The 114990-nt window shown below is 61.0% G+C and carries 100 protein-coding genes, 1 tRNA gene and 1 pseudogene (2 of these 102 only partly in view); 43 read left to right on the top strand and 59 right to left on the bottom strand.

Annotated features, from left to right (window positions below; genetic code table 11):
• On the top strand, positions 1-461 hold the end of the coding sequence (gene fdhA / locus J3P84_RS02655; protein ID WP_003177608.1) for a formaldehyde dehydrogenase, glutathione-independent. The gene continues 739 nt to the left of window position 1, outside the view; only the last 461 of its 1200 coding nucleotides appear in the window; its start codon lies beyond the left edge, outside the window; it ends in the stop codon at positions 459-461.
• A 126-nt stretch (positions 462-587) separates the two neighbouring features.
• Here the strand turns inward: fdhA and J3P84_RS02660 are convergent.
• The 3 genes and pseudogenes from J3P84_RS02660 to J3P84_RS02670 all read right to left on the bottom strand — a co-directional run.
• Positions 588-1132: pseudogene (locus J3P84_RS02660) on the bottom strand (RHS repeat-associated core domain-containing protein); the annotation flags it as partial.
• 44 nt (positions 1133-1176) lie between these two features.
• Entirely contained in the window at positions 1177-1884 is a 708-nt protein-coding gene (locus J3P84_RS02665) for a lytic polysaccharide monooxygenase auxiliary activity family 9 protein (RefSeq protein WP_434627583.1), read from the bottom strand.
• A gap of 193 nt (positions 1885-2077) precedes the next feature.
• A complete protein-coding gene (locus tag J3P84_RS02670) occupies positions 2078-2656 on the bottom strand; it encodes a hypothetical protein (protein WP_434627586.1) in 579 nt (192 codons plus the stop codon).
• 159 nt (positions 2657-2815) lie between these two features.
• On the opposite strand from J3P84_RS02670, the gene J3P84_RS02675 reads away from it, so the two are divergent.
• The gene (locus J3P84_RS02675; RefSeq protein ID WP_434627589.1) at positions 2816-3385 is read left to right on the top strand and encodes a DUF2780 domain-containing protein; all 570 of its coding nucleotides are present in this window, start codon (positions 2816-2818) and stop codon (positions 3383-3385) included.
• Here the strand turns inward: J3P84_RS02675 and J3P84_RS02680 are convergent, their stop codons facing one another.
• Positions 3386-4273, bottom strand: coding sequence for an acyltransferase (locus J3P84_RS02680; RefSeq protein ID WP_434627592.1), 888 nt, complete (start codon positions 4271-4273; stop codon positions 3386-3388).
• A 351-nt stretch (positions 4274-4624) separates the two neighbouring features.
• Between J3P84_RS02680 and J3P84_RS02685 the strand changes: the two genes are divergently transcribed.
• The 4 genes from J3P84_RS02685 to creD all read left to right on the top strand — a co-directional run bounded on the left by J3P84_RS02685 (position 4625) and on the right by creD (position 8899).
• A complete protein-coding gene (locus J3P84_RS02685; RefSeq protein WP_434627595.1) occupies positions 4625-5131 on the top strand; it encodes an ATP-dependent zinc protease family protein in 507 nt (168 codons plus the stop codon).
• A 69-nt stretch (positions 5132-5200) separates the two neighbouring features.
• A complete protein-coding gene (gene creB, locus J3P84_RS02690; RefSeq protein WP_305498327.1) occupies positions 5201-5881 on the top strand; it encodes a two-component system response regulator CreB in 681 nt (226 codons plus the stop codon).
• On the top strand, positions 5881-7299 hold the full coding sequence (gene creC, locus J3P84_RS02695; protein ID WP_434627599.1) for a two-component system sensor histidine kinase CreC: 1419 nt from the start codon (positions 5881-5883) through the stop codon (positions 7297-7299). The genes creB and creC overlap by 1 nt, the downstream gene beginning before the upstream one ends.
• A gap of 226 nt (positions 7300-7525) precedes the next feature.
• Complete coding sequence (gene creD, locus J3P84_RS02700) at positions 7526-8899, top strand: cell envelope integrity protein CreD (RefSeq protein WP_434602048.1); 1374 nt, start codon at positions 7526-7528, stop codon at positions 8897-8899.
• A 197-nt stretch (positions 8900-9096) separates the two neighbouring features.
• Here creD and J3P84_RS02705 read toward each other — a convergent pair whose 3' ends face one another.
• The 8 genes from J3P84_RS02705 to J3P84_RS02740 all read right to left on the bottom strand — a co-directional run bounded on the left by J3P84_RS02705 (position 9097) and on the right by J3P84_RS02740 (position 18454).
• Entirely contained in the window at positions 9097-9726 is a 630-nt protein-coding gene (locus J3P84_RS02705) for a glutathione S-transferase family protein (protein WP_434627602.1), read from the bottom strand.
• 196 nt (positions 9727-9922) lie between these two features.
• Entirely contained in the window at positions 9923-10102 is a 180-nt protein-coding gene (locus J3P84_RS02710; RefSeq protein WP_434571341.1) for a hypothetical protein, read from the bottom strand.
• Positions 10099-11229 carry a PepSY-associated TM helix domain-containing protein gene (locus tag J3P84_RS02715; protein ID WP_434627605.1) on the bottom strand — a complete coding sequence of 377 codons (1131 nt, stop codon included), beginning with the start codon at positions 11227-11229 and terminating at the stop codon, positions 10099-10101. The genes J3P84_RS02710 and J3P84_RS02715 overlap by 4 nt, the downstream gene beginning before the upstream one ends.
• Before the next feature lie 218 nt (positions 11230-11447).
• Positions 11448-13886 (bottom strand): TonB-dependent siderophore receptor, encoded by a 2439-nt coding sequence (locus J3P84_RS02720; RefSeq protein WP_434627608.1) that lies wholly within the window; start codon positions 13884-13886, stop codon positions 11448-11450.
• Positions 13887-14104: 218 nt separating this feature from the next.
• Positions 14105-15085 (bottom strand): FecR domain-containing protein, encoded by a 981-nt coding sequence (locus J3P84_RS02725; RefSeq protein WP_434627611.1) that lies wholly within the window; start codon positions 15083-15085, stop codon positions 14105-14107.
• On the bottom strand, positions 15082-15600 hold the full coding sequence (locus J3P84_RS02730; protein WP_434602040.1) for an RNA polymerase sigma factor: 519 nt from the start codon (positions 15598-15600) through the stop codon (positions 15082-15084). Before J3P84_RS02730 ends, J3P84_RS02725 begins: the two co-directional genes overlap by 4 nt.
• Before the next feature lie 209 nt (positions 15601-15809).
• Positions 15810-16517, bottom strand: coding sequence for a 3'-5' exonuclease (locus J3P84_RS02735; RefSeq protein WP_434627614.1), 708 nt, complete (start codon positions 16515-16517; stop codon positions 15810-15812).
• Positions 16514-18454, bottom strand: a complete 1941-nt coding sequence (locus J3P84_RS02740; RefSeq protein WP_434627617.1) for a putative nucleotidyltransferase substrate binding domain-containing protein — start codon at positions 18452-18454, stop codon at positions 16514-16516. The genes J3P84_RS02735 and J3P84_RS02740 overlap by 4 nt, the downstream gene beginning before the upstream one ends.
• A gap of 252 nt (positions 18455-18706) precedes the next feature.
• Between J3P84_RS02740 and J3P84_RS02745 the strand changes: the two genes are divergently transcribed.
• Positions 18707-19153 (top strand): response regulator, encoded by a 447-nt coding sequence (locus J3P84_RS02745; protein WP_434571351.1) that lies wholly within the window; start codon positions 18707-18709, stop codon positions 19151-19153.
• A 39-nt stretch (positions 19154-19192) separates the two neighbouring features.
• On the opposite strand, the gene J3P84_RS02750 is transcribed toward J3P84_RS02745, so the two are convergent.
• Together J3P84_RS02750 and J3P84_RS02755 are read right to left on the bottom strand one after the other, a co-directional pair.
• A complete protein-coding gene (locus J3P84_RS02750; protein ID WP_434624197.1) occupies positions 19193-20155 on the bottom strand; it encodes an IS110 family transposase in 963 nt (320 codons plus the stop codon).
• A 343-nt stretch (positions 20156-20498) separates the two neighbouring features.
• Positions 20499-22676, bottom strand: a complete 2178-nt coding sequence (locus J3P84_RS02755; RefSeq protein ID WP_434627620.1) for a malate synthase G — start codon at positions 22674-22676, stop codon at positions 20499-20501.
• Positions 22677-23114: 438 nt separating this feature from the next.
• On the opposite strand from J3P84_RS02755, the gene J3P84_RS02760 reads away from it, so the two are divergent.
• Complete coding sequence (locus tag J3P84_RS02760) at positions 23115-23633, top strand: glycine cleavage system protein R (RefSeq protein ID WP_434571355.1); 519 nt, start codon at positions 23115-23117, stop codon at positions 23631-23633.
• A gap of 217 nt (positions 23634-23850) precedes the next feature.
• Here the strand turns inward: J3P84_RS02760 and rarD are convergent, their stop codons facing one another.
• From rarD to J3P84_RS02785, 5 genes are all read right to left on the bottom strand, one after another.
• Positions 23851-24738: an EamA family transporter RarD gene (gene rarD, locus J3P84_RS02765; RefSeq protein WP_434627623.1), complete on the bottom strand. Its 888-nt coding sequence runs from the start codon at positions 24736-24738 to the stop codon at positions 23851-23853.
• A gap of 212 nt (positions 24739-24950) precedes the next feature.
• Positions 24951-25925, bottom strand: coding sequence for a serine/threonine protein kinase (locus J3P84_RS02770; RefSeq protein ID WP_434627626.1), 975 nt, complete (start codon positions 25923-25925; stop codon positions 24951-24953).
• Between the two features lie 230 nt (positions 25926-26155).
• Positions 26156-28057, bottom strand: a complete 1902-nt coding sequence (locus J3P84_RS02775) for a PhoX family protein (protein ID WP_434571359.1) — start codon at positions 28055-28057, stop codon at positions 26156-26158.
• 67 nt (positions 28058-28124) lie between these two features.
• Positions 28125-28889 carry a TOBE domain-containing protein gene (locus tag J3P84_RS02780; RefSeq protein ID WP_434627629.1) on the bottom strand — a complete coding sequence of 255 codons (765 nt, stop codon included), beginning with the start codon at positions 28887-28889 and terminating at the stop codon, positions 28125-28127.
• Positions 28890-28944: 55 nt separating this feature from the next.
• Positions 28945-29685 carry a ComF family protein gene (locus tag J3P84_RS02785; protein ID WP_434627632.1) on the bottom strand — a complete coding sequence of 247 codons (741 nt, stop codon included), beginning with the start codon at positions 29683-29685 and terminating at the stop codon, positions 28945-28947.
• Between the two features lie 90 nt (positions 29686-29775).
• Here J3P84_RS02785 and bioB point away from each other — a divergent pair, with 90 nt between their 5' ends.
• The 6 genes from bioB to J3P84_RS02815 all read left to right on the top strand — a co-directional run bounded on the left by bioB (position 29776) and on the right by J3P84_RS02815 (position 34791).
• Positions 29776-30831 (top strand): biotin synthase BioB, encoded by a 1056-nt coding sequence (gene bioB / locus J3P84_RS02790; protein WP_434627635.1) that lies wholly within the window; start codon positions 29776-29778, stop codon positions 30829-30831.
• A gap of 160 nt (positions 30832-30991) precedes the next feature.
• Entirely contained in the window at positions 30992-32170 is a 1179-nt protein-coding gene (bioF, locus tag J3P84_RS02795; protein WP_434627638.1) for an 8-amino-7-oxononanoate synthase, read from the top strand.
• Positions 32163-32894: an alpha/beta fold hydrolase gene (locus tag J3P84_RS02800; RefSeq protein WP_434627641.1), complete on the top strand. Its 732-nt coding sequence runs from the start codon at positions 32163-32165 to the stop codon at positions 32892-32894. The genes bioF and J3P84_RS02800 overlap by 8 nt, the downstream gene beginning before the upstream one ends.
• Positions 32887-33699, top strand: coding sequence for a malonyl-ACP O-methyltransferase BioC (gene bioC, locus J3P84_RS02805; RefSeq protein WP_434627644.1), 813 nt, complete (start codon positions 32887-32889; stop codon positions 33697-33699). Before J3P84_RS02800 ends, bioC begins: the two co-directional genes overlap by 8 nt.
• Positions 33696-34376: a dethiobiotin synthase gene (bioD, locus tag J3P84_RS02810; RefSeq protein ID WP_434571368.1), complete on the top strand. Its 681-nt coding sequence runs from the start codon at positions 33696-33698 to the stop codon at positions 34374-34376. The genes bioC and bioD overlap by 4 nt, the downstream gene beginning before the upstream one ends.
• 118 nt (positions 34377-34494) lie before the next feature.
• Entirely contained in the window at positions 34495-34791 is a 297-nt protein-coding gene (locus J3P84_RS02815; RefSeq protein WP_305498355.1) for a pyrroloquinoline quinone biosynthesis protein PqqE, read from the top strand.
• Between the two features lie 74 nt (positions 34792-34865).
• Here J3P84_RS02815 and J3P84_RS02820 read toward each other — a convergent pair whose 3' ends face one another.
• Positions 34866-35015 (bottom strand): hypothetical protein, encoded by a 150-nt coding sequence (locus J3P84_RS02820; protein WP_434627649.1) that lies wholly within the window; start codon positions 35013-35015, stop codon positions 34866-34868.
• Between the two features lie 53 nt (positions 35016-35068).
• On the opposite strand from J3P84_RS02820, the gene J3P84_RS02825 reads away from it, so the two are divergent.
• The 5 genes from J3P84_RS02825 (at position 35069) to J3P84_RS02845 (ending at position 42840) form a co-directional block, all read left to right on the top strand.
• A complete protein-coding gene (locus J3P84_RS02825) occupies positions 35069-36874 on the top strand; it encodes a phenylacyl-CoA dehydrogenase (RefSeq protein ID WP_434571371.1) in 1806 nt (601 codons plus the stop codon).
• A 257-nt stretch (positions 36875-37131) separates the two neighbouring features.
• Complete coding sequence (locus tag J3P84_RS02830) at positions 37132-38421, top strand: GGDEF domain-containing protein (RefSeq protein ID WP_305498358.1); 1290 nt, start codon at positions 37132-37134, stop codon at positions 38419-38421.
• A 91-nt stretch (positions 38422-38512) separates the two neighbouring features.
• On the top strand, positions 38513-40309 hold the full coding sequence (locus J3P84_RS02835) for an acyl-CoA dehydrogenase C-terminal domain-containing protein (RefSeq protein ID WP_434627652.1): 1797 nt from the start codon (positions 38513-38515) through the stop codon (positions 40307-40309).
• A 254-nt stretch (positions 40310-40563) separates the two neighbouring features.
• Positions 40564-42342: an acyl-CoA dehydrogenase C-terminal domain-containing protein gene (locus J3P84_RS02840; RefSeq protein ID WP_434627654.1), complete on the top strand. Its 1779-nt coding sequence runs from the start codon at positions 40564-40566 to the stop codon at positions 42340-42342.
• Between the two features lie 339 nt (positions 42343-42681).
• Positions 42682-42840, top strand: coding sequence for a YqaE/Pmp3 family membrane protein (locus J3P84_RS02845; RefSeq protein ID WP_038436734.1), 159 nt, complete (start codon positions 42682-42684; stop codon positions 42838-42840).
• A gap of 125 nt (positions 42841-42965) precedes the next feature.
• On the opposite strand, the gene J3P84_RS02850 is transcribed toward J3P84_RS02845, so the two are convergent.
• From J3P84_RS02850 to rpsU, 16 genes are all read right to left on the bottom strand, one after another.
• Positions 42966-44792 carry an alpha/beta hydrolase family protein gene (locus tag J3P84_RS02850; RefSeq protein ID WP_434627657.1) on the bottom strand — a complete coding sequence of 609 codons (1827 nt, stop codon included), beginning with the start codon at positions 44790-44792 and terminating at the stop codon, positions 42966-42968.
• Positions 44758-45888, bottom strand: a complete 1131-nt coding sequence (pqqE, locus tag J3P84_RS02855) for a pyrroloquinoline quinone biosynthesis protein PqqE (RefSeq protein WP_434627660.1) — start codon at positions 45886-45888, stop codon at positions 44758-44760. The genes J3P84_RS02850 and pqqE overlap by 35 nt, the downstream gene beginning before the upstream one ends.
• Positions 45881-46156: a pyrroloquinoline quinone biosynthesis peptide chaperone PqqD gene (pqqD, locus tag J3P84_RS02860; RefSeq protein ID WP_434571379.1), complete on the bottom strand. Its 276-nt coding sequence runs from the start codon at positions 46154-46156 to the stop codon at positions 45881-45883. Before pqqD ends, pqqE begins: the two co-directional genes overlap by 8 nt.
• Complete coding sequence (gene pqqC, locus J3P84_RS02865) at positions 46153-46905, bottom strand: pyrroloquinoline-quinone synthase PqqC (protein ID WP_434627664.1); 753 nt, start codon at positions 46903-46905, stop codon at positions 46153-46155. The genes pqqD and pqqC overlap by 4 nt, the downstream gene beginning before the upstream one ends.
• Before the next feature lie 196 nt (positions 46906-47101).
• Complete coding sequence (gene pqqB, locus J3P84_RS02870; protein WP_434627667.1) at positions 47102-48013, bottom strand: pyrroloquinoline quinone biosynthesis protein PqqB; 912 nt, start codon at positions 48011-48013, stop codon at positions 47102-47104.
• 80 nt (positions 48014-48093) lie between these two features.
• The gene (gene pqqA / locus J3P84_RS02875) at positions 48094-48168 is read right to left on the bottom strand and encodes a pyrroloquinoline quinone precursor peptide PqqA (RefSeq protein ID WP_003177660.1); all 75 of its coding nucleotides are present in this window, start codon (positions 48166-48168) and stop codon (positions 48094-48096) included.
• Positions 48169-48325: 157 nt separating this feature from the next.
• Complete coding sequence (gene pqqF, locus J3P84_RS02880) at positions 48326-50764, bottom strand: pyrroloquinoline quinone biosynthesis protein PqqF (protein ID WP_434627670.1); 2439 nt, start codon at positions 50762-50764, stop codon at positions 48326-48328.
• A 48-nt stretch (positions 50765-50812) separates the two neighbouring features.
• Positions 50813-51607, bottom strand: coding sequence for a carbon-nitrogen hydrolase family protein (locus J3P84_RS02885; RefSeq protein WP_434627673.1), 795 nt, complete (start codon positions 51605-51607; stop codon positions 50813-50815).
• A 12-nt stretch (positions 51608-51619) separates the two neighbouring features.
• On the bottom strand, positions 51620-53302 hold the full coding sequence (locus tag J3P84_RS02890) for a flavin monoamine oxidase family protein (protein ID WP_434627676.1): 1683 nt from the start codon (positions 53300-53302) through the stop codon (positions 51620-51622).
• Between the two features lie 272 nt (positions 53303-53574).
• Positions 53575-54036 (bottom strand): Lrp/AsnC family transcriptional regulator, encoded by a 462-nt coding sequence (locus J3P84_RS02895; RefSeq protein WP_434571390.1) that lies wholly within the window; start codon positions 54034-54036, stop codon positions 53575-53577.
• A 35-nt stretch (positions 54037-54071) separates the two neighbouring features.
• Positions 54072-56507, bottom strand: a complete 2436-nt coding sequence (locus J3P84_RS02900; RefSeq protein ID WP_434631140.1) for a hypothetical protein — start codon at positions 56505-56507, stop codon at positions 54072-54074.
• A 151-nt stretch (positions 56508-56658) separates the two neighbouring features.
• Positions 56659-56735, bottom strand: a tRNA-Ile gene (locus J3P84_RS02905).
• 15 nt (positions 56736-56750) lie between these two features.
• Positions 56751-60494, bottom strand: a complete 3744-nt coding sequence (locus tag J3P84_RS02910; protein WP_434571394.1) for a bifunctional diguanylate cyclase/phosphodiesterase — start codon at positions 60492-60494, stop codon at positions 56751-56753.
• Between the two features lie 121 nt (positions 60495-60615).
• The gene (gene rpoD / locus J3P84_RS02915) at positions 60616-62463 is read right to left on the bottom strand and encodes an RNA polymerase sigma factor RpoD (protein WP_434571396.1); all 1848 of its coding nucleotides are present in this window, start codon (positions 62461-62463) and stop codon (positions 60616-60618) included.
• A 67-nt stretch (positions 62464-62530) separates the two neighbouring features.
• Positions 62531-64489, bottom strand: a complete 1959-nt coding sequence (dnaG, locus tag J3P84_RS02920) for a DNA primase (RefSeq protein WP_434627682.1) — start codon at positions 64487-64489, stop codon at positions 62531-62533.
• Positions 64490-64967: 478 nt separating this feature from the next.
• Positions 64968-65183: a 30S ribosomal protein S21 gene (gene rpsU / locus J3P84_RS02925; RefSeq protein WP_002551877.1), complete on the bottom strand. Its 216-nt coding sequence runs from the start codon at positions 65181-65183 to the stop codon at positions 64968-64970.
• A gap of 198 nt (positions 65184-65381) precedes the next feature.
• Between rpsU and tsaD the strand changes: the two genes are divergently transcribed.
• Positions 65382-66407 carry a tRNA (adenosine(37)-N6)-threonylcarbamoyltransferase complex transferase subunit TsaD gene (gene tsaD / locus J3P84_RS02930; protein ID WP_434631142.1) on the top strand — a complete coding sequence of 342 codons (1026 nt, stop codon included), beginning with the start codon at positions 65382-65384 and terminating at the stop codon, positions 66405-66407.
• 7 nt (positions 66408-66414) lie between these two features.
• Here the strand turns inward: tsaD and plsY are convergent, their stop codons facing one another.
• Entirely contained in the window at positions 66415-66984 is a 570-nt protein-coding gene (plsY, locus tag J3P84_RS02935; protein ID WP_305498384.1) for a glycerol-3-phosphate 1-O-acyltransferase PlsY, read from the bottom strand.
• A 75-nt stretch (positions 66985-67059) separates the two neighbouring features.
• Here plsY and folB point away from each other — a divergent pair, with 75 nt between their 5' ends.
• Positions 67060-67413: a dihydroneopterin aldolase gene (gene folB / locus J3P84_RS02940; RefSeq protein WP_434627685.1), complete on the top strand. Its 354-nt coding sequence runs from the start codon at positions 67060-67062 to the stop codon at positions 67411-67413.
• Positions 67404-67922: a 2-amino-4-hydroxy-6-hydroxymethyldihydropteridine diphosphokinase gene (folK, locus tag J3P84_RS02945; protein WP_434627688.1), complete on the top strand. Its 519-nt coding sequence runs from the start codon at positions 67404-67406 to the stop codon at positions 67920-67922. The genes folB and folK overlap by 10 nt, the downstream gene beginning before the upstream one ends.
• Positions 67923-68075: 153 nt before the next feature.
• Here the strand turns inward: folK and J3P84_RS02950 are convergent, their stop codons facing one another.
• From J3P84_RS02950 to J3P84_RS03000, 11 genes are all read right to left on the bottom strand, one after another.
• Positions 68076-69302, bottom strand: a complete 1227-nt coding sequence (locus J3P84_RS02950) for a multifunctional CCA addition/repair protein (protein ID WP_434627690.1) — start codon at positions 69300-69302, stop codon at positions 68076-68078.
• Between the two features lie 64 nt (positions 69303-69366).
• Positions 69367-70932: a SpoVR family protein gene (locus J3P84_RS02955; protein ID WP_305498391.1), complete on the bottom strand. Its 1566-nt coding sequence runs from the start codon at positions 70930-70932 to the stop codon at positions 69367-69369.
• Positions 70929-72200 (bottom strand): YeaH/YhbH family protein, encoded by a 1272-nt coding sequence (locus J3P84_RS02960; protein WP_305498393.1) that lies wholly within the window; start codon positions 72198-72200, stop codon positions 70929-70931. The genes J3P84_RS02955 and J3P84_RS02960 overlap by 4 nt, the downstream gene beginning before the upstream one ends.
• A 120-nt stretch (positions 72201-72320) precedes the next feature.
• The gene (locus tag J3P84_RS02965) at positions 72321-74243 is read right to left on the bottom strand and encodes a PrkA family serine protein kinase (protein WP_305498395.1); all 1923 of its coding nucleotides are present in this window, start codon (positions 74241-74243) and stop codon (positions 72321-72323) included.
• Positions 74244-74542: 299 nt separating this feature from the next.
• A complete protein-coding gene (glpE, locus tag J3P84_RS02970; RefSeq protein ID WP_434627694.1) occupies positions 74543-74872 on the bottom strand; it encodes a thiosulfate sulfurtransferase GlpE in 330 nt (109 codons plus the stop codon).
• Positions 74873-74905: 33 nt separating this feature from the next.
• Positions 74906-75781, bottom strand: a complete 876-nt coding sequence (locus J3P84_RS02975) for a symmetrical bis(5'-nucleosyl)-tetraphosphatase (protein WP_434627696.1) — start codon at positions 75779-75781, stop codon at positions 74906-74908.
• Complete coding sequence (gene apaG / locus J3P84_RS02980) at positions 75781-76161, bottom strand: Co2+/Mg2+ efflux protein ApaG (protein ID WP_305498400.1); 381 nt, start codon at positions 76159-76161, stop codon at positions 75781-75783. The genes J3P84_RS02975 and apaG overlap by 1 nt, the downstream gene beginning before the upstream one ends.
• Before the next feature lie 109 nt (positions 76162-76270).
• Positions 76271-77089: a 16S rRNA (adenine(1518)-N(6)/adenine(1519)-N(6))-dimethyltransferase RsmA gene (gene rsmA, locus J3P84_RS02985; protein WP_434627699.1), complete on the bottom strand. Its 819-nt coding sequence runs from the start codon at positions 77087-77089 to the stop codon at positions 76271-76273.
• A complete protein-coding gene (gene pdxA / locus J3P84_RS02990; protein ID WP_434627702.1) occupies positions 77086-78075 on the bottom strand; it encodes a 4-hydroxythreonine-4-phosphate dehydrogenase PdxA in 990 nt (329 codons plus the stop codon). The genes rsmA and pdxA overlap by 4 nt, the downstream gene beginning before the upstream one ends.
• Positions 78072-79388 carry a peptidylprolyl isomerase SurA gene (gene surA / locus J3P84_RS02995; protein ID WP_305498405.1) on the bottom strand — a complete coding sequence of 439 codons (1317 nt, stop codon included), beginning with the start codon at positions 79386-79388 and terminating at the stop codon, positions 78072-78074. Before surA ends, pdxA begins: the two co-directional genes overlap by 4 nt.
• On the bottom strand, positions 79369-82194 hold the full coding sequence (locus J3P84_RS03000; RefSeq protein ID WP_434627706.1) for an LPS-assembly protein LptD: 2826 nt from the start codon (positions 82192-82194) through the stop codon (positions 79369-79371). The genes surA and J3P84_RS03000 overlap by 20 nt, the downstream gene beginning before the upstream one ends.
• A 130-nt stretch (positions 82195-82324) precedes the next feature.
• Here J3P84_RS03000 and J3P84_RS03005 point away from each other — a divergent pair, with 130 nt between their 5' ends.
• From J3P84_RS03005 to J3P84_RS03015, 3 genes are read left to right on the top strand one after another with little or no spacing between them, the layout of a single operon-like run.
• The gene (locus tag J3P84_RS03005) at positions 82325-83350 is read left to right on the top strand and encodes an aminoglycoside phosphotransferase family protein (protein WP_434627709.1); all 1026 of its coding nucleotides are present in this window, start codon (positions 82325-82327) and stop codon (positions 83348-83350) included.
• Positions 83347-84018, top strand: coding sequence for an N-acetylmuramate alpha-1-phosphate uridylyltransferase MurU (gene murU, locus J3P84_RS03010; RefSeq protein WP_434627712.1), 672 nt, complete (start codon positions 83347-83349; stop codon positions 84016-84018). Before J3P84_RS03005 ends, murU begins: the two co-directional genes overlap by 4 nt.
• 1 nt (position 84019) lies before the next feature.
• Entirely contained in the window at positions 84020-84787 is a 768-nt protein-coding gene (locus tag J3P84_RS03015) for a TerB family tellurite resistance protein (protein ID WP_434627715.1), read from the top strand.
• 170 nt (positions 84788-84957) lie between these two features.
• On the opposite strand, the gene J3P84_RS03020 is transcribed toward J3P84_RS03015, so the two are convergent.
• Entirely contained in the window at positions 84958-85947 is a 990-nt protein-coding gene (locus J3P84_RS03020; protein ID WP_434627718.1) for an alpha/beta hydrolase family protein, read from the bottom strand.
• A 74-nt stretch (positions 85948-86021) separates the two neighbouring features.
• Here J3P84_RS03020 and J3P84_RS03025 point away from each other — a divergent pair, with 74 nt between their 5' ends.
• The 10 genes from J3P84_RS03025 to trpE all read left to right on the top strand — a co-directional run bounded on the left by J3P84_RS03025 (position 86022) and on the right by trpE (position 98513).
• Positions 86022-88415, top strand: coding sequence for a PAS domain-containing sensor histidine kinase (locus J3P84_RS03025; RefSeq protein WP_434627720.1), 2394 nt, complete (start codon positions 86022-86024; stop codon positions 88413-88415).
• Between the two features lie 123 nt (positions 88416-88538).
• Positions 88539-89168 carry a response regulator gene (locus J3P84_RS03030; protein ID WP_047702279.1) on the top strand — a complete coding sequence of 210 codons (630 nt, stop codon included), beginning with the start codon at positions 88539-88541 and terminating at the stop codon, positions 89166-89168.
• Positions 89169-89513: 345 nt separating this feature from the next.
• Entirely contained in the window at positions 89514-90638 is a 1125-nt protein-coding gene (locus tag J3P84_RS03035; protein ID WP_305498413.1) for an ABC transporter ATP-binding protein, read from the top strand.
• Positions 90639-90688: 50 nt separating this feature from the next.
• Complete coding sequence (locus J3P84_RS03040) at positions 90689-91732, top strand: ABC transporter substrate-binding protein (protein ID WP_003206153.1); 1044 nt, start codon at positions 90689-90691, stop codon at positions 91730-91732.
• A 226-nt stretch (positions 91733-91958) separates the two neighbouring features.
• The gene (locus J3P84_RS03045; protein ID WP_434627724.1) at positions 91959-93206 is read left to right on the top strand and encodes an ABC transporter permease; all 1248 of its coding nucleotides are present in this window, start codon (positions 91959-91961) and stop codon (positions 93204-93206) included.
• A gap of 12 nt (positions 93207-93218) precedes the next feature.
• The gene (locus J3P84_RS03050) at positions 93219-94043 is read left to right on the top strand and encodes an ABC transporter permease (protein ID WP_305498415.1); all 825 of its coding nucleotides are present in this window, start codon (positions 93219-93221) and stop codon (positions 94041-94043) included.
• 201 nt (positions 94044-94244) lie between these two features.
• Positions 94245-95393, top strand: coding sequence for an iron-containing alcohol dehydrogenase (locus tag J3P84_RS03055; RefSeq protein WP_434627729.1), 1149 nt, complete (start codon positions 94245-94247; stop codon positions 95391-95393).
• 78 nt (positions 95394-95471) lie between these two features.
• Positions 95472-96146: a ribulose-phosphate 3-epimerase gene (gene rpe, locus J3P84_RS03060; protein WP_434627731.1), complete on the top strand. Its 675-nt coding sequence runs from the start codon at positions 95472-95474 to the stop codon at positions 96144-96146.
• Positions 96143-96961, top strand: coding sequence for a phosphoglycolate phosphatase (locus tag J3P84_RS03065; RefSeq protein WP_434571435.1), 819 nt, complete (start codon positions 96143-96145; stop codon positions 96959-96961). Before rpe ends, J3P84_RS03065 begins: the two co-directional genes overlap by 4 nt.
• 70 nt (positions 96962-97031) lie before the next feature.
• Complete coding sequence (gene trpE / locus J3P84_RS03070) at positions 97032-98513, top strand: anthranilate synthase component I (protein WP_434627734.1); 1482 nt, start codon at positions 97032-97034, stop codon at positions 98511-98513.
• A gap of 138 nt (positions 98514-98651) precedes the next feature.
• On the opposite strand, the gene estP is transcribed toward trpE, so the two are convergent.
• Positions 98652-100559 (bottom strand): esterase EstP, encoded by a 1908-nt coding sequence (gene estP / locus J3P84_RS03075; protein WP_434627737.1) that lies wholly within the window; start codon positions 100557-100559, stop codon positions 98652-98654.
• Between the two features lie 413 nt (positions 100560-100972).
• On the opposite strand from estP, the gene J3P84_RS03080 reads away from it, so the two are divergent.
• From J3P84_RS03080 to J3P84_RS03095, 4 genes are read left to right on the top strand one after another with little or no spacing between them, the layout of a single operon-like run.
• Positions 100973-101566 carry an aminodeoxychorismate/anthranilate synthase component II gene (locus tag J3P84_RS03080; protein ID WP_434627740.1) on the top strand — a complete coding sequence of 198 codons (594 nt, stop codon included), beginning with the start codon at positions 100973-100975 and terminating at the stop codon, positions 101564-101566.
• A gap of 9 nt (positions 101567-101575) precedes the next feature.
• On the top strand, positions 101576-102625 hold the full coding sequence (trpD, locus tag J3P84_RS03085; protein ID WP_434627743.1) for an anthranilate phosphoribosyltransferase: 1050 nt from the start codon (positions 101576-101578) through the stop codon (positions 102623-102625).
• Positions 102622-103458 carry an indole-3-glycerol phosphate synthase TrpC gene (gene trpC, locus J3P84_RS03090; protein ID WP_434627746.1) on the top strand — a complete coding sequence of 279 codons (837 nt, stop codon included), beginning with the start codon at positions 102622-102624 and terminating at the stop codon, positions 103456-103458. The genes trpD and trpC overlap by 4 nt, the downstream gene beginning before the upstream one ends.
• Before the next feature lie 4 nt (positions 103459-103462).
• Positions 103463-104155 (top strand): lipoate--protein ligase family protein, encoded by a 693-nt coding sequence (locus tag J3P84_RS03095; RefSeq protein ID WP_434627749.1) that lies wholly within the window; start codon positions 103463-103465, stop codon positions 104153-104155.
• On the opposite strand, the gene crp is transcribed toward J3P84_RS03095, so the two are convergent.
• Positions 104152-104796 (bottom strand): cAMP-activated global transcriptional regulator CRP, encoded by a 645-nt coding sequence (gene crp / locus J3P84_RS03100; RefSeq protein ID WP_434627751.1) that lies wholly within the window; start codon positions 104794-104796, stop codon positions 104152-104154. The genes J3P84_RS03095 and crp overlap by 4 nt on opposite strands.
• Before the next feature lie 237 nt (positions 104797-105033).
• Here crp and J3P84_RS03105 point away from each other — a divergent pair, with 237 nt between their 5' ends.
• Positions 105034-105456 (top strand): OsmC family protein, encoded by a 423-nt coding sequence (locus J3P84_RS03105; protein ID WP_008061600.1) that lies wholly within the window; start codon positions 105034-105036, stop codon positions 105454-105456.
• 239 nt (positions 105457-105695) lie between these two features.
• Positions 105696-106490, top strand: coding sequence for an adenosylmethionine decarboxylase (gene speD / locus J3P84_RS03110; protein ID WP_434571448.1), 795 nt, complete (start codon positions 105696-105698; stop codon positions 106488-106490).
• 98 nt (positions 106491-106588) lie between these two features.
• Here speD and coq7 read toward each other — a convergent pair whose 3' ends face one another.
• From coq7 to hemJ, 6 genes are all read right to left on the bottom strand, one after another.
• Positions 106589-107236 carry a 2-polyprenyl-3-methyl-6-methoxy-1,4-benzoquinone monooxygenase gene (coq7, locus tag J3P84_RS03115; protein ID WP_305498429.1) on the bottom strand — a complete coding sequence of 216 codons (648 nt, stop codon included), beginning with the start codon at positions 107234-107236 and terminating at the stop codon, positions 106589-106591.
• A 75-nt stretch (positions 107237-107311) separates the two neighbouring features.
• Positions 107312-107650, bottom strand: a complete 339-nt coding sequence (locus J3P84_RS03120) for a histidine triad nucleotide-binding protein (RefSeq protein ID WP_305498431.1) — start codon at positions 107648-107650, stop codon at positions 107312-107314.
• Between the two features lie 78 nt (positions 107651-107728).
• On the bottom strand, positions 107729-108514 hold the full coding sequence (locus tag J3P84_RS03125) for an SDR family NAD(P)-dependent oxidoreductase (protein WP_434627755.1): 786 nt from the start codon (positions 108512-108514) through the stop codon (positions 107729-107731).
• A 62-nt stretch (positions 108515-108576) separates the two neighbouring features.
• Entirely contained in the window at positions 108577-109533 is a 957-nt protein-coding gene (locus J3P84_RS03130) for a DUF805 domain-containing protein (protein WP_434571454.1), read from the bottom strand.
• A gap of 39 nt (positions 109534-109572) precedes the next feature.
• Entirely contained in the window at positions 109573-110541 is a 969-nt protein-coding gene (locus J3P84_RS03135; RefSeq protein ID WP_434571456.1) for an NAD(P)H-dependent flavin oxidoreductase, read from the bottom strand.
• A 33-nt stretch (positions 110542-110574) separates the two neighbouring features.
• Positions 110575-111006, bottom strand: a complete 432-nt coding sequence (gene hemJ / locus J3P84_RS03140; RefSeq protein WP_305498435.1) for a protoporphyrinogen oxidase HemJ — start codon at positions 111004-111006, stop codon at positions 110575-110577.
• 134 nt (positions 111007-111140) lie between these two features.
• Between hemJ and argC the strand changes: the two genes are divergently transcribed.
• Together argC and erpA are read left to right on the top strand one after the other, a co-directional pair.
• Positions 111141-112175 carry an N-acetyl-gamma-glutamyl-phosphate reductase gene (gene argC, locus J3P84_RS03145; RefSeq protein WP_305498436.1) on the top strand — a complete coding sequence of 345 codons (1035 nt, stop codon included), beginning with the start codon at positions 111141-111143 and terminating at the stop codon, positions 112173-112175.
• A 149-nt stretch (positions 112176-112324) separates the two neighbouring features.
• Positions 112325-112675, top strand: a complete 351-nt coding sequence (erpA, locus tag J3P84_RS03150) for an iron-sulfur cluster insertion protein ErpA (RefSeq protein ID WP_003177727.1) — start codon at positions 112325-112327, stop codon at positions 112673-112675.
• 67 nt (positions 112676-112742) lie between these two features.
• Here the strand turns inward: erpA and J3P84_RS03155 are convergent, their stop codons facing one another.
• On the bottom strand, positions 112743-113834 hold the full coding sequence (locus tag J3P84_RS03155) for an anhydro-N-acetylmuramic acid kinase (RefSeq protein WP_434627760.1): 1092 nt from the start codon (positions 113832-113834) through the stop codon (positions 112743-112745).
• A gap of 3 nt (positions 113835-113837) precedes the next feature.
• On the bottom strand, positions 113838-114990 hold the 3' portion of the coding sequence (locus J3P84_RS03160; protein ID WP_434631145.1) for a peptidoglycan DD-metalloendopeptidase family protein. The gene runs 266 nt beyond the window's last position; only the last 1153 of its 1419 coding nucleotides appear in the window; its start codon lies beyond the right edge, outside the window — the gene reads right to left on this strand; it ends in the stop codon at positions 113838-113840.

A 114990-nucleotide genomic window follows, 5' to 3' on the forward strand; every position in this document is an offset into this window, starting at 1 on the left:
TCGCCGCGCTGCTGGGCGAACCAGAAGTGGACTGCGCAGTCGATTGCGTGGGCTTCGAAGCCCGCGGCCACGGCCATGACGGCGTCAAGCACGAAGCCCCGGCCACCGTGCTCAACTCATTGATGGGCGTGGTCCGCGTGGCCGGCAAGATCGGTATTCCCGGCCTCTATGTCACCGAAGACCCGGGCGCAGTTGATGCCGCCGCAAAAATGGGCAGCCTGAGCATTCGCTTCGGCCTGGGCTGGGCCAAATCCCACAGCTTCCACACCGGCCAGACCCCGGTGATGAAGTACAACCGCCAGCTGATGCAGGCGATCATGTGGGACCGCATCAATATTGCTGAAATCGTTGGCGTGCAGGTCATCAGCCTGGATGACGCGCCGAAGGGTTATGGCGAGTTCGATGCCGGTGTGCCGAAGAAGTTTGTGATTGATCCGCATAAGTTGTTCAGTGCGGCGTAAGTTGGTTTGAAGAAAAGGGCGACTTGATGTCGCCCTTTTTATTTGCTGACGGTGGAAAGCATGCAGCATCACCGTCTTTCTTTCTGATCTTTCCTCTTAACTTGGCAGGTAGTTCGACTTCATTACCCACGCAAAAAATCCCGGTGCGTGTCCAGTTTTGTCTGTCCTGTTTAGCGGGTCCCGGCGCAATACGCGTAGACGTTCAACCCCCCGCCCCAAACGGACTCAAACTGTCCGGACTATTGAACCGCATCAACACCGGATTGAACGCCCGATAACCATTGCCCAGCAGATAGTGTCCGGTCACCGGATCCGCTCGTTCGCCGTTGAAGCCGAGCAGGCTTGGAGGGCCAACTTCCTGAGGACGATGGCCATGGCCGTGTAGGCAAGGCGCTGAGGTTGTGCTGCATCGAACGTTTGTAAAACCGAACGCTGATGATCGGTGGCGAGCAAGGTGGTTGTGCTGATTTCATTTTTCCGCTGCTGCTGGGCCAGCAACTGATCGTCGTGCTGCACGACCGAATGTTGGACCGGCCCCTGAATCTCGGTGCTCAGCCGGTCTTTCGGTAGAAGCGTCGGATGCCGACCTGGTCCGCTACCATGCAGTCGGCCAAGCGGTCCAGCGGATCGTAGTGGTAGTGGCAGAGTAGCGGGCCCTGATTCTTCGGCATGGAGTCGACCATTAGGTGAGATGAGCGAAGCAAACAATCAATCGCTAACCTTTCGCGTTCACCAGCACCACATCGCTGCAACTGAAGAATGTCTCGCGGGCAGGGTCTTCATGGCGTTGCCACATAATGAAGATCACTGACTTGCTGTCCGTGACATAGCCTGCTGGTAATTGAACGTCCAGGTAATAGGTGCCCGGTCCTTTCGTGTCCGGGGCAAGTCTCACCTTGACGTCAGGAGACTGCTTCAGCGCGGCCCAGCTGAGGTTGTCCGGGTCGGTCAGGTAAACCTCGAATTCGCTGGGATCATGCATCTGGCTGGCCACATAAGTGAGCTGCACGCGGCCGTCCTTCACGTCCAGATCAGTGGTGTGCCAGGCAGCGCTTTTGAGGTTGATACTGTCGAAGCGATCTTGACCGGCGGAACAGAGTTTCCCATCGGGAGCGACGTCTTCCGGCTTGGTGCCTTCGGGGATGTTTTGCGAGTAGGCGTTCCAGTCGTTGAACAGACGGGCGCGTTCCCAGTCGGCGTCGCCTGCCGCTGTAAAGGCTTCCCGGCACGCAGCGTTCTTGATGTTTGCGCTGCCATTGTTGAAGTCCTGCTGATCCCAGCAATAGTACTGGCGAGACGGCGGCATCTGCGAGGTACCGTGTTTTATCTCTGGGCTCTTGGACGGGGTTTTGACATCAGTGCAACTGATCAAACCGATGCTGGACAGAAGAATGCAGCTCAGGGCTAGGCTGGAATATTTCATTGTAAATTCCTTTTTCTAGAGAAAATTCCTTTATTTCGAACACGACGTCCGGGCTGTTTTCAGCGCAAAGGAACGGTATCTGCCAAGGTCTTTACCTTCGACGATCCGAGCTTAGGACCGGGTTGAACTGCTGCCTACTGTCAGAGTTGACAGTACTGCATCAAAAAAAACGGAGCATGCGGCATGGCCGCGTTCAGGGTTGGCTCGTTATGGCCTCGCCGACCCGCTGGCAAAATTGCGAATAGAACGCCTGCGCGTTCATGCCACGGCAATCGTTCTTGATCTGCGCCAGGGCGGCCGGACTGAATGACAGGCTGCGCGGCATGCTGGCGAAGTTGAAGTAGCCATCCTGTTGGGTCTTGATGGCATCGAACCCCGGCATGTCATACATCAGTTCGACGTCATCATCGGCAAGCATTCGCGCTTTCACGGTCACTTGGGTATACACCTTTCCTCCTGGCGCGCCATTCAGCGCCGCCAGGCCGTGGCCGACGACGCGCAGCATGTCCGGCGCCCAATCCTCGCCCGCCTCGATGGGCGTGGCGGGGCGGTAGAAAACGCTCAGGGCCTGCTGGTCTCGCGTGACCTGCGTCAGGGCAGGATCATAACGCTTGATGCGGTGCTCGATGGTCAGCCAGGTCTTTTGCGCTTCGCTGACGTCGTCGGCAAGTTCCGGATTCAACGGGCCGCGCTGGCACTCGCTGACGCCGAAGGCGATGAGCATGCCCGTCAGAATGACCGCGAGGGCGCCTCCACCGATTTGTACGTTCATGGCGTTACTCTGCTGAAAGAAGGCTGCACTGTATTCGATGGCAGGTATTGCTGCACGCGGCAAGCGCGGTGTTGAACAAACCCCGGCTATCCCAGTCCAACGCTCGACTTTGCGCCGCCCCTTTCCGGGCGGCTTTTTCATGTTCCAGAGGATGTCCCGATGAAGGTTTCACGCGGTTTTGCACTGTCTTGCCTGCTCTCGTTGGCAGCTGGCCCGGCCTTCGCACAGTTCAGCCTCGCCGATGCGACAAGCGTGATCTCGGCCATTCAGGGCAACCAGCAGGAGGGGGCGGTAGCGGCTGCGCCGAAAGCCGCCGGGTTGCTCAATACCCTCGGCTCGGAACTCCAGATCACGCCGGAGCAAGCCGTGGGCGGTGCCGGGGCGATGCTCGGACTGGCCAGGAACCAGCTCGGCGAGGCGCAGTTCGCCGAGCTGAGCAAAAGTGTGCCGGGGCTCGATCAGATCGCCGGGAACAGTGCCATCGGTGGCCTTAACGGCTTGGGTGGCTTGCTGGGCGGCGGGTCGGACAAAAACGCCTTGCTCGACGGCTTGCTCGGTAACGTCAAGGACACCGGCGACCTGAACAATGCCTTCAGCGCGCTGGGCATGGACAGCGGCATGATCGGCAAGTTTGCCCCGATCATCTTGCAGTACCTCGGCCAACAGGGCGTCGCCAGTTCGCTGTTGCAGAACCTGGGCGGTATCTGGGGCGCCGGCGCCGGTATCTGATCAGGCGCTCTCGTTGCGCAGCTGAGCAATGCGCTGGTCCTTTTCATGCCAGAGCTGGTTGACCCAGTCCTGCACATGCTGGCGAAACACTGGGTCGTTTTCGTAATCGCCTTGCCACAGCGCCGGGTCCAGTTCGCGGGTCTGGATGTCGACGATGACCCTGGGCACCGCGCCGCTGATCAAGTCCCAGAACCCGGGGATGCGCTGCTGCGGATAAACCACCGTCACGTCGAGGATCGCATCCAGCTGCTCGCCCATTGCCGCCAGCACAAACGCCACGCCACCGGCCTTGGGCTTGAGCAGATGACTGAACGGCGATTGCTGCTGTTGGCTTTTGGCGGCGGTGAAGCGCGTGCCTTCGAGATAATTCACCACGGTGACTGGCTGACGCTTGAACAGCTCGCAGGCGGCCTTGGTGATTTCCAGATCCTTGCCGGCCAGCTCCGGATTCTTTGCCAGGAACGCCTTGGTGTAGCGCTTCATGAAAGGGTAATCCAATGCCCACCACGCCAGCCCCAGGAACGGCACCCAGATCAGCTCTTTCTTGAGAAAGAATTTGAAGAACGGCGTGCGTCGGTTGAGGGTCTGGACCAGGGCGGGGATATCCACCCATGACTGGTGATTGCTGATCACCAGGTACGAGGTGTCGCTGCGCAGGCCTTCACCGCCGCGAATGTCCCAGCGGGTGGGGATGCACCAGGCAAATATCAGCTTGTCGATCTCGGCCCAGGTCTCGGCAATCCACATCACCGCCCACGAGGCGTAGTCGCGAAGACGCCTGGGCAGGACCAGCTTGAGCAATGCGAACACCATCAGCGGCCCGAACAGCACCAGGGTATTGAGCAATAGCAGCAGGGTGACGAAACAGCCGGTGAGCAGGCGGCGCATAGATGACTCTTGCAAACGGGTTGGGCGGGCCATGATAAGCAGCTTCGAGCGGCAGGCCAAATCGGCCTGGACGAAAGTTTCACTTGGGCTTGGCTAAACTGGGTCGGCTTTTTGTGGCGAGGGGATTTATCCCCGCTGGGTGCGAAGCGCCCCCTGAGGACTTACATCTCGGTGTACCAGATAATTCGGGTTGGCTGTTTTTGGGATTGCTTCGCAACCCAACGGGGATAAATCCCCTCGCCACAATGGAGTGCTTTGCTGGATTTTGTCTCAACCCTTGGTCTCGAAGGCAACCGAACGAATTCATCGGCCACTGTCTAAAATCCCACTCCCACAACGGAAGCCCCTTACATGAAATCCGTTTTAGCCCTGCTTTCCCTGGTGGCCCTCCCCGTGCTCGCCGCCGAACCGACCCTCTATGGGCGCTACGAATACATCGCGCTGCCGGAAATCGGTGGCGAAGTGCTCAAGGCCAAGATGGACACCGGCGCATTGACCGCCTCGCTGTCGGCCAAGGACATCGAGACGTTCACCCGTGACGGCGATGACTGGGTACGTTTCCGCCTGGCGACCAAGGACGCGAGCAACAAGATCTACGAACACAAGATCGCCCGCATCAGCAAGATCAAGACCCGTTCCGAAGAGGACGAGGACGACGACGAAAAGGTCGCCCCCAGCAAGCGTCCGGTGGTGGAACTGGAAATGTGCCTGGGTAACGTCAAGCGCACTGTCGAGGTCAACCTGACCGACCGCAGCAGTTTCAACTACCCGCTGCTGATCGGTGCCAAGGCCTTGCGTGAGTTCGACGCGGCGGTGAACCCGGCGCGGCGGTTTACGGTGGATAAACCGGACTGTTGATTTCCCCGATTGACGTGCCCCGAGGCTTGGGGCACCGTTCCGGCAACTTTACTGTCGGGCCCGGTCGCCATGCCTCATATTCTGATTGTCGAAGACGAAGCCGCCATCGCTGATACGCTGGTGTTTGCGCTGCAGGGCGAGGGCTTTGACACCACTTGGTTGAGCCTGGGAGCCGCGGCCCTGGAGCATCAGCAGAAGACTCCGGCGGACCTGATTATTCTCGACGTGGGCCTGCCGGATATCAGCGGTTTCGAGACGTGTAAGAATCTCAGACGTTTCAGCGACGTTCCGGTAATTTTTCTTACGGCCCGGGATGGCGAGATCGACCGGGTGGTGGGCCTGGAGATCGGCGCCGATGATTACGTGGTCAAGCCCTTCAGCCCCCGCGAAGTTGCCGCCAGGGTTCGCGCGATTCTCAAGCGCGTGGCGCCGCGGCCTTTCGCGGAAGCGGGTTCGGCGTTGTTCCAAGTGGACAGCGAGCGCGTGCAGATCAGCTATCGCGGCAAGCCGTTGAACCTCACTCGTCATGAGTTTCGCCTGTTGAACTGCCTGCTGGAGCAGCCTGAGCGGGTCTTCAGTCGCGAGCAATTGCTCGATGCCCTGGGCGTGGCCAGCGATGCCGGCTACGAGCGCAGCATCGACAGCCACATCAAGAGCCTGCGCGCCAAGTTGCGCCTGGTCCGGGCCGAGGCCGAACCGATCCAGACCCACCGGGGCCTTGGCTACAGCTACAGCCCGGGCCACAGCTGATGTCGCTGGGTATCCGGATTTTCCTGGCCTACGTGCTGTTCATCGGCCTGGCCGGGTATTTCGTGCTTAACACGGTGATGGAGGAGATCCGTCCCGGTGTGCGCCAGTCCACCGAGGAAACCCTGGTGGACACGGCCAACCTGATGGCCGAGATCCTGCGGGACGATTTCAAGGCCGGGACGCTCAGCCAGAACCGCTGGCCGCAATTGCTCAGGTCCTATGGCGAACGCCAGCCGGCGGCGACGATCTGGGGATTGCCAAAAAACCAGGTCAACCATCGCATCTACGTCACCGATGCCAATGGCATCGTCGTGCTCGATTCCAGTGGCGTGGCGGTGGGCCAGGATTATTCGCGGTGGAACGACGTCTACCTGACCCTGCGCGGCCATTACGGCGCTCGTTCGACCCGCAACGATCCGAGCGACCCGGCATCTTCGGTGATGCATGTCGGGGCCCCGATCCGGGACAACGGAAGGATCATCGGCGTGGTCACGGTGGCCAAGCCCAACAGCTCGTTGCAACCTTACATCGACCGCACGGAGCGGCGCCTGCTGGCGTACGGTGCCGGGTTGATCGGCCTGGGCCTGTTGCTGGGCGCCTTGCTGTCCTGGTGGCTCAGCGCGGCTTTGCGCCGTTTGACTCGTTATGCCCAGGCGGTCAGCCAGGGCCGGCGGGTGGAAGTGCCGCATTATCGCGGCGGCGAATTCGAGCAACTGGCGGGCGCCGTCGAACACATGCGCACCCAGCTCGAAGGCAAGGCCTACGTCGAGCGTTATGTGCACACCTTGACTCATGAACTGAAGAGCCCGCTGGCCGCTATTCGCGGCGCCGCCGAGCTGCTGCAGAGCGACATGCCCGCCGCCCAGCACCAGCGCTTCGTCGGCAACATCGACAGCGAAAGCGTGCGCATGCAGCAATTGATCGAGCGCCTGCTCAACCTGGCCCAGGTCGAGCAGCGCCAGGGGTTGGAGGATATTGTCGCGGTGCCGTTGGCGGCGTTGGTCGATGAATTGCTGGAGGCTCGCGGCGGCTGGATCGAAAGTCGTCAATTGCGCATAGAGCGATGCATCGCCGCTGATCTGACGCTGACCGGGGAGGCCTTCCTGTTGCGCCAGGCCCTGGGCAACTTGCTGGAAAATGCCTTGGACTTCACCCCTGTCGAAGGCCTGTTGCGCATCAGAGCCGAGCGCCTGGGCAGCCGCGTCGAGATCCGTCTTTTCAACCAGGCCGAGCCGATTCCCGACTACGCACTACCGCGCCTGAGCGAGCGGTTCTATTCCTTGCCGCGCCCTGGCACCGGGCGCAAGAGCACAGGCCTGGGGCTCAACTTTGTCGAGGAAGTGGTGCAGTTGCATGGGGGGGAATTTGGCATCGGTAATGTCGAGGGTGGGGTGGAAGTGGTGCTGCGGTTGCCCTGACACCACAAAATCCATCTGAAAAAGCAGGCACTTGTGGGAGCGAGCTTGCTCGCGAAGACAGTGGCACATCCAACATCGTCGCCCAGACAGTCCGCTATCGCGAGCAGGCTCGCTCCCACAGTTCAGTTGCCGTCGGGCCTGTCTCCACACAATCTCCACATTCCCCTCATAAACCGCCCACACAGCCGCGCCAGACTCTCCCTCATTCGAACAGGGAGAGCCCCACATGAACCGCAGCCTCGCCATAAAACTGGGCATGATCGCCCTCTTGATTCTCTTGCTGATGATCCCGCTGTTGATGATCAACGGCCTTATCGATGAGCGCCAGGAGCTGCGCGATGGGGTGTTGCAGGACATCGCCCGCAGTTCCAGCCACAGCCAGCAGTTGATCGGCCCGATGATCGTGGTGCCGTTTCGCAAGGACGTGAAGGTCTGGAATACCAACGAGAAGACCGGCGTGCGCTTCCTCGAAACCGTCGAGCAAACGGGCGAGTTGTATTTCCTCCCGGAGCAATTTGAGCTCGACGGCCAGATCCGCACCGAAACACGTGCCCGGGGCATCTACGAAGCGCGCTTGTTTCATGCCGACAACCGGATCGATGGCCGCTTCAAAGTGCCGGAACGTTATGGCGTCGCCCCGAAGGATTTCGCCGACTACCGCTTTGACGAGCCGTACCTGAGCGTCGGCATCAGCGATATTCGTGGCATCGAGAATGCGTTGACCCTGACGCTGAACCAGCAGACGGTCGATTTCCTTCCCGGTTCGCGGCTTGGCTGGCTGGGGCAGGGCGTACACGTGCCGTTGCCGATGATCACCGCCCAGGGCAGCCCCGAACTGACCTTCGGTTTCGACCTGCGCCTGCAAGGCACCGGCGAGCTGCAGATCCTGCCGGTGGGCAAGTCCACCAAGGTGCACCTGTCCGCCGATTGGCCGCACCCGAGCTTCATCGGCAATTACCTGCCGGTCAATCGCGAGATCAATGAGCAGGGCTTCAATGCCGACTGGCAGACCTCGTTTTTCTCCACCAACCTTTTGGAAACGCTGCAAGCCTGCGATCCCAGCGATGGTTGCGAAGCGTTCCGCAGTCGTGCGTTCGGTGTAAGTTTCGTCGATCCGGTGGACCAGTACCTGAAGAGCGACCGGGCGATCAAATATGCGCTGCTGTTCATCGCGCTGACCTTCGCCGGGTTCTTCCTCTTCGAAGTGCTCAAGAGCCTCGCGGTGCACCCGGTCCAGTACGCATTGGTCGGCGTGGCGCTGGCGTTCTTCTACCTGCTGCTGTTGTCGCTGTCGGAGCACATCGGCTTCACCCTGGCGTACCTGGTATCGGCCAGTGCCTGTGTGGTGCTGATTGGCTTCTACGTCTGCCATGTGCTGCGCAGCGTGAGCCACGGCCTGGGATTTTCAGCGGGGTTGGCGGGTTTGTACGGACTGCTTTATGGCCTGTTGAGCGCCGAAGACTACGCGCTGTTGATGGGCTCGCTGCTGCTGTTCGGCCTGCTGGGCGTGTTCATGGTGCTGACCCGCAAGCTGGATTGGTACGGAGTGGGCGCGAAGCCGGCGGCTGCGATGAGTTTTGATCTGGGAGAGGTGAAATGAGCCGGTCGTTGGGGTTGCGGGAGGACCAGCGGGTGGGGGATATGCTGGTGATGCGAATTGTCGGGTTGTTTCCTTTGGATCCGGTGCGCGGCCTTCGCGAGCAGGCTCGCTCCCACAAGAGCGCAACACAATCAAATGTGGGAGCGAGCCTGCTCCGGGCGGCGTTCCGACGAAGAGGCCGGTGAGCCAAGACAGTTTTAGACCCGGGGCACCGTCTCGGCCATCGAAGGCCGCAAACTGACCTCGGAAAACCACGCCGCCAGCTGCGGATTGTTCTCGCGCCATTCCAGGTCGGCATGGCGCAGGTCCAGGTAACCCAAGGCGCAGGCCACGCTGATGGACGCGACGTCGAAATGGCTGGCCAGTTCTGCAATCGCCTCGGATTCGAGCGTGGCGAGGGCGCGACGAATCTTGTCCCGCTGCGCATCGAGCCATTCGTCCCAGTGTTTTTCCACAGGACGCAGGGCTGTCTCGTAGCGGATCATCACCGCCGCGTCCATGATCCCGTCGGCCATGGAGGCCAGGGTCAGGCGCCGCCAGCGCGCGGCGCCCTCGCGCGGGATCAGCGGGTTGCCGACGTGTTGGTGGTCGAGGTAGTCGAGGATGACGCGGCTGTCGTGGATCACCGTCCCGTTGGCCAGGCGCAGGGCCGGAATCTTGCTCAACGGATTGTCATGGATCAGTGCTTGGTCCGGCTTGACCGGCGTGAGTTGGCTGAGCTGCAAGGCGACGCGATCCTGCTGTCCGGTTTCGTGCAGCAGCACCAGGACCTTGCGGACGAAGGGCGAAGCGGGGTTCTGGAACAGGGTCATGCTGGGGGTGGACATGCAGAACATCCTCGATTGGGCGGGCTGGGCTTAGCCTAGACAGTTGCGGGTCTGCTGGCGAGTAACGAATCGATAGGTGTATTCCACTGTGGGAGCGAGCTTGCTCGCGATGGCGGCGTGTCAGTCAACATCAATGCAACTGAACTTCCGCTATCGCGAGCAAGCTCGCTCCCACAGGTTCTTTGCCGCGCTGGGGTTATCCGCGTTTGATCAAGCCCCATGCCCCAAGCACGGTCGGGATTCCCAATCCAACCCAGCTCAGCGCATCCCAGGCGCCGTCACCGAGCAATGCGCTGAACAGCCCCGCCGCGCTCAATGCGCCGATCACCACGGGAATGCCAAACACCTTCCAGAAATTCGACTGCCGAGGCCTCACGGGGCAACCTCCGCGCCGACAGTCGCGCGCTTGGCGGCTTTACGTCGCACCACCCACAGATAAACGCCACTGCCCAGGACGATGATCGTCAGCACATCCAGGGTTGCCCAGAAAATCTGCATTGGCCGGCCACCGTAGTCGCCGAAATGCAGCGGCAGGGACAGGCTCATCACGTCCATGTACCACGGCCGCTCGGCCACGGCGGTGACGTCCAGGGTGCTGGCGTCGATCAATACCGGAGTGAGCAGGTGCGAGGTCAGGTGGGTGTCGCCCTTCATGAACACGCTGTAGTGATGCTCGCTGGAAAACAGCGTGCCGGGGAAGGCGATGAAGCTGGGCTCCATGCCCGGCGCGACTTCCTTGGCAATGTCGAGCAGGCGGGTCGCCGGTGCCAGTTGCGTCAGTGGCGGGGCGTTGCGGTACGGCTCGACCATCGCGCTGAGGCTGTCGTTGCGCCACGCGGCGATGATCAGGTCGGCGCAGGCGGCAATCACGCCGGTCACGCCCACGGTCAGCGCCCAGACCAGGGTGACGACGCCGATCAGGTTGTGCAGGTCGAGCCAGCGCAGGCGGGTGGATTTGTCCTGGCGCACCGTGCCGAAGTTCAAGCGCCGCATGAACGGCAAGTACAGCACCACGCCGGAGACGATGGCATTCACGAACAGAAACCCCATGAACGCCAGCACCAACTTGCCCGGCAGCCCGGCGAACATGTCCACATGCAGGCGCAGCATGATCATCATGAAACCGCCGTTGGCCGAAGGCATTTCCAGGGCTTCGCCGGTGCGCGCGTCGAGCATGAAGGTATGGGATGAATTGGGTTCGGTGCCCGGTGTCGGCGCCATGATGGTGATCACGCCGTTGGGGTCGTCTTCGTCCCAGCCGAAATACTGGACCACTTCACCCGGACGATGAGCCTTGGCTTTTTCCACCAGTTGTTGAAGATCCAACGGCGGCGTGCCGGCCGGCATTTCCCGCAGCTGCGGGGCATCGCCCAACAGATGCTCGATTTCATGATGGAAAATCAGCGGCAGCCCGGTGATTGCCAGCATCAGCAGGAACACCGTACAGATCAGGCTGCTCCAGGTGTGGACAAAGGACCAGCGGCGAATGGTTTTGCTTTTCATGATCGATCCGAATGCAAAAGGGCCACGATGGCTGAAGCGGTCAGTCAAGCTGCGAAACCGGTGGGAGCGAGCCTGCTCGCGAAGGCGGCGCGACAGTCAGCATTGACGTCGTCTGGCACTGCGCTTTCGCGAGCAGGCTCGCTCCCACAGGGATTTCATTCAGCTGATCGAGCTCAGCGACAGGCGACCTTCTAAAAGGTTTTGCAAATGCTAACCGTTTACCATTTGTAATTCACGCTGGCGACGACGTTGCGTTGGTCTCCGTAGTAGCAATAGAAGCCGTCACAGGTGGACAGGTATTCCTTGTTGAAGATGTTTTTCGCGTCCACCGCCACGGTGACGCCCTTGAGGGTCTTGTTCAAACGGCCCAGGTCGTAATGGGCCGAGGCGTCATACACCGTATAGGAGCCGACATGCCCCCAATCGGTGTTGGTGGTGTTGCCGTAGGTGTCGCCGACATAACGCACGCCGGCACCCACGCCGAACCCGTCCAGCGAGCCGTTGTGCCAGGTGTAGTCAGCCCATGCGGTGGCCTGGTTACGCGGAACCTGGGCCATGCGCTTGCCTTCTTCGGCCGCGGTGCCCTTGGTGATTTCGCTGTCGTTGTAGGTGTAGGAACCGACCAGCTTCAGGTTGTCGGTAACGTCGCCCGAGGCTTCCAGCTCAAGACCGCGCACCTGGACTTCACCGACCTGGCGGGTGACGTTGTTTTCGGTGACGGAGTTGTTTTTCTGGGTCAGGTCGAACACCGCAGCCGTCAACAAGGTCTTGGTGCCGGGTGGCTGGTACTTGATACCCGCCTCGTACTGTTCGCCTTCCGTCGGCTTGAACGCTTCGGTGCTGTTGACGGTTGAGCCTGCCGCCGCCTGGAATGACTGGGCGAAGGAAACGTAGGGCGTCACACCGTTATCGAAGACGTAGCTCAACGCCGCGTTGCCGCTGAATTTCTTGTCGCGCTGGGTGTTGGTGACATTGTTCTGGTTGTGGAACACGGTGCCGGTGTGAATCCAGTCTTCACGACCACCAAGGGTCAGGCGCCACTTGTCCAGGGCAATCTGGTCCTGGAAGTACAGGCCGGTCTGGTTGGTCTTCTGGTTGTAGTCATACATCGTGAAGTACTGGACGTTGGAAAAATCCTGTCCGTAGGTCGGGTTGTTGATATTGCTGGTCGGCACGCCAGTCGAACCCCAATCCCAACGCGAATTGCTGTTCGAGCGCTGGTGATCCAGGCCCAGCAACAAGGTGTGGCTCAGATCACCCGTCTGGAAGTCAGCCTGGAAGTTGTTGTCCACGGCGAACTGGCTGATGTCTTCGTCGATCACGCTGGCGCTGCGCTTGACGTTGCCGTCGGCGTCCACCGATTGGTCCGGGCCATCCGGCGAGAACTGACCGCCGGCGGAGATGCCCTGGGTTTCCAGGTCGCTCTTGGTGTAGCGCAGGTTCTGGCGGAACTGCCAGGTGTCGTTCAGGCGGTGTTCAAAGGCATAACCGAGCGCGTAGTAGGTGCGGTCGTAGAATTCCCAATCCGGGTCACCGAGGTTCTTGTGATGGGAAATCTTGCCCGCCGGCGACGACAGCTTGGTGCCTTGCAGGGGCAGGAATTGCCCGGTGATGCCGGTGTCATCGCGGGTGTATTGCGACAGGAATGTCAGGCGGGTGTCGTCGTTGATGTTCCAGGTCAGGCTCGGGGCGATGTTGTAGCGCTTGTCCGGGATGTGATCGATCTGGGAGTTACTGTCGCGCACGGTACCGCTGAGCCGGTAGAGGAACTGGCCTTCGTCGTCGACCTTGCCGGTGCTGTCGAAGTTGATCTGCTTGTGCTCGTGGCTGCCTGCCTGCAACTCCACTTCATTGCTGCTCTCGGCTTGCGGGCGACGACTGACCATGTCGAGCATGCCGCCGGGTGGCGTCTGGCCGTAGACCGACGACGCCGGGCCTCGAAGCACGGCGATGCGCTCAAGGTTCCACGGCTCGATCTTCGGGGTAATGTAGTTGCCCTTGGGCAGCGGCAGGCCATCGAGGAACTGGGTCGGCACGAAGCCGCGCACCAGCAGCCAGTCGTTCCGCGAGTCCGAACCGTAGCCGCTGCTCTGCACGCCGGCGGTGTAGCGCAGGGCATCGTTGAGGTTGAGCACGGAGCGGTCGTCCATCTGCTGGCGCGTGACCACCGAGACCGAGCGCGGCAGTTCGACGATCGGCGTGTCGGTCTTGGTGCCGGCGGCGGTGCGGGTGACCGCATAGCCTTCGGTCGGGCCCCAGGCGGTTTCGCTGACGCCGGCGCCGATCACGCTGGTTTCCGGTAGCACCATGACGCCCTCTGGCATGGCCACCAGGCTGTAGGTGCCGGCGCTGCTTTGCTCCAGTTGCAGGCCGGTGCCGCGCAAGGCTTCACGCAACGCACCGGTGGCGTCGAACTGGCCTTGGACCGGCGCCGAGGTTTTACCCGAAGCCAGCGCCGGGTTCAGGCTCAGGGCAAGGCCGGCCTGGCTGGCGATCTGGTTCAAGGTGCTGGCCAATGGCGCGGCGGGGAGGTTGTAGGCGCGCACGCTGGACGCCTGCTCGGCGGCCAGCAGCGGACCGCTGGCCAGCGGGGTGGCGAAGGCGATGGCGACGGCCAACAGGCTGGGACGCAACAGGGTGTCTAGCGGGCGGGACATACGGCGGCTCCTGAATGGAAATATTTCTCAATTGCCTGTGTGCCGGATGAAAACCGAAAAGTGATAGGGGTGGATGAAAATAATTTAGATTCAGATTGCGAGCGGTTGGGTGGTGACGCAACTGGCTTCTTCGCGAGCAGGCTCGCTCCCACAGGGGTTTGCATTACCTGGTGGGAGCGAGCCTGCTCGCGAAGGCGTCCTCAGAGACGCAACATCTTCTAGCGCTTGGCCTCGACCCGCGGCGCCACCACCACCCACCAGCGCGCGTGATGCTCGACCTGCACCGGCAAGGTCGGCAGCAAAGCGGTCAACGCCAGGTTGGTGTCATGCAGCGGGAAACTGCCGGTAATGCGCAGGTCCGCCACCTTGGGCTCGACGCCCAGGTAGCCGCGCCGATAGCGCGCCAACTCACGGACCAGGTCTTCGAGTCGCGCGTTGTCCACCACCAGCATGCCGCGAGTCCAGGCATCGGCGCCGGGGCTCAGGGCCAAGGTTGGACCGAGGCCGTCGCGGCGCATCAGCACCTGCTGGCCTTCGCGCAGAATCTGCTCCTCGGCGGTCGCTTGCGGATGCGCGGCCACGGCGGATTTCAATACGCTCAGGCGCGTGCCTTGGTCCTCAAGCCTGACCAGAAACCGTGTGCCCAAGGCGCGCATGCTGCCCTCACGCGTCTCGACGATGAACGGGCGCGGATCGTTGTGGCCGGTTTCCACCAGGATCTCGCCTTCCTGCAGGATGACGCGCCGCTGCTTGTCGTCGAAACGCACATCCAACGCGCTGTGAGTGTTGAGGTTGATCAGCGTGCCGTCGGCCAGGCGCAACGTGCGCTGTTCACCGGTGGCGGTGCGCTGGTCGGCCAGCCAATAATCCAGCGGCAGGTAACGCTCGCCAGCGAACAGCGCCAGGCCGATGACCGCGACGACGCTGGCCAGGCCGCTGCCGATCTTGCGTACCCGCCGCCGGATGCTGACCCGCGATTGCAGCAGCGCCGCACGCGCCGGGCCGCTGGCGACGCTGAAACGCTGGTCGAGCATGCCCAGTTGCTGCCAGGCGCGTGCATGCTCCTCATCGGCGGCGTGCCATTGAGCGAAGGCTTCACGCTCCTGAGGGCTGCCATTGCCTGAGTCCAGGGACAATTGCCAGGCGATGGCCGCGTCCAACACCCGCGCCGAGACTGGCTTGGAAGAGGCCAGGGTCATGTCGGCTCACCGTAAAGGGCGATGTAGCACTGCCGCACGCCTTGGGCCAGGTATTGGCGCACCCGCGGCACCGAAACCCCCAGGCGCTCGGCGATTTCAGCGTGGCCGAGGCCGTCGAGGCGGTTATAGAGGAAGGCCGCGCGCGCCTTGCTCGACAGTTTGCCAAGCAGACGGTCGATGTTCCTGAGGTCTTCGAGGATCATCTGCTGCTCCTCTACCGAAGGTTGCTCAGCCTCGGGAATCAGCATCAGTTCGGTCAGGTAAGCCTGCTCCAGCGCGGCCCTGCGGAAATAATCAAACAGCAGGCCTTTGGCGATCGCCAGCAGAAACGCCCGGGGCTCGCGCGGTGGCTGCAACCCGTCACGCCCCAGCAGCCGCACGAAGGTGTCCTGGCTCAGGTCTTCCGCCCGCTGTGGACATGCCACGTTGCGCTGTAGCCATGCCAATAGCCAGCCGCGATGGTCGCGGTACAACGCACCAACCAGATCACCGTTAGGAGTAGGAACTGACGACACGGAGCATCACCGACGCATTAAGTAACGAGAATTGTTCGCGATTGTGGCAGAGGCGGGGGCTGGAAAGCAATTGGCGCTGGTCGGGATAAAACTGTGCACTCCTGTGGGAGCGAGCCTGCTCGCGAAAACGGTCCGTCCGATACGTTGATGTTGGCTGACAAACTGCCTTCGCGAGCAGGCTCGCTCCCACAAAATCCTTGTTGCTTTAATTAAAACGAAGGCGCCTGCTGCCGCCGTTTCCACTGCCCCAGGCGCTGTTGCAGGTCGAGCGCGCTGTGGATGTCCTGCTGGCGGGCGCGGCTGAACAGGATCAGCGCCAGTTCCGCAGTGGCGAGGGCGTCGGCGCTGGCGTTGTGGCGCTCGAAGACTTGCAGCTTGAACCAGTCGATCCACTCGTCCAGGCCTGACTTGCGCAGATTGGCTTGCGGGCAAAGCATCGGGGCCAGGTCAGCCACGTCCAGGAACGGATGCAGCAGTCGGCAGCCCAGATAGTCTTTCATGGCGCGTCCGAGCATGTGCGAATCGAACGGCGCATGGAACGCCAGCAATGGGCTATCGCCGACGAACTCCATGAACGCCACCAGCGCTTCGGCCGGGTCGCTGCCGGCAGCGATGGCGCTCGGTGCCAGGCCATGGATCAGTACGCTGGGCCCGAGCTTCTGCTTGTCGCATTGCAAGGTCCGCTCGAACTGCTGGCTGAAGTCGATGGCGCCGTCTTCAATGACGACCGCACCGATGGACAGCACCTGATCCTTGTTCAGGTTGAGGCCGGTGGTTTCCAGGTCGACCACCACCCACCGTTGCTCCCGCAGGCTGCGCTCCGTCAATGGCGCGGCGGCGGGCAGATTGTTCAGGCGCTGCTGCAATGCGTCCGAGAGCATCGGCTGGACCGGGCGCAACCAGGAAAACAGACTCACAGCTGGTACCTCACGGTCAGGCTGCTCTGCAGGCGTTGGGCCTGGCGCAGGGATTCACGCAGGATGCGCCGGTCCAAGTGGTTGAGGCTGTCCGGGTCGACGCGGTTGGAATAGGGCTGGTTCTCCCGCGTTTGCAGTTGATGCTGTTGCATGCGTGTCTGCTGGATGAAGTGATAGGCCTCTTCATAAGCCGCGCCGTCCAGCGGCTCGATCACCTCCTTGACGACCAGTTGCCGCAAGCGCTCCAGAGTATTGTTGGCCTCGATGCCGTTGGCCAGCGCGAGCAGGCGGGCGCCGTCGACGAACGGGGTCAGGCCTTGTACTTTGAGGTCGAGCGTCGCCTTCTCGCCGTTCTTGCGGCTCAACACAAAATCCCTGAAGCGGCCAACGGGCGGGCGATGGCGAAGCGCGTTCTCGGCCAGCATGCGTTGGAACAGACGATTGTCGGCCACCTGATCGAGGATCTGCCGGCGCAACTGCTCGCAGCCTTGCTCGTCGCCCCACACCACCCGCAAATCGAAATAGATACTCGAACCCAGCAGGTTCTCGGGCGTCGCCTCACGGACAAAGGCCGCGAAGCGGCGTGCCCATTCGGCGCGGGACAGGCACAATTCGGGGTTGCCGGCCATGATATTGCCCTTGCACAACGTGAAGCCGCACAAGGCCAGGCTCTGGTTGATCTGCTGGGCGATGGGCAGCAGCAGACCACGAATCTGCGCCGCATGGGCAGCGTCCCGGGCTTCGAACAGGATACCGTTGTCCTGGTCGGTGTGCAGGGTCTGCTCGCGGCGGCCTTCGCTGCCAAAGCACAGCCAGCTGAACGCAACGCCCGGGTCGCCCTTCTCGGCGAGGGTCAGCTCGATAACCCGGCATACGGTATGGTCGTTGAGCAGGGTGATGATGTGGGTGATCTGGGTCGATGACGCGCCATGGGCCAGCATGCGTTCCACCAGTTGACCGATCTCGCCGCGCAAGGTCACCAGGTTCTCGATCCTGGGGGCGTTGCGGATCGTCCGGGCCAGGTGCACCAGGTCGACGCGCTGCAGGGAAAACAGGTCCCGCTCCGAGACCACGCCACACAAGCGCTGGTCCTTGACCAGGCAGACGTGGGCAATGTGGCGCTCGGTCATGGCGATGGCCGCATCGAAGGCGCTGTGGTCAGGCGACAGGAAAAACGGTGCCTGGGTCATGTGCATGGTGATCGCCCCGGAAAAATCCCCGGTACCGTCGGCCACGACCTGACGCAGATCGCGCAGGGTGAAGATCCCGACCGGCGCCTTGTGTTCGTCCACCACCACGATGCTGCCGACTTGCTGCTCATGCATCAGCTTGACGGCTTCGCGCAACGGCGTTTCGGGGCTGCAACTGACCGGGTGACGCATTGCCAGCTCGCCCAGGCGGGTATTGAGGGAATATTGCGTGCCCAGGGTCTGTGCGGATTTCTGCTGCACTTGCTGGTTGACCTGATCGAGCAGGCTGCTGACGCCGCGCAAGGCGAAATCGCGAAACGGCCCGGACAGGGCGAACAGCTTGATGAAGGCCAGTTTGTTCAACTGCAGGCAGAAAGTGTCCTCGCCGGCCCGGTGCTCGGTGCGGGTCGCGCGCTCACCCAACAGGGCCGCGAGGGGGAAGCACTCGCCGGTGGTGATCTCGAAGGTGGTCTCGGTGCCGCCCTTGGCCGAGTGCGGTCGCTCGCCCACTACCCGGCCTTGCTTGACGATGTAGAAGTGCTCAACCGGACCGTCGGCCGGCTTGATAATGGTTTCGCCCGGGGCATAAAAACGCAGCAGGCACTGTTCGACCAGGTAGGCCAGGTGGGCATTTTCCATCTGGTTGAACGGGGGGAAACGCTGGAGAAACTGCAACGTTCCCTGGATGTTCTGCAACACCGCGGTTTTCCCTGCCTGGATGAAGGCGTCCGCTTTTTTCATAACCATTACGCAGTCTTTTTCGAATTGTTGTGGTCGGATCTGTTCCCCATGGTCGGCCCCTGAGCGCAGGGTGCCCATTGGACGTAAGTCTAGGTCGCGGCAATGGGAGCGAATCCAAGGAAAACTCCCAGGCCTTGCGTCGGAAAATTCTTCCTGGAATGTACTTGGAAAAAAATCCGACGAAGTGCACATTGAAGCGCCGCAGAACGATGTCTGACCACTGTGCCAGGGGATCGATTCGAGAACGTAGAGAGCATCATGTCCGACCACGATATTTTGAGTGACGCCGAGCGCGAGGCGCTGAGTGCCGTCATGCTGGAACCCGACCTGCCGCCGCAGCGAGTCCTGATAGTCGATGACGACAAGGACGCCCGTGAGCTGCTGTCGGAAATCCTGGCATTGGACGGCATACGCTGCATGACCGCCGCCAGTGGTGAAACCGCACTCAGGATGCTGGAAACCAAGCCCGCCATCGGCCTGCTGATCACCGACCTGCGCATGGGCAATGTCGATGGCCTGGAGCTGGTGCGCCTGGTACGCGAGTCGGAGCGGGCGGCGCTGCCGATCATCATTGTGTCGGGCGATGCCGACGTGAAGGACGCCATCGAGGCGATGCATCTCAGTGTGGTGGATTTCCTGTTAAAGCCGATCGACACCGACAAGCTGCTGGGGCTGGTCAAGCATGAGCTGGGGATGGATCTCTGAGGTGTGCCGAGGACCGGCGCAATTCAAATGTGGGAGATTCTATGTTGCAGGGGAACCCTGCAGCATAGAATTAGGGCGATATTCGCTCTGGTTTTTCATCAGGGCGAATGCCACCCGGCACAATTTACGGGCGAGGCTCACCAGGGCTTGGGTTCTGGCGAAACCTCTTGCCAAGCAGGACTCGTAGTAAGGTTTCCAGACAGGAGACCGGCTAGCCGCCATTGCCGCGGTGTGCGCCAAGCGTCGCAGTTCGCCATCTCCTTTCTTGCTTAGGTGCCTGGGGCTGTGTTTTTTTCCGGAATCCTTTGGCCTCAGGTCCATCCCTAAAAAGGCAATAAACGCATCGCCGCTGGCGAAGTCACCTCGCATGAAGGCTGTCGCCAGACCTGTTGCCGTCAGTTCACCCACGCCCTCAATGGCTTTGCAGCGGTTGATGTTTTCAGTAATTCCCGCCTCTTGGCTGGCCTCGCGCAATAGCTTCTGGATGGCCCGATCGCTTTGCTTGAAGGCCTCCAGTTGCTCGGTCAGGATATCCTTCAGAAGCGGTTCGCCCGACCAACTCAGCATGAGGCTGACGCGCGCTTTGATGAGTTCTGCGCGCTTGCGTAGCAGGCTCTTTAATACTTTGTAGGCCTGCGGAGGTGGGGTCCAGACGCGTAGCCGTTGCTGTTCGTTTGTCAGATAGCGCGCCAGCAAACGTGCATCGCAAGGATCGGTTTTGGCCCGCTGTCCAATGCTTTCGCGGTAGTGGGCCACCCGATAGGCATCCACAACGTAAACCCTGTGCCCCATCCCATGAGCCAGTTCAGCCGTGTCCAGGTGATAAAAGCTGGTGGCTTCTAGTGCAATCAAACTTTGCGCTGGCAACGTTTCGAGCCAACGAACAAGGGCCTTACGGTCGTTATCAACAATCTGAATGCTTTTTAGATCTTCGCGATAAGCCACGATTTCAGCCTTGGCGACATCAATACCGATAACCGCTGGGGAGGTAAGGATTGTCATCTCGAATCCTCGGAGCTAGGGTTTAGATGCTTGTCGGGGTCTACCGTAGCGCTGGCTTGCTTCTATCGTCGGTTTACCGATGAATTCCTTATCGGCGCTTTAGGTAGAAAGGGCGGGACGAGAAGTCTCCCACGGTCCGTACTGGCTAGAGTCGGAATCGAGCTTTTAGTCCCGCCCACCCCTTCAAGTCTAAACATACAAGCGAGCTTGCTCGCGATGCGGACTGACACTCACCGCCTTATTGACTGTCACACCGCTATCGCGAGCAAGCTCGCTCACACAGAAGCAAAAAAAGCCCTGATCTTTCGATCAGGGCTTTTTATTTGCCGCGATTACCGCTCAATCACAACCCATTGGCTGCCTTGAACTCGCGACGACGACGGTGCAGCACCGGCTCGGTATAGCCATTTGGTTGCCTGGTCCCTTCGATCACCAGTTCGACCGCCGCCTGGAAGGCGATGTTGCTGTCGAAGTCTGGCGCCAGCGGGCGATACAGCGGGTCGCTGGCGTTCTGGCGGTCGACCACCGGTGCCATGCGCTTGAGGCTTTCCATCACCTGGTCCCGGGTGACGATGCCATGGCGCAGCCAGTTGGCGATGTGCTGGCTGGAGATACGCAGCGTTGCACGGTCCTCCATCAGGCCGATGTCGTTGATGTCCGGCACCTTGGAGCAGCCCACGCCCTGGTCGATCCAGCGCACCACGTAGCCGAGGATGCCCTGGGCATTGTTGTCCAGTTCATGCTTGATCTGCTCGGGCGTCCAGTTCGGGTTGACCGCCAGCGGGATGGTCAGGATGTCGTCCACCGAAGCGCGGGCACGCTTGGCCAGCTCGGCCTGGCGGGCGAATACATCGACCTTGTGATAGTGCAACGCGTGCAGGGCGGCAGCGGTTGGCGATGGGACCCATGCGGTGTTGGCGCCCGCCATCGGGTGGGCGATTTTCTGCTCGAGCATCGCGGCCATCAGGTCCGGCATGGCCCACATGCCCTTGCCGATTTGCGCGCGGCCTTGCAGACCGGTGCTCAAACCGATGTCGACGTTCCAGTTTTCGTACGCAGCGATCCACTTCTCGGCCTTCATGTCGGCCTTGCGGACCATCGGGCCGGCTTCCATGGACGTGTGGATTTCGTCGCCGGTGCGGTCGAGGAAACCGGTATTGATGAACACCACGCGCTCGCTGGCCGCCTTGATACACGCCTTGAGGTTGACCGTGGTACGGCGCTCCTCATCCATGATTCCGACTTTCAGCGTGTTGCGCGGCAGGTTCAGCACGTCTTCGACGCGGCCGAACAGCTCGTTGGTGAACGCCGCTTCTTCCGGGCCATGCATCTTCGGCTTGACGATATAGACCGAGCCGGTGCGGCTGTTGCGGCGCGAGGTGTTGCCGTTGAGGTTGTGGATCGCGGCCAGGCTGGTGATCAGCCCGTCGAGGATGCCTTCCGGCACTTCATTGCCGTCCTTGTCCAGAATCGCGTCAATGGTCATCAGGTGACCGACGTTGCGCACGAACAAAAGCGAACGGCCGTGCAGCGTCACGCTCGACCCGTCCGCGGCGGTGTAGACGCGGTCAGGGTTCATGGTCCGGGTAAACGTCTGGCCGCCCTTGGCGACTTCTTCCGACAGATCGCCTTTCATCAAGCCGAGCCAGTTACGGTAGATCACCACCTTGTCATCGGCATCGACGGCAGCGACCGAGTCTTCGCAATCCATGATGGTGGTCAGCGCGGCTTCCATCAGGATGTCTTTGACGCCGGCGGCGTCGGTCTGCCCGACCGGAGTGCTGGCATCGATCTGGATTTCGAAGTGCAGGCCGTTGTGCTTGAGCAGCACGGCGCTCGGCGCCGACGTATCGCCCTGGAAACCGATCAGTTGGGCATCGTCGCGCAGGCCGCTGTTGCTGCCGCCCTTGAGAGTCACGACGAGCTTGCCGTCGATGATCTTGTAGGCAATGGAATCGACGTGGGAGCCGGCCGCCAACGGGGCTGCTTCGTCGAGAAAGGCGCGGGCGAAGGCGATGACCTTGTCGCCGCGGACCTTGTTGTAGCCTTTGCCTTTCTCCGCGCCATCGGCTTCGCTGATCGCATCGGTGCCGTACAGCGCGTCGTACAGCGAACCCCAGCGGGCGTTCGAGGCGTTGAGGGCGAAACGGGCATTCATCACCGGCACCACCAGCTGCGGGCCGGCCATGCGGGCAATTTCGTCATCGACATTCTGGGTCGTGGCCTGGAAATCCGCCGCTTCTGGCAGCAGGTAACCAATGTCTTGCAGGAAGGCTTTGTAAGCCACGGCGTCGTGGGCCTGGCCGGCACGAGCCTGGTGCCAGGCATCGATCTGCGCCTGGAAATCGTCGCGTTTGGCGAGTAGGGCTTTGTTCTTCGGTGCCAGGTCATGGATGACCTTGTCGGCGCCGGCCCAGAATGCCTCGGCGGTGAGGCCGGTTCCGGGAATGGCTTCGTTATTCACGAAGTCGAACAGGACTTTGGCGACCTGCAGGCCACCGACTTGAACGTGTTCAGTCATTGCTTGCCTCACTCTGCTCAGCTATTGCGCTTTTCAGCTCTTCGATTTGGACAATGAAGCCTCGGGACATTTAAACCACAAACCCCTGGACCAGTACATGCCATTGCTGGCGGCTGGGTTAAGCCTTGCTGACGGGGCTTTCAGGGATGCGACTGGCCTGGGCAGACATCGGTGCAACATTAGGCATTGCGGTTATGTAGTGCCCGCTGCGGCATACTACATGATCAGTTACGGTTGTGAAAATCAGACTAATTGCGTCGTTCCGCGACCGACTAAAGCACTACAGTCACGGCGCGGAATCGGATGTTCTCAAAAAACTGTTGGATTGTTCCAGATAAATCTAAGATTCGTACACATATGCCTGTGGCAAGGTAGCGCGACCGTGTGGATTTTCCGCCTTGCCTATACTGTCCGTTCCATCAACAGAAGGGCTGCGCCATGGACCATCTCGTCATCACCGTTTTCGCCCCGGACAAACCCGGGCAGGTCGAGCGCATCGCTGAGTGTATTGCCGAGCACGGCGGCAACTGGCTGGAAAGCCGTATGTCGCACCTCGCCGGGCAATTCGCCGGGATCCTGCGCCTCAGCGCCCCGGCTGAATCTCATGAAGAACTGATCGAGGCTTTGCATGGGCTGGCGGCCCATGGCATTCGTGTGCTGATTGCCGAGAATGCGATCGAAGAATCCTGCACCTGGAAACCCATCGCCATGGAACTGGTGGGCAATGACCGTCCCGGCATCGTGCGCGACATCACGCGCCTGTTGAGCGAGCAGGGGGTGAACGTCGAGCGGCTGGTTACCCATGTTCGACCCGCGCCGATGAGCAGCGAATTGTTATTTCATGCCGAGGCGATTCTCGGAGTGCCCCTGACCTTGTCACTGGACACCCTGCAGGAGCGCCTGGAAACCCTGGCCGATGAATTGATGGTCGAGCTGAAACTCAGCGACGAAAGCTGACGCAGGTTATCCAAGGAAAAGCTGCGCCTGCCTGTGGATAACCTGTAGAGACCCGGCGCCAGCCCAGGCCTGCCGGGCCTCCGCCAGTGATGATCAAAAAATCACCAGTTTTCAAAGGCTTGTGCACAAACGCCGGGGATCACGTTGTGGATAACCTTGGGAAGGATAAGCGCAGGCCACGCCGGACGTGGCCTGTAGAGATGTGTTGGTTTTTTGATCAGGTGCGCCGGCGCATGCTGATCACCGCGTCGATGCTGTACACCGCCAGACCGGCCCAGATGAACAGGAACGCCACCAGCGTGCTGGACGATAAATGTTCGTCAAACAGAAGCACCGCGAGCAGCAGCACAAGCGTCGGCGCGATGTACTGCAAGAAGCCCAGCGTGGTGTAGGGCAGATGCCGCGCCGCCGCGTTGAAGCAGACCAGAGGCACCAGCGTCACGGGACCGGCCGCCACCAGCCACCAGGCTTCGGAAGTCGTCCAGAAAACCGCCTGGGCGCTGGTGGCGGCCGGGTTGAACAGCAGCCATGCGATAGCAATCGGTACCAGCATCCAGGTTTCCACCACCAGCCCTGGCAAGGCCTTGACCGGCGCCTGCTTGCGGATCAACCCGTAGAAGCCAAACGTCAGCGCCAGCATCAGCGACACCCACGGCAGGCTGCCCACCTGCCAGACCTGTTGCGCCACGCCAATGGCTGCCAACGCCACCGCGACCCATTGCATGCGTCGCAGCCGCTCGCCGAGGATCAACATGCCCAGCAACACGTTGACCAGCGGATTGATGTAATAGCCCAGGCTGGCTTCGAGCATGCGACCGTTATTCACCGCCCAGACGTAGGTCAGCCAGTTGACGGCGATCAGCGTGCCGCTCAGGGCGAGGATCGCCAGGCGCCGCGGATTGTCCCGCAGCTCGCGCCACCAGCCCGGATGTTTCCAGACCATCAGCAGGGCCGCGCCGAACAGCGCCGACCAGAGTACCCGGTGGATGATGATTTCCACCGATGGCACGTTGGCGATGGCTTTGAAATAGATGGGGAACAGGCCCCAGATGATATAGGCGCTCAGGCCCAGAATATACCCGCGACGCGGGTTGGCGGCTTGCATGCAGAATCCTTGCTTAGGCAGCTAACAAAGAAGTGATTGTAAGTAGATTTGTCTGATTGTGCTGGTGCCTTATGAATGTTGCACGCAACCCCTGCGGGAGCGAGCTTGCTCGCGATGGCGGTGTGTCAGTCGACAGATATGTTGCATATATAAACGCTATCGCGAGCAAGCTCGCTCCCACAGGGATTTGCGGGAGCCATTTGGATCTGGCATCAAAAAAGCTTCAACGGCTCTTCCTGAAGCGCCGCCAGTTGCTCGCGCAACGCCAACACCTGGTCGCCCCAGTAACGTTCGCTGCCGAACCAGGGGAAGCTTCGTGGAAACGCCGGGTCATCCCAGCGGCGCGCCAGCCAGGCGCTGTAGTGCATCAGGCGCAGGGCGCGCAACGGTTCGATCAGGGCCAATTCGCGCGGGTCGAAATCATGGAATTCCTGGTAGCCGTCCATCAATTCCGATAGCTGTCCGAGGCATTCCTGCCGATCCCCGGCGAGCATCATCCACAGATCCTGCACGGCCGGGCCCATGCGGCAATCGTCGAGGTCGACGATATGGAACACCTCGTCGCGGCACATCATGTTGCCGGGATGGCAATCGCCGTGCATGCGGATGTTCTGGTGGGGCGTGGCGGCGTAGGCATCTTCGACACGCTTGAGCAGATCCCTGGCCACTGATTCGTAGGCCGGCAGCAGGCTGCGGGGGACAAAGCCGCTTTGCAGCACGGTCTCCAGCGAGTCATGGCCGAAGTTCCTCACGCCCAGTGCTTCGCGATGCTCGAATGGCCGGGTCGCGCCGATCGCGTGAAGCCTTCCGAGCAACTGGCCCAGACGATAGAGCTGGTCGAGATTGCCCGGCTCCGGCGCCCGCCCGCCGCGACGGGGGAACAGGGTGAAACGAAACCCGGCGTGCTCATGCAGGCTGGCGCCGTTATGGATCAGCGGCGCCACCACCGGCACTTCGCAGTCGGCCAGCTCGAAGGTAAAGCGGTGTTCTTCCAGGATCGCTTCGTTGGTCCAGCGCTGGGGGCGATAGAACTTGGCGATCAGCGGTTCGGCGTCTTCGATGCCGACCTGATAGACACGGTTTTCGTAGCTGTTGAGCGCCAGCACGCGGGCGTCGCTGAGAAAGCCGATGCTTTCAACGGCATCGAGCACCAGGTCGGGCGTAAGGGTTTCAAACGGATGGGACATGCTGACTCCTGCGCAGCGGCAGGGCTGCCGCGTCCGACCCGGCATGGTAGCGCAAAGCAGTCATGATTGGGTCGGTGGGAGTTGCGTCGCTCTTCGTGGCGAGGGAGCTTGCTCCCGTTTGGGTGCGCAGCGCCCACAAAAAAATGGGGTCGCTGCGCAACCCGGCGGGAGCAAGCTCCCTCGCCACAAAGACGGCTGCGTTCCCACGCAGAGCGTGGGAACGCTCAGCGTCAGCCGCCGATGATCCCGCCATCCTCGCGCGTAATCACCATCACTGACGACCGTGGCTTGCCATTGGGCAGGTGCTCGGGGAACGTCGAACCGCCGTTTTCCCCAGGGTGCTGGATGCCCACGAACAAGGTCTTGTAGTCCGGCGCGAAGCTGATCCCGGTGACCTCACAACCCACCGGTCCGACCATGAAGCGGCGGATCTCACCGCTGTTGGGGTCGGCGCAGAGCATCTGGTTGTTGCCCATGCCGGCGAAATCCCCGGCGTTGCTTGAGTCGCCATCGGTCTGGATCCACAGCCGGCCGGCTTTGTCGAAGCCCAGGCCGTCGGGGCTGTTGAACATGTTCTGCGCATTGACGTTGGACGATCCGGCCTTGGGCGTGCCGGCATGCACCGTCGGGTTACCGGCGACCACGAACAGATCCCACTCGAAGGTCTTGGAGGCGTGATCGTCGCGGTCGGTGCGCCAGCGCAGAATCTGCCCGTAGACGTTTTTGGCCCGAGGGTTGGGCCCGTCCACCGGTTGGCCTTCTTCGCCGCGCTTGGAGTTGTTGGTCAGGGTGCAATAGACCTGGCCATCCTTCGGACTCACCACGATCCACTCCGGGCGGTCCATGCGGGTGGCGCCAACGGCGGTGGCGGCCAGGCGCGCATGGATCAGCACTTCAGCCTGGTCATTGAAGCCCTTGCCGGCGTCGAGGCCATTCTTGCCATGGGTCAGTTCGATCCACTGGCCCTTGCCTTTCGGATGGTCCGGGTTGCCGTCGCCGGCGTCGAAGCGCGCCACGTACAACGTGCCGTGGTCCAGCAGGTCGCGGTTGGCCTTGGGATTGCGGCGGTCGATGCGATCGCGGCTGACGAACTTGTAGATGAACTCGCCACGCTCGTCATCGCCCATGTACACAACGGCGCGCCCGTCACGGGTTTTCGCCAGCGCGGCGTTTTCGTGTTTGAAGCGGCCCAGGGCGGTGCGTTTCACTGGCGTGGACTTTGGATCGAACGGGTCGATTTCAACCACCCAGCCGTGACGATTGAGCTCGTTGGGGTTTTTCGCCAGGTCGAAACGCGGATCGAACAGGTGCCAGTTGATTTCGCGGCTGGTGACGGTAGCGCCGTAGCGCTTTTGCGCCTCATCGAACTTCAGATCAGCGTTGCTGCTGCCGAAGCAGTCGGTGAAGTTTTCTTCACAGGTCAGGTAGGTGCCCCACGGCGTCATGCCGTTGGCGCAGTTCTGGAACGTCCCCAGCGCTTTTTTGCCGCTCTTGTCGGCGCTGGTTTTCATCAGGTCGTGACCGGCAGCCGGGCCGCCCAGGCGAATCGGCGTGTTGCCATGGATCCTGCGGTTGTAGCGTGAATCCTGGACGAATTGCCACTGGCCCCGGCGCCGCTGGATCTCGATGACCGACACGCCCTCGCTGGCCTGGGCCTTGTGTACGTCTTCGGCGGACTGCGGCTGGCCGCCATGGGGGAAGAGGTAGCGGTAGTTGGTGTATTCGTTGTTGATCGCCATCAGCGCCCGGTTGTCCTCGCCGGGAAACGGGAACAGGCTCATGCCGTCGTTATTGTCACCGAACTGCATTTCCTGGGCGCGGGCGGTGCCATTGCCGCTGGGGTCGAATGCCGGAGCATTTTTTTGCAGTGGCTGGCCCCAACTGATCAGCACCGAGGCTTTGTAGCCTGGCGGCAAGGTAATGGTGTCGGTCGTGGCGGCGGCAATGCTGTCAAAGCCCAGCAACCTTTTGTTGCCTTCGCTCACGGCGGCGGCCATGACGCTGCGGCTCAGCAGGTTGCCGCCGAGGAACATCGCCGCGCCGCACAGAGCGCCTGCGCCGATGAAGCGGCGACGGCTCAGGCCGACGATCTTTTCCAGGTCGGTGGATTGGTTTTCTTCTAATAGGCTCATCATCAGGCTCCCTGCTGGTTTTGGCAGTCACCTTAAAGCGGGTCGATGAAGTTTATGTTTCAGCGCGCTACAACGGTGTGCCGAGTAGCACATTTGCAGGGGAAAAACGCACTTGCACCGGTGAGCCGGCGTCGAGGTTTCGTTCAACCAGCTCAAGCGGGTCTGCAAGGGCACACAACGTCTGGCCGTTGGGCAAGCCGATGCGCACTTCATTGGGGCCATCCGCAGCGACCGCGATGTGCTCGATCACGCCTTGCAGACTGTTGGCCGAGCAATCGTCCGGCTGGTCGAGTGGATACAACGTCAGCCAGCCGGCCTTGATCAGGGCCACCACTTCGGTACCGAGGCCCAGCTCCAGGCGCAGCGTGCTGTCGTGGGTGATCTGCGCGTCGATGAGCAAACCGCGCGCCAGTTCCAGGTGTATCCGGTCGTTGTGGCCCTGGGCCTGGATGCCGACGACCTTGCCATGCAGTTGGTTGCGCGCGCTGGTGCGCAACATCAGGCGGCTGAGCAGGCCCAGGTCAGCGGCGTCCTCGCTCGCTTCCAGCAACTGCGCCTGCAATACCTGCAAACGCTGATAAAGACGCAGCACGCGCAGGCCTTCTTCCGACAGTTTTGCGCCACCGCCACCCTTGCCGCCAACGCTGCGCTCGACCAATGGCCGGTCCGCCAGGTTGTTCAGCTCATCGATCGCATCCCAGGCCGCCTTGTAGCTCAGCCCGGCGCTTTTGGCGGCCCGCGTGATGGAGCCCTGTTCGGCGATGTGCTGTAACAGGGCGATGCGTTGTGGACGGCGGACGATATGTTGGCTCAACAGCGTAGGCAATGACATGGTGCAAACCCTGTACGGGACGGATGCAGGACGTTGGCGCCTCGGCCACTGCACGTCAAGCCGGATCACCGGGTTTCGGCGTGCGCGCCAGGCAATACACATCGACCCGTGCGGCACCGGCATCGAGCAGCAACCGGGCCAGTGCCTGCGCCGTGGCGCCGGTGGTGAGTACATCATCGACCAGCGCCAGGTGACGGTTGTTCAACACCGCGCGGGGCGCTAAGGCAAAGGCCTGGCGCAGGTTCCGGCGCCGGGCCCGGGCGTCCAGGACCTGTTGGGCCGGGGTGTCCTGAATGCGCAACAGCAGGTCGTCTTCGCAAGGGATCCGCAGCGCTGCGCTGAGCCAGCGGGCCAGCAGCGTCGCCTGGTTGAAGCCGCGCTGGCGCAAGCGGCGTGACGCCAGCGGCACTGGCACCAGCGCATCGGGCCGCTCCAGGCCTTCGTCGAAATGATGCTGCAGCGATTGCGCCAGCAACTCGCCAAGCAGTCGACCGAGGGGCCATTTTGCCTGGTGCTTGAAGCGCGTAATCAGGCTGTCCACCGGAAAGTCGTAGGCCCATGGCGCCAGGACTCGCTCGAAAGCCGGAGGCCGCGCGGCGCATTGGCCGCAACGGAGCCCGGCCATGGGCAGCGGCAGGGCGCAAACGGCGCAATGCTCGCCGAGCCAGGGCAGTTCGCTTTCGCAAGGGGTGCAGATGGGTTGCAAGGTGTCGGTGGGTTCGCCGCACAGCAGACAGAGCTGTTTGTTTTTTAACCAGATGTAAACCGGACCTTTGTATCGTGGTTGACAGCGCATGGCTCTTCCTTAAATATGCCGAACATCCGTGTCGCGTCTGTGGGTATTCCGTTCCCCAGGCGCTTGCCAAGCATAATCAAGGAAATGCCCATGAGCGCCAGCACCACTGCCAACCTGCGTCATGACTGGTCTTTGGCCGAAGTCAAAGCACTCTTTGTCCAGCCATTCAATGACCTGCTCTTCCAGGCGCAGACCGTGCACCGCGCGCACTTCGATGCCAACCGCGTCCAGGTGTCGACCCTGCTGTCGATCAAGACCGGCGCCTGCCCGGAAGATTGCAAATATTGTCCGCAGTCCGGCCACTACAACACCGGGCTGGAAAAAGAGAAGTTGCTCGAAGTGCAGAAGGTCCTTGAAGAGGCCGCGCGCGCCAAGGCCATCGGTTCGACCCGTTTCTGCATGGGCGCGGCGTGGAAACATCCGTCGGCCAAGGACATGCCTTACGTGCTGGAGATGGTCAAGGGGGTCAAGGCCATGGGCCTGGAGACCTGCATGACCCTGGGGCGTCTCGACCAGGAGCAGACCGAAGCGCTGGCCCAGGCCGGCCTGGATTATTACAACCACAACCTCGACACCTCGCCGGAGTTCTACGGCAGCATCATCACCACCCGCACCTACAGCGAGCGCCTGCAAACCCTGGCGTATGTACGTGATTCGGGGATGAAGATCTGTTCCGGCGGGATCCTGGGCATGGGCGAGTCCCTGGACGACCGCGCCAACCTGCTTATCCAGCTGGCCAACCTGCCGGAGCATCCAGAGTCGGTGCCGATCAACATGCTGGTGAAAGTCGCCGGCACGCCGCTGGAAAATGCCGAGGACATCGACCCGTTCGATTTCATCCGCATGCTCGCCGTGGCGCGCATCCTCATGCCGAAATCCCATGTGCGCTTGTCCGCTGGCCGCGAAGCCATGAACGAGCAGATGCAGGCCCTGGCGTTCTTCGCTGGCGCCAACTCGATTTTCTACGGCGACAAATTGCTGACCACCGCCAACCCGCAGGCCGACAAGGACATGCAACTGTTCGCTCGCCTGGGCATCCAGCCGGAAGCTCGCGAAGAGCATGCCGATGAAGTGCATCAGGCGGCCATCGAGCAGGCGCTGGTGGAGCAGAAGAGCAGCGAGCAGTTCTATAACGCCGCTGTTTGATTGCTCACCGATTCCCTGACTGGATGCAAGACGCTGTGGGAGCGAGCTTGCTCGCGATGGCAATGGAACATTCAACATTTATGTCGACTGGCTCACCGCTATCGCGAGCAGGCTCGCTCCTACAAGGGTCTTTGGCCAGTCTTTAACAGTTGAGGCCTGCATGCCCTTCGATCTTGCCGCACGCCTGGCTGCCCGTCGTGCCGAAAACCTCTATCGCCAGCGTCCGCTGCTTGAAAGCCCCCAAGGCCCGCAAGTGGTGGTGGACGGCCAGCCGTTGCTGGCGTTCTGCAACAACGACTACCTGGGTCTGGCCAATCACCCGCAGGTGATCGAGGCCTGGCGTGCCGGCGCGTCGCGTTGGGGCGTCGGTGGTGGTGCGTCGCATCTGGTGATCGGCCACAGCGGCCCTCATCACGCCGTGGAAGAAGCGCTGGCCGACTTGACCGGCCGGCCCCGGGCACTGTTATTCACCACCGGCTACATGGCCAACCTTGGTGCCGTCACGGCGCTGGTCGGACAGGGCGACACGGTGTTGCAGGACCGGCTCAACCACGCCTCGTTGCTCGACGCCGGGCTGTTGTCCGGTGCCCGTTTCAGCCGTTACTTGCACAACGATGCCCAAAGCCTGGCGACCCGCCTGGAAAAAGCCATCGGCAATACCCTGGTGGTCACTGACGGCGTGTTCAGCATGGACGGCGACATCGCCGACCTGCCGGCTCTCGCCCGCGCAGCACGGGCCAAGGGCGCCTGGCTGATGGTCGACGATGCCCATGGCTTCGGCACGCTGGGTACCACCGGCGGCGGCGTCGTCGAGCATTTCGGCCTGAGCCAGGAAGACGTACCGGTGCTGGTGGGGACGCTGGGCAAGGCGTTCGGCACCGCCGGGGCCTTTATTGCTGGCAGCGAAGAATTGATCGAAAGCCTGATCCAGTTCGCCCGCCCCTACATCTACACCACCAGCCAGCCGCCGGCGTTGGCCTGCGCCACGCTCAAGAGCCTTGAGTTGCTGCGTAGCGAGCATTGGCGGCGTGAGCATCTGCAACTGCTGATCCGCCAGTTCCGCCACGGTGCCGAGCAGATCGGCTTGCAATTGATGGACAGTTTCACGCCGATCCAACCCATCCTGATCGGTGATGCGGGACGGGCGATGCGGCTGTCGCTGATGCTGCGCGAGCGCGGGCTGATGGTCACCGCAATCCGGCCACCCACCGTGCCGGCCGGCAGCGCTCGGCTGCGTGTGACGTTGACCGCTGCCCACAGCGAAGCCCAGGTACAACTATTGTTGAATGCACTGGCCGACTGTTTTGCGCAACTGGGAGCGGAGCCAAGCCATGCGTGATCGACTGATATTGCTGCCCGGCTGGGGCTTGGGCGTTTCGCCCCTCGAACCGCTGGCGGTGGCCCTGCAAGGGCTCGATGAGCACTTGCAAGTGGAAATCGAGCCATTGCCTGCACTGGTGTCGAGCGACCTCGGTGAATGGCTCGATGAGCTGGATGCCACGTTGCCCCAGGATGCCTGGCTGGGCGGCTGGTCCCTGGGCGGGATGCTGGCCGCGGAACTGGCGGCGCGTCGGGGCGAGCGTTGCTGTGGCCTGCTGACCCTGGCGAGCAACGTGTCTTTTGTGGCCCACCAGCATTGGCCGAGCGCGATGCCCGCTGACACTTTCGATGGATTTCTCGCCGGATGCGCCGCCGATCCGCGCCAGACCCTCAAACGCTTCAGCTTGCTGTGTGCGCAAGGCTGTGGCGACCCGCGCGGGTTGTCGCGATTGCTGCTGGCCGGCGCGCCGAACACCTCGCCTGAGGTATTGATGGCCGGGCTCGAGCTGCTGGCGCGACTGGACACGGAGGTTGCCTTGCAGGGTTTTCGAGGCCCTCAATTACATCTGTTTGCCGGGCTCGACGCGCTGGTGCCTGCCGAGGCTGCGGGAGAACTGCTGGCGATGCTGCCAGATGTCGAAATCGGTCTGATTGAACAGGCCGGCCATGGATTCCCACTGGAGGACCCCCATGGCGTGGCGGGGGCGATCCAGGCTTTTCTGCATGAGTCCGGTGATGACTGATTTATCTGTTGTGAAGTTGCCGGGCGCCTTGCCCGACAAACGTCAGGTCGCGGCCTCGTTCTCCAGGGCGGCAGCCAGCTATGACAGCGTCGCTGAACTGCAGCGCGACGTTGGCCAGCAGTTACTGTCGCGGCTGCCCGTCTCGTTTATGCCGGGACGCTGGTTGGACATGGGTTGTGGCACCGGTTATTTCACCCGCGCCCTTGGTGCGCGGTTCGGTGAGAGGGCGGGTGTTGCGCTGGATATCGCCGAAGGCATGCTCAACCACGCCCGTCCTCAAGGCGGCGCCGCGCATTTCATCGCCGGTGATGCCGAGCGGCTGCCGTTGCAGTCGGCCAGCTGTGACCTGGTGTATTCCAGCCTCGCGGTGCAATGGTGTGGCGATTTTGCCTCGGTATTGAGCGAGGCCTATCGTGTTTTGAAACCCGGTGGGATGTTTGCCTTCACCAGCCTGTGTGTCGGCACGTTATACGAGTTGCGCGACAGCTGGCGTGAAGTGGATGGCCTGGTACACGTCAACCGTTTCCGCGCATTCGATACCTATAGACAGCTGGCCGACGCCAGCGGGTTGCGCGTCGTCAGCCTGGAGAATCGCCCGCATGTTCTGCATTATCCCGATGTACGCGCCCTGACCCACGAATTGAAAGCATTGGGTGCGCACAATCTGAATCCTGGTCGTCCCGGTGGGTTGACGGGCAGGGCGAGAATTTTCGCGCTGGTCCAGGCCTATGAAAAATATCGCCAGGCCCAGGGCCTGCCGGCCACTTACCAGGTGGTCTACGCCGTGCTGGAGAAACCGCTATGAGCCAGGCTTATTTCATCACCGGCACCGACACGGACGTGGGCAAGACCACTGTTGCGGCGGGGCTGCTGCACGCGGCCAGGCGGGCCGGCATGAGCACCGCCGCGGGCAAGCCCGTAGCCTCTGGTTGCGCAGTGACGCCCAAGGGCCTGCGCAACGCCGATGCCTTGGCCCTGTTGGCCGAATGTTCGGTGCCATTGACTTATGCACAGGTCAATCCGGTGGCATTCGAACCGGCGATCGCACCTCACCTGGCCGCCCGGGAAGCTGGCGTGGCATTGACCGTGCAATCCTTGCTCGGGCCGATGCGCGAGGTGCTGGCTCTGGATGCGGATTTCACCTTGATCGAAGGCGCGGGCGGCTGGCGTGTGCCGCTGGCCGGGCAAGACAATCTTTCCGACCTTGCGATAGCGTTGGGCCTGCCGGTGATCCTGGTGGTGGGGGTACGCCTGGGCTGCATCAGCCACGCGTTGCTGACCGCCGAGGCTATCGCCCGGGACGGCTTGCCACTGGCCGGCTGGGTAGCAAACATCATCGATCCGGCGACGTCGCGCATGGAAGAAAACCTCGCGACCCTCGCCGAACGCCTGCCGGCGCCCTGCCTGGGCAGAGTCGCGCGAATCAAGGACGTGACGGCCGAAGCGGTGGCCGAACATCTGCAGCTGGATCTGCTGGACTGACTCTTAACCAAGGTTTTGGCTATGACGCGGCACTGTGCCATTAGTGTTTTTGTCGAGCCTTTTCCCAAGGCATCTGGTTCAATGCCCGTGTCGACCCTTCAAGAAGACCCTCCCTGCCATGGAAATCTCAGGAAACACCGCGTTCTATGCCGGTCTGAGCACGATTCAGACAGGGCAGTACCGCGTCGATCAGGCCTCCAGCCAGATTGCCAACAACACGATCGAGCGCTCGGTCACCAGCCAGTCCTCCGACGTTCAGGTGGATCGCCTGCGTTCGGTGGATCGCAGTCAGCAATCGGACCTGACCAGCAACATGGTCGAAATGGCCCAAGGCAAGTTCCAGGTGCAACTGGGGGTGAACGTTGCCAAGGCTTCCGACGAAATGCTCGGAACGTTGATCGATACGTTCGCCTGACTCTGCCGTTCAGATGTAGTGAAAACGCCGCGATTCATTCGCGGCGTTTTCGTCTCTAACTCTTTCTTCCTCAACTAATCTTTTACTGCGCGAGCCGTGCCACTGCTTGGCGATGGATTTTTCACGGCCGAAATTTGCTGCAGGACGATGACGAACGGCAAAAGATCGCCGCTTGACAAGGTATGAGCGTAAACGTATGTTTCAAACAGCTGTTTGATCGCCATAACAAATCCACGCGGTCGTTCATTCCCGGTTACATCAGCAGAGGTTTATCGCTATGCCTGACTACAAGGCCCCCTTGCGTGATATTCGCTTCGTTCGTGACGAACTGCTCGGCTACGAAGCGCATTATCAGAGCCTTCCAGCGTGCCAGGAGGCAACTCCGGACATGGTTGACGCCATCCTCGAAGAAGGCGCCAAGTTCTGTGAGCAGGTGCTGGCGCCGCTGAACCGCGTGGGTGATCTCGAAGGTTGCACCTGGAGCGAGTCCGGCGTGAAAACCCCGACCGGCTTCAAGGAAGCCTACAAGCAATTTGTCGAAGGCGGCTGGCCGAGCCTGGCCCATGACGTGGCGCACGGTGGCCAAGGCCTGCCGGAATCCCTGGGCCTGGCAGTCAGCGAGATGGTCGGCGAAGCCAACTGGTCGTGGGGCATGTACCCGGGCCTGTCCCATGGCGCGATGAACACCATTTCCGAGCACGGTACCCCCGAGCAGCAAGAGGCGTACCTGACCAAGCTGGTATCCGGCGAATGGACCGGCACCATGTGCCTGACCGAACCGCACTGCGGCACCGACCTGGGCATGTTGCGCACCAAGGCCGAACCTCAGGCCGACGGCTCCTACAAAGTGACCGGCACCAAGATCTTCATCTCGGCCGGCGAACACGACATGGCTGACAACATCGTCCACATCGTGCTGGCGCGCCTGCCGGACGCACCGGCTGGCACCAAAGGTATCTCGCTGTTCATCGTTCCGAAATTCCTGCCTGAGGCCGACGGCTCAATCGGCCAGCGCAACGCAGTCAGCTGTGGCTCCCTGGAACACAAGATGGGCATCCACGGCAACGCCACCTGCGTGATGAACTTCGACGCGGCCACCGGTTTCCTGATCGGCCCGGCGAACAAAGGCCTGAATTGCATGTTCACCTTCATGAACACCGCTCGCCTGGGTACCGCGCTGCAAGGCCTGGCCCACGCCGAAATCGGTTTCCAGGGTGGCCTGAAATACGCTCGCGACCGCCTGCAGATGCGTTCCCTGACCGGCCCGAAAGCACCGGACAAGGCCGCCGACCCGATCATCGTGCACCCTGACGTGCGTCGCATGTTGCTGACCATGAAAGCCTTCGCCGAGGGCAACCGGGCGATGGTGTACTTCACCGCCAAGCAGGTCGACATCGTCAAGTACGGTGTGGATGAAGAAGAGAAGAAGAAGGCTGACGCCCTGCTGGCGTTCATGACCCCGATCGCCAAGGCGTTCATGACCGAAGTCGGCTTCGAATCGGCCAACCACGGCGTGCAGATCTACGGCGGCCACGGCTTCATCGCCGAGTGGGGCATGGAGCAGAACGTGCGCGACAGCCGCATCTCGATGCTGTACGAAGGCACCACCGGCATCCAGGCGCTCGACCTGCTGGGCCGTAAAGTCCTGATGACCCAGGGCGAGGCGCTCAAGGGCTTCACCAAGATCGTCCACAAATTCTGCCAGGGCAACGAAGGCAACGAAGCCGTCAAGGAATTCGTCGAGCCGTTGGCTGCACTGAACAAGGAATGGGGCGAACTGACCATGAAGGTCGGCATGGCCGCCATGAAGGATCGCGAAGAAGTCGGCGCGGCCTCGGTGGACTACCTGATGTACTCCGGTTACGCCTGCCTGGCTTACTTCTGGGCCGACATGGCGCGCCTGGCTGCGGAAAAACTGGCGGCCGGCACGACCGAAGAAGCGTTCTACACCGCCAAGCTGCAGACCGCGCGCTTCTACTTCCAGCGCATCCTGCCGCGCACCCGCACCCACGTGGCGACCATGTTGTCGGGCGCCAACAACCTGATGGACATGAAAGAAGAAGACTTCGCGCTGGGCTACTAAGCCTTAAGCGTTTCTTCAAAAAGCCGCTGCTTCTTCGGGAGCAGCGGCTTTTTCATGTTTGTTATAACCCAGTCAGGCCCTCGCCACAGGGGAACCATGGCGATCCTGAAACAATATTCATCCACCCGGACCCTAAGAAAACTTCCCGATCTGCCGTTACAGCGATGGCAGTGTGACATCTGTCACCTCTCGCGTGCCTTACTGCTCCAGTTGCAGGCACAATGCCATCTTTGATCAGCCGGGTCGGAGCTTTACCCTTGCCGCGTCTTTCCGTAATGCGCTTCAGCCATTTCCTACCGTCGACAGTGCTTTTACTGGCGGGGCTCGCGGCTGCCTACGTCAAGGACCTGAACGTCTTCTTCACATCATTGTTCAACGTGCTTCCTACGCTGGTGTTGTTGTTGGGCGGGGCGTACTGCTCCGTTTACCGACGTCAGCGCGAACTGTTTCTGATGGTCACGGTGTACATCGCTTATTTCCTGCTGGATACCCAGACCGACTTCTATCGCGATAACGGCAAGGTGCGCGAAGACGCGGCGGTGGTGTTCCATCTGGTCTGCCTGCTGCTGCCGCTGTTGTTCGGGCTGTTCGCGGCGTGGCAGGAGCGCACGCATCTGTTCCAGGACATGGTGGCGCGTTTCGCGGTGCTACTGGCCTTTGGTGGCGTAGCCCTGGCCCTGGAGCAAAGCTTTCCCCAGGCCCTGCTGCTGTGGCTTTCGGAAATACGCTGGCCGGCGCTGCATGGCGCCTGGATGAGCCTGATCCAATTGTCATACCCGGTGTTTGCCGCTGCGTTCGTGCTGCTGGCCTGGCAATACTGGCGTAACCCACGACCCTTGCATGCGGCGCAGCTGGTGGGGTTGGTCGGGCTGTTCTGGATGCTGCCGAAGACGTTCATCCTGCCGTTCACCCTGAACATCATGTGCAGCCAGGTGATGCTGATGATCGCCGCCGCGGTTGCTCACGAGGCCTACCAGATGGCCTTCCGCGATGAGCTCACCGGCCTGCCGGGGCGCCGGGCGCTGAATGAACGCATGCAGCGCCTGGGTCGAAACTACGTGCTGGCGATGAGCGACGTGGATCACTTCAAGAAATTCAACGACACCCACGGTCACGATGTCGGCGATCAGGTGCTGCGCCTGGTGGCCAGCAAGCTGTCGAAAATCGGTGGGGGCGGCAGGGCTTATCGTTACGGCGGCGAGGAGTTTGCGCTGGTGTTTGCCGGCAAGACCATTGATGAATGCATGCCTCATCTGGAAGTCATCCGCCAGTCCATCGAGACGTACGCCATTCAACTGCGTAATCCCGACAATCGCCCTCAGGACGATCAGCAAGGTCGCCAGCGTCGCTCCGGCAGCGGCGCCACCAGCGTATCGGTGACCGTCAGCATCGGCGTGGCCGAACGCGTGGACCAGCGCACGCCCGAGGAAGTGCTCAAGTCCGCCGACCAGGCGCTCTACAACGCCAAAGGGGCGGGGCGCAATTGTGTAATTGCCTTCGGCCAGAATCGTCGCGGCGCAGTGCGCATGGAGGCTGCCGCGGGTTGAGTGATGACGGCGCATTCAGCGTCTGGAGATTGATTGTGGGCCTCGGCGGCCGGCAGTAGGTTGGAAAGATCTGCTACCGGAGAAAACCACCATGCCCGAGTACAAAGCCCCGCTGCGCGACATGCGTTTCCTGATCGACAACGTCTTTGATTTCCACGGCCGTTATGCCGAGTTGGGGGCCAGCGACGCCAGTCCGGACATGGTCAGCGCCATCCTCGAAGAAGGTGCCCGGTTCTGTGAGAACGTGCTGGCTCCGCTCAATCGTCCGGGTGACGAAGAGGGCTGCCATTTCGATAACGGCGTGGTCACTACACCTGCAGGCTTCAAGCAAGCTTTCGCACAGTATGTGGAAGGCGGCTGGCACGGCCTGGCAGCGGATCCGGCTTATGGCGGCCAAGGCCTGCCCAGCTCGCTGGGGCTGGTGATCAGCGAAATGATCGGGTCGAGCAATACCTCCTGGGGCATGTACCCCGGCCTGACCCACGGCGCCATGTCGGCCATCCACGCTCACGGCACCGAACAGCAGAAACAGACCTACCTCAACAAGCTCACCGCCGGCCAGTGGACCGGCACCATGTGCCTGACCGAAGCCCACTGCGGCACGGACCTGGGCATCATTAAGACCCGCGCCGTGCCTCAGGCGGATGGCAGCTACGCGGTGACCGGCAGCAAGATCTTCATCAGCGCCGGCGAGCACGACATGAGCGACAACATCATTCACCTGGTGCTCGCCAAATTGCCGGATGCTCCCGCCGGGACCAAAGGCATCTCGTTGTTCATCGTGCCCAAGTTCCTGCCCGATGCAGCGGGCGAGGCCGGTGAGCGCAATGGTGTTTCCTGCGGTTCGATCGAGCACAAGATGGGCATCAAGGCGTCGGCCACGTGCGTGCTGAACTTCGATGGGGCCAAGGGTTTCCTGATCGGCGAACCGAACAAGGGCCTCAACTGCATGTTCACCATGATGAACCACGCCCGCCTCGGTACCGGCATGCAGGGCCTGTGCCTCGGCGAAGCGAGCTTCCAGGGTGCGATCAAATACGCCAACGATCGCCTGCAGATGCGCTCTTTGACCGGCCCCAAGGCGCCGGAAAAAGTCGCCGACCCGATCATCGTCCATCCCGATGTACGCCGGATGCTGCTGACCATGAAAGCCTTCAACGAAGGCAACCGGGCGCTGACCTATTTCACCGCGCAACTGCTCGATACCGCGCATTTGAGCCGCGACGAAAGCGCCCGCCAGGAAGCCGAAGACCTGCTGGCCTTCCTCACCCCGATCTGCAAGGCCTTCATGACCGACACGGGTTTGGAAGTGACCAACCACGGCATGCAGGTCTTTGGCGGTCATGGCTTCATTCGTGAGTGGGGCATGGAGCAGTTGGTGCGTGATTGCCGGATCGCGCCGATCTATGAAGGCACCAACGGCATCCAGGCCCTGGACCTGCTGGGGCGCAAAGTGCTGGGTAGCCAGGGCAAGTTGCTGCGCGGTTTCACCAGAATCGTTCACAAATTCTGCGCTGCCAATGCCGGGCATCCGCAGCTTCAGGCTTTCATTGCGCAACTGGACGGGCTCAACCAGCAATGGGGCGAACTGACGACGCAGGTCGGCATGGCCGCCATGAAAAATCCGGATGAGGTGGGCGCCGCTTCGGTGGATTACCTGATGTACAGCGGCTATATCATTCTGGCCTATCTGTGGTTGCGCATGGCGTTGGTGGCCCAGGCGCAACTCGACAGCGGCACTGGAGGCAGCGATTTCTGCCGGGCCAAGCTGGCGACCTGCGAGTTTTACTTCAAGCGCCTGCTGCCGCGTACGGCCGCCCATCGGGCTGCTATAGAGGCGGGGAGCGATTGCCTGATGAGGTTGCCGGCGGAGTTGTTTGCGCTTTGACAGGCTGAAACATTTTCTCAGTGGCGAGGGAGCTCGCTCCCGCTGGGGTGCGCAGCAGCCCTTCTAGTGAGCGCTGCGCACTCAAGCGGGAGCAAGCTCCCTCGCCACGGAAAAACAGAGCTTCGGGGTTGACTAAAAATAACAAAACAGTCACAAGTTGACCCTATGTGTCTCAAAAGTTGTTGAGGTACACTCTGGGCCATTGCGAGAACGCTTTCCTACGAACCAATTGTTTAGATCCTGCGAGGTTTGCCATGGCTGACTACAAAGCGCCCCTGCGCGATATGCGCTTCGTCCTCAATGAAGTGTTCGAGGTCGCGAAACTCTGGGCTCAACTGCCGGCGTTGGCCGAAACCGTGGACGCTGGAACCGTCGAAGCGATCCTCGAAGAGGCGGGCAAGGTCACCGGTAAAAGCATCGCGCCCCTCAGCCGTGCAGCTGACGAAGAGGGCTGCCACTGGGCTGACGGCGCCGTGACCACCCCGGCGGGTTTCCCTGAGGCCTACAGGACCTTCGCTGAAGGCGGTTGGGTCGGCGTCGGCGGTGATCCAACGTACGGTGGCATGGGCATGCCCAAGGCGGTTTCGGCCCAGGTCGAGGAAATGGTCAACTCCGCCAGCCTGTCCTTCGGTCTGTACCCGATGCTTACCGCAGGAGCCTGCCTGTCGATCAACGCCCACGCCAGTGAGGAATTGAAAGCCGCGTACCTGCCAAACATGTACGCCGGCGTCTGGGCCGGCTCCATGTGCCTGACCGAACCCCATGCCGGCACCGACCTGGGGATTATCCGGACCAAGGCTGAGCCCCAGGCTGACGGCACCTACAAGGTCAGCGGCACGAAGATTTTCATTACCGGTGGCGAACACGACCTCACCGAAAACATCATTCACCTGGTGCTGGCGAAGCTCCCCGACGCACCGGCGGGCCCGAAAGGCATTTCGCTGTTCCTGGTGCCGAAATTCATGGTCAACGCCGACGGCAGCCTGGGTGCACGCAACGCGGCCAACTGCGGTTCGATCGAACACAAGATGGGCATCCAGGCGTCCGCCACCTGCGTGATGAACTTCGACGAAGCAGTGGGTTATCTGGTCGGCGAGCCGAACAAAGGCCTGGCGGCGATGTTCACCATGATGAATTACGAACGCCTGGGCGTGGGGATCCAGGGCCTGGCCTCCGGCGAGCGTTCGTACCAGAACGCTGTCGAGTACGCCCGTGATCGCCTGCAAAGCCGTTCGCCAAGCGGCGCGCAAAACAAGGACAAGATCGCCGACCCGATCATCGTCCACCCGGATGTGCGCCGGATGTTGCTGACCATGAAAGCGTCGAACGAAGGTGGCCGGGCATTCTCCACCTACGTGGCGATGCAACTGGACACCGCCAAGTTCAGCGAAGACCCGGTCACTCGCAAGCGCGCCGAAGATCTGGTGGCCTTGCTGACGCCGGTTGCCAAGGCATTCCTGACCGACCTGGGCCTGGAAACCACCATTCACGGCCAGCAGATTTTCGGCGGCCACGGCTACATTCGCGAATGGGGCCAGGAGCAGTTGGTGCGCGACGTGCGCATCACCCAGATCTACGAAGGCACCAACGGCATCCAGGCACTGGACCTGGTGGGGCGCAAGATCGTCGGCAACGGCGGGGCGTTCTACAAACTGTTCGCCGACGAGATTCGTCATTTCACCGCTACCGCTGGCAGCGATCTGGCGGAGTTCACCCAGCCGTTGAACGATGCCGTCGGCACGCTGGACGAGCTGACCGAGTGGCTGCTGGACCGGGCGAAAAACAATCCCCATGAAATTGGCGCGGCTTCGGTGGAGTACCTGCAGGCGTTCGGCTACACCGCGTATGCCTACATGTGGGCACTCATGGCCCGGGCGGCCCTGGGCAAGGAAATGCAGGACGATTTCTACGCGAGCAAACTGGGCACGGCACGTTTCTATTTCGCCCGCCTGTTGCCACGAATCCATTCCTTGAGCGCTTCGGTAAGGGCGGGCAGCGAGTCGCTGTTCCTGCTGGAACCCGGTCAGTTCTAAAAGAAGACGGTATGTAGGAAAAAGCTTACATGACGTGCTGGCGATTTCCCTCTATCGGCCGATTGGATCCACGGCTAATCTAGCTTCCATGGACGTAGCGCAGGACGCGCAAAGCTACAACACGGACACGTAGGATTCTGCCAGGAAGGCGGAGTGAAATGGATGTCAGGGAAACAGTCTGCAAAGCCCCGCTTCGGCGGGGTTTTCTTTTGCCCGCGTTTTTTGCCTGCGTATCTTCTCCCTGCGGCCCGCCTCTTTGGACGCGCACTGAACCCTGACTAGCGGTCAGCTGTCCATGAGCTATATGGCAATGTGGCCATCGACCATCAGGAGCTGTCCATGGATATCATTCGAATCATCATCGCCATTCTGTTGCCACCGCTGGGTGTGTTCCTGCAAGTCGGGTTCGGCGGGGCTTTCTGGCTGAACATTCTGCTGACGCTGTTGGGTTATATCCCCGGCATCGTGCATGCGGTGTACATCATCGCCAAGCGTTGATTCACCCGTCACAACATCCCTGTGGGAGCGAGCCTGCTCGCGAAAGCGGTGTATCAGTCAGCGAGATGTTGACTGAACCATGGTTATCGCGAGCAGGCTCGCTCCCACATTGGTTTGCATTGCTGCTATGCGAGTCCATCCATCACCCTGCGATAGAACAACCACTCATGCTCCAGCGCATGTGCCTGGTTCGCGGCCTTGCGAAAGCCATGGCGCTCATCAGGGTAGTAATGAGCCTCGACCGCAACACCGTTGTCCTCCAGCGCCTTGACCATGTCGCGGGTCTGCTGCGGCACGACCACGGCGTCCAGCTCGCCTTGGAAAAAAATCACCGGCGCGCGAATCCTCTCGGCATGCAGTAACGGCGTGCGGGCCCGGTAGCGTTCGGCGTCCAGTTGCGGGTCGCCGATCAGCCAGTCCAGATAGTCACCTTCGAATTTGTGCGTAGCGCGGGCCAGGGCAACGGGATCGCTGACGCCGTAGAGGCTGGCGCCAGCGCGGAACACGTCCCGGAACGCCAGGGCGCAGAGGCTGGTATAGCCTCCCGCGCTGCCGCCACGGATGAAGGCGCAGCGGCCATCGACCAAGTCTTGCTCATCCAGGTAAGCAACCACGGCGCAGGCATCCTCGACATCCACCACGCCCCAACTCAAATGCAGCGCTTGCCGATAGGCGCGACCATAACCGCTGCTGCCACGGTAGTTGAGGTCGGCAACGGCGAAGCCGCGCTGGGTCCAATACTGGATGCGCGGGTCGAACATCGGGTAGCAAGCCGAGGTCGGCCCACCGTGGATAAACACCACCAGCGGCGGCTTCGCGTCGGTGTTCATGGCTGGATAAAAAAAACCGTGGGCTTCGCTGGACGCAGAGGGATAGCGCAGAGTCCGGGGGCGGCTGATTTGCTCGGGAGGCAACGGCGCGATGCCTCCGGCCAGCACCAGCGCTTCATGACTGCGCCGCTCGATCGCAATGACCGCCGAGGGGCTGGCTGGCGAGGCGGCAATGGCATAGATGGATTGCTCATCCAGCGCGAGGCTGCGGAAGCGGCTGTAAGTGCCGGTGAAATCTTCGAGCACGCCGCCGCTGCGCAGCCCCAACCGCCCGAAGCCGGCCTCGGTCCAGCTTGCCAGGTAAGTGCTTTCATCCACCGGCAACCATGTACACCCGCCCAGTTGCCAAGGCGCCGGGGCGTGATCGGCTTCGGCGGCGTCCATTGGCTTCAGGACGCCGGCGCGTTCACTCCAGGGCTGCCAGTAACCGTCTCGGTCGGTCAGGCAATAAAGGCGACTGCAAGCATCGAAGCGAGGTTGCTGGATGGATTCTTCGCCATCATCGCCGGCCACGCAGCATGGCGCTGCCCAGGTTGAATCGTTGCGCTCGGCGAGCATCAGCCGCGTCGCTGTCCATGGCTGGTGGGGGCGACTCCATTCAATCCAGGCGAGACGTTTTCCGTCGGGGCTCAAGATCGGCGCGGCATAGAAGTCCGCGCCTTCGGCCAATACACGGCGTTGGTGATCCGCCAGCCCGATCGATACCAATCGATGCTGGTCGGCCTGTTCCTCCACGGCCAGCACGTGCCCTGTGGCGAAGTGCAGATCGCCGTATCGACAATCGCCCGCGGTCAGCGCTACCGGACACTGGTCGCCCAGCGATTGGTGATACAACTGTTGGTCGCTTTCGTTGACGAACAGCACGCCGTCGTCGCTCAGACAGAACGACCCGCCGCCGTATTCATACACCCGGCTGCGCACACTGAAACCGTCCGGGGTCAGGCAACGCGCCTTGCCGTCTCGCCAATGCCAGATCCGGCAAGCGCCATCTTCGGGACGGTATTCGTTCCAGAAAAGGCCCAGGGGGCCGAGTTGCAGCTCGGCAAAGTCGACGCCTGCCGCGACGGCCAGGGCGGCGCTGAAAGGTTCAGCCTTTAATGATGAGGCGCGAGTTTCGTTCATTGCGAAAGGCCAGTTGTCCGATGGTTTGCGTGGCATGCTCGGCGTCTTCGCGAGCCTGGAGAATCATCCCGTGGTGCGCGGATTTGCTGCACACCGGATCGGCATTGCTGGCGTCACCGGTGAGCATGAACGCCTGGCAGCGACAGCCGCCAAAGTCCTTTTCTTTTTCATCGCACGAGCGGCAGGGCTCGGGCATCCAGTCATAACCTCGAAAACGGTTGAAGCCGAACGAGTCGTACCAGATGTGTTGCATGCTGTGGTCACGAACATTCGGGAACTGCACCGGCATCTGCCGGGCGCCATGGCAAGGCAATGCCGTGCCATCCGGGGTAACGGTCAGGAAGATGCTGCCCCAGCCGTTCATGCAGGCCTTGGGACGCTCTTCGTAGTAATCCGGGGTCACGAAGATCAACTTGCACGGGTTACCTTCGGCCTCGAGCCTGGCCCGGTATTCATTGGTGATGCGCTCGGCACGCACCAGTTGTTCCCGCGTGGGCAGCAGGCCGACGCGGTTGAGGTGTGCCCAGCCATAGAACTGACAGGTGGCGAGTTCGACAAAGTCGGCTTCCAGGGCGATGCACAACTCGATGATGCGGTCGATCTTGTCGATGTTGTGCCGATGGGTGACGAAGTTCAGCACCATCGGATAACCATGGGCTTTCACCGCTCGGGCCATCTCCAGTTTTTGCGCGAAAGCTTTTTTCGAACCGGCCAGCAGATTGTTCACCTGCTCGTCGCTGGCCTGGAAACTGATCTGGATATGGTCGAGGCCGGCCTTCTTGAAATCGCTGATTTTCTGTTCGGTCAAGCCGATGCCGGAGGTGATCAGATTGGTATAGAAGCCTAGCTTGCGCGCCTCGCTGATCAGCTCGGCGAGGTCCTGGCGCACCAACGGCTCGCCGCCGGAAAAGCCCAGTTGCGCGGCGCCCATTTCCCGGGCCTCGCGAAAGACCTTGAACCACTGCTCGGTGCTCAGCTCCTTGCCTTGTTCGGCAAAGTCCAGCGGGTTGGAGCAGTACGGGCATTGCAACGGGCAGCGATAGGTCAGCTCGGCCAGCAGCCACAGCGGCAAGCCGACGGCGGGCTTCTCAGGCAAGGGTGATCCAGTGCTGTGCACGGGCGACCTCCATGAATTGCTCGATGTCGTCACCGAGTTCCGGCACGTCCGGGAATTGCTTCTCCAGCTCGCCGATAATCGCCGCGACATCCCGTTCACCATCGATCAGGCCGCCGATCAGCGAGGCGCTGTCGTTGAGCTTGATCATGCCTTCAGGATAAAGCAGCACATGGCCTTTCTGGGCCGGTTCGTATTGGAAGCGATAGCCGGGACGCCACTGAGGGGTTTTGCTGCGGTCGAAGCTCATAAGGTAATCCCTTTATGCCACACCCGTTGACCGGTCACGCTGTGATAGGGCGGGCGTTTTAATTCGTAAGCCATGCTCATGGCGTCGAGCATGCTCCAGAGAATGTCCAATTTGAACTGGAGAATTTCCAGCATGCGCTCCTGGCCTGCGCGGGTGGTGTAGTGCTGCAAGGTGATCGCGAGACCATGCTCCACATCACGCCGAGCCTGGCCCAGGCGGGTGCGGAAATATTCATAGCCGGCCGGGTCGATCCAGGGGTAGTGCTGCGGCCAGCTGTCCAGGCGCGACTGGTGGATTTGCGGGGCGAACAGTTCGGTCAATGAGCTGCTGGCGGCTTCCTGCCAGGAGGCCCGGCGGGCGAAGTTGACGTAGGCATCCACGGCGAAGCGTACGCCGGGTAGCACCAACTCTTGGGAGCGCAGCTGATCGGGGTCCAGGCCCACTGCCTGGCCCAGTCGCAGCCAGGCTTCGATGCCGCCGTCTTCGCCGGGGGCGCCGTCATGGTCGAGCAGGCGCTGGATCCACTCGCGACGGATTTCCCGGTCCGGGCAGTTGGCCAGGATCGCGGCGTCCTTGAGCGGAATATTCACCTGGTAGTAGAAGCGGTTCGCGACCCAGCCCTGGATCTGCTCGCGCGTGGCGCGGCCTTCATACATCGCCACGTGGTAGGGGTGATGGATGTGGTAGTACGCGCCTTTGGCACGTAGGGCCGCCTCGAACTCGGCGATGGACAGGGGGGTGTCAGTCATTTCGGTTCTCCGGAGAATAACCGTTGGGTTCCGTGGCGTCGGGGCTGGCCCTATCGCGAGCAAGCTCGCTCCCACACTGGTTTTGCTGCGGATCAGATATCCGATACCACTCAGGCCACTGTGGGAGCGAGCTTGCTCGCGAAGACGGCCTGTCAGCCAATACAAGCACTGGCTCGCTCCCGGTTATCAGACCTTCCTACAGTTCGATGCTCATGCCATCGTAAGCCACTTCAATCCTGCGTCGCACCAGCTCGGCCCGCTCGGGCGAGTCTTCGTCCAGGATCGGGTTGGTGTTGTTGATATGGATGAGCACCTTGCGCTGCTCGGGCAATTGCTCCAGCACCTCCAGCATCCCTCCGGGACCGTTCTGCGCCAGGTGGCCCATCTCCCGACCGGTGCGAGTGCCGACGCCTCGGCGTTGCATTTCGTCGTCGTCCCACATCGTGCCGTCCACCAGCAGGCAGTCGCTGTCGGCCATGATCTGCAGCAACGGTTCGTCGACCTTGCCCAGGCCCGGCGCATAGAACAGTTTGCCGCCGCTGCGCAGGTCTTCAACGATCAGCCCGATGTTGTCACCCGGATGCGGATCGAAGCGGTGCGGTGAATAGGGCGGCGCGGCGCTGCGCAGCGGCAGCGGGGTGAAGCGCAGGTTCGGGCAGGCCGGGACGGTGAAGCTCTGGTCCAGCTCGATGCGGTTCCAGCTCAGGCCGCCGTTCCAGTGGGTCAGCATGTTGAACAGCGGGAAACCGGTGCTCAGGTCTTCATGGACCATGTCGGTGCACCAGACCTGATGCGGGCAGCCTTCGCGCAGGCTGAGCAAGCCGGTGGTGTGATCGATCTGGCTGTCCATCAGGATGATCGCGCCGATGCCGGTGTCCCGTAGCGCCCGGCCAGGCTGCATCGGGGCGAAACCCTGGAGTTGCGCGCGGATGTCCGGCGAGGCGTTGCACAGGACCCAGCTCACGCCATCATCGGAAATTGCAATGGACGACTGGGTGCGCGCCTGCGCTCGGAGGCTGCCGTCGCGAAAACCCGCGCAATTGGCGCAGTTGCAGTTCCACTGGGGAAAGCCCCCGCCGGCGGCGGAACCTAGAATCTGGACGAACATGCTCGCTCCCATCTGCAAACCGAAATAAAAACGCCCCGGATGGCCGAGGCGTTGTGTCGCGTACTAACTGCCTGCAATCATCAACGGCTGGCGAAGTACATGGTGACTTCGAAGCCGATACGCAGGTCGATATATGCGGGTTTGGACCAGGACATGGAAATACTCCTTTGGTTGGGGTGGATCGGTTTAAAGCTATACATATAGTCCACCTCCGTTCGGAGATGTTCAGATGCTCAAGTGACTATGTTACTAAATCTGACAATTTGGTTCGCTGCGATTCTCTGAGAAAGCTCATTGCAGCGCCTGTAATGATCATTCGGCCGCTCGCCAAGGGGCGCCCGGGCTCGGCGCGTTGCTGAGGCAATAACGTCCTCCCTGCGCATCGACCAAGCGGCGGGCGGCATTCACCAGGTCTATGCGCTGCATGCCCAGAATGGCATCGGCCAGTCGCTCAGGGAAGTCCGCCGGGTGGCCGGCCAGTTTTCCTTGCCAGAGCAGCTCGGCCGCCTGGGCGCAGGGCAACGCGGCGATTTGCATCTGGCGGGCCAGGGCTTGTTGTTGGCTGGCCAGGGTTGCATCGTCGGTTCGCTCGATCACGGCGGGAAGCTCGGTCAGAAACTGCTCCATATGGCTGACCAACTGTGCGGCCGACGTCTCGGGCGATTGCGCACCCAGCAACAAGCCGGTCCACCCATCGATTTGCTTCAAGCCACTGAACACCGCATAACCTAACTGCAGCTCGACCCTCAAGCGCTGGTAATACGGGGTCTGGCACAAATGAGCCAGCAATCGCCAGGCAGCTTCGTCGGGCAAGTCCAACGTGGGCGAGGGGCAAAACAGCAACACGGCCTGTTCGTCGCCATGGGTCTCGAGGGTATGCCAGATCCGCCCTGGTGAAGGCGTCACTGCTGGCGCCGTCGCCTCACGGGCCACGCCAGGAATTCGGGCCAGCAACGGGCCCACAGCCGTTTGGGAAGCAGCCGACAGACCGATGGCCAGGCCGTCCCAGCGGGCGCTTGCCCAGACGTCTTGTTCACTGCCGGGCGGTGGCAGCTCTGCATGCCGCAGGTTCTGCCGATAGTGATCCGGCAATTCCCGCAGCAAATGTCGAATCGGCATCAGGGGCGTTTCGTTCCTGGCCTGAACGGGTGGCAGCGGCTGCTCCAGCTTCGTCAGCAGGTGCTCAAGCACCAACGGCATCGGTGCTTGCAAACCGACCAGCTTCAGCAGCCATCGGTCACTACAGATTTCGAAAGTGATGTCCACGCCTGCCTGCCGGGCGTCCTCGCACACATCCGCCAGGTGCCGATCGAGTCTGGGTTGAAAATCGAGCGGTACCCGGGTCTCCAGTTGCCAGCGCACATACACCGCACCTTCCCGGGAGTCCGGCAATGCCTGGCTGAACTGCATGGGCGAGCGTTCCCGCCGGCCCCGGCTGCGGTCTTGTGCGAACGTGCGCAGACCACGGTGGGCGCTGGTCTGGCCGCGTATCAAACCGGCGCGGGGCGGCTCGCTTGGCGCTTGCAGGAACGGGTTGGGCGAGGGCAGTTGCCATTGTTCGGTGACCGGATTCGCAGGGTGCAGTTGTTTGAGGATTTCTCGAATCCGCATCAAGTCGTTTTCCGCTAGAGCCCCGGCACATCCTTCGCCGTCCCAACGCGCCAGTTGCAGGGCGGTTGCCGTTTCCTGACGGCGCTGCAGCAGGGCGTTGAATTCCTGGCGCAAGGGAGCCCAGTCGTCATGGGCGGCAAAGAACCCCAGCCAGTCGCGCAGCAACGGCTCGATAGCCGACGGTAGCTGGCCGCTGTCGAGCTTGAGCTCGATGTGCAGCAGTGCTTGACCGGCAAATTCATACAGCGGCGAAGCCTTGAGGCTGTCGGCCAGACCGCGTTGGCGCAACGTCGCAAGCAAGCCGCCCGGTTTGCTGGAGTTCAGCCAGTGACACAGGAAGGCCAATGCTTGAGGCGAGGCGCCAGGCAAGTGTTCGAGGGCGAAGAGCAAGTCGAGGCAGCCTTCCCGGACCTGTTGATAAGCGATGCCTGGCGACGTCATCAGCCTCGGCGGCGATTGCCTGGTCGCCGCTTTTCCGATGGGCATGCTTGTAGCGAATTGATCGGCCAGCGCCTTCATTGTTTCGAGGCTTTGGGGGCCGGCGAGGCTCAAGGTCATCTGACCGCTCTGGTAGAAACGCTGATGGAAACCGCGCAGCGCCGTTTGAAATTCAGGCTGTGATACGCCGAGGCTGTCGCGATTGCCGGCGTGAAAACCTCGCAGCGGATGAGCCGCCGACAATCCGTCATACAGGGCAACCTGGCGCTGGGCGGCGGCGTCCCCGGACCAGGCGATGAATTCGGCGTGCAGCACTTCCCGCTCGCGTAACTGGTCGGCTTCATCCAATCGGGGATGAGCGAGCATGTCTGCCAGACGCTCCAACCCGTCGGCCAGGGCGGCAGGCGGCAGCTCGATGAAAAAGTCCGTGGTGCGCTCGCTGGTACGCGCGTTGACTTGCCCACCGTGGTCCCGCACGTAGGCCATCAGGTTCTGCCCGCTGGGAAAACGTTCTGTCCCGAGAAAAAAAAGATGTTCGAGAAAATGCGCGAGGCCCGGCCAGGCCTCGGGCGCATCATGGCTGCCGGCCGCCACCCGCAACACCGCAGCGCTGCGCTTGAGGTCGGGTGCATGGCGCAACGTCACTTGCAGGCCGTTGGCCAGGGTTTCGGTATGGGGGCGGAGGGAATCGGGGGCCGGCATGAGCGCTTCCAGGACAAGGATGTGCTCATGCTAGCGGATTAGCCCGGATCAGTGTTTATGCAACTCGCCGTATAGCGCCGGGCGACGGTCGTGCAGGTAGTTGTAGGCCGCGCGCGAGTCATTCATCAGCTGTCGATCCAGTTCACCGACGATCAACGCCTCGTCCAGCCCCGCCAGGGCCGGGCGGCTGCCGTCCGGCGCGGCGATGCTGCTCTGGCCGCAATAGCGCAACTCACCTTCGTGGCCACAGTAGTTGGCGTAGGCCACGAAACACTGGTTTTCAATGGCCCGTGCCCGCACGGTGACGTCGGCGATGAACTCGTAGGGCTGCATGTTGGCGGTCGGCACCAGGATCAGCTCGGCACCGGCCAAGGCCAGCCGGCGGGCGTTTTCCGGGAATTCCAGGTCATAGCAGATCAGGAAGCCGAGCTTCCAGCCGTTGAGCTCGACAATGGGTAGCGTCGCATTCCCGGCGCTGAACATCGTATGGTCGAGGTCGCCGAACAGGTGGCTCTTGCGATAGTTGGCGAGGCGTTCGCCGTGGGCATCGATCAGTTGCACGGCGTTGTAGATCTGTCCGTCTTCGCTGCGTTCGGGGTAGCCATAGAGAATCGCCAGGCCGGCCGCCTTGGCGATGCGGCCAATCTGCTGGGCCCATTCGCCGTTGTAGACCTCGGCCAGTACATTCACCGCATCGACGCCGATGTTATAGCCGGTCAGGAACATCTCCGGCAGCACCAATATGTCAGCGCCTCGGGCCTCCAGCGCGACTTGGTGCAGACGCTGCAGGTTGCCGGCCGGATCCATTGGCAGCGGTGGACATTGGTAGAGGGCTACGCGCATCGACAACTCCTTTTATTCGGGCAGGGCGATCGGACCGATTTCGTCGAACACATCCCCTGGACCCGGATTCTCGGCATGGGTTTCACCGCCGAAGTGTTTCATGATTCCCCACACGGCATTGAGCGAGGTCTGGACCGCGCCTTCAACCCAGGCGGGTGTCCATGAGACGTCGTCGCCGGCGATAAAGATCCCTTTTTGTTCGGCCGGCATGTCGTCCTGCATGAAATGCGCGTACATGCGCTGGTTGTAACGATAGTGGCCGGGTAGCGCGCCCTTGAACGCGCCAAGGAAATACGGGTCGGCTTCCCAGGACACGGTGATCGGTTCGCCAATGATCCGCGCGGCGATATCTACCTTCGGATAGATTTTCTTCAGGGCATCCAGGGCCAGCTTGACGCGTTTTTCCACCGGGTACGGGAGCATTTTCAGTGCATCGCTCATCCAGGAATACGACAGGCAGATGACCCCCGGCTTGTTGTCGCCGTTGTCGAACAGGTAGGTGCCACGGGTCAGGCGATCGGTGAGGGTCATGCTCATCAGGTCGCGGCCGGTTTCCGGGTCCTTGTCCTTCCAGAACGGCCGGTCGACCATCACGAAGGTCTTTGACGATTGCATGTAGCGGGTACGATCCAGGGCCATCCACATTTTTTGCGAGAACAGCGCTTCTTCACACTCGATCTGGGTGGTCAGCAGCCAGGTCTGGCAGGTGACCAGCACGGCGGCGTATTCGCGCGTGTCGCCCCAGACGTCGGTCACGCTGAATCGGCCGTCGTCGGCGCGAGCGATACGCTTCACCCCGCTGCGTGGCGCGCCCAGGTGCAACGAATTCAGGCTGGTGCCCTCCGGCCAATGCACACAACGCTCCGGCACATGTCTCCAGATTCCCTGCGGCACCTGTTCAACGCCGCCAACCACCAGGTGCTGATGGTCGTCGCAGTTGGTCATCACCACGCGAAAGATTTCCAGCATCGAGTTGGGGAAGTCCGAGTCCCAGCCGCCCGTGCCGAAGCCGACCTGGCCGAACACTTCGCGGTGCTGGAAAGACAGCTTGGCGAACGCCTTGGAGGTGGCGACGAAATCGTAGAATGTGCGGTCATCCCACAGCGGTACCAGGGTGTTCCACAGCTCTTTGAGACGCGGCACGTCGCGCTCGCGGATCGCCTGCTGGATCTCGCTGAAACGCGAGCCATCCTCCAGGGCATCGGCCCAGGCGTCAGCGACTTCCTGGAACAGCGCAGGAAGGTCGGCCATTTTTTCGGCGTAGTAAGTCTGCCCTTCCAGGTCGATGACGGTGCTGCCCGAGGCCGAGGTCAGTGGGTTGGGGAACGGTTTGGTCTCCAGGCCCAGTTTGTCGACGTAGTGGTAGAACGCCGTGGACGACACCGGAAAACGCATGCCACCGAGCTCGGCAACGATGCCTTCGGCGCCGTTGAATGCTTGGGAGCGCAGACGTCCGCCCATCTTCGACGCCTCGTAGACCACCGGTTTGAGGCCCAGCTTCATCAATTCGTAAGCGGCTACGAGACCGGCGATCCCCGCGCCGACGATCGCCACTTCAGCCCCGTGGTTGTGCTCGGGAATGACCCCCAGGCCGGCCGGGTGCTCGATCCAGTCGTCAAAGGCGAAAGGAAAGTCCGGTCCGAAAATGGTGATGGGCTTCTTGCCGTCTGCTGGGTGGCGATTGTGCTTGTTCATGGCTGACCTTGATGGGCGACTCGACGCGGCGTTTGCGTCTGAGTATAGGAAAGATGCCAGCCATTCTAGAGAGGGAGAAACACGTTAATAAGACGCAATGTGTCGTCGTTTTGCGTAGTTTCAAGTCATTTTGTAATGTGGTCGAGTCGTAATGACGAAGTATGATCGTGTGGGAGCGAGCCTGCTCGCGAAGCGGTTGTCAGAAAGAACTACCCCAACTGGCCCACCGCATTCGCGAGCAGGCTCGCTCCCACAGGATAAGGTGCAAGGCTTCAGACCGGCTGGCCCCGATCGATCTTGCTGCTGAGAATGATCGACGTAGTCGTTTTCTCCACCCCGTCCACGCTGCCGATCTGGTCGAGCAACTGATCCAGCTGCTCCGGCGAATCGGTGCGCAGCCACGCCACATAATCAAATTCGCCGCTGACCGCGCACAACTGCTGGACCTGGGCCATGGCGCTCAAGCGGCGCAGTACCTCTTTACCGGAGCGTGGCTGCACCTTGATCCCGACATAGGCCTGCAGACCGCCATCGATCACCCGCTGGCCAAGGCGCACGCCGTACCCAGTGATCACCTTGGCTTTCTCCAGTCGAGCCAGGCGCGACGTCACGGTGGTGCGGGCAATTCCCAATTGCCGGGCGAGCATGGCGACGCTTTCCCGCGCGTTGATTTGCAGGGCCGCGATCAACTGGCGGTCGATTTCGTCGAGGACGGGAGGGCGGATCTCAGTCAAGGTTGGCTCCGGCGCGGGCATCAATGGCGGGCATGTTACAGGTTCCCTCGCTCGAAATAGCCAGTGGCAGGTAAAGCCAGCGCCCGCCAGGCGGCTGCCAGGTGAGCCTGGGAAGACCTGAGCCAGACGCCTTCCTGGCAGATCAGTTGCTCAGTGGGCAACTGCAGCAGAGCGTCCAGTGAGAACGACTGCACCGAACCCTGGTCCTCGTCGGCTTCGGTCTCCCAGTCGCGCTGGAAGCTTCGCAGGCGTAGTTGCTCTTCTTCGAAGCTTTCAAATAGCGGCCGATTGCCCAGCCATTGCGGATGTATACGCAGCGTACGCGCCTCAACATCAAGGAGCAGCAGTTGCCAACCGCGGTAACTGCCACACAGTTCCGTGACATCGGTCGCCATGCAGGTCAGGGCCAGGTAGCGGCTGTCCGCCGACCAGATCATCGAGGGCGCCAGATCAACCAACGCGCAGCCTGAGGCGGTCAGCAAGTGTCCGCCGAGACGGGGCGTACCGGTACGCACCCAGCTGTCGGTGTATTCCGTCTCACTGCCGAACAGCCAGGCGGCATTCTGATCATTCGGCGCGGGCTGGATGAAATCCCCCTCGGCAGTGGCCGCTTGCGGGCCAGCCACCAGACGCCAAGGCGGGACGGCTTTGAGCTGCGAGTCTGTCGGCTGCAACTGCGCAGTGTTGTAGAACAGCCGGGATTGCTCGTTGGGACGGAAGAACGACGCGTCGCCGCCAACCTCTGGCGCGGCGATGTTGAAACGTTGCAACGGGCTGCTTTCCCTGTCTTGATCAAGACGGCCCTGGATCACTGCCAGATTCAATCGGCCATCGCGGAAATCCAGTATCCGTTCCACCCACATGGGCGGTCCTTCCAGCAGGCGGTGTTCCTGCACATCCGCCACCAGCGCATGGCTGGTGACTGTCGTTGAGTTTTCAAAGGGCAGCAGCGCCAGATAGCGTCCGCAATCGGAAACCCGATGGTCCAGCAGCCAAGCCCCCGGCAACGACCAGTCGCCGATCCGGCAACGATAGCCACCCAGGCCTTGGGGATTGTCACCGAGCCAGGTCAGGACAGCGCGCACATCGCCTTGCAACGGTTGCGTCTCGACGCACGAGTCGCCTCGCCGCCCCGTGCTGTCCAGCGGCAGCATGATCGCCATGCGGGTCAGCTTGAACTCACCGACCTGCACGCGACCTTGAGCGTCATGACCGGTCTGGGTCTCGGTATCGCCGTGGATACTCTCCAGGCGGTAGCCATAACGGCCGGCGCCTGGTCGCGGATAATCGAGATACGAGCCGATACGGACATGGCTCGCATCAAGACTCAATAATTCGTGCCAATAAAAGGACGGCTCCGCGTCGCTCTTCACCCACGGCGAGGGCAGGGCTCGCCAGCCATGATCCACTTGCCACAACCAGTACTGATTGCCATCCGCCTCGTTGGCCTGCTCCCGGGCCAGACAGACCAGGGCGCGGTTATCGCCGCTCCAGACCAGTGGCGCATCGGCTGCCATGACCAGGCCCGATGGTTGACCATTGAGGCTGATGGCGTAGCGCGGCGAATACAGTGGCTCCAATGGCTGGGCCAGATCGCGAAAGGTCTTGGGCAACAAGATGTCGCCCTGCAGGATTTGCCCGCCATCAATGGAAGCCCGTTCGAAGCTGCGCGCAACACTGTCCGGATTCCAGCCAGGCTCCAGCCAAAGGTCCGCAAACGGGATCAGCTCGGCTACTTCGGCGGCCTGCAACAGTTCATCCAGTCGGGCCTGACGAACGCTGTTGTCAACCAAGGGGCTATGGCGGCCGCTCAGTTGATCCAGGTCCAGGGCATCCAGCTCCCAGAACTCGCTTTCGGCACAGCGGTACAGCTTGCGTTGCTCCCGGTCGAGCACGACCAGTCCCCATTCCTGGCGTGACGGTACCGGCGCGGCGAAATAGCGACCGTCGCTGGAGAACACCGCCGAGGAGCCAAGGCCTTGCAAGAGCACGCCATCAGGAAACAGATAATCGCAATGAACGGGGCCGCCCATGGCAATTTCGCTGTGGTTGAACACCCGGATCGGCTCGCCCTCGGGCGTCAGCAGCGGCTCGTTTGTGCCCCAGGCACTCGGTCCTTGGCCCGCAGAGGAGACCGGCGCCAACCCAAGGCGGCGCTCCCACTTGCTCACGCAGGCGAGCCCGCCAACGATGGCGACGATCGCCACCAGAATTCCCCACCACTCAGGCAATGCCCGTCCCAGACTGAAACCCAGGCCAAACACCGCGCCGACAGTCAGCCGGGCAATGCCCCGGCCCACCCCCAAAAAGCCCAGCCGCGCGGCAAGACCCATCAGCAAACCGAGCAACACCACCCCCAGCAAGGCCAGCGGCGGCGACAGTATCGTGATGAAAAAGGCTGGCACCACCAGGATGCCGAGTTGCCAGAAGAGTTCGAGGAACAGGCGGGGAAGGCTGGGGCTGGCGATGATGGGCGTCTCGGCGGGGTATTGGAAATCTGATTGTAAGTGAGCGGACGTTAAAAAAGACAACGTCTGGCGCTGAGCCGTTTACGAGAATCTTGGTAGTACGCTGCTGATCGGCCCGGAAACACAAAAGCCGCGCAATGCGCGGCTTTCAATTTGGTGGGCCCACACGGACTCGAACCGTGGACCAAAGGATTATGAGTCCTCTGCTCTAACCAACTGAGCTATAGGCCCTCAGTAGGCCGCGGATTATAGCGACGGTTTCTCGGCTGTGCTATCCGAAAAATCCGATACGGTCACATGCAGAAACGTCGCGGCAAATTCTTCGGCGCACAGGGGCAGGCTGACGATGTAGCCCTGGATCTGCTCGCAGCCTTCCTCGGCGAGAAATTGCTGTTGGGCGAGGGTTTCGACGCCCTCGGCGATGATGCTGAATTGCATGCTCCGGCCCAAGGCGATGATTGCCCGCACGATGGCCACATCGTGGGGGTCATCGGGCAGGCCGCGGACGAAAGACTGGTCGATTTTCAGGATGTCCAGCGGCAGGCGCTTGAGGTAGCTCAGCGAGGAATAGCCGGTACCGAAGTCGTCGATGGCCAGTTGCACGCCGAGTTTTTTCAGTTGATACAGTACCGTCAGGGCCTCTTCGGCCTGGCTCATGATGAAGTTTTCGGTAATCTCCAGTTGCAACAAACCAGGCTCAAGGTGGTTTTCCCGCAGCAATTGTTCGATCCGATTCAGCAGGTTGGGCTGACGCAGTTGGGCGCCGGCCAGGTTGACTGACAGTGGCCCGAGGCTTTCGTGACAGCTGTTCCATGCGTGCAGTTGCCGGCAGGCGTTTTCCAGTACCCAATCGCCGATTTGCAGGATCATGCCGTTTTCTTCGGCCAGGGGGATGAAATGCTCCGGTGGTACGTCGCCAAAGGTCGGATGGGTCCAGCGAATCAATGCCTCGGCGCCCACCAGCCGGTTGTCGATGAGGCTGATTTTCGGCTGGAACGACAACGACAGTTCGTTGCGCTCGATCGCCCGACGCAGCTCGTGTTCCAGTGCCACGCGCTCGCTGGCCTGGGCCGTGAGGTCGCGAGTGTAGCTTTCCACCCGGTTGCGACCCTTGGCCTTGGAGCGGTACATCGCCGCGTCGGCGTTTTTGACCAGCGTGGCGACATCGCAGCCATCCTGCGGATAGAGGCTGGTGCCGATGCTGGCGCTGATGAAAAACTCATGCTCGCCGGCCTGGAACGGCGCGCAGAAACAGTTCAACAGCTTCTGCGCAATATGCTCGGCATCGCTGGGCTGCTGCAGGCCGGGCAGCAGGATGATGAATTCGTCACCGCCCAGGCGCGCCACGGTGTCGATATCACGCAGTTGCTCGCGCAGGCGCACGGCAATGCCCTTGAGCAGCAGATCGCCGACCGGGTGCCCGAGGCTGTCGTTGATGTGTTTGAAACGGTCCAGGTCCAGGAACAACACCGCGCCTTGGCCGCCATTTTCTTGCTGACTATTGAGCGCCGAGAGCAAACGGCTTTCGAACAGGGTGCGATTCGGCAGGCCCGTGAGCGGGTCGTGATGCGCCTGGTAGTCGAGTCGGGCCTGGGCGTGCTTGAGGCTTGAAATGTCGGCAAAAACCGCGACGAAATGGGTGGTCTGTTGTTCCTGGTTGCGCACGGCGCTGATGGTCAGCCAGCTGGGATACAGCTCGCCATTTTTGCGTCGATTGGAGATTTCACCCTGCCAGTGGCCCTCGGCGGTCAACTGATGCCACATCGCGGCATAAAACGCGCTGTCGTGCAGCCCGGAAGCCAGCAGCCGAGGCGTATGGCCCAGGGCTTCGGTTTCGCTATAGCCGGTGATTTCCGTAAAGGCTCGGTTCACGGCGCTGATGTGCTGTTGTGTATCGGTGATCAGTACGCCTTCGGCGGTGCTTTCGAATACGGTGGCGGCCTGCTGCAGTTTCTCCTGCATGAAGTGGCGTTCGGTGATGTCCCGGGCGATCGTCAGCATGCAGTCCTCGTTGCCGATGGGCAGCGGACGGCTGGACACCTCGCAGAGCCGTATCTGCCCGTCGTTACGGCGGATATGGCAGCTGAAATCCTTTACGAAACCGTCCCGCTGCAGCAGGTCGAGCATCTGCTTGCGCTCGTTGAGATTGACCCAGATTCCCAGGTCCAGGGTCGAACGATCAACCGACAGGGCGCTGTTGAAACCGGTAATGCGGCTGAAACCGTCGTTGACTTCAATCAGCAAACCATCGCTCTGCCTGGACAGCAGCAAGCCGTCGGGCGAGGCGTGAAAAGCCTTGGCGAATTTTTCTTCGGAGGTCTGCAATTGCTGCTGGGTCTCCTTGAGCTGGCTGATGTCGCGCACCACCACGACCAGGGCTGGGGTGGTGTCCAGATCAAAGGGTTCGGCCGATATCAGCCCGGTGAACACCTCGCCGTTGCTGCGTTGAAAAGGCATTTCCAGATTGCGAATGCTCCCGGCCTGCAACCGCTGGAGCAAACTTGGGCCGACGCCTTGTATGCCCCAGATGTCCAGGTCGGTCGCGCTTTTGCCGACCACCTCTGCGGCGCTGAGGCCAATCTGCTCTTCGAAGGCTTTATTGACCTCCAGCAGGCAACCGTCCAGCAGGCGCGCAATCACCAGGATGTCCGGGCACTGGCGAAATACCGAGCCGAACTTCTGTTCGGAAAGGCGCAGCGCTTCCTCGGTGTGCTTGGCTTCACTGATGTCGATCATCAGTCCGCGCATCAACGGTTCATGGCCATGCTTGATCAGGCTGACGATGTCCCGCACCCACAGGCAGCGACCGTCGGCGGTGATCACCCGGTAGTCGATGCAGTGATCGCGGCCGGCAAGGACTTCGTGATCGCAATATGTCTGCGCGCGGATCAGGTCCGCCGGATGAATGATGTTGCGCCAGAACCCGGGGATGAGCCAATGGGCGAGGGGATAGCCGAGCAATTCTTCGGCGTGAGGCGATACATAGCTGTAGGTGAAGTCGCTGACCCTGGCCTCCCAGGCAATCGCCGAAAGGCTCTCAACCAGCCCGCGATAATGGTATTCGCTGCTGCGCAGCTCCTGTTCCAGGTCGACGCGTCGGGCTATTTCCGAACTCAGGCGACGGTTGATGCGAATCACCACTGCCAGGATGGCGATCAACAGCAGCAGCCCGGGCAGGCCGTAAAGCAGCAGGTCTGACCAGAGCTGGCGATGGTCCCGCACGTTGCCAACCCATTTTTCCTGGATTTCGCTGATCTCCATCGGCGTCATGTCCGCCAGGACCTTGTCGAGGATGCCCACCAATATCTTGTTTTCCCGTGGGACGGCCATCGCCAACTGGTAGCGGTAGGGCGTTTCTCCGCTGACGTAGAGCCCGTCAAGCTTGAGCTGGCGCAAGCTCCACACGCTGGAAGCAAGATCGCCCACCACCGCATCGACTTCATCGGTCGCCAAGGCCTGCAGCGCCGAACTGACGTTGGGCAGCGCGACCAGGTTCAGGTCGGGGTGGTGGTTGCGCAGCAGTTCGTGGGGGGCATAGTTCTCCACCACGGCGATTTTCAGCCCATAAAGGTCTTCGAGCTTATGGGGTCGGGGCCCGCCTTTATGGGCCAGGATGACAATCGGAAAATCGAGGTAGGGGCGGGTGAACGACAGGTAGTTCTGGCGTTCGGGGGTGGACATGATGCCCGGTAGAAGGTCGATCTTGCCCTGCACGACCTGTTCCAGCACCTCCGTCCAACTGACGGGTTCGATGGGTGTGAGCGTGACGGCCAGTTTCTCGCGGATGATATCGACATAGTCGGCGGCCAGGCCTTGGTAGCGGCCGTTGTCGTCGCGAAATTCGAACGGCGGCCATGACGCATCGACACCCAGGCGCAGGTCGGGGTGGTCCTTGAGCCAGCGGCGTTCTTCCTCCGTGAGCGTCAACGCGCCGGCCGTTGCGGTCCAGGTCATCAGTGACAGCAAAAGCACGGCCGTCAGTCTGGGCATCACGGTCTCGTCATGGCTGGGAAAGGATGAATCGAGTGTAGACGGACAACAGGGCGGGGGAGCAAGAAGGAAGAGTTATCTGCACATAACAAAACCCCCGGCAGGGCCGGGGGTTTGAAGGTCACTCGTCGAGGAACGAACGCAGATGCTCGCTTCGCGTCGGGTGGCGCAGTTTGCGCAACGCCTTGGCTTCGATCTGACGAATCCGCTCACGGGTCACATCGAACTGTTTACCGACTTCCTCAAGGGTGTGGTCGGTGTTCATGTCGATGCCGAAGCGCATCCGCAGTACCTTGGCTTCACGGGCAGTGAGGCCGGAAAGTACTTCGCGAGTCGCTTCCTTGAGGCTCTCAACGGTGGCGACATCAATCGGCGACTGCATGGTGGAGTCTTCGATGAAGTCACCCAGATGGGAGTCTTCGTCATCACCGATCGGGGTTTCCATGGAGATCGGCTCTTTGGCGATCTTCAATACCTTGCGGATCTTGTCCTCAGGCATTTCCATGCGTTCGCCCAGCTCTTCCGGCGTCGGTTCGCGACCCATTTCCTGCAACATCTGCCGGGAAATACGGTTGAGCTTGTTGATCGTCTCGATCATGTGCACCGGGATACGGATGGTGCGAGCCTGGTCGGCGATCGAGCGAGTGATCGCCTGACGAATCCACCAGGTGGCATAAGTCGAGAACTTGTAGCCGCGACGGTATTCGAACTTGTCCACCGCCTTCATCAGCCCGATGTTGCCTTCCTGGATCAGGTCGAGGAATTGCAGGCCACGGTTGGTGTACTTCTTGGCGATCGAGATCACCAGACGCAAGTTCGCTTCGACCATCTCTTTCTTCGCGCGACGGGCCTTGGCCTCGCCGATCGACATGCGACGGTTGATGTCCTTGATTTCAGCGATGCTCAGGCCAGTCTCGGCCTCCAGCGCGCTCAGCTTCTGCTGGCAACGAATGATGTCCGGTTGCAGGCGGCCAATCGCTTCGGCGTATTTGCTCTTGCCTTTGGCCAGTGCATCGGTCCAGCTTTCGTCGACTTCATGGCCAGGGAACTGGCGCAGGAAATCTGCACGCGGCATGCGGGCGTCACGCACACACAGTTGCATGATCGCGCGCTCTTGCTGACGCAGACGATCCAGGGCACTGCGAACACGCTCGACCAGGCCTTCGAACTGCTTGGGCACCAGCTTGATCGGCATGAACAGCTCAGCCAGCGCCAACAGTTCGGCAATTGCCTGCTTGTTGTTGCGACCGTGCTTTTTCAGCGCCTTGCGGGTGATCTCCATCTGGTCGGCCACGGCGCCAAAACGCTGGGCGGCGATGACCGGGTCTGGACCGCTTTCGGCTTCTTCTTCGTCGTCGCTGGCTTCGGCGTCGTCATCGTCGGTCTCATCGTCGGCCTTGACGGCTTTCGGGTCGACCAGTGGCGGCACTTCGGCGGCAGGCGGCGCGATGCCGTCGTCCGGGTCGATGTAACCGCTCAGGACGTCAGACAGGCGCCCACCTTCGGTGGTGACGCGGGTGTATTCGGAGAGAATATGGTCGACCGTGCCAGGGAAGTGCGCAATTGCGCCCATCACTTCACGGATGCCTTCTTCAATACGCTTGGCGATTTCAATTTCGCCTTCACGCGTGAGGAGCTCTACCGTACCCATCTCACGCATGTACATGCGCACGGGGTCGGTGGTGCGACCAATGTCGGTCTCGACCGCTGCCAACGCTGCGGCCGCTTCTTCAGCGGCCGCCTCGTCGGTATCGGCGTCGGCCAGCATAAGGGCATCCTTATCTGGAGCAACCTCGAATACGTTGATCCCCATGTCGTTGATCATGCGGATGATGTCTTCCACCTGTTCCGGATCTGAAATATCCTCCGGCAGGTGGTCGTTGACCTCCGCGTAAGTCAGGTAGCCCTGCTCACGACCCAATAGGATCAACTCTTTGATACGAGACTGCTGTTGCGCTTTTCCGGACATAACACCCTATCCACTGAAGGTCTTGGCGGGCAAAAAACAAGCCGAGGATTATACCTGAGCTGTGACCTCACGCGCCAGTTGAGGTCGGGTTTGATGCGCAAACATTGCGGCTGAGTAAGTCACGCAATTGGTTTTTCTCTTCGCTGGTCAACTCGCTCTGGCGAGCTTTGCGCAGAAGTTGTTCCAGGTTTCGCTCGCGTTGGCGGGCGGACAAGCTAGTAATGGTGTCGAAAAACTGTTGTTCAAGGTTATCTCCCTCTATCAGCCATTCCTTCTCGGCCAATGCCTTCAAAAGGCGCCCCTGCTCGGTGCCGTGCCACCGCGCGATCAACTGGAATGAGTTTAGCTTGGGGTTCTTCTGCACAGCTTCAAGGAGCGCGACCAGCAATTGTGTATTGCTGTGGTCCTCGGCGGCGAAGTGCCCGGCATCTTCTACCTTTTCAGCCAAATGCGGGTGGTGCAGCAGGGTGCGCAGGGCAGCCAGTGTTGGTGGTTCGACGGCGGCCGGCACGCGCGGGGCACGTGGCTGGTCGCGATCGCCGCGCTTGCCGTTCTTGTCCCAGGGTTTCTTGTCCCATTTCTTGCCGCCGGCACCGGGTTTCTTCGGTGTCCATTCCTGCTGCGGCGCGTAGTCCTGCTGGGTTTGATGATAGTCGGCGAAGTCCGGTAACGCGTCGTAGTCGATGCCCGGGTCGTAAGCCGGCGGTGCCTCCTGGGGGGCACTGTGGGCCAGCTGGCTGACCGCTTCGCTGTTCAGCCCGGTAATTTCCGTCAGGCGTTGACGCATCAAGGTCCGCAGGTTGGCGCCGGGCACCTTGTCGATCAGCGGTGCCGCGAGCGTGGCCATATGGGCTTTGCCTTCGAGGGAGCGAGGATCGGCTTCTTCGGTCAGTTGCTGGAAAAAATAGTCGGCCAGCGGCTGTGCGTGCTGGTTGATCCGCGCACGGAACGCATCGGTGCCCTCGGAGCGCACCAGGGTGTCCGGGTCCTCGCCCTCGGGCAGGAACAGAAAACGTGCGCGCCGCCCGTCCTGCAGGCAGGGCAGCGTCGCTTCAAGCGCGCGCCAGGCGGCGTTGCGTCCGGCCTGGTCGCCGTCGAAGCAGAACAGCACGCTCGGCACGACGCGAAACAGGCGCTTCATGTGTTCTTCGCTGGTGGCCGTGCCCAGGGTCGCAACGGCGTTGAGCAAGCCTTGCTGGGCCAGGGCGATGACATCCATGTAGCCTTCGACAACGATGATTTCATCGAGGTTGCGATTGTTTTTGCGCGCCTCGTACAGGCCGTAGAGTTCCTGGCCCTTATGGAAAACCGGGGTTTCCGGGGAGTTCAGGTACTTGGGCTTGTCGTCCCCCAGCACCCGGCCGCCAAAGGCGATGATCCGCCCGCGGGTATCGCGGATCGGGAACATCACCCGGTCACGGAAGCGGTCGTAGCGCTTGCCCGTCTCGGCGTTCTCGATCAGCAGGCCGGCGTCGATCATGGCGCGTTGCTGCAGCGTATCGCTGCTCAAATGTTTGTACAGGTTGTCCCAGCCCGGCGGGGCGAAGCCGAGGCCGAAGTCGCGAGCAATCTCACCGGTCAGGCCGCGGCCCTTGAGATAGTCCACCGCCGCCTTGCGGGCCGGATGGCTTTTAAGTGCCTGGCGATAAAAGTCGGCTGCTGCCGTGAGTAGCGGGTACAGCGGCGAATCGGTGGGTTGGCGAGGCTTGTGTTGTCGTCCGCTTTCCTCGCGAGGAATTTCCATGCCGGCGGCTTTGGCCAGTTCCTCGACAGCCTGGGGGAAATCCAGGTTGTCGTGGTCCATGATGAAGCCGAGGGCATTGCCGCCAGCGCCGCAGCCGAAGCAATAATAGAACTGCTTGTCGGGGCTGACGCTGAAGGAGGGGGTTTTTTCTTTGTGAAACGGGCAGCAGGCTGTGTAGTTCTTGCCCGCTTTCTTCATTTGCAGGCGAGAGCTGACCACGTCGACGATGTCGGTGCGGTTCAGGAGGTCGTCAATAAAGCTCTGGGGAATTAGCCCGGCCATGGCGTTCTCATCATCACTGCGCGAAATAGGGGCCCAAAATCAGCCGCGGAGTCGGTTCCTGGTCCTGAGGCACGGAAAATGGTGGCTCGACCGGGTCGTCTGCATCATTGCTGTCGGGAAGTGTATCTGCCGATTATCCACTGACGTTAATGGCTATCAGTATTCGACTGTACGAAATGTGTTGCGCTGAGTCCGGTAACGGCCGGTCAGGCCTCGGATAGCTCATGAAGCGGGCACGCAGCGGTGCCTTGGGCTGATCGTCGTTAGAGGAATCAGGGTGTGCTCGTCAGTAGCCTTGGAAGGCTCGTCAGAAGAGACGTGCACCGCTGGCAAAAGAGCCAGGTCTGACGCGATAAAGCAGATCGTCTTGGTCGCGTCTGCGACTTTGACGGTGAAGCATCAAGCGTTGTTCCGCAAATGCCATAAGCCCGGCTTGGAGGCCGGGCTTGGCAAGAAGCTTGCGACGGGCGTCTGTGTATTAGTACAGACGTACGGCGCGGCGCTGTTCGCGCTGAACTTTCTTGGCGTGACGCTTAACAGCGGCTGCTGCTTTGCGCTTACGCTCGGAAGTCGGCTTCTCGTAGAATTCGCGGCTACGAACTTCAGCCAGAACACCGGCTTTTTCGCAGGAGCGCTTGAAACGACGCAGAGCTACGTCGAAGGGTTCGTTCTCTTTTACTTTGACGGCTGGCATCCAGAGCTACCTTCATTCATTACCGGGGTCAACATCCTCGCGGCAAAAGAGCACTTGAAGACGTCGGTTTTTAAGGGTTGCGGATGTTAACCCCTCAACGCTCGGAATGCAAAGCCTCTGATCGAAAACCGCTGGTCGGGGCACAACGCGACGACTATTATGCGCGCCTTCGAATTCAGCCTCTACAAGGCGCAACCCATGCTAGTACTGGGATTAGAAACGTCCTGCGACGAAACCGGCGTCGCCCTCTACGACAGTGAACGTGGCCTGCTGGCCGACGCGCTGTTCAGCCAGATCGACCTGCACCGCGCGTACGGCGGCGTGGTGCCGGAGCTTGCATCACGCGATCACGTCAAGCGCATGCTGCCCTTGATCCGCCAGGTCCTGGCCGAAGGCGGCTGCGTGCCGACCGAGATCGATGCCATCGCCTACACGGCCGGGCCGGGTCTGGTGGGCGCCCTGTTGGTCGGTGCTTCCTGTGCCCAGGCGCTGGCCTTTGCCTGGGGCATTCCGGCCTTGGGCGTGCACCACATGGAGGGCCACCTGCTGGCGCCGATGCTGGAGCCGCAGCCGCCGGAGTTTCCGTTCGTCGCTTTGTTGGTATCCGGAGGCCATACGCAGCTCGTGCGGGTCGATGGAATCGGCCAATACCAACTCATGGGTGAGTCGCTCGACGACGCCGCGGGCGAGGCTTTTGATAAAACCGCCAAGATGATGGGGCTCAATTATCCTGGCGGACCGGAAATCGCACGACTTGCCGCTCAAGGCATTGAAGGGCGTTTCGTATTCCCGCGTCCGATGTGCGACCGGCCTGGACTGGATTTCAGCTTCAGTGGCCTGAAAACCTTCGCGCTGAATACATGGCAACAATGCGTCAATGCCGGGGACGACAGTGAGCAAGCCCGTTGCGACATCTCCCTGGCGTTCCAGCAGGCCGTGGTGGAGACTTTGACGATCAAGTGCAAGCGCGCGCTGAAACAGGCTGGGCTAAAGCGCCTGGTGATTGCCGGCGGGGTGAGCGCGAACAAGGCCTTGCGGGTATCCCTGGAGAAAATGCTCGGCGATATGAAGGGCGACGTTTACTACGCTCGGCCGGAGTTCTGCACAGATAACGGCGCAATGATTGCTTTTGCCGGTTGCCAGCGCCTGCAAGCGGGGCAGCAGGAAAGCCTGGCGATCAGCGTGCAGGCGCGCTGGCCCATGGAGCAACTTTCACCGCTGTGAGGCGTTATCAGAAATGCCGTTCGCGCCCGGCGAACAGGTCGCGTAGATTGCCCCGGTGGCGCCAGACGATCAGCGCAACGAGTGTCGTCATCGGCAGCAACGCCGCCGGTTCCTGCCAGGCCAGCAAAGGCAGGGTCAGTGGCGTGGCGATCAATGCGGCCAGGGAGCTGGTGCGGGTCAGGTAGAAGGTCAGCAGCCAGGCGCACACGGCAAGCAGGGCGGCAGGCGGATACAGGCCCAGCAGCATGCCGGCGGCGGTGGCGACACCCTTGCCGCCGCGAAAGCGGAAGTACAGCGGGAACAGATGGCCGATGACCGCGCAGACGCCGACCCAGGCCTGTTGCTGCAACGAAAGCCCTGCGAGGCTGGCGAGCAGAACCGGCACGAGGCCTTTGCAGAGGTCGCCAAGCAGGGTCAGGACGGCAAGCTTGCGTCCGGCCAGGCGCAGCATGTTGGTGGCGCCGGCATTGCCTGAGCCACTCATTCGCGGATCCGGGCGACCGGTCAGGCGGCTGAGCAAAATGGCAAAGGACAGTGAGCCGAGCAGGTAGGCGAGGATCGCCAGTGACCAAAACATGCTAGCTATTCCGGGCGAGGAAGCCCCTGATTCTAACGGCGCAACGCGCCCTTGTCGTGCTGCGGAGAAGAGAGCTTGGACAGAGTGTTTATCGAAGGCCTGGAAGTCGACACGGTGATTGGTGCCTACGACTGGGAGCGAGGCATCCGACAGTGCCTGCGGCTTGATCTGAGTTTTGCCTGGGATAATCGTCCGGCGGCTGCGGACGATGACCTGAGCCTGGCCCTCGACTACGCCAGCGTATCGGCCCGCATCCAGGCATTTGCCGAGCAGGCGCAGTTCCAATTGGTCGAAACCTTTGCCGAGCGACTGGCCCAAGAGCTCATGGATGAGTTCAGGATCACCTGGCTGCGGCTGAAAGTGACCAAGCCCGGGGCCGTGCCGGCCGCTACCGGCGTTGGCGTGGAGATCGAGCGCGGATGTCGCTGACTCAGGTTTTTCTCGGGCTCGGCAGCAATATCGAGCGTGAAATCCATTTGCGCGCGGGGCTTGAGGCTCTGGCCGGTTTCCTGGTGGATATGCGCTGTTCGGCCGTGTTCGAAAGTCAGCCGGTGGGTATCAAGAGCGGGCCGTTCTTCAATTTCGTCGTGTCGGCGTTCACCGATCTTCCACTGATGGAACTGGACCGCCGCCTCAAGTTCATCGAGGCCGATAATGGCCGCTACGCGCCGGACCGCAAGGGTTTGCCGCTGGATATCGACGTGCTGCTGTATGGCGAGCAGGTCGGCAACTTCGATGGGTTGATCCTGCCGCGCGCGGAAATTCTCAAGAATGCTTTTGTCTTGTGGCCTTTGTCGTTGATTGCGCCGGACCGGATTCATCCAGGCGTGGGCAAGAGCTTTTCCACGTTGTGGAAAGAAGCACAGATTGATCAGGTGCTGGCGCCGGTGGCTTTCGAGTGGCGAGGTCAGCCGCTTACGCCATCAGAGCTGCTGTGACGCGCCTGCCGTCATCGCGAGCGAGCTCGCGCCCACAGTGATCTGGGCTGAACACAAAACATGTGCCTGCTGAGATACCAATGTGGGAGCGAGCTTGCTCGCGATGGCGGAGGTACAACCGCCAAAGATGTAAGCTGACCGGAAAAATTACTGTCAGCTCGCCGCTTCCTTGTAAGCCTTCAACGCCCTGAGGCGCTCTCGCTTGATCGCTTCACCCAGTTCCGGCCCCTTGAAACCCTTCTCCAGCAACGGCTGCACCGCCACGCCGCGGGCCGCTGACGCAGCGCCCCGCAGGTAATCAGCCTGTGGGTAACTTCGTTCCTCAAGCCCCTTGCGCCCTCGCGCATCCATCTCGCATGCGGCAATGAACTCCTCGAAACGCTGGGGGCGCCGGTACACATCAAAGCTCTGCAGCAGCTCAAGCAAAGTGGTTGCCCTGAGCTCCAGCGCGCGGTGTCCATGGGTGTGGTATTGACCTACCAGCAGCGCCAGTTCCTGGCAGTCACGGGGAGCCTTGAAGCGTTCGTTGACTGCTTTGATCAGCTTCAGCCCCTTGTGCTCATGGGCGATGTGCCTTGGCCATTCGTGCTCGGGTGTCAAACCTTTGCCGAGGTCATGCAACAGGCAAGCCCAGCGGACCGTCAGTGGCTGTTTGTGCAGCGCCGACTGTTCCAGCACGCTCAAGGTATGGACGCCGCTGTCGATTTCCGGGTGATGAGCTTCAGGCTGCGGGACCCCGAACAGCGCATTGACCTCGGGCATCAATACCTTGAGGGCATCGCAGTCGCGCAGTACCTGGATAAACACTTGTGGCTGATCTTCCATCAGGGCGCGGGAGATCTCTTTCCAGCTGCGTTCGGCAGTCAAAGCTTCCAGCTCGCCAGATTCACTGAGCTTGCGCATCAACGCGAGGGTTTCGTCCGCCACCTTGAAACCCAGCGGGGCATAACGTGCGGCAAAGCGGGCAACTCGCAGAACCCGCAGTGGATCCTCGGCAAACGCCGGGGAAACGTGCCGCAGCAGGCGATCTTCGAGATCGCGCTGGCCGTGGTAGGGATCGGTGAGGTTGCCATGGTCGTCTTCGGCCATGGCGTTGATTGTCAGGTCCCTGCGGATGAGGTCTTCTTCGAGCGTCACTTCGGGGCTGGCATGGAATACGAAGCCACCGTAACCCCTGCCGCTCTTGCGTTCGGTGCGGGCGAGGGCGTATTCCTCGCCAGTGTTCGGGTCAAGAAAGACCGGAAAATCAGCCCCCACGGGACGGAATCCCTTGGCCAGCATTTCCTCGGCGGTGGCGCCCACGACCACCCGGTCGATGTCGGTGACGGGGATGCCGAGCAGGCGATCACGAACAGCGCCGCCGACTTTGTAGATCTGCATAAAAAACCTCCGTTGGGCCGACAGGATAAACCTTTAAGCCGGACCTTCGGAGGCGAAAACGCTATCAAAGATGAATGACGGCCAGGTCCAGGCGTCCGTAATCCCCTTCGCCTTGTTCGCCGCGCGGCGGCACATGGTGGGTTTTCATCACCTGGTCGCCCTGCAGGGTTTCCAGGTGGATGTCGAACCCCCAAAGCCGATGCAGGTGCTTGAGGACCTCGTCCGTGGAATCGCCCAGCGGTTTGCGGTTGTGCTGTTGGTGACGCAGGGTCAGGGAACGATCACCACGACGGTCGATGCTGTAGATCTGCACGTTGGGCTCGCGATTACCGAGATTGTATTGCGCCGCCAGGGTTTCACGGATGACCCGGTAACCGCTCTCATCGTGGATGGCGGGCACCAGCAGGTCATCCTTCTGATCATCGTCCATGATGCTGAACAGCTTGAGGTCGCGGATCACCTTGGGCGAAAGGTACTGCAGGATGAAACTCTCGTCCTTGAAGCTGCTCATGGCGAATTTGATCGTGGAAAGCCAGTCCGAGCCGGCGATTTCCGGAAACCAGCGGCGATCCTCTTCGGTAGGGTCTTCACACATGCGCCGAATGTCGCGGTACATGGCAAAGCCCAGGGCATAAGGGTTGATGCCGCTGTAGTAGGGACTATCGAAGCCTGGCTGGAATACCACGCTGGTATGGGAGGTCAGGAACTCCATCATGAAGCCATCGGTGACCAGGCCCTCGTCGTACAGGTCGTTCATCAACGTGTAGTGCCAGAATGTTGCCCAGCCCTCGTTCATCACCTGGGTCTGGCGCTGAGGGTAGAAATACTGGGCGATCTTGCGCACGATGCGTACGATCTCGCGCTGCCAGGGTTCCAGCAGCGGCGCGTGTTTCTCGATGAAATAAAGGATGTTCTCCTGGGGCTCGGCAGGGAACCGCGCGTTGTCTTTCTCGCTGTACTTGTCCGCGCCTTTGGGAATGGTCCGCCAAAGATCGTTGATCTGCTTCTGCAGGTGTTCTTCACGGTCCTTCTGGCGTCGGCGCTCTTCCTCGGCGGAAATCGGATACGGCCGCTTGTAGCGGTCCACACCATAGTTCATCAGGGCGTGGCAGGAGTCCAGCAGGTCCTCCACCGCATCAATGCCGTGGCGTTCCTCGCACTGCATGATGTACTGCTTGGCGAACACCAGGTAATCGATGATCGAGCTGGCGTCGGTCCAGGTGCGGAACAGATAGTTGCCCTTGAAGAAGCTGTTGTGGCCATAGCAGGCATGCGCCACCACCAGCGCCTGCATGCAGATGGTGTTTTCTTCCATCAGGTAGGCGATGCAGGGATCGGAGTTGATCACGATCTCATAGGCCAGCCCCATCTGGCCGCGACTGTAGGATTTCTCCGTACTGAGGAAATGCTTGCCGTAGGACCAGTGGTGGTAGCCCAGTGGCATCCCTACGGATGCATAGGCGTCCATCATTTGCTCGGCGGTGATCACTTCGATCTGGTTGGGGTACGTGTCCAGGGCGTAACGGTCCGCGATACGGCTGATTTCGCGGTCATAGGCCTGGATCAGCTCGAATGTCCATTCGGAACCGGTGGAAATGGGCTGGCGCTTCTGCTCTTTTTTGGCGGTCATGTCACTAACCTGCGCTGGAAGAGTTCACGGAAGACCGGGTAGATATCCCCGGCCGAGACCAGTTGCTGTTGGGCAAATGTGTCGGAGAAGGCTTCGGCGATGCGTTCGTATTCGTACCACAGGGCCTGGTGTTCGCGTGGAGTAATTTCCACGTAGGTGTAGTACTGGACGAACGGCATGATCTGGTTGATCAGGATGTCACGGCAGATTGGCGAGTCGTCGTTCCAGTTATCGCCGTCGGACGCCTGGGCCGCATAGATGTTCCATTCATTGGCGGGGTAACGTTCGGCCATGATCTCCTGCATCAGTTTCAGCGCGCTGGACACGATCGTGCCGCCGGTTTCCCTGGAATAGAAAAACTCTTCCTCGTCGACTTCCCTGGCGCTGGTGTGGTGACGGATGAACACCACATCGATCTTGTCGTAGTTCCTCTTCAGGAACAGGTACAGCAGGATAAAGAAGCGCTTGGCGATGTCCTTGGTGGCTTGGGTCATGGAGCCGGAAACGTCCATCAGGCAGAACATCACGGCCTTCGAACTGGGATTCGGTTGTTTCACCAGGAGGTTGTATTTGAGGTCGAACGTGTCGAGGAACGGCACACGATGGATACGCGCGCTGAGTTTCTCGATTTCCGCTTCCAGGTCCTGAATATCGCCAAAATTGTCGGGTTCTTCACGTTTAAGGCGAGCCAGCTCTTCCTTGGCTTCGCGCAGTTTCGCCCGGCTACTGCCTGAGAGCGCGATTCGTCGGGCATGGGCCGAACGCAGGGTGCGAATGATATTGATGCGTGACGGATTACCCTCGTTGCTGATGCCGGCGCGCACGGTCTTGAAGGTGTCGGTACCGGTCAGGTTGCGCTTGACCAGGTTCGGCAGTTCCAGGTCCTCGAACATGAATTCGAGGAATTCCTCCTGGGTGATCTGGAATACGAACTCGTCCATGCCTTCGCCGGAATTGCCGGCCTTGCCGGGCCCCTTGCCGCCGCCTCCCCCCTGTGGGCGCGGGATGTGCTCGCCAGTGGTGAATTCCTTGTTTCCCGGGTGCACGACGGTCTGCTTGCCGCCACGGCCGTGGTGAAGCACCGGCTCGTCGATGTCGCGGCCAGGGATGCTGATCTGCTCGCCATGCTCCATGTCCGTGATGGAACGACGGCTGACCGCCTCTTCGACGGCTTTCTTGATGTGGTCACGGTAACGCCGCAAGAAACGCTGGCGGTTCACCGTGCTCTTGTTCTTGCCATTCAGGCGTCGGTCGATCACATAGCTCATAGGTGACCCTCTGGGCAGCTTCAAGTGGTGAGCTACGAGCTGCAAGTAGAAGCGGTCGCCCGGAACCTGGAGTTCAGGCGATTCTGGCTTGCAGCTCGTCGCTTGTGGCTTGTGGCTGCGCTACTGTGATTTACGGACCCGCAGGTACCACTCGGAAAGCAGGCGTACCTGTTTGTCGGTGTAGCCACGTTCGACCATGCGTGTAACGAAGTCGTTGTGTTTTTGCTGGTCCTCCTTGCTGGCCTTGGCATTGAAGCTGATGACTGGCAGCAGGTCTTCGGTGTTGGAGAACATTTTTTTCTCGATAACCACCCGCAGCTTCTCGTAGCTGAGCCAGGTCGGGTTCTTGCCGTTGTTGTTGGCCCGGGCGCGCAGCACGAAGTTGACGATTTCGTTGCGGAAATCCTTCGGATTGCTGATGCCCGCCGGTTTTTCGATTTTTTCCAGTTCCTCGTTCAGTGCCACGCGATTGAGGATTTCGCCGGTTTCCGGGTCCCGGTATTCCTGGTCCTGGATCCAGAAATCTGCGTACAGCACATAACGATCGAAGATGTTCTGACCGTACTCGCTGTAGGACTCCAGATAGGCCGTCTGGATCTCCTTGCCGATGAACTCGATATAACGTGGAGCCAGGTATTCCTTGAGGAAGCGCAGGTACCGCTCACGGGTTTCAGCCTGGAACTGCTCCTGCTCGATCTGCTGTTCAAGTACATAAAGCAGATGGACTGGGTTGGCGGCAATTTCGTGAGGATCGAAGTTGAAGACCTTGGACAGGATTTTGAATGCGAAACGCGTGGAAAGACCATTCATGCCTTCGTCCACGCCCGCGTTGTCGCGGTATTCCTGGATCGACTTGGCCTTCGGATCGGTGTCCTTGAGGTTTTCACCGTCGTAGACGCGCATTTTCGAATAGATGTTGGAGTTTTCCGGCTCCTTGAGACGCGACAGCACGGTGAACTGGGCCAGCATCTTCAGCGTATCGGGGGCGCAATGGGCCTTGGACAGCGAACTGTTGAACAACAGCTTGTCGTAGATTTTTATCTCATCGGTCACCCGCAGGCAGTACGGCACCTTGACGATGTAGATCCGGTCGATGAAGGCTTCGTTGTTCTTGTTGTTGCGGAAGGTATGCCATTCCGACTCGTTGGAGTGGGCCAGCAGGATGCCGCTGAACGGGATCGCTCCCAGCCCTTCGGTACTGTTGTAGTTGCCTTCCTGGGTGGCAGTCAGGAGGGGGTGCAGCACCTTGATGGGCGCCTTGAACATCTCGACGAATTCCATCAGGCCCTGGTTGGCCCGGCACAGCGCGCCCGAATAGCTATAGGCGTCGGCGTCGTTCTGAGGGAATTCTTCCAGTTTGCGAATATCGACCTTACCCACCAGGGCAGAGATATCCTGGTTGTTTTCATCCCCGGGCTCGGTCTTGGCCACGGCGATCTGGTTAAGGATCGAGGGGTAGAGCTTGACCACCCGGAACTGGCTGATATCGCCGCCGAACTCGGCCAGGCGCTTGGTAGCCCATGGCGACATGATGGTATTGAGATAGCGCCGGGGAATGCCAAAGTCTTCCTCGAGAATCGCGCCGTCTTCGGTAGCGTTGAACAGCCCCAGTGGGGACTCGAACACCGGCGAACCCTTGATGGCATAGAAGGGCACTTTTTCGATCAGTTGCTTGAGCTTCTCGGCCAGGGACGATTTACCGCCACCGACGGGGCCGAGCAGATAGAGGATTTGTTTTTTCTCCTCCAGGCCTTGGGCGGCATGGCGGAAATAGGAAACGATCTGTTCGATGCATTCTTCCATCCCGTGGAAGTCCGCAAAGGCCGGATAGCGGCGAATCACCTTGTTGGAAAAGATTCGCGAGAGCCTCGAGTTGGTCGAGGTATCCAGCAGTTCCGGTTCTCCGATTGCCAGCAACAGACGCTCCGCGGCCGATGCGTAGGCACTGCGGTCCTGCTTGCAGAGTTCGAGGTATTCCTGCAGCGAGTACTCCTCCTGCCGCGTGGACTCGAAACGTTGCTGGAAGTGGCTAAAAATACTCATGACGTCACCTCGCTCGATACGTGGAGCCGGTGTCGGATCAATCAGTCGATGCTGGACAGCCGCTGGGAACCCAGTTGCCGTTTACCCCCCAGAATGCTTTCAAGAACGCTGGCTCCTGAAAGCTGACTCCCGATGACCCGCGCGCCGGTGTACCGGCTCTCCCCTGTTTTGGATGGCCTGAGGCTAAGGATAGTTCGGAATCCGAGAGGTAAAGGTGGAATACGTAATTAGTTATGGCAGACCGTTCGTCTGCCATCGCCCAAGCCCGCGGTTCTCGTGGGCTTGGCTGTCATAAAAAATTATTCGTGAGTGCCTTGCACTGTTTCGTCAGGATAAGTTGCGCGCCACAGCTCAAAACCGCCGTCCAGGCTGTAGACATCGCTGAAGCCCTGGCTGACCAGGTAACCCGCTGCGCTCTGGCTGGAGTTGCCGTGGTAGCAGACCACAACGGTAGGCGCATCGAGATCGGCGGCACGGATGAAGTCGGCGATGGAATGGTTGTCCAGGTGTTTGGATCCCGGAATATGGTTCATGGCGTAAGTCTGCGGGTCGCGCACATCGACGACGACAGCGCCCTGCTCACGCAGGGCCTGGGCTTGTTCGGGAGGGATGCGTTTGAATTCGGTCATACGGGACTCCTGTGGCCTTGAGAGCAATGCCGATCAAATGGCAGTGCCGGCCGGCAATGATGCGGTGGTCGGTTGGTGGGGTCTGGCATGCCCCTTCTCGTCGCAATCGCAGCGCAGCAACTCGCCGCTGTCGACATTCATCAGTGTCAGCGCGCTGCCCCAGACACAGCCCGTATCGAGGGCAAAGACCCCTGGCTCGTCGCTTTGGCCTTCAAGCGCGGCCCAATGGCCGAAGATGATCTTCAGGTTACGGGTCTTGCGCTCCTTGTGCTTGAACCAGGGCGCATAGCCGGGCGGAGCGGTTTCGATGCCTTCCTTGCCCTTGAGATCAAGCTTGCCATCACGGGTGCAGAAGCGCATCCGGGTGAAATAATTGGTAATGACCCTGAGGCGGGCGGCGCCGGTGAGGTCGTTGTCCCACTTCACCGGTTCGTTGCCGTACATGCCATCCAGGTAGGGGCCGAACAGGTTGTCATCGCGCAACGCCTGCTCCACTTCGCCTGCGCACTTGAGCGCCTTGCGCAAAGACCATTGGGGCGGAATGCCGGCATGGACCAGCGCCAGGTTGCGCGCCTCGTCGTAGTGCATGAGCTTCTGCTGGCGCAGCCATTCAAGCAGCTCGACGCAATCAGGCGCGTCGAGGATTTCCTTCAGGGTATCGGACTTCTTCAGGCGCTCGATGTTCTGCCAGGCCGCCAGCAGGTGCAGGTCATGGTTACCCAGCACGCAAACCAGCGAATCGCGGATGCCGTAGAGGAAGCGCAAGGTTTCAAGCGACTGCGGCCCCCGGTTGACCAGGTCGCCCACGAGCCACAGGGTGTCTTCACGTGGGTCGAAGGCGACCCGCTCCAGCAGGCACTTGAGCGGGTCTAGGCAGCCTTGCAGGTCGCCGACCGCGTACGTGGCCATCAGTGCAACGCTCCTGGCACCGCCAGGCGAAAGGGCTTGATGACCGCGTCGAAGCGTTTGCCGTCCTCGGCCAGCATCTGGTAGGTGCCCTGCATGGTGCCGACCTTGGTCGTCATCACGGTGCCGCTGCTGTAGCTGTGGCTTTGGCCTGCGTCGATCAACGGTTGCTGACCGACCACACCCTCGCCACGGACTTCTTCGACGTGCCCGTCGCCGTCGGTGATGATCCAGTGCCGTGACAGCAGTCGGGCTGGCAACGAGCCGTTGTTGCGCACAGTGATGGTGTAGGCAAAGGCGAAGCGGTTGTGCTCGGGTTGCGACTGTTCAGCGAGAAAGCGGGTGGCGACGCTGACGTCGACCTGATAACGGGGATCGGACATGCAAAAGGGCCTTGGAAGCGGGACGCGGGCGTAACTGAGGGAATCAGTCTAGGCCAAGTATCGGGTAGTAGACCAGACTGGCGTACTGCCCGATAGCGACCATTGAACGTCAGATGGCGTCGGTATCTGGCGCGACCTGTTCGCTGAGCTTGTCGGCCAGGCGGACGAAGGCTGCGAGGTCCAGTTGCTCCGGACGCAGGCTGCCATCGACGCCGGCGGCTTCGATTTCGGCACTGCTGAGCAACAGTTTCAGGGTGTTGCGCAGGGTTTTACGGCGCTGGTTGAACGCTTCGCGTACCAGACGCTCCAGCAGGCGATGGTCCTTGGCGGGATGCGGCAGGACCGCATGAGGCACAAGCCGGACGATGGCGGAGTCGACTTTCGGCGGCGGGTTGAACGCACCGGGGCCTACGTTGAACAGGTGATCAACCCGGCAATGATACTGGACCATGATCGACAAACGACCCCAGTCACCTCCGCCAGGCCCGGCGGCGAGACGCTCGACCACTTCTTTCTGCAGCATGAAGTGCATGTCGCGGATCAGGCCGGCATTGTTCAGCAGGTGAAAAATCAGCGGCGTCGAGATGTTGTACGGCAGGTTGCCCACGACTCGAAGGCTGCCCGGTGCGGCATTCAGGCTGTTGAAGTCGAATTTCAGCGCATCGCCCTGATGCAGGTTGAAATTGCTCTTGCCGGCGAACTGCTGGTTGAGAATCGGTACCAGGTCCTTGTCCAGCTCCACCACGTCCAGTTGCGCGCCGCTGCCAAGCAGCCCTTCGGTCAGTGCGCCCTGGCCCGGCCCGATCTCGAGCATACGGTCATCGGGCTTGGCATTGATGGAGCGCAGGATGCGGTCGATAACGCCGGCGTCATGCAGGAAGTTCTGGCCGAAGCGCTTGCGCGCGCGGTGTTGGTATTGCTCGGTCATAAATGGGTCTCGGCCATCTGGTAGGCGGTTTCCAGCGCGACTTGCAGGCTCCCGGTGTCGATCCTGCCGCTGCCGGCCAAATCCAGGGCGGTGCCGTGATCCACGGATGTGCGGATCATGGGCAGGCCCAGGGTCACGTTGACCGCCGCACCGAAACCTTTGTATTTCAGCACGGGCAGGCCCTGGTCGTGGTACATCGCCAGCACGGCATCGCAGTGCTCCAGATATTTGGGGGTAAACAGAGTGTCGGCAGGCAGCGGGCCACGCAGGTCCATGCCCTCGCTGCGCAAGCGCTCCAGTGTGGGTTCGATGATGTCGATTTCTTCATGGCCCAGATGCCCGCCTTCGCCGGCATGCGGATTCAGCCCACACACCAGGATGCGGGGCCGGGCGATGCCGAATTTTTCCTGGAGGTCGGCGTGCAATATCCGCGTAACGCGTTCGAGGCGTTCCGGGGTAATGGCGTCGGCGATGTCTCGCAGGGGCAGGTGAGTGGTGACCAGTGCCACGCGCAGGCCTCGAGTGGCGAGCATCATCACCACTTGCGGGGTATGGGTCAGGTCGGCCAGGAATTCGGTATGTCCGGAAAAATGAATGCCGGATTCATTGATCACACCCTTGTGTACCGGCGCCGTGATCATTCCGGCGAAAGCCCCATCCAGGCAGCCTTGGCCGGCGCGGGTCAGGGTCTGCAGCACGAATGCTGCGTTGGCCTTGTCCAGCTGGCCTGCTGTAACAGGTGCGCCCAGCGGCGTATCCCATACATACAGGCTACCGGCGGGAGCGGGGGCATCCGGCCAAGCGTCCGGCGTCACTGGCAACAGGTCGACGGCCACCCCCAACTGCGCGGCCCGCTCAAGGAGCAGGTCGCGGTTGGTGATGGCGATCAGAGGGTGTGGTTGGACTTGCGAGGCGAGCAGCAGGCACAGGTCGGGACCGATGCCGGCAGGCTCGCCGGGAGTCAGCGCGAAACGCTTGGGTTTCACTGCGCTGCCTGGTCTGCACCAGGGAGTTTGATCTCGACGTAGGCTTCGTCGCGAATCTGGCGCAGCCAGGTTTGCAGCTCTTCGTCGTACTTGCGGTTACGCAATACCGTCAGCGCCTGTTGTTCGCGCGCCTGGGTGGTGCTGTCGGTGGCGCGACGGCCAAGGACTTCCAGGACATGCCAGCCATAAGGGCTCTTGAACGGCTTCGACAGCTGGCCTTGTGGTGTTTCGGCCATGACCTGGCGGAACTCGGGAACCAGCGCGTTCGGGTCGACCCAGTTCAGGTCGCCGCCGTTCAGGGCCGAGCCCGGGTCTTCCGAGAAGCTCTTCGCCAGCTCGGCGAAGTCTTCGCCGGAGGTGATGCGTTCGTACAGTTTCTCGGCCAGACGCTTGGTCTCGGCTTCGCTGCGGATCTCGCTTGGCTTGATCAGGATATGACGAACATGTACTTCGTCACGCACCTGGGTACCGCCACCACGTTTTTCCAGCAGCTTCAGGATAATGAAGCCGCCAGGCGTGCGGGCTGGCTGGGTGATGTCGCCCACGGCCATGGTGCTCAGCTCGCGATCGAACGGAGGCGGCAGCTGGGCGGCCTTGCGCCAGCCCATGTCACCGCCTTCCAGAGCGTTTTCACTGGCCGAACGGGCTACCGCCATCTGGCTGAAGTCAGCGCCTTGCTTGAGCTGCTGGTAAATGTCCATTGCCTGGCGATAAGCGCTCTGGATCGCTTCCGAATTGGCGCTTTCCGGCGTAGGAATCAGGATGTTTGCCAGGTGCAGTTCTTCCGAAAGCTGCATCTTGCCCAAGTCGGAGGCGAGGAAGTTCTTCACTTCCTGCTCGGATACCTGGATGCGTTCGGCGACGCGGCGCTGACGCACACGGCTGATGACCATCTCGCGACGGATCTGGTCGCGGGCGTCGTCAAACGACAGGCCATCGCGCGCCAGGGCAGCGCGGAACTGGTCGACAGTCATGTTATTGCGCTGGGCAATGGTGCCGACGGCCTGGTTCAGTTCTTCATCGGTGATGCGGATGCCGGAACGCTCGCCAATCTGCAACTGCAGGTTCTCGACGATCAGGCGCTCCAGCACCTGCTGGTCCAGCACACCCGGTGGCGGCAAGCCACCGCCACGCTTGGCGATGGTTTGCTGAACTTCATGGACCCGCTGGTCCAGCTGGCTCTGCATGACCACGTCGTTGTCGACGATGGCCACGACCTTGTCGATGGACTGTACCGCGGCGTTCGCCGCGGTACCCAGGAACAGCGCGCCCAGCATCAGCGGGCGCAGACAATCAGAAAGCTTGGTCTTCACGTTCACGATAACCTTGAATGCCTTTGTCGAGGAAGCTCTCTACCTTGGCGCCGGTGAGGCCGCCGAGTCCCTTCAGAACAATTTGGAGGAAGACGCCGTGGTCGCCTTTTTCGTTTTCCGGGGCGGCTTGACTGAATTCTTCATAGTCGACCCAGTAACGGTTGATCAGGCGCAGTTTCCAGCAGCAGTTGTCGTATTCGAAACCACCGAAGGCTTCCAGGGTACGGTTGCGGTTGTAGTCATACTGCCAGCGGCTGATCACGTTCCACTGTGGCACGATCGGCCAGATGACCGAGAAGTCGTGCTGTTTGATCTTGTAGTAGTCCTTCACGTAGCCAGGTTGGCCCGGGGTACCGTAGTCGCCGCCGCCCACTTGCCAGCGACCGGTGGTTTCGTCGTAACGGACCAGGTCGTTGCGATAGCGATAACCGGCGTTGATGACCTTGTTCGGATTGTCTTCAGGCTGGTAGTGGAACATTGCACTGCCCGAACGCGGGCTGTGGCTGTCCGGGTCCCAGTTGTAGTCGGCGGTGGTGCGCCAGTCGCGGTTCCAGCGGTATTCGTATTCCAGCGCGTAAGGCGAAACGCTTGAATGGGCGTCTTCGCGAGTCCTGAAGTCAATACCCGGCAGTTGGACTTCGCGGTCCTTGAAGTAGAAGGCCTGGCCGACGCTGATGCGCTGACGTTCGAAGCCGTCTTCCTGGATCCAGCGGTTGGTCACGCCCAGCGACAGCTTGTTCTCGTCGCCGACACGGTCGGAACCGGTGAAGCGGTTGTCCCGGAACAACGAGGCGTAGTTGAAGGTGCTTTCGCTGGTGTCGAAGACTGGAATGTCACTCTGATCTTTCTCCGGTACGTAGAGATAGAACAGGCGCGGTTCCAGTGTCTGGCGATAATTCTTGCCGAACCACTGGGTATCACGATCGAAGTACAGGCCGCTGTCAATGCTGGCGATAGGGACGCCACGGTTCTGGCTGCTGCCGTAGGTGCCGTTCAGGCGATCACCTTCAGCACCTTGGTTGGCGATTTCTCGTTTACCTTGGCTATCCAGATCCAGGTCGTATTGGGTGTACTGGTACTTGAGCGACGGCTTGATGAAGCCGTAGCTTGCATTCATCGGCAGGCTAACGACGGGTGCCAGATTCATCCGATCGCCGGTCGCGCGGGCCAAGCCGAAGACTTTAGTATCTAGGAATGGAGTGCCGGCTATCCCTGTGATCGGGTCAATAGGACCGCCTGTTTCATTCTTATAATTACCGGTCCTCAGGTCCCTATCAAACCGCACGAACTCAGTGTTATAGGCGAAATCCAGACCATACGGATGCTGTGGCAGAAAACCGTTGAAGGTGATTTGCGGCAAGCGGTCATAAGGCGTGATGTTGGAAATCGTGGCCATCTGGAACGCCTGGACGTTCAGCCGAGCGGTGTAGGTATCGCCCCGGTAGCTGACCGCACCCTGCTGGTTCACGAAGTTCCTGGATTCCACGCCGATCTGATCGGTCTGCAGATCCTGGAAGTAATACGGATCGCTGATCTTGGTGTAGTCGACTTCTGTCAGTACACGTGAATCCAGCCCGCCCTTGTGCTGCCAGTTGTACATGTAGCGGGTCTTGCTGTAGTCGGTCTGCTTGGCGCGCTCGTCTTCTTCGTCGTTGAGGTACGCCGCGCCGAACTGGCCTTCGCTGGACTTGGTCAGGTAGCGGAATTCGCCTTCCATCAACAGGCCGCGCTTGCTCATGTAGCGTGGGTACAACGTGGCGTCGTAGTTAGGCGCCAGGTTGAAGTAGTACGGAGTGACCAGCAGGAAGCCAGTGTCGCTGCCGCTGCCGATGGTCGGCGGCAGGAAGCCGGACTGGCGACGGTCGTCGATCGGGAAGTAGATGTACGGCGTATACAGGACCGGAAAGTCCTTGACCCGCAGCGTCACGTTGGTAGCGGTGCCGAATCCGGTGGCCGGGTTCAGGGTGATGTTGTTGCCCTTGAGCGTCCAGGCGTTGCTGCCCGGCTCGCACGTGGTGTACGTACCGTCCTTGAGGCGGATGATCGCGTTCTCGGCGCGCTTGGCGTACAGCGCGTTACCGCGGATGCGCGATTTGTGCATCACGTATTCGGCGTTGTCGACCTTGGCTTCACCGGTGTCCAGCTGCACATCGGCGTGGTCGCCGACAATCAGCGCACCGTTGTCGCGAACTCGCACGTTGCCGCTCAGCTCGCCGCGGTTCTCGGCCTGGTACAGGCTGGCCTCGTCGGCCTCGACCTGCATGCTGCCCTGACGCATGACCACGTCACCGGCCAGGGTCGCCACTTGCTGTTCCTGCTCGTAGCGTGAAGCCTTGGCGCCGAGGAACGTCGGAGCGTCACTCTTGGCGGTCTTGTCGTTCATGCCTGGGCGAGACGGCTCGATGTACGCGCCCGCGCAGTACGGGCCGGTTTCAGCCAGTTGCGCAGGCGTGAGGTTCTCGCGCGGAACCCAGTCCAGGTGACTGTAGTCTGCACTGCGCGACTTCAGGCCGCGGCCCTTGGATTCGGTAACGAGCATCGGCTTATCGCCGGCTACCTCGCCCGAATCGCTGTCGGCCGGAGCGCTGCCGCTGTCGGCAACCGCACTGCCTTCATGCACCGGGCGCGGCGGCAATGCAGCGGCCGGCGCTTTGGGTGAACAGTCCCAGGCACCCGAAGCGGAGACGGAACAGTCATACTGCTGCGCCGCGACGACGAATGAAGAGGCCAGGGGTTGCAGAGCCAGCAGACTGCCGGTGACCAGCAACGGAAATTTTTTACGAAACGCGGGGGATTTCAATGCCATCTTATTAGTCCGGGCTTCCTGCGTGCCATCTGCCCGCGGTGTGGGCCGCACGCCTCTCGATGGTCTGAAAAAGATGCTGGATAATAAAGCATGACCCGCTTGACGGCTAGCGCCGTCGGAGACCCTTGCAATGCCTGACCAAGATGTACGCTTGCAACACCTGAAAGTTTGGCTCGATGAGCAGCTACCAATCCTCTTCACCCAACAAGGCTGGGGCGCCGTACCCCCGGCCACGTTGACTGCGGCCAGCAGTGACGCGAGTTTCCGGCGGTACTTCCGCTGGCAGGGTGAGGGCCGCAGCCTGATCGTGATGGACGCGCCACCGCCCCAGGAAAACTGCAAACCGTTCGTGGATATTGCTTTTTTGCTGGCGAAATCCGGGATCAACGTGCCGAAAATTTATGCCGAAGACCTCGAACGCGGGTTTCTTTTGCTCAATGACCTGGGCAACCAGACCTATCTGGACGTGATCAACGGCGAAAATGCCGACGATCTGTTCGGCGATGCCCTGCAAGCCTTGTTGGCTTTTCAGCAACTGCCGATGGTCGCGCCGCTGCCCAGCTACGACGTCGCGTTATTGCGTCGCGAGTTGGAGTTGTTCCCCGAGTGGTACGTCAAGCGTGAGCTGGGAATCGAGTTCGACACGGCCCAGCAGCAACTGTGGCAGCAGGCATCCGACCTGCTGATCAACAGTGCCCTGGCCCAGCCGAAAGTACTGGTGCACCGCGACTACATGCCGCGCAACCTGATGCTCAGCGAACCCAACCCAGGCGTACTGGATTTCCAGGACGCGGTCTATGGCCCGGTGACCTACGATGTGACGTGCCTGTTCAAGGACGCCTTCCTCAGTTGGCCGGAAGAACGCGTGCGCGGCTGGCTGGAAGATTATTGGCGGCAGGCCGGCACGCTCGGCATTCCGGTCCAGCCGGATTTCGAGGATTTCCTGCGTGCCAGCGACCTGATGGGCGTGCAACGCCATCTCAAGGTGATCGGCATCTTCGCGCGCATTTGCCACCGCGATGGCAAGCCGCGTTACCTGGCTGACGTGCCGCGTTTCTTCGCCTATATAGAAGCGGTCATTGCCCGTCGTCCGGAACTGGCACCGTTGGACGAGTTGCTCCGCAGCCTGCGCCAAGCGGATGGAGCGAGCGCATGAAGGCGATGATCCTGGCGGCGGGCAAAGGCGAGCGCATGCGGCCCCTGACCCTCACTACCCCCAAGCCGTTGATTCGCGTCGGCGGCATCCCGTTGATCGAGTACCACCTGCGGGCATTGGCCACGGCCGGGTTCACCGAAATCGTGATCAACCATGCCTGGCTCGGCCAGCAGATCGAAGATCACCTAGGCGACGGTTCGCGGTTTGGCGTGCAGATCCGCTATTCGCCGGAGGGTGAGCCGCTGGAAACCGGCGGCGGAATTTTCCGCGCGCTGCCGCTGCTGGGTAACGATGCGTTTCTGGTGGTCAACGGCGATATCTGGACCGATTACGATTTCAGCGCCCTGCGCCAGCCGATCCAGGGGTTGGCGCACCTGGTGCTGGTGGACAATCCGGAGCATCACCCCGAGGGTGATTTCATGCTGGCTGGCGGCCAGGTTAATGACGGCGGGCCTGGTGCCGATAAGCTGACATACAGCGGCATCGCCGTGCTGGATCCACAGCTGTTTGCCGGCTGCGCCGATGGCGCATTCAAGCTGGCCCCGCTGTTTCGCCGCGCCATGGCCGCAGGGCAGGTCAGCGGTTCGCGCCTGGAAGGACGCTGGGTCGATGTGGGTACTCACGAACGTTTGTCGCAAGTCGAAAAACTGATAGAAGCGAGCTGTTGATATGTGGTGGCCAGGGACTCTGATTGGAGCGGGGGCGGGCTTTGCCATTGCCAGCATCCCGGGGGCCATGCTCGGCGCATTGTTGGGGCAGGCGCTGGACCGGCGTCTGAATCTGCACGACTGGGCCCAGGTGCGCGAGCGCCTGGGCGGGCGTCCGGCGTTGCGCAACGATGAACTGTTGTTCGTGTTGCTCGGTCGCCTGGCGAAGATCGACGGGCGCGTGGTCGATGGTCACATCCAGCAGGCGCGTCTGGAAATGCGCGCGCTGGACCTGAGCGAGCCGGCGCAACGTCGGGCTATCGCGGCCTTTAATCGGGGCAAATCGGGAAACGATCGGCTGCGTGGTTATCTGCGTCGCCTGAGCGCCCAGCCGCATGCGGCTGAAGGCGTGCTTCGGGCCTGCTGGCGGATGGTCTGGGCCGACGGCCGTGCCGGAGTAGCCGAACGTGAGTTGCTCGCCCAGTGGGGTAAGTGGCTGGGTTGGACGCCGCAGCAGGTCCAGGCCTTGGCGATGGACTACGAGCCGCAGAAACCGGGGCTGCCTAGCAGTGGCTTGACGTATCAGGAGGCGTTGCGGCTCTTGGGGGTTTCGGCCAACAGCGAACCGTCGCAAATCAAGCGGGCTTATCGCCGCCTGATCAGTCGTCATCACCCGGACAAGATCGCCGGCAGCGGAGCGACAGCCTTGCAGGTACGCGAAGCGACCGACAAGACCCGCGAGCTGCACAACGCCTATCGCTTGATTCGCGAGCGCAGGGATTTTCGCTAGTACACTTGATGGCAGCTGCCGTGGCGAGGGGATTTATCCCCGCTGGAGTGCGAAGCGCTCCCAAAAACAATCTCGGGGCATGGCTGGCCCTGGCGTCGACAAGTTGTGGGGCTGCTGCGCAGCCCAGCGGGGATAAATCCCCTCGCCACAGTACTGGTTCACTTGAGGTATCAGTCTGTCTGCGGACTCAACCACCCCCGAACCCGTCGAAACAGCTGTTCCTGCTGCGCCGTTGCGTTGGGCAGTGCCTTGAGGGAAACCTGGCTGAAGCTCGACCCTTTCAGTCGTTTGCTGGCTTGCAGGCGCTCCAGGGCCGCGTTGCGGTCCGTCGGTTTGTCCATATAAAAGATGTCTGCCGTTGCCAGCTTCAGGTTCGGTGTCAGCTCGGCGAGGCCGGGCTTGGCGGTGACGGGTGTCTGGGCCGCGACCATCACGAAGCGCTGGATTTGCGTGGGTTGTCTTTCGCCAAGATAGCGCGCCGCCCAATAGGCGCCGGTGCCGTGGCCCAGCAAGACGATACTGCGGGCGCTCTGTTGCTCGGCGTAGGCCAATGCCGCGTCGATACGGGCGAAAATCCGTTCGGCGTCGGCCTTGTCGGATTCTTCGCCGGTTTCGGCGGAGGCCGGCTCAGCCGCGTCGGCCTCGCCGCCGGCGACCTGCTCGATCGGCGCCGCGGTGGTTGAATCGGGGGCCGCAGCAGCGATGTCGGCCGGCTTGGTCTCCGGCGGTGTTTCCGCCGCGCGGGGTGCGATAACGTCGCTCTGCATGTCCGGCAGCGTAATACTCAGACTGCTCCATTCGGCATCCGGCAGTTTTTTGCGCAGCGGGCTGATGACCTGCGGCCAGTCAGCCGTTTCGCCGGCGCCAGGGATGATGATGACCACGCCCTTGGGCTCGCTGGTGTTGGCCGGCTTCCAGAGGGCAAGGAAAGCATCGCTGCCGGTTTGCAGCTGTTGCTGTTCCTGGGCTGGGACTTTTCGCGCGAGCGCCGCCGCTTCTTCCTGGCTACGCTCGAGCAAAGGCTGGCGCTCGGCCGGTTTCGCCTCGGCGGGTTGATCGCCCGCGGCGGGCGTCGTTTCACCGGCCTGTACAGAAAATGCACTCGGCAGGATCAGCGACAGGCACAATGCAGGCAGTGTCAGGCGGTTAACAAAGGACATCGGATATTCCATGACCAGAAGTATTTCCGGCAGCCTAATGGGTTGGTCAGTATTTGTCAGTGCGTGAGATTTCGATGATGCGTGTTTGCCTGTGGGTTATCGGCTGTCTATGGCTTCCCTTGATGGCGTGGGCTGCACCCGCGCCACAGGCGCAGGCGGTGCAGTTGAGCGCGGGCCAGCGCCAATGGTTGGCGGAGCATCCGCAGTTGCGCGTCGGCCTGGTGTTGCAGGCGCCCTACGCACAATACGACCGGCGCTTGCAGCGTCTGTCCGGCACCCACGTCGAACTGATGCAATGGCTGGGCAAGGCATTGAACGTCGAGCTGACCTGGCGCAACTTCCAGGATGTGGCGCAACTGGAAGCCGCGGTGCGCAACGGCGAAGTGGATGTCGCGCCGGGCTTGACCCAGACCCCGGCCGGCCTGCGGCTCTGGCAGTTTTCCGACCCTTACATGCGTGTGCCGCAGTTGATCGTGGGCGAGCAGAAGGGCGCCGAAGGCGTGGAGTTGGAGAAGCTCGACCCCCAGGCCCGGGTCGTCGTGCGCATGCCCAGCGCCACGGCCGATTACTTGCGCAGCAACTACCCCATGCTGAACCTGCAAGGCGTGCCGATGGAACGCCAGGCCCTGCAACTGCTTTTGAGCCAACAGGCACGCTACGCCGTGATCGACGAGGCACAGTTGGGTCGCCTGATGGTCGAGCCGGAATTTTCCGGATTGGTGGTGGTGGGTGATATCGGCCTGCCGCAACTGCTCAGGGTCGCCACGCGCCGGGACTGGCCGCAGTTGGCCGAAATCGTCGACAAGGGCTTGCAGGCGATTCCCGCCAAGGAGCTGGAGCAACTGCACAACCGCTGGATCAAGCCCAAATACCCACGCCTGACCGAGACACCTGGCTTCTGGCAGAACCTGACCCTGCTGATGCTCGCCTTGTTGCTGTGCAGTGTCTCCATCGTGTTCTGGCAGCGCCGCCAGCAACGCGGGCTGGAACGTCGCCTGCGCTCGGCGCGCGAGGACATCGCCCAGCGCGCCGCCAGTGAAGAAGCCTTGCGCCTGACGCAATTTTCCATCGATCAAAGCACGGTCGGGATCCTCTGGGTGAATTGGGACAGCCATGTGCGCTACGCCAACCGCGCCGCCGAAACCATGCTGGGTTATGCGCCAGGCGCGATCATCGATCGGCCGCTGATCGACTTCGAACCGGGCCTGCACATGGACCGTTGGCTCAACCTGTGGAAGCGCGCCCGTGCCAGCGAAGATGGGCCGCAGAGTTTCGAAACCGAATGCGTGCGGGCCGATGGCAGTATCCTGCCGGCGGACGTTTCCCTGAGTTTCCTGCGCTTTCGTGACGCGGAATACCTGGTGGTCTACCTCAATGATGTGACCGAGCGTCGCCGCGCGCTGGCAGCCCTGCGTGAAAGCGAAGCGCGGCTGCAGGGCATCGCCGCCAATGTGCCGGGCCTGGTCTTTCGCCTGGAGCGGGCACCGGTGACCGGCCAGATCGACTTTGCCTATATCAGCGAAGGCAGCGAAAGCCTGGTGGGCTACGCCCCGGCGGTACTGGCCCGCAGTGATACCGGGCTGCGCAGCCTGGTGCACCCGCAGGACAAGGCCGATTACCACCGCACCCAGGACCAGGCGCTGGACAGTGACAGCGATTGGTCCTGGCAAGGCCGCATCCTGACTCGCGAAGGCCAGGAGCGCTGGGCCGAGATCAAGGCGATCACGCGTCGGCTCGAAGATGGCGCCTATGTCTGGGACGGCATTGTCTGGGATATCACCGAAAGCAAACGTGTCGAGCTGGAATTGGCCAGTTCCCGGGAGCAGTTGCGTGAGCTGTCGGCGCACCTGGAAAGCGTACGGGAAGAAGAGAAGGCGCGCATTGCCCGGGAAGTCCACGATGAGCTGGGTCAGATGCTGACGGTGCTGAAGCTGGAGACGTCCATGTGCGAACTGGCCTACGCGCAACTTGACCCGGGCCTGCAAGAACGGCTCAACAGCATGAAGCGCCTGATTGCCCAGTTGTTCCAATTGGTGCGGGACGTGGCGACGGCGTTGCGCCCGCCAATCCTCGATGCCGGTATTGCCTCGGCCATCGAATGGCAGGCCCGCCGTTTCGAGGCGCGCACACAGATTCCGTGCCTGGTGCAGGTGCCGGACAACCTGCCGGCGTTGAGCGACGCCAAGGCCATCGGCCTGTTCCGGATTCTCCAGGAAGCACTGACCAATGTGATGCGCCATGCCCAGGCGCATACTGTGGAGTTGACGTTGGCTCAACAAGGCGCTGATTTATGTCTGACGGTCAGCGACGACGGTGTAGGATTTATTGCCGATACGGGCCGGCCAACGTCCTTTGGCCTGGTCGGCATGCGTGAGCGCGTGTTGATCATGGGCGGGCAATTGACCCTGGACAGTGAGCCGGGGGAGGGGACAACCTTGTCGGTGCGGGTGCCTTTGGGTGAGGCCTGATGGTTTTCTGTTGCCTGGGCTGACGCCATCGCGAGCAGGCTCGCTCCCACAAGGTTTGTGTACGCCTCAATCAATGTGGGAGCGAGCCTGCTCGCGATGAGATTCTGAATCTGGAGAAGAGCCGTGATCCGTGTACTGGTAGCTGAAGACCACACCATCGTGCGCGAAGGGATCAAGCAATTGATCGGCCTGGCCAAGGATCTGGTGGTGGCAGGGGAGGCGAGCAATGGCGAACAGCTGCTCGAGACCCTGCGACACGTGCCTTGCGAAGTGGTGCTGCTGGATATTTCCATGCCGGGTGTCAACGGCCTTGAGGCAATCCCACGGATCCGTGCGCTGAACAACCCGCCGGCCATCCTGGTGTTGTCGATGCATGACGAGGCGCAAATGGCCGCCCGGGCCTTGAAAGTCGGCGCCGCTGGCTACGCCACCAAAGACAGCGATCCCGCTTTGCTGCTCATGGCGATCCGCAAGGTCGCGGCGGGTGGACGCTACATTGACCCGGACCTTGCCGACCGCATGGTCTTCGAAGTGGGCCTGACCGACACACGGCCGCTGCACTCCTTGCTGTCGGAGCGTGAATTCTCGGTTTTCGAACGCCTGGCCCAAGGTGCCAACGTCAACGACATCGCCCAGCAACTCGCCCTGAGCAGCAAGACCATCAGCACCCACAAGGCGCGGCTGATGCAGAAGCTCAACATCACCTCGTTGGCCGAGCTGGTGAAATACGCGATGGAGCACAAGTTGCTCTAAGCCTCCCGCCATTCCCCGGTGGGAGCGAGCCTGCTCGCGAAAGCGTCGGACCATTCAGCATGGATATTGGCTGACGCACCGTATTCGCGAGCAGGCTCGCTCCCACAGGTTCTGGTGTCGGCATATCCATTTGCGACACACCCCAACAGCGCTTTTGCCCCTGCTTGCAGCTTGCCGCTTGAAACTCGCCGCCGCACTTGTCCAATCCCGCCATCCTTGTAGGGCGATCCCTACCCCGACCCTTCCATCCGGCTGAGGTGATTCTCTCCTGCGGCCCGATTTGCGTGGGTGTCGGGCTCCACTAGGCTTGACTCACAAGCAGTCATCAATACAAAAGGTGCGGGTATGAGCCAGGTGGATTCAAGCGCGGGGGCCAGTGATGTGCTGGTCAGCTTTCGTGGTGTGCAAAAGAGCTACGACGGCGAGAACCTGATCGTCAAGGACCTCAACCTGGACATTCGCAAAGGCGAATTCCTGACCCTGCTCGGGCCTTCCGGCTCCGGCAAGACCACCAGCCTGATGATGCTCGCAGGCTTCGAGACCCCGACCGCCGGCGAGATCCAGCTGGCCGGGCGCTCCATCAACAACGTGCCGCCGCACAAGCGCGATATCGGCATGGTGTTCCAGAACTACGCCTTGTTCCCGCACATGACCGTCGCCGAAAACCTGGCATTCCCGCTGACCGTCCGCGGCCTGAACAAAAGCGACGTCGGCGATCGGGTCAAGCGTGTCTTGAGCATGGTCCAACTGGACACCTTCGCCCAACGTTATCCGGCGCAGTTGTCCGGCGGCCAGCAACAACGTGTGGCCCTGGCCCGGGCGCTGGTATTCGAGCCGCAACTGGTGCTGATGGACGAACCTCTCGGCGCACTGGACAAGCAATTGCGCGAACACATGCAGATGGAAATCAAACACCTGCACCAGCGCCTGGGCGTGACCGTGGTCTACGTGACGCACGACCAGGGCGAAGCCCTGACCATGTCCGACCGCGTGGCGGTGTTCCACCAGGGCGAGATCCAGCAGATCGCCCCGCCGCGCACGCTCTATGAGGAGCCGAAGAACACCTTCGTCGCCAACTTCATCGGCGAGAACAACCGCCTCAACGGCCGCCTGCACAGTCACACCGGTGACCGTTGCGTGGTGGAGCTGGGGCGTGGCGAAAAGGTCGAGGCCCTGGCGGTCAATGTCGGCAAGCCCGGCGAACCCGTCACCTTGTCGATCCGCCCGGAGCGGGTGAGCCTCAACGGCGCCAGCGAACAATGTATCAACCGCTTCTCAGGGAGGGTGGCGGAATTCATCTATCTGGGCGACCACGTCCGGGTTCGCCTCGAAGTCTGCGGCAAGAACGACTTCTTCGTGAAACAACCGATTGCCGAGCTCGACCCCGGGCTTGCTGTCGGGGACGTGGTTCCGCTTGGCTGGCAGGTCGAGCACGTACGCGCGCTCGATCCGCTTCTAGAGGCGAATTGATCGCCCCCCTGCTGTACCAACACCAACCCTGCACGTGGAGAGAACAATAAATGTTGAGATCCCTGAAGTTCACAGCCCTGACATTGGGCATGATGGGTGCGGCAAGCGCGATGGCGGCGGGCCCGGACCTGACCGTCGTCTCTTTCGGCGGGGCGAACAAGGCGGCTCAGGTCAAAGCCTTCTACGCACCGTGGGAAGCGGCTGGCAACGGCAAGATCGTGGCTGGCGAGTACAACGGCGAAATGGCCAAGGTCAAGGCCATGGTCGACACCAAGAGCGTCTCGTGGGACCTGGTGGAAGTCGAGTCGCCGGAATTGTCCCGTGGCTGCGACGAAGACATGTTCGAGCAACTCGATCCGGCCCTGTTCGGCAAGGCCGAAGACTACGTCAAGGGCGCCATTCAGCCTTGCGGCGTGGGCTTCTTCGTGTGGTCGACCGTGCTGGCCTACAACGCCGACAAACTGAAGACCGCGCCGACCAGTTGGGCGGACTTCTGGGACACCAAGCAATTCCCGGGCAAACGCGGCCTGCGCAAAGGCGCCAAGTACACCCTGGAATTCGCCTTGATGGCCGACGGCGTAGCGCCGAAGGACGTCTACAAGGTGCTGGCCGGCAAAGACGGCCAGGACCGTGCGTTCAAGAAGCTCGATGAGCTCAAGCCGAACATCCAGTGGTGGGAAGCCGGTGCCCAGCCACCGCAATACCTTGCTTCCGGTGACGTGGTCATGAGCTCTGCGTACAACGGCCGGATCGCCGCGGTACAGAAAGAGAGCAACCTGAAAGTGGTGTGGAACGGCGGCATCTACGACTTCGACGCCTGGGCCATCCCGCGTGGGCTGGACAAGACTCGCGCCGAAGCTGCGAAAAAATTCATCGCCTTCTCGGTGGCGCCGCAGCAGCAGAAGACCTACTCGGAAAACATCGCCTACGGCCCGGCGAATACCCAGGCCGTGCCGTTGCTGGCCAAGGATGTGCTGAAAGACATGCCGACCACCCCGGAAAACATCGCCAACCAGGTGCAGATCGACGTCAGCTTCTGGGCTGACAACGGCGAGCAACTGGAGCAGCGCTTCAACTCCTGGGCGGCGAAGTAACCCACGTCATCCTGTGATGCGAGGCTTTTGTGGCGAGGGAGCTTGCTCCCGCTTGAGTGCGCAGCACTCACAAGATAGGCATTGCCGACAAATTTTGGGGCCGCTTAGCGGCCCAGCGGGAGCAAGCTCCCTCGCCACGACCATGCGTACCACCAGGTTGCGGTTTCAAAAGAACAGAGGCGGCTCGCCGCCCCTGTAACGATCAAAGAGATTTGCGGAGTTCGCCATGGCCATCGCCGTTCCACTGAACGCGGGCACCAGCCCCACCCTCAAGCAGCGACTCAAGCGCGCCGAGCGGCTCAACCGCTGGAAGGCCCAGGCCCTGATCGCGCCGCTGGTGCTGTTTCTGTTGCTGGTGTTTCTGGTGCCGATCGTGGCGCTGCTGTTCAAAAGCGTCAGCAACCCGGAAGTGGTGGGCGCGATGCCGCGGACCGTCGCTGCCGTCGCGGCTTGGGACGGACGCGGTCTGCCGGGCGAGCCGGTGTACAAGGCTGCCAGTGAAGATCTGGCCGAAGCCCGCAAGAATCAGACCCTGGGCGACTTGTCCAAGCGCCTGAACATGGAACTGGCCGGCTACCGCAGCCTGCTGACCAAGACTGCTCGCGCGCTGCCGTTCGCCACCGAGCCGGTCTCTTATAAAGAAGCACTGGAGAGCCTCGACGAACGCTGGGGTGACCCCGCGTACTGGCAGGTGATCCGGCGCAACACCAGTAATGTCACTCCGTACTACCTGCTGGCGGCTGTCGATCACCGCATCGACGATCTCGGTGAACTGGCCCCGGCCACCCCCGACCAGGCGATCTACCTGGATATTTTCACCCGTACTTTCTGGATGGGCCTGGTGATTACCGCCATCTGTCTGGTGCTCGCCTATCCACTGGCTTACCTGCTGGCGAACCTGCCGTCACGCCAGAGCAACCTGTTGATGATCCTCGTGCTGCTGCCGTTCTGGACCTCGATCCTGGTGCGGGTGGCGGCGTGGATCGTGCTACTGCAGTCGGGCGGATTGATCAACAGCGCGCTGATGGCCATGGGCGTCATCGATAAACCGCTGGAGCTGGTGTTCAACCGCACCGGCGTCTACATCTCCATGGTCCACATCCTTCTGCCGTTCATGATCCTGCCGATCTACAGCGTGATGAAGGGCATCTCGCCCACCTACATGCGGGCGGCGATCTCCCTGGGCTGCCACCCGTTCGCCAGTTTCTGGCGGGTGTATTTCCCGCAGACCTACGCCGGCGTAGGTGCCGGGTGCCTGTTGGTGTTCATCCTCGCCATCGGCTACTACATCACCCCGGCACTGCTGGGCAGCCCGAACGACCAGATGGTCAGCTACTTCGTCGCGTTCTACACCAACACCAGTATCAACTGGGGCATGGCCACGGCGCTCGGCGGATTGCTGTTGCTGGCGACCATCGTGCTTTATCTGATTTACAGCTGGCTGGTGGGCGCCAGTCGCCTGCGCCTGAGCTAAGGGGAGATCGAAATGCTGAGTCCTTACATGTCCCCCGTCGAGCGGGTGTGGTTCTACAGCTTGCGCATACTCTGCGGGCTGATCCTGTTGTTCCTGATCCTGCCGGTGCTGGTGATCATTCCGTTGTCGTTCAACTCGGGCAGCTTCCTGGTTTATCCGCTGCAGGGCTTTTCGTTGCAGTGGTACCACGATTTCTTCGCTTCGGCCGAGTGGATGCGGGCGTTGAAGAACAGCATCATCGTGGCCCCGGCGGCAACGCTGCTGGCGATGATCTTCGGTACGCTGGCGGCGATCGGCCTGACTCGTGGTGATTTCCCGGGCAAGGCGCTGGTGATGGCCCTGGTGATTTCGCCCATGGTGGTGCCGGTGGTGATCATTGGCGTCGCGAGCTACCTGTTTTTCGCGCCATTGGGGATGGGCAACAGCTTCTTCTCGCTGATCATCGTCCACGCGGTGCTCGGTGTGCCGTTCGTCATCATCACCGTCTCGGCGACTTTGCAAGGGTTCAACCACAACCTGGTCCGCGCTGCTGCCAGCCTCGGGGCTTCGCCATTGACCGCGTTCCGTCGCGTGACCTTGCCGTTGATCGCGCCGGGCGTCATCTCTGGTGCGTTGTTCGCCTTCGCGACTTCGTTTGATGAAGTGGTGGTGACCCTGTTCCTGGCCGGCCCGGAGCAAGCGACCCTGCCACGGCAGATGTTCAGCGGTATTCGCGAGAACCTGAGCCCGACCATCGCCGCCGCGGCTACGTTGTTGATCGCCTTCTCGGTGATCCTGCTGCTGACGCTGGAATGGCTGCGTGGGCGTAGCGAGAAGCTGCGTACGACCCAAGTCTGAGGCCTGCAAAACCAGTGTGGGAGCGAGCCTGCTCGCGAATGCGGTGTACCAGTCGACATAATTGTTGACTGACGGTCCGCTTTCGCGAGCAGGCTCGCTCCCACATCCGCTCCTCGGTGCATTCATAAGCTGAATGACAGACCACCCCCCAATACCGAGCTATCCTTGTGCCAGCCCCCACTCGAACAAGAGGCCGCGCACATGAGTCTTTCCTCATTCAAGATCGCCCACAAACTGATCACCGGCGCCGCTGCCATCGAGCAACTGGCGGCGGAGCTGACACGGCTGGATGTCGATAACCCGTTGATCGTCACGGACGCGGCGCTGGTCAAGTCGGGCACCGTGGAGTTGGCGCTGCAGCATTTGGGCGGGCGCGACTACGAGATTTTCGACCGGGTCATGCCCGACCCGGAAATCGCCATCGTCGAAGATTGCATGCAAGCCTACCGCGACGGCGGGCATGACGGCCTCATCGGCCTGGGTGGCGGCAGCGCCATCGACATTGCCAAGTGCGTGGGCGTCTATGCCGGTTATCACGGCGAGCTGCAGGATATGTTCGGTGTCGATCAGGTGCCGCGCAAAGGTCCGCCCATGATTGCCATTCCCACCACCGCCGGTACCGGTTCGGAAGTCACCAACGTGGCGATCCTCTCTGACAAGGCCGCACAGCTGAAAAAGGGCATCGTCAGTGATTTCCTGCTGCCGGACGTGGCGCTGGTCAGCCCGCAGATGACCCTGACGTGTCCGCGCAGCGTGACCGCCGCCAGCGGCGTTGATGCGTTGGTGCATGCCATCGAGTCGTACCTGTCACTCAACGCCTCGCCGATCACCGATGCCCTGGCCATCGGCGCGATCAAGCTGATCACCCGCGCCTTGCCCAAGGCCTACGCCAACCCGTCCCACTTGCAGGCCCGTGAAGACATGGCCACCGCCAGCCTGATGGCCGGTATGGCGTTCGGCAATGCCGGGGTCGGCGCCGTGCATGCGCTGGCCTATCCGCTGGGCGGACGTTTCCATGTCTCTCATGGCGTCGCCAATGCCTTGTTGCTGCCGTATGTCATGCACTGGAACAAGATGGCCTGCGTCGAGCGCATGCGCGATATTGCCGAAGCCATGGGCATCAAGACGGCTCATTTGAGTGATATCGAAGCCGCGGACGAGGCCGTGGAGGCCATGGCCGCGTTGTGTGCCGCGGTGGAAATTCCCAAGGGCCTGAGTGGCCTGGGCGTCACCGAGGAGGTGATTCCGTCCATGGCGGCGGAGGCGGCGGGTATAGAGCGGCTGATGCGCAACAACCCGCGCAAGCTGAGCGCCGGCGATATCGAGAAGATCTACCGAGCGGCGTATTGATCGTGCGTCACGGTGGGCGCGCCAAATCTTGAGGTATACAATGCGCGCCATCGTGATTTCGCTCAAAACAGGTGCGTCATGCAGCCCTTCGCTATTGCTCCGTCGATTCTCTCCGCCGACTTCGCCCGCCTGGGCGAGGAAGTGGATAACGTTCTGGCCGCCGGGGCCGACATCGTCCACTTCGATGTCATGGACAACCACTACGTACCCAACCTGACCATCGGCCCGATGGTCTGCGCGGCGTTGCGCAAATATGGCATCACCGCGCCAATCGATGCGCACCTGATGGTCAGTCCGGTGGATCGTATCGTCGGTGATTTCATCGAGGCCGGTGCCACCTACATCACTTTCCACCCGGAAGCCACGCTGCACGTCGACCGCTCCCTGCAATTGATCCGCGAAGGCGGCTGCAAGGCCGGCCTGGTGTTCAACCCGGCCACGCCCCTGGACGTACTCAAGTACGTGATGGACAAGGTCGACATGATTCTGCTGATGAGCGTCAACCCGGGTTTCGGCGGGCAGAAGTTCATTCCGGGCACGCTCGACAAGCTGCGCGAAGCCCGCGCCCTGATCGATGCCTCGGGCCGGGATATCCGCCTGGAAATCGACGGCGGCGTGAACGTGAACAACATCCGCGAAATCGCCGCGGCCGGTGCCGACACCTTTGTCGCCGGTTCGGCGATCTTCAACGCACCTGACTACCAGGCAGTGATCGAAAAGATGCGCGCCGAACTGGCCCTGGCACGTCCATGAGCGGCTTCGAGCAGCTGTTTCCCGGCAGCCTGCCGCGTCTGGTGATGTTCGATCTCGACGGCACGCTCGTCGACTCGGTCCCGGACCTGGCGGCCGCCGTGGACAATATGCTGCTCCAGCTCGGGCGTCCGCCTGCGGGCATCGACGCCGTGCGCCAGTGGGTCGGCAACGGCGCGCCGATGCTGGTGCGCCGGGCCCTGGCCAATCACATTGATGCCCAAGGCGTTGATGAGGCCGAGGCCGAGCGGGCACTGGAGCTGTTCAACGAAGCCTATGAAGGCAACCACGAACTGACCGTGGTTTATCCGGGCGTGCGCTCCACCCTCAAATGGTTGCACAAGCAGGGCGTGGAAATGGCGCTGATCACCAACAAGCCGGAGCGTTTTGTCGCGCCGCTGCTGGATCAGATGAAGATCGGCCGTTATTTCCGCTGGATCATCGGCGGCGACACCTTGCCACAGAAAAAGCCCGACCCGGCCGCGCTGTTCTTCGTCATGAAAATGGCCAACATCCCGGCGTCCCAATCGTTGTTTGTCGGCGACTCGCGCAGCGACGTGCTGGCGGCGAAGGCGGCGGGGGTCAAATGTGTTGCCCTGAGCTACGGCTACAATCATGGCCGACCGATTGCCGAGGAATTTCCGACATTGGTGATTGATGATCTGCGCCTGCTAATTCCCGGTTGCCTGGACCCGGCCGCTGAGATAACGTTGCCCGACGCTGTTCAATCCTCTTCTGGAAACGCCATCGTGGTGGTCACTCGCAAACTCTGGATGAAAGTCATGAAGGCCCTGGCCCGCTGGCGTTGGCGCGCCTGACGTGATCCTGGCCGGTTATCCGGCGCGTTTGCATACCTGACTGTCAGCTCCTCTTGCCACGAGGCACCCCATGATCCGCGAAGAATTTCTGCGTCTAGCCGCTGCCGGCTACAACCGCATCCCGCTTGCCTGCGAAACCCTGGCCGACTTCGACACGCCGCTGTCGATCTACCTCAAGTTGGCCGACCAACCCAATTCCTACTTGCTCGAATCGGTGCAAGGTGGGGAAAAATGGGGTCGCTATTCCATGATCGGCCTGCCGTGCCGCACCGTGCTGCGAGTCCATGACCATCGCATCAGCGTGACCTGCGATGGCGTCGAAATCGAAAGCCACGAAGTCGAGGATCCGCTCGCGTTCGTTGAATCCTTCAAGGCCCGCTACAACGTCCCGACCATCCCCGGCCTGCCACGTTTCAACGGCGGCCTGGTGGGTTATTTCGGCTACGACTGCGTGCGCTATGTGGAAAAACGCCTGGGCACCTGTCCGAACCCCGATCCGCTGGGTGTGCCGGACATTCTGCTGATGGTCTCCGATGCGGTGGTTGTCTTCGACAATCTCGCCGGCAAGATGCACGCCATCGTCCTGGCCGATCCGTCCCGTGAAGATGCCTACGAGCAAGGTCAACAAAGCCTTCAGACGTTGCTGGAAAAACTCCGCCAGCCGATCACCCCGCGTCCCGGCCTGGACTTCAGCAAGCAGTCGGCTGCCGACCCGGTGTTCCGTTCCAGTTTCACCCAGGGTGACTACGAAAAAGCCGTCGACACCATCAAGGAATACATCCTGGCGGGCGACTGCATGCAGGTCGTGCCGTCGCAACGGATGTCGATCGACTTCAAGGCCGCGCCGATCGATCTGTACCGGGCGCTGCGCTGTTTCAACCCGACGCCTTACATGTATTTCTTCAACTTCGGTGACTTCCATGTCGTGGGCAGTTCGCCCGAGGTGCTGGTGCGGGTCGAGGAAAACCTGATCACCGTGCGGCCGATCGCCGGCACACGGCCACGCGGCGCCACGGAGGAAGCGGACCGGGCGCTGGAAGAGGACCTGTTGTCAGATGCCAAGGAAATCGCCGAGCACCTGATGCTGATCGATCTGGGGCGCAACGACACTGGCCGGGTTTCCGAAGTGGGCTCGGTAAAGCTCACCGAGAAAATGGTCATCGAGCGCTACTCCAACGTGATGCACATCGTGTCCAACGTCACCGGGCAATTGAAGGCGGGGTTGACGGCGATGGACGCCTTGCGAGCGATCCTGCCGGCGGGCACTTTGTCTGGCGCGCCGAAGATCCGCGCCATGGAAATCATCGACGAGCTGGAGCCGGTCAAGCGCGGTGTGTACGGCGGAGCCGTCGGCTACTTCGCCTGGAACGGCAACATGGACACGGCCATCGCCATCCGCACCGCCGTGATCAAGAACGGTGAACTGCACGTGCAGGCCGGCGGCGGCATCGTCGCCGACTCGGTGCCCGCGCTGGAATGGGAGGAAACCCTGAACAAGCGTCGGGCAATGTTCCGTGCCGTGGCCCTGGCCGAGCAGACCCCAAGCGACTGAAGGCTCTTGCCGAACAACTGTGGCGAGGGAGCTTGCTCCCGCTGGCCTGCGAAGCGGGCCCATCAAATCGATGCGACTGCTGCGCAGTCGAGCGGGAGCAAGCTCCCTCGCCACAAGGGCTTTCGGTTACTACAGGATTCAAAAATCCAGGCTGACCCCCAGGCTCACTCCTTGCTGGGTAAAATCATCATCCTTGCGCAACGTATAACCGCCCCGCAGCGCCAGATCGCTGGTCAACTTGTGGCTGATCCCCAGGCTCAGGCGATTGAGGTGGCTTTGTGGGGTGTAGCCCTCCAGCGTGAAGTCATTGGCCGGCAAGCTGTTGAGGGCGATGTTCACCTTTTGCGTATCGTCCTCATACTCGCGCTCGTGGGCATACTCCCCATACACCTGGGTCTGGCGGGTAAAGTTGTATTTGCCCTGCAAGCCGATGCCCAGGCGTTTTGAATCGCGGGTCTGGTCGTCGAAAGTCAGCGCCGTGGAGCGGCTGCCCTGTTCCGAGTAACCATCGACCTCGACCTTCGCATAATCGGCGCTGACAAACGGTGACAGGTGCCATTGGCTGCCCGGCTGGGCAATGTCGTAGCCTACGCGCGTGCTGAATGCCCAGAGATGACCATCGGTATCGCCTTTTTCCTGCGCCTGGCTGACGCCCAGGTCGAATTTGCGCTCCAGGTTGTCGTAGTCGAGCTTGCCGCCGGTCAGCGCAGCGTCGGCCCACCAGCGGTTCTGCTGGAACTGGGCGAACGCGGTGGCGAGGTAGCTGTTGAGCTTGTAGTTCGAATCGTTGCGGCCTGCGTCCATGTTCTGGCGGTACAGACCGGCGGCCACGCCGATGCGCCAGGCTTCGTTGAGACGGTAACTGCCGCCGATGTTCAGGTTGTAGCCACTGCCGTCGGCGCTTGCACCGCTGCCTTGGCTATCAATGTCCAGATGCTGGCCGCCGCCGGCAACAATCGCCCGCCATTGACCTACCGCCTGCCAATCCTCCCAGTCCGATTGCCATTGGCTGCGCAATTCATCCTGGTGGGCGCGCAAGGTCGAGTGGGCCATTTCCGGCAGCAAGGTCAGTTCCCACGGCGCTGCGAGCAGGGAATAGGCGTAGTCGGCAATCAGCTTCTGCCCGGTTTCGGTGGGGTGAACCGCATCGTTGTAGATCAGCTTGCTCGGATCAGGCGTGGCGCTGTTGATGCCGTAGGTGGGGTTTTCCGTACAGCTGTTGCCGCTGAAGCAACTGGCGGTGAGGTTCTCGCCGGTGGCAAGGCCGAATCGTCCAGGATCGGCAAAGGTTTCCTGCAACAATAGCGGAACGTTCAGCGGAATGATCTCGGCATCGATGCCCTGCAACCGCGTGACCAGTTGCTGGTTGAACCGATTGCTGAGCAGCGAGACCGTTCCCTGCAGGGGGGTGCCGTTGAGGGCCGGCGTCAGGCCCAGGTCCGGCAGCAACCAGACCATCACATAGCGGGCTCCGGCGGTTTGCAGCACTTGCACGCTGTCGGCCAGGCGGTCCGCGGCGGCATCCGCCTGGGCGATGCTCAACACTCTGCCTTGAAGAAAATCATTGCCGCCGCCGGAGAGGTAATACAGCGCATTCGGGTCGGCACGCAGGCCATTGGCTGGCAGATAACCCGCCCGGCTGCGCTCGCCAGTGGCGGAAATATTGGTGATCGAGTCCAGTATCTGGTCGGTACGATAACCACCTACAGCCCAGTTGTTGCCGTCCGCGAGTCCTTCGCGGGCACGCACTGCCGAAGTGGACGCGGCGGTTTCATCGGCGGAGAAGCCCAGTCGTCCACCGAGCAGTTGGGTCGCGTTTGCAGAATAGGCTTCGCCGCTGCCATCCAGGTAGACCGGGCCGGTGCGGTTGGTAAAACGCAAGGTTGAGCCGGGCGGGCCGTCGGGATCGCTGAACTGACCGGCGTCGCTGAGACTGTCGCCGAACACGATGAAATTGGAGTAGGGATTGGGGGCAGCAATCGCCTGAGCGCAGGCCATGGTCAGCAGGCAGCTGGCGATGGGGATGAACAAGGTCGGCTTGATCATGAGAAGGTCCTTTTCAATCTTGTTTTTTATCGGAAGAAACGAAACGACAGTACCAAAAGCTTCCGGCGGTCTGCCACCCAATCCCGGAGCGTAGCGATTGTTTGCGGGCCCTTCGGGTCCGTCTTATTGCGTGCTCCGCCCAGCTAAGTTACTGTGCCGGAACGTATGAACGAGACTTCCCCCGTGTCGATTGTCAGCAAACTTCTGAATCAATTGATCAAGGCTCACGCCCGTTGGCGTTGGCGCGCCTGAACGTTCCATGCCGGCCTCGCCGGACCTGTACCGATTTGCCTTCTTTACCCGTTTGGAAACCGCTTCGCAGGCGCATCATTCGCCTGTCCAGCGCAGCACCGTGCGGGTCACTCTTCGAAGGCTGTATTCCAAGTCAGTGTATTCAATAGGTTGTTTACGCCATGTTGCTGATGATCGATAACTACGACTCTTTTACTTACAACGTTGTGCAGTACCTCGGCGAGCTGGGCTCCGAGGTCAAGGTCGTGCGCAACGATGAGCTGACCATTGCCGAAATCGAGGCCCTCAAGCCCGAACGCATCGTCGTCTCGCCCGGCCCTTGCACGCCGACTGAAGCGGGCATCTCCATCGAAGCCATCAAATATTTTGCCGGCAAGCTGCCGATCCTCGGTGTCTGCCTGGGGCACCAGTCGATCGGCCAGGCGTTCGGTGGCGATGTCGTGCGGGCCCGCCAGGTGATGCACGGCAAGACCAGCCCGGTATTCCATGAAGACAAGGGCGTGTTCGAAGGCTTGAATCGCCCGCTTACCGTCACCCGCTACCACTCGTTGATCGTAAAGCGCGAAAACCTGCCCGACTGCCTTGAGCTGACCGCCTGGACCCAGCTCGAAGACGGCTCGGTGGACGAAATCATGGGGTTGCGTCACAAGACGTTAAACATCGAGGGTGTGCAATTTCACCCCGAGTCTATCCTCACCGAGCAGGGCCACGAACTGTTCGCCAACTTCCTCAAACAAACCGGCGGCACGCGCTAAGGACTCTCCATGGACATCAAGACAGCCCTGAACCGTATCGTCGGCCAGCTCGACCTGAGCACCGACGAGATGCGCGACGTGATGCGGGAAATCATGACTGGCCAGTGCACGGACGCGCAGATTGGCGCGTTCATGATGGCCATGCGCATGAAGAGCGAGAGCATCGACGAAATTGTCGGTGCGGTCACGACCATGCGCGAGTTGGCGGACAAGGTCGAACTCAAGACCCTTGATGGTGTGGTGGATGTCGTCGGGACCGGTGGTGATGGAGCCAATATCTTCAACGTTTCCACCGCCTCGGCATTTGTCGTTGCGGCGGCCGGCTGCACCGTCGCCAAGCATGGCAATCGTGCGGTGTCGGGCAAGAGCGGCAGCGCCGATCTGCTGGAAGCCGCCGGTATCTACCTCAACCTGACGTCGGTCCAGGTGGCTCGTTGCATCGATAGCGTCGGCATCGGCTTCATGTTTGCCCAGACCCACCACCGCGCCATGAAATATGCCGCGGCGCCGCGTCGCGAGCTGGGCTTGCGCACGCTGTTCAACATGCTCGGCCCGCTTACGAATCCGGCCGGTGTGAAGCATCAAGTGGTCGGCGTGTTCAGCCAGGCGCTGTGCCGGCCATTGGCAGAGGTCCTGCAACGTTTAGGTAGCAAGCACGTGCTGGTCGTCCATTCAAAAGACGGCCTGGATGAATTCAGCCTGGCGGCGCCCACTTTCGTGGCCGAGCTAAAAAATGATCAGATCACCGAATATTGGGTCGAACCTGAAGACCTCGGCATGAAGAGCCAGAGCCTGCATGGACTGGCGGTGGATGGGCCAGCTCAGTCACTTGAGTTGATCCGCGATGCCTTGGGGCGGCGTAAAACCGAGAATGCCCAGAAGGCTGCGGAAATGATCATGCTCAACGCGGGCGCCGCGTTGTATGCCGCCGATCACGCCAGCAGCCTCAAGCAAGGTGTCGAGCTCGCTCATGATGCGTTGCACACCGGCCTGGCCCGGGAAAAACTGGAAGAATTGGGCGCGTTTACCGCCGTATTCAAAGTGGAGAATGAAGGATGAGCGTGCCAACGGTTCTGGAAAACATTCTGGCTCGCAAGGCTGAAGAAGTGGCCGAGCGCCGGGCCCGGGTCAGCCTCGCCGAGCTGGAAGGTCTCGCACGTTCAGCAGACGCGCCTCGCGGCTTTGCCCAGGCGCTGATCGATCAGGCGAAGAAAAAGCAGCCTGCGGTCATCGCCGAAATCAAGAAGGCGTCCCCCAGCAAAGGTGTGATCCGTGAGGACTTCGTCCCCGCCGACATCGCCAGGAGCTACGAGAAGGGCGGTGCGACCTGCCTTTCGGTGCTCACCGACGTCGATTTTTTCCAAGGCGCCGATGACTATCTAAAACAGGCGCGGGCGGCGTGCAAGCTGCCAGTGATCCGCAAGGATTTCATGATCGATCCGTACCAGATCGTCGAGGCGCGGGCCTTGGGTGCCGATTGCGTGCTGTTGATCGTTTCCGCCCTGGATGACGTGAAAATGGCCGAGCTGGCCGCAGTCGCTAAAGGTGTGGGCCTGGATGTACTGGTGGAGGTCCACGACGGCAACGAGCTGGAACGCGCCCTGAAAACTCTGGATACCAAGCTGGTCGGCGTGAATAACCGCAACCTGCATACATTTGAAGTCAGCCTGGAAACCACTCTTGACCTGTTGCCGCGAATTCCACGCGATCGCCTGGTCATCACCGAGAGCGGCATTCTCAACCGAGCCGATGTCGAGTTGATGGAAGTCAGCGATGTGTATTCATTCCTGGTTGGCGAGGCTTTCATGCGGGCCGAAAGCCCGGGTACAGAACTGCAGCGCTTGTTTTTCCCCGAGCGCGGCGTTCCGGTAACCGGCTCGACGCTGGACTGAATCGATGCCTTCAGCCATTGCCTTCACGGTTGAAAGCGGCCTGCAGGCCGAACAGGATCTGCTGGCCAGCGTTTGCGCCGGTGACGCTGAATCCGGCTTGCTGTTCTGGCAACCCAGCGATCGAGCCCTGGTCATGCCGCGTCGCTTGAGTCGCCTGCCAGGTTTTGAACTTGCCTGTGAGGTATCGGCCGCAAGCGGCTGGCCGGTGCTGCTGCGTGAAACCGGTGGCGAGCCAGTGCCTCAATCGGGCGCTACGGTCAATATCGCGCTGGTCTATGCGCCACCGCGAAGTGAAGGTGACCATGGCCGGATCGAGACTGCTTATCGGCGTCTGTGCGATCCGATCTGCCAGTTGCTCGATGAGCTGGGCGGGGTGGCTTCCCTTGGCGAAGTGGAGGGCGCGTTTTGTGATGGGCGCTTCAACGTTAATCTGGACGGCCGAAAAATGGTCGGTACCGCCCAGCGCTGGCGGCAAAGCAAGGGCGGCCAGAGGCCGGTGGGTCTGGTGCATGGCGCCCTATTGCTGGATGACGAGCGCGATTCCATGGTTGCGGCGGTCAATCGGTTCAACGAGGCGTGTGGCCTGGAGCAGCGTGTGCGTGCCGAGAGCCACATTGCCCTGCATGAGAAATTCCCGGCGCCTCATGCGCTGGAACGGCTCGAGGCGCTCTACCGGGAACTGTTGAGCAGCTTTTAGCGCGTCCCGAACACGACCATGGTCTTGCCTTTGACGCTGACCAGATCGCGCTCTTCCAGGTCCTTGAGCACGCGTCCGACCATCTCTCGGGAGCAGCCAACGATGCGGCCGATTTCCTGACGGGTCACTTTGATCTGCATACCATCCGGATGGGTCATGGCGTCGGGCTGCTTGCACAGTTCCAGCAGGCAGCGGGCGACGCGACCGGTCACGTCGAAGAACGCCAGGTCACCGACTTTGCGGGTGGTATTGCGCAGACGCTGCGCGATTTGTCCGCTGAGGGCGTAAAGAATGTCCGGATCCTGCTGCGACAGCTCTCGGAATTTGCCATAGCTGATTTCCGCCACTTCACATTCGACCTTGGCTCGCACCCAGGCACTGCGCTCCTGCTCCTTGCCCGCCTGCTCGAACAACCCCAGTTCGCCGAAAAAATCCCCGGAGTTGAGGTAGGCGATGATCATTTCCCGGCCGTCATCGTCCTCGATCAGGATAGTGACGGAGCCCTTGATGATGAAAAACAGCGTATCGGAGCGGTCGCCTGCGCAAATGATGTTGTGCTTGGCGGGGTAGCGGCGACGCTGGCAATGCATCAAGAGTTTGTCGAGGTTCTTGATCTTGGACGTGGGAGTAATGGCAACCATGGTTGTATCCCGAAAGACTGCGCGGTGTGGTGGTTTGGTTTTTTGGGTGAGGGCGAATGGCTATCGCCAAAAGCTGGCCATACGCCAGCGAGATGGCGCAGCTTAACAGAGGCATTCGTAATAGATTCGAGAATTTACCTACAGGCGCTGGCGTAAGAGGCATCAGGCATCCCGCTGCCATCAACGGGCGCTGTGCTAAGCTGGCGCCCCCTTTTTCTGAACAGTGGAGTCTTGGCGATGAAGGCACGCATCCAATGGGCTGGCGAAGCCATGTTCCTCGGTGAATCAGGCAGTGGTCATGTGGTCGTCATGGACGGCCCACCGGATGCCGGCGGTCGGAACCTGGGTGTCCGGCCAATGGAAATGCTCTTGCTCGGTGTCGGCGGCTGCAGCAACTTCGATGTGGTCAGCATTCTCAAGAAGTCACGCCAGGCCGTCGAAAGTTGCGAAGCGTTCCTTGAAGCCGAGCGCGCGACAGAGGATCCGAAAGTGTTTACCAAGATCCACATGCACTTCGTGGTCAAAGGCCGTGGACTGAAGGAAGCCCAGGTCAAGCGCGCCATTGAGCTGTCCGCCGAGAAATACTGCTCGGCCTCGATCATGCTCGGTGCTGCCGGTGTTGAAATCACTCACGATTATGAAATCATCGAGTTGGGTTGAATCGACATCCAACCATCACAAATGCAGTGCAAGCTCTGGCGGTCAGAAGCCGACATCTGCATAATGCGCCACTTTTTTCAGGGCAATGATCGGCTCGCGGGCTGATCCATTGCCTGGACAGACAACCAAAATCGCCATCGCGAAGAGGTGTTAACCGTCCTACGCAGGTGCGTCGTTCGCATCTGACGGGCATGCTTGATCACGCGGCCGGGCCGCAATACACAGAGAGTTTTCAAACGGTGAAAAGCAAACTCAAGCTCCATGGGTTCAATAACCTGACAAAGACCTTGAGCTTCAACATCTATGACATCTGCTATGCGGAAACTCCGCAAGACCAGCAGGCCTACGTCGAGTACATCAATAAAGAGTACAACGCCAAGCGCCTCACGCAGATCCTCACGGAAGTTGTCGATATCATTGGTGCCAACATCCTGAACATCGCCAGTCAGGACTATGAACCCCAAGGCGCCAGCGTGACCATTCTGATCTCGGAAGAGCCGGTGACACCGACCGAAAGCCAGATCGAAGAGTCCCCGGGCCCGTTGCCTGAAATTATCCTGGCCCACCTCGACAAGAGCCACATCACGGTACATACCTATCCGGAGATCCATCCGGTGGACGGTATCGCAACGTTCCGAGTGGACATCGATGTGTCGACCTGTGGCGTCATTTCACCGCTCAAGGCACTCAACTTCCTGATTCACCAATTCGATTCCGACATCGTGACCGTGGATTACCGTGTGCGTGGCTTCACACGGGACGTGGAGGGCCACAAGCACTTCATTGATCACGAGATCAATTCGATCCAGAACTATCTCTCCGAAGACACTCGCGACGCGTATCAGATGACCGACGTGAACGTGTACCAGGAAAACCTGTTCCACACCAAAATGCTGCTCAAGGACTTCGAGCTGGACAACTACCTGTTCGGTGATGCCACCAGCAACCTGTCCGTTGAGCAGCGTGGCCAGGTGGAAGAGCGTGTGAAGCACGAGATGCTGGAGATTTTCTACGCGCGCAACATGCCGCGCTGAAGATCAAGGCTACAAAAAAAGGCGACTACCTGTGCGGTAGTCGCCTTTTTCAGTTCTGGGAAACCCGATATGTCTGTGGGACAGGCTCCGTATCGCGGTCAGATCCGATAGGTGCTCTTGGTCATGACCTTCGCCAACAGGCTCATGCCGAATTTCACCGGAGCCGGGAAACGAAAACCCCCCGCATCGAGAGCGCTTTCGGCATGCTGTTCTTCATCCTTGCGCATCTGTTCAAGAATCGCCCGGGACTTTTCATCTTCGGCCGGCAGCTGCTCCAGGTGCTCATTCAGATGCTTGCACACTTGATGTTCGGTTGCCGCGACGAAACCCAGGCTGACCTTGTCGCTGATCAGTCCGGCCACCGCGCCGATGCCGAATGACATCCCGTAGAACAACGGATTCAGGACGCTGGTATGGCTACCCAATTGACGAATGCGCTGCTCGCACCAGACCAAGTGGTCGACTTCTTCTTCGGCGGCATGCTCCATCGCCTCGCGTACCTGCGGCAATCTTGCCGTCAGCGCCTGGCCCTGGTACAGAGCCTGGGCGCAAACCTCACCGGTATGGTTGATGCGCATCAGGCCCGCGACATGGCGAGTCTCTTCGTCACTCATCTGTACGTCCGGCTGCACGATTGCCGGCGACGGACGGTACGGCTGGCCACTGAAGGGCAGTAGCGTGCGCATCGCGGTATCGGCTTGCAGCAGCAGGCGGTCAATGGGCGAGTAGTGACGTTGGGTAGTCATGCTTACCTCCGGAAAAAATCACGGCAGCCAGTTTAACCCAATCGGCCGCTGAAGATTTGCGCTGGGTCAGCGGTATCAACCCGGTGGCCAGTTCATCTGGCGCTGCCCCAGCACGTGCATATGAATGTGATAGACGGTCTGCCCGCCAAGTTCATTGCAGTTCATCACCACGCGGAAGCCTTCCTCACAGCCCAGCTCAAGCGCAAGGCGCTGGGCGGTAAACAGGATATGTCCGGCCAATCCTTTGTCTTCCTCGGTCAGGTCATTGAGGGTGCGGATCGGTTTTTTCGGAATCACCAGGAAATGCACTGGAGCCTGGGGGGCGATGTCGTGAAAAGCCAGAACCTGATCGTCTTCATAAATGATCCTGGCCGGAATTTCCCGGTTGATGATCTTGGTAAACAGAGTGTCCACGGCTGCTGCTCCGTTGGGTTGTTTGAGGTCGAGTGTATGAAGGCTCGGTTGGCAAGCCCGGGTTAACCATCCGCAAATCTAGCGTGGACAGTAGGCTTTATTGGACATGCCGCTAAGAATTCGCACCAGCCAGCGCGGCCCGAGTCGGGGCAGGGCGGCGATCCAGCGATTGCGGCGTCCGGGAATGATAATGGCCCGGTCCCTGTCCAGCGCGCGGACAGCGTACAGCGCAACCTCTTCAGGGCTCATCAGCTTCTTATCGTCGCTGGGCTTCTCGTCCCGTTGCCACTCGGCAAAAAAACCGGTGCGGGTCGGGCCCGGGCAAAGTACCGAGACTTTGATCGCACATTTCTTCAGCTCGATTCGCAGGGCTTCGGAAAAGTGCAATACGTACGCTTTGCTGGCGTGATAGGTGCTCATCCAGGGGCCCGGCTGGAATGCGGCAGTCGACGCGACGTTCAGGATCTGGCCGCCTCCATGCAGCGCCATGCTGTTGCCTACGGCGTGACAGAGGCGGGTCAGGGCCAGGATATTCACTTCGATGAGGTCCTGCTCGGTCATCCAGTCCTGGCCCAGGAACGGGCCGAAGGTGCCGATGCCGGCGCAGTTGACCAGCAGGTCGATCCGGCGTTCGCCTTCTTCCAGTTCCAGCAGGAAACCTGAAAGCCGCAAGGGCTCGCTCAGGTCGCAAGCCCGGAACAATACTTCCACGCCAAATCGCTGGGTCAGTTCGATCGCAATACTTTCCAGTCGATCGCGCTGTCGCGCCACGAGTATCAGGTTGCGCCCGCGCCGGGCCAGTGCTTCAGCCAGGGCCAGGCCGATTCCGCTGGAAGCGCCAGTGATCAGGGCGTAACGGGTCATGCAGTTCTCCATCGCAACAGCCCGCCGCCAGTGGACTGGGCTGTCACTGGCATGAAGCGGGCCTATTGTTCCTCTTCTTCTTCGTAGTCTACAGAAGGCGAGGCGGGCTCGGCTGCATCAACGGCCGGTTCTTCGCTGGTCTGGTCACTGTATTCGCTGCTTTCGTAGCTGCTCGAGGCGCCGCTATCGAAGTCCTCTTGGAGAGCACCGAAGATGCCGGCGAAGGTAGCCACGAAAATCAGGACGATCATTACCAGCCACAGCGACGCCAGCAGCTTGACCGCCGTGGTATTGCGCGGCGGTGGTGGGCCGTACTGGTTGGCGCCGGTATTGCCTGGGGCGATGATGAGAATGAACGGGAAGATGCTGCCCACGAATGGCACGAGGTTGATCAGCCACAACCACCCCGACCAGCCGAGATCATGCAGACGCTGGACGTTGAACTGGATGCTCACGAACGCGAAGGCAAGCACGACGACTACAGCGATCAGACCACCGACGACCAACCCGGCTATCGAGTCGGAAGCGAGCAGCCAGTTCGTGGCGACCCAGAAGCCCAGGCCTACCAACGGCAGCATGGCCAGGGTCAGGACCATGGTCCAGGCCAGGTAGCGCAGGCGTCCGATACGTCCCTCGAAGCTGAAGGGTTTGAGCGTGCCGTACTCGGCGAACGTTTCACCCACTGCTGCCCGTGGAGGCGCATAAGGAGAAACAGGATCGATCACGGAGTCCGGCTGGCGGCCGCCCGGCTGCTCCTGGATTTCGCCGAGATTGAGCTGGATGGACGGTTCGGCTTCGATTCGTGCATCGATGCCGCTTTTATGAAGCGCGTCCAGGTACTGTTGCGCTTCATTCTGGGACAGGTTGTTCTTGAGGGACACCTTGCGACCGCTGAACAGTCGTTCAATGGCGCTCACATCACTTTTGAACAGTTCGGCGAGGTTGAGCTTGGCGGTAGTGGTATCTACGCCTGGCAGCAGGGCCCCGTCGAATACAATGTTGAAACGGTTTTCGCTCATGCCTGGCATCCTTGTCTTTCTGGTTGGTTTATTGTGGGTTCAGCGCGGCCAATGGCCGCCAAGTTGTGTCGCTAGGGCTTGCGCCTGCCGGTATTCTTCATCCAGGCGTGCGATCAATTGATCGACGCCGGGCAAATCATTGATGTCACCTACACCCTGGCCGGCGGACCATACGGTCTTCCAGGCCTTGGCTTCATCATTGAGCGGTTTGAGTTTCGCCCCCGCATCCGCCACGCCCTTGCCTTGCAGAGCAGCCAGGTCGAAGCCGGCACTTTCCAGGCTCTGACGCATGAAACTGGCCGGCACCCCGGACACTGCGGGAGTATGCACGATGTCCGCGGCTCTGGATGTGAGCAACATCTCTTTATAAGCGTCGGACGCGTGACTTTCCGTCGTGCCGATAAAACGCGTTCCGAAGTAGGCCAGATCCGCGCCAAGCAATTGCGCAGCCAGAATCTGATGGCCGTGGTTAAGGCATCCCGCAAGCAACAGGGTTTTATCGAAGAACTGCCGGATTTCAGCAATCAGTGCGAATGGGCTCCAGGTTCCTGCGTGCCCACCCGCACCGGCCGCAACGGCAATCAAACCGTCGACGCCCGCTTCGGCGGCTTTTTCGGCATGGCGGCGAGTGGTCACGTCGTGAAATACCAGGCCGCCATAGCCATGAACCGCGTCCACCAATTCCTTCACCGCCCCCAGGCTGGTGATGACGATCGGCACCTTGTGCTCGATACAGATCGCCAGGTCGGCCTGGAGTCGCGGGTTGCTGTGATGGACGATCAGATTGACTGCGTAGGGCGCCGGCTTTTCCAGAGTCGCCAAGCCCGCTTCGATTTCCTCCAGCCACGCCTTGAAGCCGCTGCTTTCACGTTGGTTCAACGCCGGGAAACTCCCGACGACACCGTTGCGGCAGCAGGCCAGTACCAGCTGCGGATTGGAAATGAGGAACATCGGTGCGACCACGACAGGCAGGCGCAGACGTTGTTCAAGCAGAGCGGGCAGCGACATTGGAGGTCCCTCTGATCAGTGGATGCGGTTGGATTAGAACGGCCGGACCACGACCAGAATTACAATAGCCAGCAATATCACGACCGGCACTTCATTGAACCAGCGATAAAAGACATGACTGCGGGTGTTTTCGCCACGGGCGAAGCGCTTAACCTGGGCACCGCACATATGGTGATAGCCGATCAGCAAGACGACCAGAGTCAGCTTTGCGTGCATCCAGCCGCCTTGGGTGAAGTAGGCGCTGGCGTTGAGGCTGAGCAAGCCGATGCCGAACACCAGCGTGGCGATCATCGCCGGGCCCATGATGCCGCGATACAACTTGCGTTCCATGATGGAGAAGCGTTCCTTGCTGACGCTGTCTTCGCTTTGAGCGTGGTAGACGAACAGTCTAGGCAGGTAGAACAGGCCGGCAAACCAGCAGACCATGCTGACAATGTGAAGCGCTTTGAGCCATAGATAGAGCATTTTTGATTATTCCCAGGTTCACGGTAGCCTCGATAGTAGAGGTTAGCGCGGCCACACGTCACCTTGGCGGTTGTCGCAGCGCTGCGGGCGCCCTATCATCGACGGCTTTCCAGTGGTTCGTTGAGGGCAGGTTCATGGTCAAGGTCGGTATCGTCGGCGGCACGGGTTACACCGGTGTCGAACTGCTGCGTCTGTTGGCACAGCATCCGCAAGCTGAGGTGGTGGTCATTACCTCCCGATCCGAGGCCGGCCTGGCCGTCGCCGACATGTATCCGAACTTGCGTGGCCATTACGACGGCCTGGCGTTCAGCGTCCCTGACGTCAAGACCCTCGGGGCCTGCGATGTAGTGTTTTTCGCCACCCCCCATGGTGTCGCCCACGCTTTGGCGGGTGAGCTGCTGGCCGCGGGTACCAAGGTCATTGACCTGTCGGCAGACTTCCGTCTGCAGGACGCAGACGAATGGGCCAAGTGGTACGGTCAGCCTCACGGCGCACCGGAACTGCTGGACGAGGCGGTCTACGGCTTGCCGGAAGTCAATCGTGAAAAAATCAGGCAGGCACGGCTGATCGCGGTGCCGGGTTGCTATCCGACCGCGACGCAGTTGGGATTCCTGCCTTTGCTGGAGGCCGGTCTCGCCGATGCGTCGCGCTTGATCGCCGACTGCAAGTCGGGCGTCAGCGGCGCCGGTCGAGGTGCCAGCGTTGGCTCGTTGTACTCCGAAACATCGGAGAGCATGAAGGCCTACGCGGTCAAGGGGCATCGTCATTTGCCGGAGATTCGCCAAGGGTTGCGTCGCGCGGCAGGCAAGGACGTCGGCCTGACTTTCGTGCCGCACCTGACGCCCATGATCCGTGGTATCCATTCCACCCTCTACGCCACCGTGACCGATCGCTCCGTGGATCTGCAGGCGCTGTTCGAGAAGCGTTATGCCGATGAGCCGTTTGTCGACGTGATGCCGGCTGGCAGCCATCCGGAAACCCGCAGTGTCCGCGGCGCGAACGTATGCCGGATCGCTGTGCATCGCCCGCAGGATGGCGACCTGGTCGTGGTCTTGTCGGTAATCGACAACCTGGTCAAGGGCGCTTCCGGCCAAGCGGTACAGAACCTCAACATCCTCTTCGGGCTGGATGAGCGGCTGGGCCTGTCCCACGCTGGGATGCTGCCTTGATTAAGAGATGCAGGCTGTAAGCTACGAGCCCGTGGCTTATAGCTTGCGGCTTACAGCTGCTGCGCAAATAGTTGACCAATTTTGTCGGAGAAGCGGATAATGCCCGCCATCACGCATTATGGCGGCGTAAGCGCCGGGAGATATTCAGCATGAGCGTCGAAACCTTCACCCCCACGGCTTTGCAATTCACCCACGGTGCCGCGCACAAGGTGAAGAGCCTGGTCGATGAAGAGGGCAATGATCGTTTGAAGCTGCGCGTGTTCGTGACGGGCGGCGGTTGTTCAGGTTTTCAGTACGGCTTCACTTTCGATGAGGAAGTGGCCGAGGATGACACCATCGTCGAGCGCGAAGGCGTCAGCCTGGTGGTCGATCCGATGAGCTTCCAGTACCTGGCGGGTGCCGAGGTGGATTATCAGGAAGGCCTGGAAGGGTCGCGCTTCGTGATCAAGAATCCTAACGCCACCACAACTTGTGGGTGCGGTTCTTCGTTCTCGATCTGATCGCTTCAATAAAAACGCCGCAGAGCCTTACGGCCCTGCGGCATTTTTTTGTCCGCGATTATTGTTCTCAGGCCGGATAAATGGCGCCGAGTACGCGTGGGCCACGGGCCCCAGTGACACTTGGACGGTTGCCTGGAATACCCTCAAGACAGCAATGGGCGAGCCAGGCAAAGGCCATGGCTTCAACCCAATCCGGGTCCACGCCGTACACTGCCGTACTGCCGACTTTGGTAGCTGGTAGCAAGTCAGCCAGGCGCTTCATCAGTGTCTGGTTGTGTGCCCCACCGCCGCAGACCAGCAACTCCTGCGTGTTCGGCTGGGCATGCTGGAGTGATTCGACGATGGTCAGGGCAGTCAGTTCAAGTAGTGTCGCCTGCACATCTTCAGGGGTGAAGGCTGGCAATTGCGATAGATGACGGGTCAGCCAGGACAGGTTGAATACTTCTCGTCCGGTACTTTTCGGGCCCTTGGTTACAAAGAAGGGGTCTCCAAGCAACGTCTTGAGCAAAGTCGGCTCTACTTTTCCGCTGGCTGCCCATTGGCCGTCACGATCAAAAGGCTCGCCTCGCTCCTGGTGTATCCATGCATCGAGCAATACGTTGCCTGGGCCACAATCGAAACCTGATACGGGTTTTGCCAGCTCTATCAGGCTGAGATTGCTGAAGCCGCCGACATTCAGCACTGCACGAGGACCGACTCGTTCTTCGAACAGTGCTTCGTGAAATGCCGGAACCAGAGGCGCCCCCTGTCCTCCGGCGGCGACATCACGGCTGCGGAAATCGCTGACAACGGTGATGCCAGTCAATTCGCTCAAGAGTGCCGGGTTACCGATCTGCACGGTAAATCCGCGGGCCGGTTCATGGCGAATGGTTTGGCCGTGGCTGCCAACCGCGGTGAGGTCTTCAGGCTTGAGCTTCTGTTCGTCGAGTAAGGTATGGATGCCCTGCGCGGCCAGCTTTACCCAGTTCTGCTGGGCGATGGCGGAGCGGGCGATCTCATCGGGCCCACTGCTGCACAGTGCAAGCAACTCGGTGCGCAGGGGCGTGGGCATGGGTATGTAATGCGTGGCGATCAATTTGATCGCCGGGGCCAGTTCGATCAGCGCGATATCCAGGCCATCCAGGCTGGTCCCGGACATCACACCGATATAGAGCGCCATGGCTTAGCGCTTGCTCGAAGCCAGCAGGGTGGCTTTCTCTTGATCCATGCGAGCCATCAGAGGCTGGCTCTGAGCCAGGAAACGGGTGCGCTCGGATTTCGCAATCGGATCGGCCATCGGCAGCTTCTGGCCGAGCGGATCGACGTGAACGCCGTTGACCTGGAATTCATAGTGCAAGTGCGGGCCGGTGGACAGGCCAGTCGTACCGATGTAGCCAATAACCTGGCCTTGCTTGACGGAGCCGCCGGTCTTCACGCCCTTGGCGAAACCTTGCATGTGGCCGTACAGCGTGCGGTAGGTGTTGCCGTGCTGGATGATCACGGTATTGCCATAACCGCCTCGACGGCCGGCCAGCAGTACCTTGCCATCGCCGGCAGCCTTGATGGGCGTGCCGCGCGGAGCTGCGTAGTCGACGCCTTTGTGGGCGCGGATCTTGTTCAGAATAGGATGCTTGCGGCCTGCGGAAAACCTGGAGCTGATGCGGGCGAAGTCGACTGGAGTACGGATAAACGCCTTGCGCATGCTGTTGCCGTCAGCGGTGTAGTAGCTGCTGTTGCCCTGCTTGTTGGTGTAGCGCACCGCCGTATAGGTCTTGCCGCGGTTGGTGAAGCGCGCGGAAAGGATCGGTCCGTTGCCGACGCTTTTCCCATTGACCACTTTCTGTTCGTAGATGACGTCGAACTCGTCGCCCTGGCGAATATCCTGCGCGAAGTCGATGTCATAACCAAACACGCTGGCCATGTCCATGGTCAGGCTGTGGGAAAGGCCGGCGCGGGCAGCCGACTGGGACAACGAACTATTGATGACGCCGTGAACATAGGCGGAGCGCACGGTAGGTTTGGTGGTGACGCGGTTGAATACATAACCCTTTTCGTTTTTGGTCAGGGTGATGCTTTCCAGATCGCTCAGCTTGGTGTGCAGGTTGGTCAACTGCCCGTCTGGATTGAGTTCGAATTCGAGTTTCTGGCCACGTTGCAGTTGAGTGAACTGTTTGGCTTGCTTGTCGCTGGCCAGGATTTCATGGACTGAGGTTGAGGGCAGGCCTACCTTTTCGAAGAGGGTGGAGAGTGTGTCGCCCTTGGCAACAATCACTTCACGGTGGTCCGGTCCTTTCTTCTCTTCTGCAACAGGAGCTTCTACCTGTGCAGTGGCGTTT

Source organism: Pseudomonas sp. Z1-29 (assembly GCF_051131995.1).
GTDB lineage: Bacteria > Pseudomonadota > Gammaproteobacteria > Pseudomonadales > Pseudomonadaceae > Aquipseudomonas.

What these genes read in the sequence shown, in the direction of transcription:
- J3P84_RS02665 (WP_434627583.1), bottom strand. Translation starts at nt 1,884, where the DNA reads ATGAAATATTCCAGCCTAGCCCTGAGCTGCATTCTTCTGTCCAGCATC.
- J3P84_RS02670 (WP_434627586.1), bottom strand. Translation starts at nt 2,656, where the DNA reads ATGAACGTACAAATCGGTGGAGGCGCCCTCGCGGTCATTCTGACGGGC.
- J3P84_RS02675 (WP_434627589.1), top strand. Translation starts at nt 2,816, where the DNA reads ATGAAGGTTTCACGCGGTTTTGCACTGTCTTGCCTGCTCTCGTTGGCA.
- J3P84_RS02680 (WP_434627592.1), bottom strand. Translation starts at nt 4,273, where the DNA reads ATGCGCCGCCTGCTCACCGGCTGTTTCGTCACCCTGCTGCTATTGCTC.
- J3P84_RS02685 (WP_434627595.1), top strand. Translation starts at nt 4,625, where the DNA reads ATGAAATCCGTTTTAGCCCTGCTTTCCCTGGTGGCCCTCCCCGTGCTC.
- creB (WP_305498327.1), top strand. Translation starts at nt 5,201, where the DNA reads ATGCCTCATATTCTGATTGTCGAAGACGAAGCCGCCATCGCTGATACG.
- creC (WP_434627599.1), top strand. Translation starts at nt 5,881, where the DNA reads ATGTCGCTGGGTATCCGGATTTTCCTGGCCTACGTGCTGTTCATCGGC.
- creD (WP_434602048.1), top strand. Translation starts at nt 7,526, where the DNA reads ATGAACCGCAGCCTCGCCATAAAACTGGGCATGATCGCCCTCTTGATT.
- J3P84_RS02705 (WP_434627602.1), bottom strand. Translation starts at nt 9,726, where the DNA reads ATGTCCACCCCCAGCATGACCCTGTTCCAGAACCCCGCTTCGCCCTTC.
- J3P84_RS02715 (WP_434627605.1), bottom strand. Translation starts at nt 11,229, where the DNA reads ATGAAAAGCAAAACCATTCGCCGCTGGTCCTTTGTCCACACCTGGAGC.
- J3P84_RS02720 (WP_434627608.1), bottom strand. Translation starts at nt 13,886, where the DNA reads ATGTCCCGCCCGCTAGACACCCTGTTGCGTCCCAGCCTGTTGGCCGTC.
- J3P84_RS02725 (WP_434627611.1), bottom strand. Translation starts at nt 15,085, where the DNA reads ATGACCCTGGCCTCTTCCAAGCCAGTCTCGGCGCGGGTGTTGGACGCG.
- J3P84_RS02740 (WP_434627617.1), bottom strand. Translation starts at nt 18,454, where the DNA reads ATGGTTATGAAAAAAGCGGACGCCTTCATCCAGGCAGGGAAAACCGCG.
- J3P84_RS02745 (WP_434571351.1), top strand. Translation starts at nt 18,707, where the DNA reads ATGTCCGACCACGATATTTTGAGTGACGCCGAGCGCGAGGCGCTGAGT.
- J3P84_RS02750 (WP_434624197.1), bottom strand. Translation starts at nt 20,155, where the DNA reads ATGACAATCCTTACCTCCCCAGCGGTTATCGGTATTGATGTCGCCAAG.
- J3P84_RS02755 (WP_434627620.1), bottom strand. Translation starts at nt 22,676, where the DNA reads ATGACTGAACACGTTCAAGTCGGTGGCCTGCAGGTCGCCAAAGTCCTG.
- J3P84_RS02760 (WP_434571355.1), top strand. Translation starts at nt 23,115, where the DNA reads ATGGACCATCTCGTCATCACCGTTTTCGCCCCGGACAAACCCGGGCAG.
- rarD (WP_434627623.1), bottom strand. Translation starts at nt 24,738, where the DNA reads ATGCAAGCCGCCAACCCGCGTCGCGGGTATATTCTGGGCCTGAGCGCC.
- J3P84_RS02770 (WP_434627626.1), bottom strand. Translation starts at nt 25,925, where the DNA reads ATGTCCCATCCGTTTGAAACCCTTACGCCCGACCTGGTGCTCGATGCC.
- J3P84_RS02775 (WP_434571359.1), bottom strand. Translation starts at nt 28,057, where the DNA reads ATGAGCCTATTAGAAGAAAACCAATCCACCGACCTGGAAAAGATCGTC.
- J3P84_RS02780 (WP_434627629.1), bottom strand. Translation starts at nt 28,889, where the DNA reads ATGTCATTGCCTACGCTGTTGAGCCAACATATCGTCCGCCGTCCACAA.
- J3P84_RS02785 (WP_434627632.1), bottom strand. Translation starts at nt 29,685, where the DNA reads ATGCGCTGTCAACCACGATACAAAGGTCCGGTTTACATCTGGTTAAAA.
- bioB (WP_434627635.1), top strand. Translation starts at nt 29,776, where the DNA reads ATGAGCGCCAGCACCACTGCCAACCTGCGTCATGACTGGTCTTTGGCC.
- bioF (WP_434627638.1), top strand. Translation starts at nt 30,992, where the DNA reads ATGCCCTTCGATCTTGCCGCACGCCTGGCTGCCCGTCGTGCCGAAAAC.
- J3P84_RS02800 (WP_434627641.1), top strand. Translation starts at nt 32,163, where the DNA reads ATGCGTGATCGACTGATATTGCTGCCCGGCTGGGGCTTGGGCGTTTCG.
- bioC (WP_434627644.1), top strand. Translation starts at nt 32,887, where the DNA reads ATGACTGATTTATCTGTTGTGAAGTTGCCGGGCGCCTTGCCCGACAAA.
- bioD (WP_434571368.1), top strand. Translation starts at nt 33,696, where the DNA reads ATGAGCCAGGCTTATTTCATCACCGGCACCGACACGGACGTGGGCAAG.
- J3P84_RS02815 (WP_305498355.1), top strand. Translation starts at nt 34,495, where the DNA reads ATGGAAATCTCAGGAAACACCGCGTTCTATGCCGGTCTGAGCACGATT.
- J3P84_RS02820 (WP_434627649.1), bottom strand. Translation starts at nt 35,015, where the DNA reads ATGGCGATCAAACAGCTGTTTGAAACATACGTTTACGCTCATACCTTG.
- J3P84_RS02825 (WP_434571371.1), top strand. Translation starts at nt 35,069, where the DNA reads ATGCCTGACTACAAGGCCCCCTTGCGTGATATTCGCTTCGTTCGTGAC.
- J3P84_RS02835 (WP_434627652.1), top strand. Translation starts at nt 38,513, where the DNA reads ATGCCCGAGTACAAAGCCCCGCTGCGCGACATGCGTTTCCTGATCGAC.
- J3P84_RS02840 (WP_434627654.1), top strand. Translation starts at nt 40,564, where the DNA reads ATGGCTGACTACAAAGCGCCCCTGCGCGATATGCGCTTCGTCCTCAAT.
- J3P84_RS02845 (WP_038436734.1), top strand. Translation starts at nt 42,682, where the DNA reads ATGGATATCATTCGAATCATCATCGCCATTCTGTTGCCACCGCTGGGT.
- J3P84_RS02850 (WP_434627657.1), bottom strand. Translation starts at nt 44,792, where the DNA reads ATGAACGAAACTCGCGCCTCATCATTAAAGGCTGAACCTTTCAGCGCC.
- pqqD (WP_434571379.1), bottom strand. Translation starts at nt 46,156, where the DNA reads ATGAGCTTCGACCGCAGCAAAACCCCTCAGTGGCGTCCCGGCTATCGC.
- pqqC (WP_434627664.1), bottom strand. Translation starts at nt 46,905, where the DNA reads ATGACTGACACCCCCCTGTCCATCGCCGAGTTCGAGGCGGCCCTACGT.
- pqqB (WP_434627667.1), bottom strand. Translation starts at nt 48,013, where the DNA reads ATGTTCGTCCAGATTCTAGGTTCCGCCGCCGGCGGGGGCTTTCCCCAG.
- pqqF (WP_434627670.1), bottom strand. Translation starts at nt 50,764, where the DNA reads ATGCCGGCCCCCGATTCCCTCCGCCCCCATACCGAAACCCTGGCCAAC.
- J3P84_RS02885 (WP_434627673.1), bottom strand. Translation starts at nt 51,607, where the DNA reads ATGCGCGTAGCCCTCTACCAATGTCCACCGCTGCCAATGGATCCGGCC.
- J3P84_RS02890 (WP_434627676.1), bottom strand. Translation starts at nt 53,302, where the DNA reads ATGAACAAGCACAATCGCCACCCAGCAGACGGCAAGAAGCCCATCACC.
- J3P84_RS02910 (WP_434571394.1), bottom strand. Translation starts at nt 60,494, where the DNA reads ATGCCCAGACTGACGGCCGTGCTTTTGCTGTCACTGATGACCTGGACC.
- rpoD (WP_434571396.1), bottom strand. Translation starts at nt 62,463, where the DNA reads ATGTCCGGAAAAGCGCAACAGCAGTCTCGTATCAAAGAGTTGATCCTA.
- dnaG (WP_434627682.1), bottom strand. Translation starts at nt 64,489, where the DNA reads ATGGCCGGGCTAATTCCCCAGAGCTTTATTGACGACCTCCTGAACCGC.
- rpsU (WP_002551877.1), bottom strand. Translation starts at nt 65,183, where the DNA reads ATGCCAGCCGTCAAAGTAAAAGAGAACGAACCCTTCGACGTAGCTCTG.
- tsaD (WP_434631142.1), top strand. Translation starts at nt 65,382, where the DNA reads ATGCTAGTACTGGGATTAGAAACGTCCTGCGACGAAACCGGCGTCGCC.
- plsY (WP_305498384.1), bottom strand. Translation starts at nt 66,984, where the DNA reads ATGTTTTGGTCACTGGCGATCCTCGCCTACCTGCTCGGCTCACTGTCC.
- folK (WP_434627688.1), top strand. Translation starts at nt 67,404, where the DNA reads ATGTCGCTGACTCAGGTTTTTCTCGGGCTCGGCAGCAATATCGAGCGT.
- J3P84_RS02950 (WP_434627690.1), bottom strand. Translation starts at nt 69,302, where the DNA reads ATGCAGATCTACAAAGTCGGCGGCGCTGTTCGTGATCGCCTGCTCGGC.
- J3P84_RS02955 (WP_305498391.1), bottom strand. Translation starts at nt 70,932, where the DNA reads ATGACCGCCAAAAAAGAGCAGAAGCGCCAGCCCATTTCCACCGGTTCC.
- J3P84_RS02960 (WP_305498393.1), bottom strand. Translation starts at nt 72,200, where the DNA reads ATGAGCTATGTGATCGACCGACGCCTGAATGGCAAGAACAAGAGCACG.
- J3P84_RS02965 (WP_305498395.1), bottom strand. Translation starts at nt 74,243, where the DNA reads ATGAGTATTTTTAGCCACTTCCAGCAACGTTTCGAGTCCACGCGGCAG.
- glpE (WP_434627694.1), bottom strand. Translation starts at nt 74,872, where the DNA reads ATGACCGAATTCAAACGCATCCCTCCCGAACAAGCCCAGGCCCTGCGT.
- J3P84_RS02975 (WP_434627696.1), bottom strand. Translation starts at nt 75,781, where the DNA reads ATGGCCACGTACGCGGTCGGCGACCTGCAAGGCTGCCTAGACCCGCTC.
- apaG (WP_305498400.1), bottom strand. Translation starts at nt 76,161, where the DNA reads ATGTCCGATCCCCGTTATCAGGTCGACGTCAGCGTCGCCACCCGCTTT.
- rsmA (WP_434627699.1), bottom strand. Translation starts at nt 77,089, where the DNA reads ATGACCGAGCAATACCAACACCGCGCGCGCAAGCGCTTCGGCCAGAAC.
- J3P84_RS03000 (WP_434627706.1), bottom strand. Translation starts at nt 82,194, where the DNA reads ATGGCATTGAAATCCCCCGCGTTTCGTAAAAAATTTCCGTTGCTGGTC.
- J3P84_RS03005 (WP_434627709.1), top strand. Translation starts at nt 82,325, where the DNA reads ATGCCTGACCAAGATGTACGCTTGCAACACCTGAAAGTTTGGCTCGAT.
- murU (WP_434627712.1), top strand. Translation starts at nt 83,347, where the DNA reads ATGAAGGCGATGATCCTGGCGGCGGGCAAAGGCGAGCGCATGCGGCCC.
- J3P84_RS03015 (WP_434627715.1), top strand. Translation starts at nt 84,020, where the DNA reads ATGTGGTGGCCAGGGACTCTGATTGGAGCGGGGGCGGGCTTTGCCATT.
- J3P84_RS03020 (WP_434627718.1), bottom strand. Translation starts at nt 85,947, where the DNA reads ATGTCCTTTGTTAACCGCCTGACACTGCCTGCATTGTGCCTGTCGCTG.
- J3P84_RS03025 (WP_434627720.1), top strand. Translation starts at nt 86,022, where the DNA reads ATGATGCGTGTTTGCCTGTGGGTTATCGGCTGTCTATGGCTTCCCTTG.
- J3P84_RS03035 (WP_305498413.1), top strand. Translation starts at nt 89,514, where the DNA reads ATGAGCCAGGTGGATTCAAGCGCGGGGGCCAGTGATGTGCTGGTCAGC.
- J3P84_RS03040 (WP_003206153.1), top strand. Translation starts at nt 90,689, where the DNA reads ATGTTGAGATCCCTGAAGTTCACAGCCCTGACATTGGGCATGATGGGT.
- J3P84_RS03045 (WP_434627724.1), top strand. Translation starts at nt 91,959, where the DNA reads ATGGCCATCGCCGTTCCACTGAACGCGGGCACCAGCCCCACCCTCAAG.
- J3P84_RS03050 (WP_305498415.1), top strand. Translation starts at nt 93,219, where the DNA reads ATGCTGAGTCCTTACATGTCCCCCGTCGAGCGGGTGTGGTTCTACAGC.
- J3P84_RS03055 (WP_434627729.1), top strand. Translation starts at nt 94,245, where the DNA reads ATGAGTCTTTCCTCATTCAAGATCGCCCACAAACTGATCACCGGCGCC.
- rpe (WP_434627731.1), top strand. Translation starts at nt 95,472, where the DNA reads ATGCAGCCCTTCGCTATTGCTCCGTCGATTCTCTCCGCCGACTTCGCC.
- J3P84_RS03065 (WP_434571435.1), top strand. Translation starts at nt 96,143, where the DNA reads ATGAGCGGCTTCGAGCAGCTGTTTCCCGGCAGCCTGCCGCGTCTGGTG.
- trpE (WP_434627734.1), top strand. Translation starts at nt 97,032, where the DNA reads ATGATCCGCGAAGAATTTCTGCGTCTAGCCGCTGCCGGCTACAACCGC.
- estP (WP_434627737.1), bottom strand. Translation starts at nt 100,559, where the DNA reads ATGATCAAGCCGACCTTGTTCATCCCCATCGCCAGCTGCCTGCTGACC.
- J3P84_RS03080 (WP_434627740.1), top strand. Translation starts at nt 100,973, where the DNA reads ATGTTGCTGATGATCGATAACTACGACTCTTTTACTTACAACGTTGTG.
- trpD (WP_434627743.1), top strand. Translation starts at nt 101,576, where the DNA reads ATGGACATCAAGACAGCCCTGAACCGTATCGTCGGCCAGCTCGACCTG.
- trpC (WP_434627746.1), top strand. Translation starts at nt 102,622, where the DNA reads ATGAGCGTGCCAACGGTTCTGGAAAACATTCTGGCTCGCAAGGCTGAA.
- J3P84_RS03095 (WP_434627749.1), top strand. Translation starts at nt 103,463, where the DNA reads ATGCCTTCAGCCATTGCCTTCACGGTTGAAAGCGGCCTGCAGGCCGAA.
- crp (WP_434627751.1), bottom strand. Translation starts at nt 104,796, where the DNA reads ATGGTTGCCATTACTCCCACGTCCAAGATCAAGAACCTCGACAAACTC.
- J3P84_RS03105 (WP_008061600.1), top strand. Translation starts at nt 105,034, where the DNA reads ATGAAGGCACGCATCCAATGGGCTGGCGAAGCCATGTTCCTCGGTGAA.
- coq7 (WP_305498429.1), bottom strand. Translation starts at nt 107,236, where the DNA reads ATGACTACCCAACGTCACTACTCGCCCATTGACCGCCTGCTGCTGCAA.
- J3P84_RS03125 (WP_434627755.1), bottom strand. Translation starts at nt 108,514, where the DNA reads ATGACCCGTTACGCCCTGATCACTGGCGCTTCCAGCGGAATCGGCCTG.
- J3P84_RS03130 (WP_434571454.1), bottom strand. Translation starts at nt 109,533, where the DNA reads ATGAGCGAAAACCGTTTCAACATTGTATTCGACGGGGCCCTGCTGCCA.
- J3P84_RS03135 (WP_434571456.1), bottom strand. Translation starts at nt 110,541, where the DNA reads ATGTCGCTGCCCGCTCTGCTTGAACAACGTCTGCGCCTGCCTGTCGTG.
- hemJ (WP_305498435.1), bottom strand. Translation starts at nt 111,006, where the DNA reads ATGCTCTATCTATGGCTCAAAGCGCTTCACATTGTCAGCATGGTCTGC.
- argC (WP_305498436.1), top strand. Translation starts at nt 111,141, where the DNA reads ATGGTCAAGGTCGGTATCGTCGGCGGCACGGGTTACACCGGTGTCGAA.
- erpA (WP_003177727.1), top strand. Translation starts at nt 112,325, where the DNA reads ATGAGCGTCGAAACCTTCACCCCCACGGCTTTGCAATTCACCCACGGT.
- J3P84_RS03155 (WP_434627760.1), bottom strand. Translation starts at nt 113,834, where the DNA reads ATGGCGCTCTATATCGGTGTGATGTCCGGGACCAGCCTGGATGGCCTG.